Below are 115,343 nucleotides of genomic sequence, written 5' to 3' on the forward strand. Positions count from 1 at the left end.
TATATGTAGCATCGCTTCTAATTCTTTATCTTGTAACAAGAGCTCCAGAGCTACTGGTATTTCAAAACTTTTGGTAAGGCTATATTGTAGTACTCTTTCATTAAATCCTAACCAATGGTTTCCTTGTGTAATTACACGATTATAATCTCCTTTTTTAAAAACTAAACCTATTTTACCTGCATTAATTCTTATTCTTTTCATTTTTTCTATTTGTTAATCAACAACCTATTTGGTATGTTATATCTTAATTGTTTTTTAAGTAAAAACTGAGATAGTAAATCATCTTTCTGGTGCGGAAACATTAGTCTGTTAGTATCATCTATACATAGTTTTAAGTAAAGGGATAGTAGCTATATGTAATCTTAAAAAAGACTTCATAATTCTAAAATCTGAATACAAAAAAGTATTAATTTCAAATAAAAACAATACTGACATTTCAAAGTACTTTTAAGACTGTTAGTATAGTAAAATCACTATAATAACCGACTTACCATCACAGTTTTTTGTCCTGTTTAACGGCAGTGACATGCCAGAGATCAGTTTTAAAAGATGATCTGCTTTTGAAAAAAATGGATTTTTAGTCCATATCCTACATTATGAGTGTAGTGCTCTAACCAGACTGAGCTACAAAGCCTAAAAAAGTGGCCTTGGCAGGAATCGAACCTGCGCAAACATCTGTTGTTCTATCCGCTAAACTATCTGTTTTCACAGAGTGGGATTCGAACCCACGATTACAGAAACGTGTTTATTTTTGGCAATAAACAAACCTTCAAGTCAAATTGTATATGAAGCGATCATACAAAAATTTGCAATACTTCATACAATGGTGCTATACAGAAACACGCAACAAGACTTGCTTGATATTTTTATCATCTGGTATTTACCAAAATCTACATTATTATCTATGAACTTTAGCGTGCCTTACCTGCAGGCATGACACTATGTAAAACCTTTTATTGGATTACATCTAAAGGCTTGTTTTTAGTACGTAACAAAGGTGCAAACAAACTACGCAGTGATTATGCGTAGTTTTCTTTTTTATTTATAAAAAGTACGATGTATGTCATTTTTACTTTCTACACCTTTAGTTTCTGGTGGGTACAGAGCTTTGCTCATGGCATTTACATAGATAGCCCCCCACTTCAATAGTACTCTGGTGATCCACGGGCTTTTTCTTTTCATTTTTTCTTTTGTAATCGTAAAGTGAGTTTTCATAATAGATTAATTTATTTAGTTACATATTGTTTTAAATACTGTGATAAAACAGGAGGTATTTAAAATAGAGACAAGAATGAGATTCGAACTCATAAAAAGCGGTTTTGCAAACCGTTGCCTTCACCTTTCAGCCATCTTGTCTTTGGGATACGATAGAATATTTTTTCGTAAAAGAGCATAAAAAAAGACGCCTTGTTCGGGCGTCTTTTTTATATCTTGATGTAAATAAGTTATGTTCTTATCCTCATACTTTCTATAAAATTGACACCTATTATATTAATAACAGAACAATATCTTTCTTGCTTGGTTAAAAGGCGGGTTACTATGTGTTCTGAATTATTAGGTATCATTTTTATATGCTTTATATTAGTACAATCTTTCTTATTATTTTGTTTGTATTGCACAATGCAAAGATCAAAACATTTTTTAAATATCCAAACTATTTTTAACTTTATTTTACTGAAAATCAATTACTTATATTTAAAAATTAAATATAGAAATCCCTGTCCGTTTTATAACAGATTTTGGATTTTTTGGCAATCGTTTGTGTTTCTGATGCTTAGTTTCCAAATATTATTTTATATGTGTTCATTAACTTTTATACATTCATTTAAAAAAAATCATAAAAAAAGCGTCCAATTTATTGGACGCTCATGGTTATATCTAGTTTTTGTATTAAATCACATTATATATGGGATCAAAAATAGCTACACAACGCCCTGTTTCGAATGGATACCTCGGTAATCCATCGGTAATCGCATTTACAAAAAAGCGATTTTGGTGTTATATGTATTCTATTCTGTGTCATTTTGTTATGCAAATATGGGTAGTTTTTTACATATTCTCCAAATTATTTTAAAAATTAAGCTCTAGCTTTGACAAAAGATTAAAAAATACAAGGGTTTTAAATTTAATATATGCAAATCGAAAAAATCATATCCTATTATCAAGATTGTTATAAACAAGAATTTAGAGACAATAATATCTTAAATTACTTGGGAGTTAAGGTTGATGAAAGATTTTATATAGAGAATATAACAAAGTTATATCAAAAAGAAGATCCTGTTAGATTAGATCAAAATCTTGGTGAAGAGCTATATAAGTATATAGAAATTCATAAAAAAGAAAAAACTTTAATTGCTTCCAGTTTTTTCATTACTGGAAAATTAACATTTTTAGGTAAAAGACAAACTATTTATGCTCCTCTTATAACAACACCAGTTACCCTGGAAAAAGATGTAAAAGGGATCTATTATTTTAAATATAATTTTGATGAAAATAGTTGCAATACTACTCTTCTTAATTTAATTAAAAATAATTACAATCTTGGAGAAACATTTTTACTGGAAATAGAGAATCTAATAAATAATGAAGAACCACAATATCAAAATATTACCCAAATTTCATCTAAAATAAAGGAGTATATAGACATTGATACAAAGGAACTAGACAAATTACCTTTGTTAATAGCCGATAGTGATTTAAAGAAATATACAAAAAAAGAATCCTTAAAACTTTCTCCTGTTTTTTCTATTGGGATTATAGAAAAGTCGAAATCCAGTAGAGGAGTTTTATATGAAATTGAAGAAATAAAAGAAAAGCACCTTTATAATGAAACATTAAGGACATTGTTTTCTGGAAATAAAATTTGGTCTGACAAAAAAATAAACAAAAACAAACCTGTTTACGTACCCTCAAATTTAAGTGAACCTCAATTAGATATTATACTAGGTGCTAAATCTAGTGATGTGACTGTAGTTATAGGACCTCCGGGAACAGGAAAATCATATACCATCGCTTCCTTAGCAATTGACATGGTATACAATGAGAAAAGTGTTTTGATATGCTCTAAATCTGATCAGGCTGTTGATGTTTTACAAGAAAAAATTGTTCACGATTTAGGGATTAAAGGATTATCTATACGTGCAGGAGTTGGAAGAAGCTATAAGTCTGTTTTAAAGAAAAAAATAGAATCTATTCTACGTTTTAAACATTTTGAAGTTAAAAATGATTATGTAAACAAGAAAAAAAAGGATATTGAGAGTAAACAAAAAAGGATTGATGAAATTGAAAAAGAAATTACAGAAAGAGAGGGGAAGGAAATTGAAAATGGAGAGTTATTTGTAGATATAAACCCTTCTTTTTTTAGAAGTTTAAAAAGAAGGTATATTTCTTCAAAAATTCTTAAAGGACTCCCTTTTTGGGTATTAATTGATTTTCTTAAAGATGCAATTCATGAAAAAAGCCAATTAATCAAGAATCTAATAACATTACAATATAAAAGCAAAATAGTTTCTCTTCTTAGCTATAAACGAAGCACTTTTCAGGATTTATTAAAACTTATTAAATCATCAGACACGGGAAAAAGAGCAGATTTATTAGCATCTATTGATTTTGATTTAATAGTACAATGTTTACCTATTTGGATTACTAAATCCGCAGATATTAGTCATACTCTACCTCTAAAAAATGATATGTTTGATATTGCTATTATTGATGAGGCTTCTCAATGCGATATAGCAACAATGATCCCTATTCTTGCCAGAGCAAAAAAAATAGTAATTGTAGGAGATCCTAAACAATTAAGACATATTTCTTTTTTATCTAATGAGGTATTATTAAATACAGCTACTCTACATAATGTTATAGAAGGAAATGATGTTCTAAATTACAGAACACACAGTTTTTTGGATTATGTTTTAGATCGGTTAGATTCTCAAAGCAGCATTCATTTTTTGGATGAACATTATAGAAGTGTCCCCAGTATTATAAATTATAGTAACGAGAAATTTTATGATGGAAACCTAAAAATCATGTCAGATTTACAAATCCATCAAAAACAATCTTCTGTATATTGGATTTCATGTAATGGTATAAAAGGAAGTAATGGAATAAATCTGGCAGAAGCAGATCAAATACTATCAGATATAAAACAAGTTATACAATTTGAAAAAGACCTGCCTCTGCATATGTGTTCTTCTATTGGGGTTTTATCCCCTTTTAGAGATCAAGTGAATTATATAAAAAGTAAAATAGAAGAGTTTGATATTTTATATATCAAAAAACATAAAATAACGATAGGCACTCCTTTTAGTTTTCAGGGAGAAGAAAGAGATTTGATGTATATTACTTTTACTATAGACAATAACACTAGCTCTTCTGTTTTTCAATATTTAGATAGAGAAGATGTATTTAATGTAAGTATTACGAGAGCAAAAAAGAAACAATTTTTATATTATTCTTTTTCGCCAAAAGGGTTTAAAAACAAGCACCTATTAATTGATTATTATTCTCATAGTCAAATTTTTGATACTGGTTTAAAAACCACTAATTATGTAGATTATTTTGCTAACCAAGTTTATGAAGAATTACTTCATTTAGGTGTTAAAAAAGAAGATATCATGATTAATTACATCCTTGCTGGTTATGTTTTGGATATAATTCTTACTATTAATAATAAACTAATTTGTATTGATTTAGTAGGCTATCCAGGAGAATTAGAAAAAACATTTTCTATTAATCAGTACAAAACATTATTTAGAACAAAAGTTTCAATTATTACAATACCTTATGCGTATTGGCAGGTAAATAAAGAGGCTTGTTTACAACATATACGATATAAAATGATTTAATGAAACATTTTCATTTCTTTTTCCTTTTTTTCCAAGGTGCATTTTTTTGCCAATCCCCTGCCATAATACATCCATAAGGCAAAACTTCGTCAATTACTTTGCCCAATCCAAATTCGTCCATTTGGTTTCGCACGGTTTCGGCATTTTTATAGGCACTAGGTAGTTCTGAGATATCAATTTCATTAGAATAAAAACGAACATCTAATCCTTTGGTTTCTTCTTCAAAAATCTCTTGAAATGTTCCTGTTTTACTTTTTTTATGTTGTGTTCTACTCACATTACGCCCAGCTCCGTGTGGTGCAAAACCAAGATTATTTGTTGTAGTTTCTCCTTCTACGATTAATACTGGTTCTGACATGTTTAGCGGAATCAATCTTGGGCCTGTTATATCTGGCATAAACTTAGAATTTAATGGGGTTGCTCCTTTTGCATGATAAAATAAGTCTTTGTCTTTAAATACAAAATTATGTTCGTTCCAATATCGGTCTAATGCTTCTATATCTAGCGCTTGTAAGGTAGTATTATGTATTACTTCATGGTTAGTTTTTGTCCATTTTCGTATAATTTGCAATGCTTCCCAATAGGTTTGCCCCTCTTCTGTATCAAAAGGTATCCATGCATTTTGTTTTAATGTCTCTGGTGACAGATCTTTTCTAAAACGTTCTGCAATTTTCATCCCTTGAGAATATAAATTGGCTCCAGGCCCTCTGGATCCGTGATGGGTAACCATCATGGTATTGCCTGTATTTTTGGATATACCGATAAACAAAAAATGGTTACCATCCCCTTGTGTTCCTAAATGCGATCTTGCTGCTTGAATCATTTTTTCGTTATTCAGCATATAATTACCTTTAAAATCTTTTAATAATTCCTCTGGAAATCTATACTGAGTATCTCTGTCTCTTCCTCCTGGTCCAAAATGTGTGTTTTTATGTGCTGCGTCTAATACTTTTTTAGGTTCCGTTTTACCAAAATCAGTAAGCATTACCGAACAGCAAATATCTGCACTATGCATTCCCGGGTGAATTGCATTTTTTGCTACAACCACCCCTCCTACCGGAATTGTTCCGTTAGGTCCTGTAGGACAAGCATCTGGCATTATCGCACCATTAACTATTGTTGGAGTTTTCATTAACGTATTCATAGATGTTATCACCGAGTTTACATTGATTTCTTCTAACTCATTTTCAGCTTTTATATTAATTGCAAATGGTATAGATTCCTTATGTAAATCTTGTATTGGCGGGGATTTGAATTGCTCTAAATACGCATGCATTGCTTCCCCTTCTAATTGATTTATATTTATAAAATCAATTGCCTCTGGAAACCACTTTCCGGATCGAAACCCTAAATCAATTAATGTTTTTCCTGTGATTTTTATTTTGTTTTTCATAATTCTTTTTTCTTGATTTTAATTGATTATCAGTTGGGTATATATCGCTTTAAATCAATATCTAACAACTCATTTATAATTCTGATACAAATATCCCATCTTTATACGCAATCATTTTGCGTAGATGTGAATAATCCTTATTTTTCTTAAAAATATAGAGTTATGGCTTTAAATAAAAATGCATTAATACGATATAAAACCATAGACAAATGTCTGCAAAACAATAATCGCCAATGGACTTTAGAGGGCCTTATTGATGCTTGTTCGGATGCGTTATATGAATATGAAGGAAGAAATATTAATGTGAGTAAACGCACTGTGCAACTGGATATCCAAATGATGCGTAGTGACAAATTGGGATATAATGCTCCTATTGAAGTATATCAAAAAAAATATTATAGATATTGTAATGAAGGATATTCTATTACCGATATTCCTTTAACTGAAAATGATATGAACGTATTATCGGAAACTGTAGAAATGTTAAAACAGTTTAAAGACTTTTCACTTTTTGCAGAACTAGGAGGTATCATACAACGACTAGAGGATAAAGTATATACAGAAAAGACACATCAATCTGCCATTATTCACCTCGATAAAAACGAGAAATTGAAAGGATTAAAACATTTGGATATATTATATCAGGCAATTCTTAAAAAGATAGTATTAAAAATTACGTATCAATCTTTTACTGCTATAAAAGCTTCAGAATTTATATTTCATCCATTTATTTTAAAAGAATTCAATAATCGATGGTTTTTAATAGGAAAACAAAATGCTACAAAAAATAAATCTATTGTAAATTTAGCTCTGGATAGAATCCTTAAAATAGATTTTGATACTCTTATACCCTATACCAATGAAGAGTTTAATGGTGACGAATATTATAAAAATACTATTGGGGTAACGGTACTTAATGAGAAACAAATACAAAAAGTAATTTTAAAATTAGACAAAAATAATAGTCCTTATGTGTTAACCAAACCTTTTCATCATTCTCAAGAGGTTATAGAAAAATTAGAAGATGGCAGTACCATAATCCAACTACAGGTGCACTTAAATTTTGAATTTGAACGCTTAATCCTTGGTTTTGGGGAGACTATTGAAGTCTTACAACCTAAGCTGCTTAGAAAAAGAATTTGTAAAAAATTAGAAAAAGCGTATCAGCTATACAAAAATGTATAAGTTGTACTTGCCATCTCCTGTGATAGAGGGTATTTTATTCTTTTGAGAGGTTTTATTTTAGCTAGTCATTCTAAATATAGATTAGAATAACTAGCTTAATTATTTTTTCTTTGTTTCTTTAGCAGCGGATTTTGATGTAGCATCCGTTGATTTTTTCTTAGGCATTTTACTTTTAATCCTTTCTTTTTCTTCTTTTATCTCTTCAATAAATACATTATTATACGTATGTTCTTTTGCTAATTTTAAATATTTTAACGCCCTTTTATATTTCTTTTTTTGCTCAAACAAAAGACCTTTTTTAACGTATAATACTGCTTTATCTGTTCCTTTTACGGTTAATGCAAATTCTATTAATTTTTCAGCTTCTTCATAATCTTCATTCCAAAGTAATACATTAATGTATTTTGGATACACATCTATTGCATACATATCCTCTGCCAAAGCTTGTTGAAAATACTCTTTTGCGGTTTCATAATTCTTTAAATTCTCTGCATATATCTGCCCCAAAAGACTTAATGCGGTCGGATTTCGTTGATCATAAGACAATGCATAGTTTAAAGACTCTACGGCCTCTTCGAGATTATAGGGGTATGCATCTAATGCCTGAAATAAATATTTGTCTAATAAATTACTCATTTCTTATTTTTTTAATTCGTTTTGTAACTCTTTTTTCAACTGATTTCGTTTGTTTTTAAAGGTTTTCACCTTCTTTTCTTTCTTAAAATCAGTTCCTTTAAATATTCTAATTGGGTTTCCTCGTTGTACATTAAGATGGTTCTCCCATTGATCGGATAAAGATTGCTTTAATTTTTCTAATTGTACTTCTAATACTCTATCTTTTAATCGCTCTATTGCTATTTTTTTATTTTGGTGTTGCGAACGACTATCCATTGCCACTACACTCGTATCTGTAGGTCGATGTATTGCTCGAACTGCCGAATTTACTTTGTTTACATTCTGCCCACCTGGTCCAGAACTTCGCATAGTTTGAAATATAATATCCGATTCCTTTAATTTTTCCAGATGTAGTATGTCTAACTCATAAACACCTATAAACCAGTTCTTTCGTTTATTATATTTACGAAAAGTAGACGTTCCTATCCATTGTACAGTACCTATCCAGGATTTTAAAAATAATTCCATTTCTTTTCCTTCTAGTGTAACCATAGCAGATTGCAATGTGCCATTTTCTGTACCTTGTATTCTTTGGACTATGGTATAGGATAATCCTACTTGTTGTACTTCTTCTAAAAAATATTTAAGTACTTGGGCAACGACCCAGCAACATTCTGTCGGGCCTCTGCCTGCTGTTATTTGTATAATTTTTTGATTCATTACTTATTCTTTAGTTTTAAGATTAATTTTAATAATTCATCTCTATTTTTTTTATCCTTTATAAATTGTGGTAGTTTATCAACTAACATCATTCCATAGTTTTTTTTACTTCGTTGTCTTTGCTTTGCCGAAATAAAATCTTCTAGATATATTAAATGCTCTTCATTTACTGCCCAAAACATTTCTCCTTTAAATCTTTCATTAAACCAGTACGTAAATTCTATATTTTCTCCTTTAAGTTTCCAATCATATACTGACTCAACTTTTGGAGTGTAACAAATTCTTTCTTTACATTCGTTGCAAGTCACCTCTACCTCTTTTTTAATCTTAGAAGTAGGGAGCGATCTATAGTTTATAACAGCTGGACAAAAAGGACAATTTCTATTTACGCTATATATAAATTTCTTTATTTCCTTTACTTCTGTATGGCAATTATTACATCTAAATTCGTAGTGATCACAGTAACTTCTATAATCTTCAAATCTTCTATGCAACGAAGCCTTTTCATTGCAATTTGGACAATGAACATTTATGATATCTTTGAAAGCGGTTAGGCTTTTTATGGTTGATCTAAATCTATTTGTTTCCATTTTTTATTTTTTATTTTGCGTTAGGGATTGAGGCGGCATCCTTTTGTATGTTCCTTTTTTTGGAAGGAGCATACAAAAGATATAGCCGAAAGCCTGACCCGTAGGGTAACGCCCAAATTATACTACTTATCCATTCGAACAATTTTAGGAGTAAATGTTCCTACAGTTTCTACCAATTCTTGCTGATTTGCCATTACTTTTTCAATATTTTTATATGCCATTGGCGCCTCATCAATTCCTCCTCCTATAAGGGTAACTCCATGATTTTTTAAGTGTTTTTTAATGTCACTGTTCGTAATTTTTTCTTTACACTTTCTTCTGGAGTGTAAACGACCTGCGCCATGCGATGCAGACTGTAAACTATCTTCGTTACCTAATCCTCTTACAATAAACCCGGGGGCAGTCATAGATCCTGGTATAATTCCTAGTTCTCCTTTGGCTGCAGGAGTAGCTCCTTTTCTGTGTACAATACATTCTTCTCCATTTACTTTTTGTTTCCAGGCAAAATTATGATGGTTTCCAATTTTTGCTACAGGTTTTGATCCCAATAATTTTGCTATTCTGGCATGTATATCATCATGACATGCTTGTGCGTAATCTCCTGCCAAATTCATTGCTAACCAATATTCTTGTCCATCGTGGGTGTTTAAATCCAGCCAAGCCAATTGTTGTACATGCTTTGGCAACGGGCATTGTTTTGTGGCTAAATAGGTATAATGCTTTGCTATATTTGCACCTAGTCCCCGAGAGCCACTATGGGTAAGTACCCCCAAATATTCTCCGGTATCTAATCCCCATTCATTTTTTATATCTGTTAGAGTAACTACTCCAAATTCTACAAAGTGATTACCACTACCCGAGGTTCCTAATTGTTTATATGCCTTGTCTTTTAATCTTTTTACCAACGGAATGCTTTTAAATTCATCCCGCTCAAAGATTTCGTGATCATGCTTTATTTTATGAGTTTCATACATTCCAAATTTGGTATGCTCGGATAATATATTCTCTAACTGGTGCTTTTTTCCTTTAAGGTAGGATACTTTTATAGGGTATATTGTTAAACACATTCTACAACCTATGTCTACTCCTACTCCATAAGGAATAACTGCATTTTTTGTTGCAAGTACACCTCCTATTGGCAAACCATATCCGGTATGTGCATCTGGCATTAAGGCACCAGCTACTGCTACTGGTAATTTTAGGGCATCAAACAATTGGTATTTGGCTTGGTCGTCAATTTCATTTTCGCCATAGATATGAAACGGTGACCTTACAGTTTTTAAAACCTGTTTTTTAACTTCTACAGGTTTTAATAAACTCTCTGCTATTTTGCCCCAAACACCATCTCCTTGATATGCTTCTGGATCTAGTAATACTTTTTTGGCTTCTGTTAATATATATTCTTTTTTAATTTTCTTTTGATATCTGTTAATCTGACCCAAAGCCACATTAATGCTATTGTTTTTAGGAAAGCCTAATTTTATTAAGTCTTTTCCTCTTAGTTTATTTCCCATTGGTATAATTTAATGTTTGTCAAATTGGAGAAAGACAATGTATGTTTCTCTGTTTGACATTCTTTTAATATGTGTTTCGGGAAATTTGGCTTTGACAAGCTTAGCCAGACAGGCTTTTGAAAAGTTTACTCTGGCACGTTCCACAAGCTCAACCTGAAAGATATTCAATAAATTAAGTACGAAAGATTTAGGCTGGTTTAGCCTGAAAAATTGAATGTACTAAATCTATAAAATTCGACCTAACTGATGTAACAAAGTGTAAAACAAAAAAATCCGAAACGTTATGGCTTCAGACTTCTTTTCATATATAATAACGATTATTATTATTTAGTAGTGAAGGAAGTCCCGAAGCATTCTCATAGCAGAACCTAGTTCTTTTAGAGAATCGCAAAATATATTTGTAAAGATCATTTTACTTCGGTATTAAGGGTTATTTATTATTTTTATGCAATTCGCTAATTGCGATGCAAATATACATCTGTTTTTTAAATAAGCAAACTAATTTTAAACATATTTAACTGATTTTCAATTAGTTAATTTTACAAATATGCATAATTATCCCTGTCCGTTAGTTAACGGATATCCGCTTATTTAGTAACTAATTGAAATTAGGTTGCTTAACTTTCAAATACTATTTTATTATACAGGGATAGTTTATGAAAAAATGACATAAAAAAAACGTCCAATTTCTTGGACGCTCTATTGTTTTATATCTTTTCAATGGTTTTATACCTAATATTCTTGATTTGAAAACAGCTTTACAGCGTCCTTTTTATGTACAAATGATAATAACATAGGCTAAAACTTTTTTTGTTCTTAATTTAGGATGCAAATATGGTATAATTATTTTATTCTTTCCAATTTTTTCTATAAAATTCAACTATACTCCTACTTTGTCATCTTAGATTTAAAAATACATATATCTTGACCTTCCTTCAAAGGAAGGAGTAAAAGTCTCCCTTTGAAGGGAGATTTAGAGGGATGTTAATGGTAGATCTAAAAATCAAATAAAAGCATATATAAGATGACAAAGTAGGAATATGTTCTTTTCAAGATATTACAAATATGTATATATGCTATATTGATTACTATCTTCTTCTCTACTTTACAATGTTAATTAATATATAAACTATTGTAGTAAAAAAGAATGAACATTCATTTTTACTATTTTTACACCAGAATTTAATGCTATGTCCAAATTATTGAAAAGCCAAATTAAGAGGGATGCTCTGGTAAAAGCAACTATAAATCTAGTGAATAACAATGGGTTTCATGCTGCGCCTATGTCCAAAATAGCAAAAATGGCTAATGTATCTCCAGCAACCATTTATTTGTATTTTGAAAGTAAACAAGACCTTATTAATCAAGTGTATATAGAAGTAAAAACAGCTTTTACAAGCTATGCTTTTGAGACGTATACTCCTGATGTATCTGTTATAGATGGTTTTGAAATCGTTTGGAAACGCATTGCCAATTTTAAACTAAAAGAAACCGATGAAGCTTTGTTTTTATGTCAGTGCGATCATAGTCCTATGATAGATGAAATCAGTAGACAAAAAGGTTTAAAACACCTGCAACCCCTACTCGATTTATGGCAAAGGGGCATAGATGAAGGTGTAATAAAGGATTTATCTCCTTTTTTACTTTATGCATATACTATAAGCCCTTTATCTTTTTTAATGACCATGCAACAACGGGGTATATTTCAATTAAATAAAGATCATATAGAAGAAGCTTTTCAGGCTGCATGGAACAGTATTAAAGCATAAAACAAACGTATAAATAACTATTAAAAAATATAAAATGGAATTATTAGATAAATTAAAATGGAGATATGCTGCAAAAGCAATGAATGGTGAAAAAGTATCACAAGATAAAATTGACCGAATTATTGAAGCTGCCAGACTAGCGCCTACCTCCAGCGGTTTACAACCTTTTGAAATTATCGTTATAACAAATAGTGATATTAAAGAAAAAATCAGACCTGTTGCGTGGAACCAATCTGTAATAACCGATTGTTCTCACTTATTAGTTTTTGCTGCATGGGATACCTATACCGAAGAGCGTATTAATAAAATGTTTGATCTTACCAACGAAATTAGAGGTTTTGAAAATGAAGGATGGGAAAACTACCGACAAAAATTACTGGGATCCTATCCTCAAAAAGATCCTGAAGTAAATTTTAATCATGCGGCAAAACAGGCATATATTGCTTTTTCACAATCTATTGCGGCAGCGGCTTTTGAAGGTGTAGACTCCACCCCTCTTGAAGGTTTTGATCCAGAGGCAGTAGATGAGATATTAGGATTAAGAGCTAAAGGTTTAAGGAGTGCTGTTTTATTGCCTTTAGGGTATAGAGATGAAAAAGAGGATTGGTTGGTAAATTTAGTTAAAGTAAGAAAAAGTACAGAGGATCTTGTGACAGTGATAGAATAGAGCTTTTAATCTCATGTTGAGGGGTTTAATTCCCCGAAGCTTAACTCGAAAACAAGATTTTTTTTGGAAGTATAACCCATACAGGTAATTCTATTTATAATGTTAAAACAGGCACACTACAATAGAAATTGGATATTGCTTCTAATAAAAATGCAGAAAAAGAATTTTCTTACAGATTAAGTATCTAAAAAAATAAGAGAATTAATCTTTAACGATTAAAGGTAACCCGAAAACCATCTCTAAATTGGTCATCAATGGTAAATTGATTTGTGGTAAGTTTAAAATTACCAACATTTTTATCATCGATGATCAATTCTTTAGAATCATTTACCGTTAAAATAGAATAGGTATATGTACCCGATGGCAATACATCGTACACATCCTTTGTGTTTTTATTCGTGATTTTTACAATCTTTGTGTCTTCATTAAATACCCAAACAATTACCCCTTTTTCAAAGTTCTCATTTATACCAATAAACCCTCCTGTAACATTAACCAGATTCCAATCCCCTTGTAAACCAGACGAATTTGGGGTAGGACTGTTATCATCATCTTTACTACATCCTATTATCGAAAACAGAATTATTAAACCAATAAAATATTTCATCTATACTATATAAATAACAGTTTTATATAGTATAGATGAATTAATTACCATATTGGTTGCGTAATAAAAATGTTAAAATATTTATGCTGTGATAATATTATTTGCTATAATTTCAATTTCATCCAGTAATGCTATTAAATCCTTTTGTTGAGTAAGTGGATTCATAATTGTGGTTCGCAGATAACGCTCTTCTCCTATCGTAGTTTGAACAATATAAAATTTACCAGATCTAATTAATTTTTGATGAATTTCATTGTTTAGTGTACTTATACTTCTAGTATTACTATTAGTGTATCTAAAATTAACAATATTAGCTTGTGGATCCATAGCTAATTCAAAATAAGATCTTTGTTGGATGGTTTTTGAAAAAAATGCAGCCATATCATATAAATGATCTACATTTTTTTCAAATATTCCTTCTCCATGGGTTTTTAAGACAGCATATACTTTGATAGACATCATGGATTTTGTGCATTCAAAAGTTCTTTTTCCAGAATTATACCATTCTTGCGTATCTTGCGAATCCCAAAGATATTGAGCCTTTTGCACAAAAGTTTGGTATGCATTTTCTGCTTTCTTAAAAATTAGTGCGGTATTTAAAGAAGGAGTCATCAACATTTTATGAAAATCAATAACAACAGAGTCTGCCCGATCAATACCATTGGTTAGATATTTATATTTTTCAGAAAACACAACTCCTCCCCCATGAGCTCCATCTACATGAAACCATAGATTGTTTTTTTCTGCAAAATCTGCCAAAGCGCTTAAATCATCATAAGATCCTGTAGCCGTAGAGCAAGCACAACCAATAATTGCAATAACATGAAAACCTTGAGAAGTTGCCTTATCAAAATATTCCTCTAAAACATCTACATCTATTTTAAAATCTTTATCTACAGGTATCTTTATAATACCATCACTACCAAAACCTAAAATCCTTGCTGCCCTATCAATACAATAATGAGCCTCCTCAGAAACCATAACTGCCAATTTTTCCTGATTTCCATGCTCCCAAATTGGTGATGGGGCTTTGGCTTTTCGAGCTGCCAAAAGTGCTGTAAGATTCGCTAATGTACCTCCTGATGTTATAAATCCTGATGTTTCATTTGTATATCCAATTTTTTTTGCCACCAGATCGGTAATAATTTTCTCGATAGCATTACCAGCCATCCCCATTTCATATACACCAGTGCCATTATTAAGTAAATCAGACATAAGTCCTGCTAACGTAGAAACCAAAGCAGGAACTGCAACTTGATGACCTATATACCTAGGATGATGTACATGTATAGAATGTTCTATAATATTCTTGAAAACATCTATAATCCCTGAGTCTGAAGAAAAATCTTGTTGCCAAAATAGAAGTTCTTCTTCCGGGTCTTTATAAGGAAGTACAAGGTAATCTCTGTCCTTTTGTGTTTTCTCCAGATAGTCAGATAGTAAATCAATTAATTGATGTCCTGTATTTCTAAAACCGGAAGGATCATAAGCTTTTTGTAATATATCTAAATCTGGTATGGTCTGTTGCATCTTTTTTAATTTAAAAACAACTATAGTTGTGATTGTTCTTTTGTTTTTTGTATTTCAAAAGTAACTATCTATATTTATAATAAAAAATACTTAATTTTTATAGATTAATAACAAAAATGCATTAATGAATATACAACAATTGAAAAGTGTGGTTGTTTTATCTGAAAAATTAAACTTTACCCGAGCTGCAACAGAATTAAATATTGTTCAACCGGCATTAAGCAGACAGATTAAACAGTTAGAAATAGAAATTGGAGCTGTTCTTTTTAAAAGAGATAAACGCAATGTTGAGCTAACTGCTGCCGGGCATTATTTTGTAAAAGAAATCAAAAAATTACTTTCTGGGTTAGAAAGAGCAACTAAACAAACTACTAATATTCATAACGGGCATGCCGGAGAGATTAAAATAGGTTTTACACACTCTGTCATGCAAACAATTTTGCCTGATATTTTAAAAAAAATTCATTTACAAACACCTGGTATAAAAGCAGTTTTAAAAGAAATGAACAACAGAGATCAATATTTGGCATTACAAAAAAATGAATTGGATATTGGTTTTGCTACCAACCCATTGGTACCTTTTAACTTAAAAAGCAAAGTATTGCATACAGATAATTTTGTAGTATTATTGCCAGAAAATCACCCTGTAAACAATAACAATTACACCTCTTTTTCGGCATTTGCAAATGAAGAGTTTATATTTCCTTCGGTAGCAGATGGTCCTAATTATGTTCACATACTAGAATCGATATGCATGGATGCTGGTTTTACACCAAAAATTATTCACGAAACCGATTCTGCCAGCACCAGTTTTAGACTTGTCGAGGCTGGATTAGGAATATCCCTTGAGCCTGCATCTTCTTTATCGGGGCATGAGTTTCCTGTCAAAAGTATTGAATTGAAGGATATAAAACAAAAGGCCAAACTAACCATGATGTGGAATCCGGAAAGAGAACCAGAATATCCTTTATTATTTACTTTGCTTAAAAACTGGAAAAATTAATTAATATAATAGGTATTTGGCAATATTATTAGGCATTATAATTCATCATCCCAATTCTTAACCTTTGGATCCCCTAATTTACCAACAGATTTGGCAACTATTACTGCTACAGTTGCATCTCCGGTAACATTAATGGTTGTTCTTAACATATCTAATGGTCTGTCTACTGCAAAAATTAAAGCCAAGCCTATTGGCAATTTATCTGAAGGAAATCCTATTGCTTCTAAAACTATAACCAGCATTACCATTCCTGCTCCAGGTACTGCTGCAGATCCTATTGAAGCTAATAATGCGGTTAATACAATGGTAATTTGATTACTGAACGTTAATCCTTCCGGCCAAAGTACTTGCATAATAAATACCGAAGCTACTGCCTGATATAAGCTGGTCCCATCCATATTTATAGTTGCTCCTACTGGTAATACAAAACTGGATACTTCTTTGTCCACACCAATATGCTCTTCTACTCTTTCCATGGTTACAGGAAGCGTAGCTGCACTAGAACTTGTTGAAAAAGCTAATAGTTGTGCCGGGCTGATTTCTTTTAAGAACCATAATGGTGATTTTTTAGTAATAACTGCTATTAATATACAATAGAATACAATCATTAAAACTAATCCAAAAACTACAACTCCAGCATATTTTAACAATGCAAGCAAAATATCTGGATCGTCTGAGGTAACTACAACATTGGCTAATAATGCAAAAACAGCAAACGGTGCGGTAAGCATAATTAAATCTACCATTTTTAATACCACATCATTTAAACTATCAAAGAATTTTTTTAATGGTTCTGATTGTGATGGTTTTATTAGTAACATACTAATACCAAGAAAAATTGCAAAAAATATCACCTGCAACATCATTTTATTATCACTCATTGCCAGAACTGCATTTTCTGGAACCATATCTATTATAAACTGTAAAGGGCCACTTTGTTTTTGCTTGCCTGCTTCAGCTATACGCTCGGATATTTTGGAGTTACCTGCATATTCTGTGGTTAGTTTTTCTATAGTTTCGGGGGTAATTCCATTTCCTGGTTTAAAAGTATTTACCAATAGTAAACCAATAGTTATTGCAATTACCGTAGTCAAAATATAAATAACAATAGTTCTTCCTCCTATTAGTTTAAATTTTGAAATATCTTTTAAATCTGAAATTCCTTTAATTAAAGATGCCAAAATTAAAGGAACAGCAATTAGCTTTAATAAATTAACAAAGATTGTTCCTAAAGGAGCTATCCAATCCCCGGTAAAATCTTTACCCCAAGAAAATGTTGTCATTATAAACCCGAATAATATTCCCAATATCATTCCGATCATTATTTGCCAATGCAGTGCTATTTTTTTCATGTGAATTTTTTGATTTTAAATCAAACAGGGTCGAAGATATAAATTAAAAACAAAAAAACACGTTAGAAACTACGAAATACGAAGTGAAACGTGTTTTTTTTTAAGATATTGATCCCTTGATCTGTTATTTTTTTAAATATCAATTTATTATTTTTTGATCGTTTTATTTAACAACCAGTAATCAACCAGTACCAATGCTGCCATAGCTTCTACAATTGGTACCGCTCTGGGAACCACACAAGGGTCATGCCTTCCTTTACCTTGCATAGTTACTATATTTCCTGCTTTATCTATAGTTTCCTGATCTTGCATAATGGTTGCTACAGGTTTAAAAGCAACATTAAAATAAATATCCATTCCATTGGATATTCCTCCTTGTATGCCTCCGGACAGGTTTGTTTTAGTAGTGCCATCTGCATTAAAAAGATCGTTATGCTGGCTTCCTTTTAATATTGCTCCTTCAAATCCGCTTCCATATTCAAAACCTTTAACTGCATTTATAGACAACATAGCTTTACCCAGCTCTGCGTGTAGTTTATCAAATACCGGTTCTCCTAATCCTACAGGCACTCCGGATATAGCGCAACTCACAATTCCACCAACGGTATCTCCTTCTTTTCTGATTTGTTTAATATAGTTTTCCATTTCTTTTGCCATTTCTGTATCCGGACAACGTACTATATTGCTTTCTGTTAAAGAAAAATCTAATTCGGTATGGTTTTTATTTAATTTTAAAGGTCCAACCCCACTTACGTACGCATTGATTTTTATTTGTGGCAATACTTGTTTTGCTATAGCTCCTGCTACTACTCTGCTTGCAGTTTCACGCGCAGAAGAACGACCGCCTCCTCTGTAGTCTCTTACTCCATATTTTTGATCGTAGGTATAATCTGCATGAGAGGGTCGGTAAGAATCTTTGATATGAGAATAATCATTAGATTTTTGATTTGCATTTTTTATAGCAAAGCCAATAGGAGTTCCTGTAGTAACTCCTTCAAAAATACCAGAATAAAACTCTACTGTATCGGGTTCTTTGCGTTGTGTAACAATAGCAGATTGCCCCGGTTTACGACGATCTAGTTCTGCTTGTATTTTTTCTAAATCTAATGTGATCCCTGCGGGACATCCATCTATAATTCCCCCAATTGCTACTCCGTGTGATTCTCCAAATGTGGTTACCTTAAAAAGGTTTCCAAATGTATTTCCTGCCATTAAAAATAATTTTACGCAAAAGTAATTTTTAATCTTTACATACGAAATGCTAAAATGATATAAAAAACGTAACAAAATCTTTAAAACCGTAATCTGTTTCTACTTTTTGGCACTTTGCAGATAAGCCTCTTTTACTATTTTTGCTTTGATTTCCTTCCTGTTTGTTAATATCAAATTAATATTGCTGTTAATTGGTAAAGAGCTCTTAACAATAAACTTATACTATGGTAATCTATGGTATACAATCCATTACGTTCTTTGTACAACCATTGTATCTTGTATGAAAAAACGTACTGTAGAACTTGTTGTGATTTCTGATATCCATCTTGGTACTTATGGATGTCATGCCAAAGAGCTTCTTAATTATTTGAATAGTATTAAACCCAATACCCTTATTCTTAACGGTGATATTATAGATATCTGGCAATTTAGAAAACGTTATTTTCCTAAATCCCATCTTAAAGTTATCAAAAAGATTATTTCGTTTGCTTCTAAGGGTACAGAGGTGATCTATATAACAGGCAATCATGATGAAATGCTACGCAAGTTTAGTGATACCCAAATAGGAGACTTCAAACTGGTAGATAAACTTGTTTTGGAATTAGACGGTAAAAAAGCATGGTTTTTTCATGGAGATATTTTTGATGCTTCTATCCAAAATGCAAAATGGCTGGCAAAATTAGGTGGTTGGGGGTATGATATGCTTATACTCTTTAACCAGGCTATTAATTGGGTCTTGGTACAGATGGGAAAAGAAAAATTCTCTCTTTCTAAAAAGATCAAGAACAGTGTTAAAAAGGCGGTAAAATATATTAATAATTTTGAAGATGTTGCCGCAGGATTAGCTGTCAAAAATAAATATAACTATGTTGTTTGCGGGCATATTCATCAACCACAAATGCGGGAATACAATGATAAAAATGGTTCGTGTTGGTACCTAAATTCGGGAGATTGGATAGAAAACCTTACCTCCTTGGAATACCACGAAAAAGAATGGAAACTGGTACAATATGAAAGCGAATCTATGGAAGCTTTTTCTGAAGTTGCAGATGAAGATTACACAAATATAAATATAGATCCAAAAGTACTGCAGGCTTCCTTTGTTATTAATCAAATACTAACAAATACTAAGTAAGTTTTTTCTTATGCTTATTAAAAAAACACGTAAAAATATTCTTTTTATACTTAATAAAGGAAAAAATCAATCCAGTTTTTCTAAAAGCTCTTTAGCTTTTAGAAAGTTAAAATTTTTCTCATTTTTAAGAATCAAAAGCAACGTATCCTTTGCCTTTTGCTCTTCTCCCATTTTTAAATATACCAAAACAGTATACCAATATCCTTTAGAGCTATCCAACGAATCGCTTTTTAAAAGCCTATTAAATATTTGTAACGATTTTTGATACTCTCCTATCTCAAGATAAGATATTCCTAAATAAGACAAAACATAAGGAGTAAAATCTAAATCATGGGTATTGGATGATATATTTAAACTATTAGAAAACACAGAAGCAGCTTCTTTATATTTTTTATCAAAAAATAATTGCTCTCCTTTTGCAAGATTACCTTGTATATCTCCTTGTGTTGTTAAAGAAGGGAGTTCACTCCAGTCACTGTATTCTGTATATAATGAATCTGTTGTGTGAGATACATTAAAATACTGTACCATTACCACAATACAAGCTACAGATACAATAGCACAGCAATAATAAATCCATTTTTTACTTTGGTTTAAAGGCTTTTTCTCAAAATAAATACTCTCTGCTTCTTTTATGTTTTTTATAGTTTTAGAGTATTCTTCACTTCTTCTTAAATTTTTAATTTTAGCAATCTCTTTATCATTCTTTTTATTCTTTCTTAAAACCCATTCTTTTTCATGTACAGCATATTTTAAAGCTCTGTGAATTTGCACTTCTTCTTGTAACTCTGCATTAGACAAAAGGTTTGCTTCAAATGCTTCTTTATCAATAACACTCATATTACCAGATAAATACGCTTCTATTTTTTGGTGTATACTATCATCAAATTCCATTGCTGTATTTTATATTAGTAAAATCGATTATCAGATTTTATCATTTTAATTAATTTGTTTTTACATTTAAATATTCTTTGCCTGGCTGTATTGATAGTAGTATAAGATAACTCCTTAATAATCTCCTCATAAGGAACATCATTAAAAAAAAGTGCTAAAATCTCTTTACAATTATCCGATAGTAGCGCAAATTTTTCTTGATACAATTCTAATTGTTCTTGCTCTAACATAAATAACGCAAAATCGGTATCTTTATCTACTAGTGTGGTTAAACCATCTTTTATTACCCGTTTTTTTTGTTTTTCTAACTCTCTTCTCCACATATTTTTACAAATTGTAAACAAATAAGCTTCAAAACAATCAATATTTAGTTTTCTTTCTTTAACTCCTATAACAATGTACAATAGGGATTCTTGAAAAATATCTCTAGCCTGCTCATGAGTGCCTTTATTTTGTAAAATAAATCGTAAAGATTTTGGAAAAAATCTTTCATAAATCTCAACAATGATAGCATTATCATTCTTTAAGAGTGCTTCGATAAATTTATCTTTTACATTTGTAATATTCTTCATGAAGTTTACCCTCTTTAGTTTTCTTTTTTATATTGATGTGGCTTAATATTAATATTAAATATCCTATCTTAAAATATTTTATATAGTTTATTTTTTTATAATCCACAATTTATAGTTAAAAAAGTAAATGGTTCTTTAATCAAAAAAAACAAATCAATAACCTTGGAAAAAACTAAAGATTAAGCCAGCATTACTTTTACTTTAGTTAAAATATATGGGTAATAAATTTATTTTTTATACACCTAGGATAAAAGTAACATTTAAAATACAAATGAAATGAAATCTTTAAAACCTTTATTTGCTTCACTAATACTATATTTTTTCATTTTTGGTTGCGCCCCTGAAGATTTAGATAAACCTGTAACTAAGCATAATTCTAATAAAAATAAATCTGTTAATCGGCCTGTTAAATCTAAAAATGAATTAATTATAGGATATAAATATGGCGTAAATAATGCCATGAAGGATAATTTAAGAAGAAAATACAAAGTAAAACGATTTGAAAAATGTGATTGTATTAATGATCGAATAGAAAAATGGGAGTTTGATTCAAATTTGGATATTGAAGGAAGAAATGATCAAATTACTCAGGAAGGAGGTATAGAAGCAACAGATTATCAATTTTTTTACGCCAATGAAAATATATCTCCAACCACTTTAACAACTATTACCTCTAGTCATAGCAACGAATTAATTACCTCTTTTTTAAAACCTAACTCTACCCTAACAATAGCTATTCTTGATACAGGTATAAATTTGAATAAACTACCATATAGAGATCCGTTCTTATATATTTCAACACCTAATACAAGGCTTTGTAAAGAAAATGGAAATGAAGAAATATCTGGATGGGATTTTATAAACGGTGATAATGATATATATGATGATAATGGGCATGGAACCGTTGTAAGTAGTATCATTAAGTCTAAACTGGATAACGAAAACATTACAGATTACCAAATACTGCCCGTTAAAGTATTTAATCACTTAGGAAAAACATCTACTTTTAAACTATTATGTGGTTATTTATATGCTGTAAATAAACCATCTGTTTCTATAATTAATATGAGTTTTGGATGGTATAGCGCACCTAGTACATTATTATATAAGTTTATTTCTGAAAATCCAGATATTCTCCACATATCCTCTTCTGGTAACGATAATCTTGATAATGAATTTGTTGCTCATTACCCTTCCTCATACAATAATAAAAATGTTCTTGCCATTGGTAGTTTTAGTGTTCGAAGCAGAGCAGAAATAGTAAAATCTACTTTTTCTAATTATGGTAGCACTAGTGTAGATTTTTTATCGGTAGGGGATCAAGTATCTTTTTATGATAATGCAGGGACACATTATCTGGTTTCGGGAACTTCGTATGCCGCTCCTCTGGTAGCCGCTAAATCAGCTATACATTATCTATCTGGATACACAACCCCCGTAGAGATTATCAATCAATTACGAATTAACGGAACCTTATTAATTTCTGGATCAATGCCTACATATTATGGGGATAGAATTATTGAATAAAATAAATCTTACTTAAATATTAATTGTATAGTAAGCAGCTTTATTTTTTTTAACAAAAAAGATTCCTATTTTAGAGGAGCCTGTCTAAAAATTCAAAACTATATACACTTGCTTTTTAGACAGGCTCATTCTAACTCAACTATATGAGATTTTACTACTCTTTTATTATATCTTTATGTATTCTGTCTTCTATACATGCTCAAAATACTAAAGATTCTTCCTTAGAGGTTCTATATAACGATTTAGAAAATCCAACTATAGAATATAATTATAAAGTAGAAAAAATTCAGCACCTTTTAGAAAGTGAAAAAAATATAAACAATCCAATAACCATAAGTTATCTATATAACGAATTTGGTAAATTTAATTTTAGAAATAACGATTATAAAAATGCAATACAAAACACTCAAAAAGCATTACAAATTCAAAAAAAATATATAGATACCATTCCTTTTGCAGTTAATAAAAGTTATAATAACCTGGCATACATGTATCTCTATTCTGGAAACAGAACAGAAGCTTTAAAAACTTTTAAAACCTTAATTAAACAATCTTATAAAGATAGATATACTATTATGGCATATACTATTGGTCTTAATAATCTTTATATCGAACAAGGGGATTATTATAAGGCAATAAACTATCTTAACGAAGCAGAAAATAGTATTAAACAGTCTAATGACTCTATACTGAATAAAGAAAAATACCGTGTATATTTAAGTTTTTCACGTGTTTTTTCTGAAACCATGAAAAAGGAACATTATGCAAAAGCCATCGAATATTTAAAAAAGACAGAAGAGAGCATCTTACATCTGCCCGAAAAACTTAAAACAAAAAATCAGATCATAATTTATGCAAGATATGGCTATATATATGATAAAATAAAACAATATGAAAAAGCAATCGATTATTACAAAAAGGCTCTAACATTAAGTTTACATACAAATCCCAAAAGCAAACACGATATTGCTACCACATATAACGCCTTAGGATACATCAATGCTAAACTAGGTAAAGATCTTTCAGCATTTGAAAATTACCAAAATGCCAAACAATATGATTCCTTACGAACTGCAATCTATGATAATCTAGGAGACTATTATTTAAAAAAACAAGACCATGCAAATGCTCTAAAAAATTATCAGAAAGCAATATTTTACGGTATAGATCAATACAATAATTTTGATTTAAAAAAACTTCCATCTATAAAACAATTGACGCAGTCTTATAATAAAGTTAATTTAGTAAATGATCTAAAAGACAAATCAAATGCTTGGTTAAATTTCTTTTTAAAAACGAAGAATAAAGAATACCTTAAAAATGCATTAGAAACTATTACTCTGGCAGATAGATTAATAGATATTATTAGATTAGAAAGTACCGAACAACAGTCTAAATATTTTTGGAGAGAAAAAGGCATCGACCTATATATGCTCGCTACCTCTATTTGCTATGAATTACAGGATGTAAAAAAAGCTTTTTTCTTTATGGAAAAAAGTAAATCTTTATCCTTACTAGAAAATTTAACTCATGAAGAAGCCAAAAAAAGAGGTAAACTTCCTGAATATCTTCAAGAAAAGGAATACGGCTTAAAATATAAAATACATGAAACCATAGAACTACAAAAAACAGACACCCTACTCTCTGAACCCGAAAAGCAAGCTTTACTATTCAAACATAAAAAAGAATACGAAAACTTTATTAGTTCTTTAGAAAAAGAATATCCAGGCTATTTTCAATATAAAAAAGAAATAGCTATTTCTTCATTTAATGAAAGTTATTCTAAAATTACGTCTTCTTCTACCGATTTGGTACAATATATTATTACAGAAAATGAAGGATATGGTATTTATTTAAATAAAGAAGAAACTAACTTTTTTAAAATACCAGACTTAAAACAGTTGCTTAGTGAAATCAGATCTATTCATAAATTTAGTGCTAAACCACTTAACACACAACCACAATTAGATGCTTTTAGCAAAATATCTAATTCTGTTTATAAAAAATTATTTCCTTTCGATACTACTTATACCCTATTAAAAAACAAGAAATTACTAATAATCCCAGATTATATATTGCAAAATTTTCCGTTTGAAACTCTCCTTACATCTCCTTTTTTAAAAGAAAAAAAAATACCCTATTTAATATATTCTACAGAGATAAGTTATGCATATTCTATGTCTTTATTAAAAAAAGTAGAGCAAAAAAAAAGAAACCCTGTATCTAATCTAATAGCATTCGCTCCTATACACTTTCAAAAACACAAGTTAGCTAGCTTGAATAGAAGTGAATATAAAATGAAAGAAATACAGAAACTATTTTCTGGAAAAATATTTTATAAAAACCAAGCTATAAAATCTAATTTTATTAATAATGCGAATGCATATAATATCATACATCTATCTACCCATGCAAATTCTACTAATAATCAAGACCCTTGGATAGCCTTATATGACAAAAAAATCACTTTAAACGAATTATATTTTATTAAAAATCAGGCAGATTTAATAGTTTTAGATGCATGCCAAACCAGTACTGGAGATATACAACCAGGTGAAGGTGTTATGAGCTTATCCCGTGGTTTTTTTCAATCTGGATCCAAAAGTGTAGTTTCTTCCTTATGGAATACCAATGAAAAATCAAGCTCAGAAATTATTCTTGATTTTTACAAAAACCTAAAAAAAGGAAAAACAAAATCAGAAGCATTAAGACAAGCTAAACTTCGTTATCTAAAAGAACATCAATTATCTGAAAACTCTCCATATTTTTGGGCTCCATTAATTTTAACCGGTAGTACTGAAAACGTAATAGCCTTTGCAAACAATAGTAATCATAGTTATCTTTACTGGAGCATATTGTTACTTATTGCTTTGCTAATTAGTGCTAGTATTTGGTATTATTACAGATAGTAATATATTTTTATAATTACCATTCTAAGCCTTTATTAAGCCAAGATTTAACGTTCTTATTTAAGACTTAGAATGATAAAAAACACTAATTTAATTTAGGATACCTAGTATTACCTTAAATTATAATTAATCACACCACCAACATCCTAAATCAATAAATGCCCAAAAGAAATCAAATGAGCTAAACCCTCCAAATTCATTACCACACCAATGAATTCTTTGTAAACTTATGGGTTTTCCATTATTTAAAACCCCTTCAAATACAGACACTGGTTCGTTATTGTATTTATGCCAAACATAAATCAATTTATTGTTAACCAAATGCTCTGTATAGGCTATTCCTGTAAATTTAGCCTCAACAATTTGATATCTCTTTAGATCATTTTTAGTAATATTCAAATCTCTTAAAAATGATTCTAACGTTACTTTGCCTCCAACTGGATAATCTTTAGTATCTATAGTGCCATAATCCTCATGGTAATCTAAAGTGATTTCTTTTCCTTTAAAAGGAACTTTTACTTCTCCATGTTCAAAATTACTTCTATCTACTTTGTATACTCCTGCGGGAATAATAATTTCATCCATTCCTAAATGTCTAGATAGTTTTTTTCTTAGTACTACATCTTCTTTTAGTATAAAATCAGGCTCTTCTAAACTTCTTGAAAACACCATGTGTAATTGACCTCTTTCTACCCGAAATGCGATTACCCCATTATCTTTATCCTCATTACGATCCATCAATACCTTAAATGCTTTATGTAATTGCTCTGCAGAACTAATTACCCCTCCATTATTAAAAACAGAACCCCAACCTATAACAATATCGCCATCTCCATCTTGAAAACAGACACCGGGACCCGTCGCACAAGTGCCATGGCTAAATCGCCAATCCATAGATAAAGTCCATGGTGCTATATGTACTCCAGAGTGTTTATTATCTATATTTTGTTTTTGAATCAAAACTGTTTCTTCTTCTTGAGAGCAAGCAAATACTATACTTAAAAAGAATAAGAGCATTAATTTTGTTAAATGATTTTTCATGATTTTTGTTTTTAATTGTACCCTACTCTTTTATATAGGTTTTTCGGGATTCACCTTTTTAAAATAGATCGATCTATAACTAAGTATGTAAAATCAAAATTCATTACCCATATACCCATATAAAAAATATTTTCTTTTATGGGTAATGAATTTTATGAATCTGCACTTTACTACGATCGATCATCAAAAAACTCAGAATAGCTCTGAGGATATTATTTACTCTTAAAAACATTTAACATGAAATCAAATCAAAACATTAGTTTATGGAAACTAAGAACACAATCTCTAAAATCCATAGTCCCTATTTTCTTTATTGCCTTAGTTTGCATAATATCTAGCTGTGAAAAAGAAGAGATCACTAACGAGAACCTAAAAGAAATAAACTTTAAAAAAGTTAGTAATTACACGCTTGATAATATTCCAATTATAAAAAATAATCAGGATATCAATAGATTAATGCAAAACCAAGAAGATAAAGATGAAGAAAAGCTAAACAAATATTTATATGAAATAGCTCTGGCTACACGAGATTTAATAAAAGATGATAATTTTAATAAAACCATCATACAGATGGCAAAAGAGTCTAAAACCGAAACGGCATATTTATTAGACTTAGAAAAAGTTGCACCCAGATACTTTGAAATAATAAATAAAAACCTAAAACGTAATGGATTATCCTTGCAAAGTATTGCTAATGACATGACCCATACTCCTGTTTCTTCAAACCCTGAATATCCGGAAACCGCCGAAATAGAAAAATATGTACCTGGTATTTTTATTCCTAATCTGGATCAAATAGATAGTAACAAACAACCCATAATATCTGCAAATATCGAAACAGATTGTACTAATAATGAGCAAATAGAAGATTTTATTATATCTTGGTACTTTACGAATAGCGGAGAATTACAAGAGATTATCCTAGGTGAAGAAACATCTCTTAAAACATCTAATCCTTTATTTTTAATAGATCATGCATCTATAGTCAATAAAGATGAAAACGTTGTACTATTGGGAGAAGAAAACTCAACAGATCTTTCTGCAAGAAAATCTATAATTAGATATGATTCTCGCAATATAAAAATAAAAAATGGCTATCGGTATGAGAGCGGTTGGGGAAATAAATCTGAATATGCAATTATAGGATACCGTGTACAAAATTTCCCTACTTATGATCTTATATCGGGATACTCTAAAGACTTAGCCAAAGTTAAACCTAATCAGATAGGGTCTACTTTATACAAACCTTCGTTACATGCCTATGTATGGTTACCACTTGCTACAAACAAATTTTATTGGAATACTTATGAGAGAGATTGGAATAGATCTCCTAAACCTTTGGGTTATTTTAATAGCCCGATCAATAGTTATGTATTTAATTCAAAAAGAAGATATCATAATGATTGGTATGCATGGATTCCTGGCACTGTTAATATTCATAATACTCCTTTTGAGTGGTACGGATGGGAAACTTGCGTAAACTTTACCAGTTGGAAAGCAGAATATCAAGTATGTAAAATTGAATAATATATAGTGACCTTATTATGATAAACTGATAAAATAGTTACAGATCATAATAATTGAACAAGTTAAAAAAGGGGATGTAATTTACTTAGATTACATCCCCCTTTTACTTCCTTTTTAATTTAGAACCAAGTAATATGTATCTTTGACAAATAAATTAATGATTTTTAAATAAAAAAGTATGCTTGGTTTAAAATTGGCGACAGATCCTCGTTGGGCAACTATTGCAGAGTCTAATATTGAAGAAATTTTGACCGACCACGCATGGTGCGAGCAAAAAGCAGCTACAAATGCAATTACCATTATCACCTTAAATTCTGAACATACCGATTTGGTTACCGAGTTATTGGCTCTGGCGCAAGAAGAATTACAACATTTTGAAATGGTACATGAAATTATTAAAAAACGGGGGTACAAATTAGGTCGCGAGCGCAAGGATAGTTATGTAAACGAGCTGTTCAAATACCGTGTTACAGGCAGCAGTCGAACACAAGCCCTGATTAGCAGGTTATTGTTTTCTGCAATGATAGAAGCTCGTAGTTGTGAACGTTTTAAACTACTTTCCCAAAAAATAAAGGATCCCGAATTATCCAAATTTTACAAAGATCTTATGATTAGTGAGGCCGGGCATTATACTACTTTTATTAATCTGGCCCGTAAATATGGAGAGGATATAGATGTAGATAAACAATGGGCAGATTTATTGAAATTTGAAGGAGAACTAATTCAAAAATATGGAAAATCTGAAACCATACATGGGTGATACTATGAGTTGTTATAAAAACCAATACCCTTTTTTAAGCTGAAAAGGCTGTATAAAAAGTAATTTTTGATAAAATTAGGCTGAATTATTTGTAGTATTTTCTAAAAAAAAACTTTATTTCTTTCAGTAAAATCTTCTTTTAGAATCGGTTTTTTGAAGTATTCATAATAAAAAAGAGGTGTTTGACTTTTGAGCCCCCCCTCTTCATTTACTGACTTATATTATGGTATTGCCAAATTATTACAAAGCAGGAGATCTATTAAAGAAATCCTGCTTTTTAATATCTTGTCAGGCATCCCGACAACTTTAATGAACACCCCGAATGTATGTTTGCTATATTTATAAAGCGACCCCCCGGGGAGCTATAAAAATTTACTCTTTTGTAAAAACCACTCCTTTTGAAGTCTTTTTATTAAACAAGGCAAGCTTGTTTCCTTTTATTTCGTATTGATCGATTTCATGAAGGATCTCTAACAAAACATCTTGTTTACCACAAAACTCACGGATTCCTAAAAAACTATTAAAATGTATACTTCCTCCGTTATTTGAGCTTCTGTTTATTTCAAATGTAGTCCCAAAATTTCGACAACCATGGTATAATTCTCCACTGTAACCAACTCCTCTATCATAATTTTTGATGTTGATAAATGCCCCGGGGAAATTTTTTAATGGAATATCTTTAACAAAGGTGAGGTTCCATTTACCAAGAAGCCTTGCGTCTTCAAATTGATCAGGAAAAACGATATTTTTATTTACAGAAAAGTTTTCTGTATTTGTGGTTTGTACCGCTTCTGGATTTTGGTCAATCAATGCATCTTTAGAGCAAGATGTTGCAAAAAAAAGAGCTACTGCCATAATTGTGTAAATGATTTTTTGTGTTTTCATGTTTTTAAAAATTTTAAGATTAATATTCAGGACAAAACTACTTTTAATCCCATGGTCAAAACTCCTTGTTTGTACAAAGTGGCTTTGCGGTTACACAAAAAGCATTAGTCATTACATAATCCGGGCAATGTTGTTTAGTTAAGCTGTATCTTTTTGAGGATTAAATATCGGTAAAAGCAAAATACTCCTTTATTTCCATCATAGATTTCAGCCTACGCTGGAATCCATTTAGTGTTAGGATTATTAACAATAGATTCCATTCTTCAACGGAATGACAAAAACCAATAAAAACAGCGATAATACTATATAGCATTACCGCTGTTTAAAATTCAAATAAAGCAACTCTAAAGAATTTTAATTATTTATTCCAGGTACGTAATTATTAATTCTGGTTGCTGACCACTACCAAAAGTTTCAGCTTCCCTTCCACCTGTACTGCTGGTTACCCCTATACTAGGGCCACTATGCTCCATAATAAAGTTTATACTATTACCCGATGCCCAGTCTGGTCTATCTACGATTTCTTGTACTATACTGGCAAGATTAATCGTTTTTTGTTCTGGTAATTTATCTCCTACAGTTTTCCATTCGGGTATTTCCCAAATTGTACTTGCAGTGGTTTTTACTCTATTACTTACATCAAAATTTGTTGTGGTGTACTGTGTGGCATTTCCTGTATTTTCTCCATAAATGGTTAGTTCTACGGGATTTGCTCCTGTTGCATCACAAGTAAACTGTATATTTACAGTAGCTATGATTGCTCCTGGCGGTACTGTTATATTATTAAATCTAAGCCCAATTTTTTGTAGCCCAAAATCTACCCCGCCAGGAGTATTAAAAGTATCATATTCTCCTAGTTCCAAATCACTACTGGTAAGCCCCATTTCTCCGTTTTCGGCTTCTTCTACGTCCCCTTCTTCCTCATCAATAGGAATTATGATTGTAACTGCCGGTGGAACGGTAAAGTCAGGGCCAGTTACCGACACTCCTTGTACTGTTAGTACAATAGCATTAGTACCAACAGGAGCATCTAGTGGTACTGTAGCGGTGATTTTTGTAGAAGTAACTGCGGTAATAACTGCTTCAAAACCATTAATTGTTAATTTATTATCCTCTGTTAAAGGACTAAAATTAGTACCTTCAATAACGATAACTCTTCCTGCTGCTCCTTTGTTAGGAGTTACAGAGGTTATTGTTGGTGGTGGTAAAGTGACTGTAAAAATTGGCCCGGGAGCTTCTTCATTATTTACTGTAACACTAATATTTCCTGATATTGCATTTACCGGTACTTTGGCTGTAATCGAATTTTTATTTGAACTGGTAACGGTAGCAGTAACCCCATTAAAACTAACTAAATTGTTTTCGGGAATTTCACTAAAATTAGTACCATTTATAATAATACTAGCCCCTACAATTCCGCTTGTTGGTGTAATACTTTTAATCGTTAATGGTAGCACAGAACCAGATGAAATATCATCTTCTCTATCGCAAGACCAGAGTGTTAAAAAAGCTAATATGCTTACTCCTATCCAAGATTTTATATTGATTTTTATACTGTTTTTCATATTCTGAATTATTATATTAAAAGATGTTATACCTACCCTGTTCTTACAGAGGATTTGGTTCTAATAATGGATTTGCATCTAATGCATCTTGTGGTATCAAAAATTGCCATCTGTTATCCCCAGCAGGTACATCAAAAATAACTGCCAAAGATCCAATATGATTGGCTCCGTTTCTATTTAAAGGTAAGTTCATACGTTTTAAATCATAAAATCTAAAACCTTCTCCCCATAACTCCCATCTTCTTTGTAATAAAATCTCCTCTATTAAATCTGTACCGGTATTAGTGGATAATGTGTATGCAGGATCTCTTACGACTGCATACTCATGAAGAATTGTTGCTGCGGTTGGATCGTTTAAACGGGCTTTTGATTCGGCTTCGATCAAATACATTTCTGATACTCTCATGTATGGCACATCCATCCTACTATCCCCCGTACTAACAGAAAGAAATTTTTGACTGGTATATGGTTTACGTGCATGTCTGTCTGATATTTCTATCCCGGGTGGTAATGTAGCATGTAATCCTGTAGGATCAAATAGTGATTTACGGATATCTGTTGCTGGTATTGCATTGTATAGAGTACTATTTATAGCTTTAGGATTTCCTCTAATATTTGAAGAGCTATAATTTCTAGAGATGAATGCTCCATAATTTCCAAAAAAATCTGTTTGATCTTCTTGAATAGTACTTCCCCACATCCACTCATTATTTTTAAGGTCACTAAAATTATTAAAATAATCATTAGAGGACATTAAAGTATATCCAGCTCTTGCTGTTTCTGCAAATTGAGCAGCTGCCACATAATTTCCTTGCACTAGTGCTACTCTTGCTTTAAGACCTTGTGCTATACTTTTATCCAAGTGTGATTTATTTGGTCTGGAGTATTCTTCTAAAGCGATAATTGCTTCATCCAGATCTTTATTTACCTGCGCATAAACATCTTCGACACTTGCTCTGGCTAATGGTTCTGAACCTGTTGTTAAGCGAATAGGAACCCCCAATTGAGAATTAACTATCCCGGATTGATATCGTATACCATATAGTTGTACTAATTGAAAATGTGCCCAAGCCCTGTATATTAACGCCTGTCCCAGAGCTGCTTTTCTTTCTGGCACTGGTCCTACAGCTTGGTCAGCTCCATTAATAACAATATTTGCATTTCTAATTATTCGATAATAGGTTCTGTACGGAAATAAGTTATCTGGATCATTTGTATTGGTATGGTCCAACCATTTATAGGTATTAATAAACCAGTTATTTGCATTTGCCGTCATTACATAATCTTCACCTAAAGATTCATTCTGTAACATTAATGCTCCTATTCCACTTCGTCCTTGATTATTCTGATATCGTATATATAAAGATCTATGAATACCGTTTATTACTAAAAATAAATTATTTGTAGTAGCAGTAGCAGTTTCAATAGATACATCTTCTGTAGGTAATTCTTCTAAATACTCTTTTTCGCAAGAACTAAAAACAATACTTACTATTGTTAGTACCCATAATATAAATTTATTATATGTTTTCATTATCTATACTTTTTAAAATGTTACGTTAAATCCTAAAGTTATAATTCTGGACGGGGTAAATCTGTTAGAAGTAGTTCCGTTAAAATTCTGCCCGGATTCCAGACCTTTCCTTTTATTTATTAAAAATAAATTTTCGCCACTCATATAGATTCGTGCTGCACTTAACCCAAGTTTATTGGTCAATTCTGGATTAAACTTATATGCTAAATTAACTTGTCTAAAAGCAAGATAATCAGACTTAACCAGCCATCTGTCGGATTGAGCACCAAAGGTACTTGTTTGGTTTACATCCAGTCTTGGAACATCTGTTATATCGCCCGGTTGTTGCCAACGATTAACAATATCACTGTGTAAAGCTGTTCCATACTCGCCAGAATGCAGTAATGTACTATAGGCAGAATCATACGTTTGCCCACCTATCTGGTAGGTAAAAGTTACTCCCAACTCTACATTTTTATATCTAAAATCACTAGAGAAAGCTCCAAAAACATCTGGGGTAGCAGAGCCAACAAAATCAAATAATGCTTTGCTATGATTGGTAGTGACTACGGTTCCGTCTGCAGCAGTTCTAACGTCATCATCCCCTATAGCACCTAGTTCTGTATCCAAAACATAAAGACCGGATCCATCTGTTGGGTCTACACCATACCAATCTCTTAACCAATAGGCAAAAATGTCTCCGCCAACAACTAATTTTTTGGTACCATCTATTATTTCTTTTTGGGGTAGTTCTGTAATTTCATTACTTAAGGTTGCAGCATTTATATTTAATTTCCAGCCAAAATTCTTAAAATCAAGAATACCTAAGTTTAAATCTACTTCTAGCCCTCTATTAGTCATACTACCTATATTATCGGGAAAGTCATCTAAACCTGCAGAAACTGGTAATGGCACATAAAAAAGTAGGTCTTTAGAATCTCTGTTATAATACTCTACGGTACCCGATATTCTATTATTAAGAAACCCAAACTCTACTGCTACATCTGTTTGAATATTGGTTTCCCATGATAAATTTGGGTTCCCTAATGCAGAAGATAGAATTCCTCCTTCGGCACCGTTATTAAATCCTAAACTTAGTAATGCCTGACTTGCATAAAAATCACTAATCGTGTTATTATCACTTCTAAGTATATCATCGTTACCTACCTCGCCATAAGATGCTCTTAATTTAAGATTGGTCAACCAATCTATATCCCTCATAAAACTTTCCTGATCGATTCTCCAGGAAGCCCCTACAGCAAAAAAGTTACCCCACCTGGCATCTTTGCTAAATCGTGAAGAAGCATCTCTTCTGGCAGAAAGCGATACATAGTATTTATTGTCATAATCATAGGTTAGATTGCTAAAATATCCTTCTCTTGTTAATCTTCTGGTATTAGATTCTAAATCCAGGGTTGTTGTAAAGTTTATAAGTTCTGTATTACCGTCTGCTATTATGCCGGATCTAAACCCTGTTAAAAAATTACGTTCTGTTTCAAAATTTTCATGCCCAAACAAAACACCTATGGTATGATTGTCAAATGTTTTATTATATTTTAGTAATTGATTGTAGTTTATTGTTGTGTTTACTATAGCATCCCGCTCTGCTCTGCCACCCGGGGAACCATCACCAACAACCGGGTTGTCAAACCCTTCGGTATTGAAAAATCTTTTATCCAGAGCTGCATTAAATGTAAAAGTGAAATCTTTTAAAAAAGTAACTTCACCATAGGTTCGTGCATTAAAAGTGAGTATTTTATCGGAATCTACATTTAATATAGTTTCCTGAATTACGTTTCTACCACTAGAGCTACCAACCCTGGCAGTGCTACTGTCGTATATTCTATTACCTGTATCATCTAATAAATAAGCCCCTGTTGTTGGATTGTGCAGAAAAACCGGATAGATAGGTGCTATTTGTCTTGTTGTTCTAAATGGGTTTACAATGCTATTACTACCACCATCTGCAGCATTATTAGATGTACTTGTTGCTACAGACATGTTAACTCCTGTTTTAAACCAATGTTTTAGTTGGCTATTTATGTTAATACGTCCTGTAATTCTTTCAAAATCAGATTTAATAATATACCCTTCTTCTGTTAGATACCCTATAGAGGCAAAATAATCTGTTCTTTCATTTCCTCCGCTATACGAGAAGTTCAGATTAGATCTAAAACCTGTTCGAACCAGCGGTTCTTGCCAGTCTAAATCTTCTGCATATAATAACCGGGCAGAAGGATTAATGCTTCCATCTGTAAGAACAATTTGATCGTTTGGAACATTAAAAGGATTTACTCCCAGATTATCAAAAATCATATCACTAGCCATTTGATTAGCTTCGTCTACCGGGGTAGTTCCCGAAACAGAAAACCCATTTCTTAGCGCTTCCCACATTAAGGTATAATATTGTGAGGCATTAACTCTTTCATATTCTTGAACCCCTCTGGTACTAACCCCCTGGCTAAAATCTAAAGTAAAAGTGTCTTTTCCTTTTTTACCCTTTTGGGTAGTAATTAAAACAACTCCGTTTGCGGCCCTACTACCATATAATGAGGTAGAAGCTGCATCTTTAAGAACAGATAAATTAGCAATATCATTAGGGTTAATACTAGAAAAACTACCCACAAACTCTACCCCATCTACAATAATCAAAGGGCTACTGGATGCATTTACAGAACCAACCCCCCTGATTCTAATACTGGGACTCGACCCTGGTTGTCCGTTGGCAGGTGTGATCCTAACTCCGGGAGCAGCGCCATCTAATGCGGTAAGAACATTAGTTAATGGCCTTTCTAAAATATCTGCTGCATTAATTTGATTTACAGATCCTGTAAAAGATGCCTTGCTTGCAGTACCATAAGCTACAACAATGACCTCTTCTAATTGAGCAGCATCTTCGGTCAAAACAATATTTATTACCTTTGTATTTGCTTTAATCTCCTGAGCCTTAAACCCCACATAAGAAATTACAAGAGTTGCATTACTATCTGCTTTAAGAGAGAAGTTACCATCAAAATCGGTTTGAGCCCCTGTGGATAATCCCCTAACTGTAACAGATGCTCCCGGCAAAGGGCCATCTTTGGTAGAAACGTTTCCTTTTATTTCCATTTCTTGAGAAAAGGATATTGCGCTTAATAAAAAGCATACTAAAACGTAATAGTATTTAATTTTCATAAACTTAAATTATTAATTAATAAAATGATAATATGTATACTATTTAGGACGTACAAAATAGAATCAGCCCTAGGTTGAAGAGCTGGTTTTATTGAAAAGAATAAATTTTGGGTTGTTATAATAAAGATGTAAAGATCTTTTACAGAGAATAATTTATATATGTGAATCCATTATAAAAACTACTTTAATACCCTGATTAAAAAGTATTTGTAAAAACCGTAGTAGTGCCACTTTAACCATAAACCTGCACTAATAAATTATTATTATTTATCTGTTCTTTGTTTAAAAATATAAGTGTAATACCATTTTAATTTTGAAATAGCACTAATAAATTATTTCTTTTTCATATACTCTTCCTTAAAAAATATAACCGTAACTACAGCTATGCTTGATACCAGATCAAGTCTGGCACAAGCTTTTTGCCTTGAATACTTAAAAAATAAATTCAATTTCTATACGCACTATTTCAAAGTTAAAATGGTATAATTATATTTCGGTATGGCAGGGTTATGCAATTTTTATTCAGTCATCCCCGACTACAAAAGATATAGAAAACAAAAAAGCCTATCCGTATTCGGATAGGCTTTGATACAAAGTTTTAAGCGTATATGTTAGATAACTTTTACGTCTACTGCGTTTAATCCTTTTTTACCTTCTGTAAGATCAAATTCAACTTCATCGCCTTCACGAACTTCATCTATTAATCCAGAAATGTGAACAAAATACTCTTTGTTTGAACCTTCTTCTGTAATAAAACCAAAACCTTTGGCATCGTTGAAGAATTTTACTGTTCCTTTACTCATCTTTATAATTTTAATGTAAATATTACTATTTGAATAGCAAATATGATGCCATAAGTATAGCTTCGTCTTTTTTTCTGTTTTAAAGAATAGTAATTCTTACTTTCTTTTTTTTTAACCTACTATTGTTAAGAGCACCTGCCAGCTCTTTTGCCATGGTAAAGGGAACTGCAACAAAGGCGCAATCTTGTTTTAACTCTATGATACCCAGTTGTTTTTTGGTTAGATTACCTTGTTTTAAAAATAGACCTGCAATATCTCCTTTAGATATTTTGTCCTTTCTTCCTCCGGAAATAAATAAAGTTTCCCAGTACTGCTTTTTATGTGTCACTTTTGTCGTGACATCTGCCAAATCTGCTTCTGGAATGAAATCCTGTACAGGTTCTTCTTCCCACTTTACTATATAAGCTGTTCCTTCTTTGTTTACTCTGGCAGTTCTGCCATTTCTGTGCGTAAATTCTTCTTTAGAATACGGAAGCTGATAATGGATAATAAATTTTAACTCCGCAATGTCAATTCCTCTTGCTGCCAAATCTGTAGCGAGTAGTATTTGATGTGTTCCGTTTCTGAACTTAATCAAAGATCGCTCCCTATCCTTTTGCTCCATATCGCCATGAAAAGTACCATGGTTAATTTTATTGTGATCCAAAAAAGAGCTTACCTCCTGGATATCTTTTTTTAAATTGCAAAATATAATTCCTGGGTCGTTACCAATATGATTTAGAATCTTTAATAAACTCCCTAATTTATCTTTTGTAGGAGAAACTACCATTTTATACACCAATTTAGAATCTTCTTCTTTTATATAATTTATAATTGTTGGTTGTTCTAGTTTTACAAATCCGGGAATCTTAACTCCTTGTGTTGCCGAAGTCAATATACGTTTAGACAGGTTTGGAAGCAGATATGTTATGTTTTTCATTTCTTCTTCAAACCCAACTTCCAGAGATTTATCAAACTCATCCAGTACCAACGTTTTTATATTTGCTGTAGAAAATCGTTCTTGTCTTAAATGATCTGCTACTCTACCCGGAGTACCAATAAGAATAGCAGGTGTATGTTTTAATTCTATTTTATCTTTTGATGTTGCTCTGCCACCATAAACAGCATTTATTTTATATCCAGAGCCCATATTACGTGCCACTTGTTCAATTTGTATTGCAAGCTCTCTTGAAGGTACCAAAATCAATACCTGAATTTCATTACAATCCGCATCTAAAAGATCTATAATTGGTAATAAAAATGCCAGTGTTTTTCCTGTACCTGTAGGAGAAAGCAAAATGATATTTGGTTTGTTTTTTATTACCGGAATAGCCTCCTTTTGCATAGGATTCAACTCATGGATATTAAGTTTTTGAAGAATTTCTACTTGTGATCTGATTGTATTGGCCATAAGTTGTGTTTTAACAAACTAACGTTTTCTTCTTTTTGGTAATTGTTTTTCTTCTATAGAAAGAATACTTTTTTTGTTCTGCTCTAAATGATTGGCTAAAATCTTATCTATCAATTCCTCTTTAGTAAGATGATGGAAGATGGTATATATTTTATCTTTTAATTCTGAAGAAATCTCTCTGTTAGGTTTTGTTTTAAATACTTTTTTTGCCCACAATAGTGTATTGTTATCTTCAATACTTTGCGTATCTGCTTTTTGATATTTATGAAATTTTATTCCTAATTCATTTTCGAAATCAGCTATTTCATATTCTTCTTCTTTTTGCACTACGGTTAAAGATAATCCTTTTGCTCCTGCCCTGGCTGTTCTTCCACTTCTATGTACATAAGTTTCATAAAGATCAGGTAAATGATAATTTACTACATAAGCTATTTCTTTTACATCAATACCTCTGGCTGCCAGATCTGTTGCAACCAATATTTTTATATGGCTTTCTCTAAACTGCTCCATAATTCTATCCCGGATTGGTTGCGATAAACTACCGTGAATTGCTCCTGAGGAAAATTTATGAATGGCTAAGTTTTTTGCTAATTTATTTACTGCAGCTTTTGTTTTACAAAAAATAATACCTTGCTTACCTTCATGTAACGTTAAAAAATGCATTAAGACATCTAACTTTTCTATTGGTTCAACTACCACATACTGATGGTCAATTCCTTGATGACCAACTGTTTCCATTTCAGACTCTACCTGTACTACATGCTTTGACATGTAATTCTGGATAAGTTGCTTAATAGTACCAGGCATTGTGGCAGTAAACAAAATAGTTCTTCTCTTTTTTGGGAGTTCTTTTACAATTTCGTCTAAACCATCTTTTAATGAAGTTACCATTTCGTCTGCTTCATCCAATACCAAATATTGCGCATCTTTAATAGAAATGGCATTTCTTTTTATTAAATCTATTAAGCGTCCCGGGGTTGCTACAACAATATGAGTTGTCTTAGTTAAAAGCTCTATTTGTGGTTTAATAGGCGTTCCTCCACAAATAGAAGCAATAGATATTTTAGGTGTATATATAGCAAAAGACAATAGGTTAGTATAAATTTGTTGCCCTAACTCTCTAGTTGGAGCAACAATAACTACCTGAATCGAAGTTTTCTCTATATCAATTAATTGCAATAACGGCAATCCAAAAGCAGCTGTTTTACCTGTTCCTGTTTTTGCCAAACCAACAAAGTCTTCTTTCTGATTTAATAAAACAGGAATAGCCTTTTTTTGAATATCTGTTGGAATATTAATATTTAAATCAGCTAATGCTTTTTGTATAGGTGTTGTTATACCTAATTCTGAAAAATGTTTCGACATAAAGTAGTTTTGAACAAAAATGAATGCTCTTTGACAATAAAAGAACTAAAAAAGAATAGGTTAACTCTATGCTTCTTGCAATGTCTTTTTTGATTTTCTATATAAATAGGTATTAAAAATGTTTCTTTTAGCAAATCTGTTTAACTTGTCTGAATTAACCATTTTTATATATACCGTTTTTGGAACACCAAAATATTCGTATGTATTTCCATCTAAAAACGAAATTTCTAATAGCATCCCTTTATGATGGTAATCTGCAATACCAGATTCTGAAGTGGTAATGATATATTCTTCCAGATTTGCTGCTTTAGTTTCTGGAGCAATACTTACCAAAAAATGATATCCATCTATTATTTGTCTGCTTTTTATTTCTGCTGCTTCTTTTTGCGGATCTCCATCTTGAAATTTATCCGGATGCCATTCTTTTACTAAATCTCTGTAGCTTTTTTTTAAAATTTTAAGATCGATTTCTTTTTCTACAGAAAATAACTTTTTATACTCTTTTATGCGCTTCATAATCAGGGTTTTTTATTGCAGGCGCGAAACTACATCTTTTTATTGTAACACACTTGTTTTTAAGCATAAATGGTACATTAATAGTGTAAAAAAAAGTAATTTGAGGTATCGCTGGTGTTTATTTCTTATTTTTTAATGCCAAAACATTTCCGAAAATAATAAGCGCCATCCCGATAAATGCATAAATATCTGGAGAATATCCTTCAAAAATAGTTGAAATAGTTAATGCTATTACAGGAATGATAACTATCGTATAGGCAGCTTTACTTGCTCCAACCCTGCCTATTAAGGTAAGATATCCTGTAAATGCAATAATAGATCCAAAAACAGTTAAATATCCTAGTGAAAAAATATAGGACATAGAGGTGTCTATAGTAATCTGTTTACCTGTAAGTATTGCTATAAGTAGCATAGCAACAGATCCGTAAACCATCCCAAAGCCATTGGTTTGAACAACAGGAAGCTTAAATTTACGTTGGTTGTGTGACGAGGTAATGTTTCCCAGAGATGCAAAAGTAATAGAGGCAATACAAAACAATAATCCTTTAATTTGATCTGTAGTAAAATTAATTCTTCTAAATTCGGATTGATATATTAAAATGGTTCCCAGAAGACCAAAAACTGCCCCGATTATAATTTTTTTTTTGATTTTATCTCCTAAAAATAAAGCTCCAAAAAAGATATTTAAAAAAATTAATGTAGAGAATGCTACTGCAACCAGACCACTACTTAAATACAGTTCTGAAATGTATACCAACCAATAATTAGTACCAAACAATAATATGCCTTGTAATGCAATAAAAAAATGCTGCTCTTTTGTAAAGGATAAAGGGAGTTTTCTAACTTTAGAATATCCTAGTAATAAAATACCTGCCAATCCAAATCTGTATGACACAGAAACTATTGGATCTACCGTACCAAGTTGGTATTTAATAATATACCATGTAGACCCCCAGATTAAAGCAGGGATAATAAATAATAAATGGTTGGATTTAAACACAGATTAGATAATCTTTAAAATGATTCTTTTTTGAAAATAAAGGCTAAAATAAAGTTTTCTGTATCCATATTAGGATATAAAATGAATATATATCTTATTTAATTCTAAGCCATCTCTATCGTATTCTTATTTTAAAAATTAAATAAGAAACATTTAACATACTGACATACAATTTATAATTACATTTAAGTAACACAAACTTAAACTTACAAAATATGAAAATTATGAAAATTTTTGTTCTTGGCTTATTAGCCATGAGCACAGTACAATGTACAGACGAAGTTGAAAACAACGTTCAACCTGAAACTACAACAGTTCTACAAAAGGATGTATCTCCTGAAATCTTATCCAAACTTAAACAAATGGGCTTTGATACCCATCAGATTCCTGTAACAACCAGTGAAGGAGGATATATTGTTGGAGGAGATATTTTTGTTACTAATGAAGCTCTTCAAGAAGAAGTTCTTTCTAAACAAGCTTTTTATGGTATTGTTAATTGTAACAGAGCAGGAAATATTCGAATTCAAAATAACCTAGGAAATAACGCTGCCGGAAGAGGTTTTCAACGAGGTTTGGATTTATGGAACAGCGTTAACGGGACAACTTTACGTTTGATTTCTGTGAGTAGTAGTCCTGATATTGTTGTTCGTTTAGCAAGACGTGGTGAAATAGGCGGTTGGGGCCTGGGAGAGTTTCCTACTAATGGAATAGAAGGCGGTCGAATTCTGCTAAATCTGGATGAACCTTATCAAGGGCGACCTGTAACAGCTACAGAATGGGGAAATATATTAGCTCATGAGATAGGTCATAATATTGGGCTTGTTCATTCTACAGATGGAGGGTACTCTGGTGTAACACAAGTTCCCGGAACACCAAATGTGGATCGTAATTCTATTATGACTGCAGGGTCAAATCCTTCTATTGTATTTAATGCCAGAAGCGTATCCAGATATGATGAAATAGCTGTAGGAAGAATGTACAGCAACGCAAGTAACAGATTGTGCCGATAAAATAAGCACGTAGAATTTTAAAATTAAAGAGGCTGTCCAAGAAGTGTTTGGGCAGCCTTTTTTTGTTCTCCACAATACTTTGATTTTTCAGAAAGCTTACATTTCACTTTTTGAATTCAGGTTCTTAGGTTTCTTTTATATTCATGATACTTGTCCATCAAGAGCAATCACTTCCTGCCCCTTCAACAGGCTTTTCGATACAATTACCATCACCAAAACATACCGTTTCAGTACAAGATCATAAAGCTCAACTTCTGAGTCATTATTTTATGTTTTATCTTAAAGTATATTGGTGTTATATCCATTCTGATTTAATACCCATATCATTCAATTCATAGAGAATATTTTCCTTTGCATAGCATAATATAGCCTTTTTTAGATTAGGAAAGTGTTTTGCGTCTTTTGCATTTTCAATATCCCAATAGTCTTCCCAACCTTCTCCAAATCGTAGAAGTTGCATATAAATTTCATTTCCGCCATCTTGATAGATTTCAGTTATTTCTGTTGCAAATTTTTTAGGTATGGGTAAATCCTTGAAATATTGAGTTACCTCTGGTATTGGTTCATAACCTTCTTTCTCAAGGTCAATATCTCTTTTAGTATACCATATAACAAATTCAAATAGGTCAAATTTGGGTTCTAGGATTTCTTTGGTATACATCAATTCTTGAATGATAGATAACTTAAAACCAAAATCTGAAAATTCAATCAGTTCTTCATTTACCTCCTTAATTGTATACTTGTCTTTTGGTATTTTTTGAATTGATGCGCCTTTAAAAGCGGCTATTTCAATTGCTTCCATGTTGTTTTTATCAGAGTCAAACCAAACACTAATATTATTTAGAACTAAAGCTCCATTTGAATCTCCGTCAAAAAGCTTAACCCTCTTGTCTTTATTGGTTTTATAATAGGTTATAACTTCTTCATTATCGAAATAAAATTGTCCCTTAAAAATATCTTTGGGACTAAAATCAAAATCCCCTTTTTTTAACTCCAATAACAAACTCTCTACAACTTGACCATTTTTTGAATACGCTATTATTCCTAAATCATCCCAGGTGTAAATTGTGTTATGTTTTTTCTTTGCTGTTCTTTTAGGAGCTAACAGTATTTTATCTAAAATCTCAATTTCAATTGGAAAACTTAAAGAACTATCATTAATAGTAAAATTATTTTGGGATATATCTAATTTAATCATAGTTATTTTGGTTAATTCGCTACAACAATGAAACACCCCAGTGGGTATATTTCTCTTATGTTACTTACAAATCTAGCAGATTTTTAATATATGTCAAATTGTTTGTTAATCCAATGGTGTACTTTAACAAATACTACCTAGTATTACTAATGGATTCCGTTCTGCAACGGAATGACAAGAAGAGACACACTTTAATAAACAATACTCTTTTGCTTGATGCAAATGCTTATTTGTGCACTGTACGCGATTATTTCAAATTGTTTGTTAATCCAATTATGTATAATGGTGTACTTTTACAAATACTACCTAGTATTACTAATGGATTCCGTTCTGCAACGGAATGACAAGAAGAGACGCACTTTAATAAACAATACTCTTTTGCTTGATGCAAATGCTTATTTGTGCACTGTACGCGATTATTTCAAATTGTTTGTTAATCCAATTATGTATAATGGTGTACTTTTACAAATACTACCTAGTATTACTAATGGATTCCGTTCTGCAACGGAATGACAAGAAGAGACACACTTTAATAAACAATACTCTTTTACTTGATGCAAATGGCTATTTATGTACTGTACGCGGTCATTTCAAATTGTTTGTTAATCCAATTATGTATAATGGTGTACTTTAACAAATACTACCTAGTATTGCTAATGGATTCCGTTCTGCAACGGAATGACAAGAAGAGACGCACTTTAATAAACAATACTCTTTTGCTTAATGCAAATGCCTATTTATGTACTGTACGCGGTCATTTCAAATTGTTTGTTAATCCAATTATGTATAATGGTGTACTTTAACAAATACTACCTAGTATTACTAATGGATTCCGTTCTGCAACGGAATGACAAGAAGAGACGCACTTTAATAAACAATACTCTTTTGCTTGATGTAAATGTTTATTTGTGTACTGTACGCGGTCATTTCAAATTGTTTGTTAATCCAATTATGTATAATGGTGTACTTTTACAAATACTACCTAGTATTACTAATGGATTCCGTTCTGCAACGGAATGACAAGAAGAGACACACTTTAATAAACAATACTCTTTTACTTGATGCAAATGGCTATTTATGTACTGTACGCGGTCATTTCAAATTGTTTGTTAATCCAATTATGTATAATGGTGTACTTTAACAAATACTACCTAGTATTGCTAATGGATTCCGTTCTGCAACGGAATGACAAGAAGAGACACACTTTAATAAACAATACTCTTTTGCTTGATGTAAGTGCTTATTTGTGTACTCTACTACCCTTTCTAATTAATTGTATCGATTACACTACCGCAGGTTAGCATAGCATCGCCAAAATATGGGTTACGTATTTCTTTTTCGGTACTTATCCAAACTGCACCTTTATTGGTATTTGCCATTGGGCATTTTTGTATATAAAAAGTTGTTTCTAAACTATTAAAACCAGTGATTAGTTGTACCATATTTTCATTAAAAGTCACAAAGTGAGCTCTTTGATCTTCTAATTTTTTGCTTTTTGTTATGTTCTCTAATATACTCAGGGTTTTTGTAAAATGATCTTTTTCTAAATTGCCCAGATCGGGGGCTTTAATATTTTTAAGTATTTCAAACATTTTTTTTGCAAAAACAGTAACCTGATTGCTATCGGATTGCACAAGGGCATCTTTCATTTTTAAATACGGTACAAGTGCTGGCAAAAATTCTTGTTGAAAAGATTTGGATACTGCTATATCTGCATGATTTTCATGCCCTTTCACTATGTTCCCTCCTTTTTTGTTCATCATTGATTTTTTACCTTGCAGTTGCGCCGCAGCATCTATGGTAAAAACCCCGTTGGTTACTATTTCGTCACCATTATTAAGTCCTTCTAATATGGTATATGTATCTCCTGTAGTATTTTCCAACGCTACTTCTCTCATTTCAAAAACAGGGCTGTTAGCATCGGTTTTAACATATACAACAGATCGTTTACCTGTCCACAATACTGCACTAGACGGGACTATGATTTTTTTTGTTGCTGTTGCTGTTGCTGCTGTTCCGGTAACTTTGCCTGCTACAAACATTCCTGGTTTAAATATCTGATCTTGATTATTAAGAACGGCTCTTATAGTAGCGGTTCTGGAGTTTGTATTTAGAACAGGGTCAATAAATGAAATCGTGGTTTCGATTTGTATATTAGGATAAGCATTGGCAGAAATGGTAATTTTTTGCCCTTTTTTTAATCGGGATATTTGGTTTTCGTATCCATCAAATTCTGCCCACACTGTGGTAAGGTTGCTTATTTTTAATATAGGTTGTCCTTGTTTTATATAATCTCCTTCTGCACTCATAACCTCGGCAACGGTCCCAGAAACTGTAGCGTATACAGGAAAATTTTCCTGAACTTTGCCAGAAGATGCTATTGCATTTATTTGTTTTTCAGATAGTTTCCATAATTTTAATTTATTTCGAACAGCTCTGTATAATTGTGGTTGTGATTCTTTTAAAGAAGAAGCTGTAATTAACTCTTGTTGTGCGGCTATAAGATCCGGAGAATATATGGTTGCTAATTTTTGTCCTTTTTTTACTTCTTGTCCTTTATAATTGATACTTAATTTTTCTATTCTACCATTAAAATAACTTGCTTGTATTGCATTTTTTTCTTCGTTTTCGTTAATTTTTCCAGAAAGTGTAATTATATTTTGGCTATCGCTTTGGTTCTCCCCTACTATTGTTGTTTGTATGTTTGCCAAAGCCATGGCATTCTCTGTCATTTTAAACTGATCTGCCGCCAGACCTTCTGCACTAGCTTCTGCCGGGATCAAATCCATACCACAAATAGGGCAATCTCCTGGTTCTTCCTGCATAATTTGAGGATGCATAGAGCAGGTCCACATTACCTTAGCAATTTCTTCTTCCGGATGGTTTTGTTTTTCTTGTTGTACAGAAGCATTATTGGTTCCGAAAATAAAATATCCTGCTAACAGCCCTATAATAAGGGCTATTCCTATATAAATACCATTTTTATTCATCTTATTTTCTTTTCTTAATTTTTCTAAGGGTTGGAGAGGATACAAACCATAATGTAAATCCACTTAAAACAGTTATTAACCCTAATAGAGAAAATAACCTTAGAATTGTTGTATTAAAATTGTCTCTTTCTTCATAATCCATGGTGTGTGTCATCCATAAAAAATCAAACCATCGCCAGGATCGGTGCCGCACTCGTTGAAAACCTCCGTCTGTTATAGATATATATGCTTTTACAGCATCTGGATGTGTGTAGGATACTACATAGGCTGGTAATGGTCTGCCTCTGTATTCATGATGCTTGCCAACTTTACTTATTTTTTCTATGCTTTTTACTTCTAGTTCAGACAGCATATTTTTTTCTGCTATTTTTAAAGCTTCAGCCTTTGTGATCTCATTTTTTGGTTTCCCTGTTTTGGCATCAAAAAGCTGTTCTTTATTTACCCAATAATACGGATTACCTGCTATTTCCCGAAGCTGTAAGGATTGTATGGGAGCATCAAAATCTAACAATGCCGGGCTTATTAGATCTTTAGTAGATATGGTAGATACATCTTCTTTTTTAAATTGGTCTCCATGAATCTCATCAATATCTGTCCAACTAAAATACAAGCCACTAATCGTCCACATTAAAAATTGAATCCCTAAAAAAAGCCCTAAATATCGATGTGTTTTTCTTATACGTATTGCTGTTTGTCTTTTTACCATGGTTTTTAAAAAAGTTGTGTTAACATACTAATTGCCATAATAATCATTATGGTGTTTTCTATAAAGGTAGCCTGCGTCATAGGTAACTTAAGTGCTGTACCCAGACAGGCACATTGTATTGATTTTTTATCCATTAATGTTTTTGTAACACCAATAGTGGTGATCCCAAGAATAATTATAGTAGCAATAAGTGCCGTAATTATCTGAAACCTCATTAAAAAGAGCAAACCTAAAGCTATTTCTAAAAAAGGATATATCCAACCGTATAAAGGGATTGTCTTTGCTAAAGGGTCATACATTCTAAACGAATCGGGAAATCCTTTAAGGTCTAAAATCTTAAAAAAGCTGAATACTATATAAAACAACCCCATAAAGTCTAACATTGCATTGTTTATATTCCAATCTTTATAATTTAATAAAACACTGGTAATTGTTATATATCCAAATATGATAAATAATGGTTGTAATTCTTGTATTTTAGTTTTTTGTGGTGCTATAGATTCCTTATCTAAAACAGTTGTAGTATCAAAAATGTTTTTCTTTTCTGAAATTACATATTTATCTGGTAAGGCTTGCTGCAATTGTGATACAGAAACTGGAGATTGCATATCCAAAGATGCCTCTGCTTTTTCTAAATCCACCGATACATTTGTAACTCCTTCTATAGTGCTTAATTTTTTTTCGACACTATCTTTACAGCCGTTGCATGTCATTCCTGATATTATATATGTCTGTCTCATAATTTTATATTTTTAACCCACATTGTGGAATTTAATTCTCCGAGGTCTATATCGAAAATAAAATATATTTTCGGAAGTATACCTCTTGAGCTTGCTCCGAGATTATGGATTACAAAACTAGAGTATTCCTTACATTTTTGTTTTTACAATATTGGTTTGTATTTATATAATTTTGTCCAGAGATTGTCGATCCCATAATCGTATTTTTTTATAGTCACTCATAGACATTCCTGTAATGGATTTAAATTGTTTTGCTAAATGACTTCCACTTTTATAATCTAAGGAATAGGCAATATCCGAAAAACTTAAATTCCCCATTTGTACCAGTTCTTTTGCTTTTTCTATTTTAAGAAGAATATAATATTTCTCGATAGTAATATCCTGGCTGTTACTAAATAACTTACTTATAGTGGAGTATTCTTTATTTATATGTTTGGAAATAGAATCGGATAAATTTTTATTGGATTTACTATTCTTAGACAATTCATTTATTAAATAGGATTTTACTTGCTCTATAATAATAGTAGACTCGCTATTTATAATTTCGAAACCATTACGGGTAACGATTTCTTGTAGTACTTTATAATTTATGGTTTGTGTTTCATCAAAAACAATTTCACCTAGCTTTACTGTTTTAACAGGAATTTCAGCATGCTGAAATTCCTGTTGCAATACGTTTTTGCATCTATCACAGACCATATTTTTTATAAAAATACTTTTCACTTTTTTATGGTTTCTGTAACCGATCCACATTTTAACATGCGATCTCCAAAATATGGGTTTCTGATTTCTTTTTCTGTAGATAACCAATATGCTCCTTTGTTATCAAATGCCATAGGACAGTGTTGTTTGTATATTTCGCCAGTGGTCATGGTTTCTTTTACTATGGTTTCTATTAATAAAGTTACTGTAGAAAAAGCTTTTCGTTGATCTTCAATATCATCTGTATTAATTATTATTTCTGTAGCTTTTTTAAGAGCAATACTTGGTAATACTTTAATTAATTCTTCTGCTGCTTTTTTTGCTTTTTTAGAATCGCTTTCTACCAAAGCGGTTTTAATATCTATATAATGTTTAAAGGCTTCGGTTGCTTTAGGGTTTCTAAACTCAGCTGTTATTGCACTATTTTTATTGGTATCAGATTCTTCTTTTTGGGGTATCTCTGATGTATTTTTTTCTTCAACTTTGTTATTGTTTTCTTTACATGAAATTGCTGTCATGGTAAAAAATACTACTAACATTTTTAAATGTATTCTAAAATTTCTCATTGTTTTTGTGTTTAATTTTTGGTGTTTTAATTTGTTAAATAATTTTGTATTGCAGCTTGTGTATAAAATAGCTGTATACTCTCTATTTGTTGGGTTTCAAATTTAAGTTGTAATTCCTGAATATCTAAAATATCATTAAAATTAATCGTTCCTGTTTCATAGTTTTTCATTAAAATTTGTTCGGCATTTTTAGTTTGTATTAAATTTTCTTCCTGGGTTTTAAATTGAATCTTAGCTATATGCATAGTTGATATCGCTTTTGCTAAAAGTACTTTTAATTGATTTTCTTTTTCTTTTTTTTCTGCTTCAATTTCTTGTTGGCGCAGCTTATTTTGGCGCGTTTTAGAAGTATATTGTTTATTAAAAATGGGTATAGAAACAGATACCATTGGCATGATTATATCTTTGCCATTATCTCTCATTACCATATCTGATCTTTGAGAAACTGGAACATAATCTAATCCAAACCCTATTTGTGGCGCTCTTTCTTTTTGATTAAGTAGTTCTGATTGTTGTATACTTTTATATAGTTTGTCATATTTAAGTAATTCTGGATTAAGGGACAGGCCTTCTTCATTCCAACTCAAATCTGTTATTGACAAATCCATTTTTGTTGGCAGCACTATATCTATATTAGATTTTCGGTTTAAAAAACTATTAAATACAGCTAGTTCTGAAAGGTATTCTTGTTCTAAAATTTCCTTTTTTTGTTTCAATTCATTTTGCCGTATTTGTAATCTTAATACATCTACTGCAGAGGCTTTTCCTACTTCAATAGATGTTAATGCCAATTTTTCATAGGTTTGTAAAAGTTTTATCGTATTGTCTACTACTTTTTGTTTTTTGTGCAACGAAAACAATTGGTAAAAAGAGGTAGAAACCGAAAGGGCTAATTTTCGCTTAAGAATAGTAATATCTACATATTCTGTTTCTGCAATACTTGTTACATAATTTTTTCTTGCGGTAATGGTTCCAAACCAAGGTAACATTTGTTGCACAGAAAACCTTGCTCGTTGTGCTCCTGTTCGTGTTTCGGGTTCACTTACAAAATAACCTGCACTAAACTGGGTATTGGGTATGGTGCTTACTTCATTGGTTTTTTCATTAGCAATAGCATATCGTAATTCAAAAGCTTGTATTTTAGGGTTGTTTTGTTCTGCCTCTTTAATATAGGATTCTAATTGTTGGGCATAAGAGAGATGAAAAAAGAATAATAGAAAAATGAAGGTTAATGCTTTTTTGTAGTGAAAAGATATAAGTGAAAAGATATAAGCGGAAAATGAAAAATTAAAAGTGGATAATGGCGAATGAATAATTAATAATAAAGGTTTTATAGTTAAAAATGAAACACGAATAGTAAAAAGAGAAGAGTTAAAAATACTTTTTAAATAAAAGGTGCTTTTTAGTTTATTTATAATAAATGAGAGAATAGAAATTGTAATTTGTACTGTTTCTTTTAGTTTTTCTGTTCTATTTATATCTCGTTTCATATTACAAATCTTGATTTTGTAGTTTTGATTGAACTTACCAGTATTGCTATTAATTCTTTGCAGTCTGATGCTATTACTATATGATTCTTCAAATCGATATAATCTGTATCCTTTAATAAATCAATCCAATACAGTGTTTCATTAGTCTCTTTTATAGAAATACTCATTTTATTACTTTGCGCAAATTCAGCTTCTCTAATTAAAGCACCTATTGCGGTTCCACTTCGTATTAATTGCTTACTCATTACATATTCTTTTTTCTCTCCAATAAGAGATTGAGAAACTTTAACGATTTGTATAGCAAATGGATAACTTTTAAGTTTTAAAATACTTTCTGCCATAATTTAATTTTTCACTTATAACTTTACACTTTTCACTCTACACTTTTCCTTTTTAACTTAAACTCTTCTCTCCAACTATAAAGTACGGGAACAATAAAATAAGAGGTAATATCTATCACCATTCCTCCAAAAATTGGTATAGCCATAGGTATCATAATATCGCTTCCTTTTCCGGTAGATGTTAGTACTGGCAGGAGCGCTAAAATTGTGGTTACTGTTGTCATTAAACAAGGTCGGATTCTTTTGCCGGCTGCTTCTAGAGCTAAGTGTCTTATTTCCTTTTTGTTGGTTAACTGTTTGTCTTTAAAAGATTGTGTAAGATATGTTGCCATCACCACTCCATCATCTGTAGCTATACCAAATAATGCTATAAAACCTACCCATACGGCTACACTTAGGTTTATGGTTTTCATATTAAACAAATCCCGCATATTCTCGCCAAACAAGGTAATATTGAAGAACCAATCTTGTCCATATAACCAAATCATAATAAATCCCCCTGCAAAGGCTACCGCGATTCCTGTAAATACTATCAGGGACGTAGAAACTGATTTAAACTGAAAATATAAGATCAAGAAAATAATAGCCAGTGCCAATGGCACTACTACAGATAGTGTTTTTTCTGCTCTTAATTGATTTTCATAAGTGCCCGTAAATTGATAACTAATTCCTTTAGGAACGCTTAGTTCTCCTGTATCTATTTTTTGCTGAATTAATTTTTGAGCATTTTCAACTACATTTACCTCGGCAAATCCATCTAGCTTATCAAAAAGTACATAGCCCACTAAAAAGGTATCTTCACTTTTTATGACTTGTGCTCCTTGTTCATATCGAATATCTACTAATTCGCCTAACGGAACGGGACTACCTTTTTCTACAGGGATATAGATTTTTTTTAAGTCCTCTGGACTCCCGCGTAATTCTCTGGGATAGCGTACTCGCACACCATAACGTTCGCGTCCTTCTACCGTTTGTGTAAGTGGCATCCCCCCAACTGCTACCTCTAATATTTCCTGAACATCCATAATCGAAATACCATATCTTGCCAATTGCTCCCTTTTGATATCCATCAACAAATAAGGTTTGCCAACAATACGATCTGCAAAAACGGCTTGTTTTTTAACACCTTCTGCTTGTTTTAATATGGTTTCCAATTGCAGTCCAAAAGCTTCAATTTGCTTTAAATCCTGCCCTTTTACTTTAATTCCCATTGGAGCACGCATCCCGGTTTGTAGCATTACCAGTCTGGTTTCGATAGGTTGCAGTTTTGGTGCCGATGTAACTCCAGGAAGTTTAGTTACTTTTACAATTTCATTCCAGATGTCTTCAGGGTTTTTTATTTCTGGCCGCCAGTTTCTGTAGTATTCTCCATTTTTATCTTCAATTAATTGTTCCCTGCGAATCTTAAACGGGTCTCTTATTTTTGAAACTTCATAATTCTTATTTTTTGAAAAAGTATTACTATTTGGATTATTAGTAAGTTTTCCATCTGTATTCACAAAAAGCCCGTCTTCATTTACTTTATAACGTTGTTTTTTACCTTTAGCATTGTGCATATATTCAGGTTTATACTGAATCATGTTTTCGTACATCGATAGTGGTGCCGGATCCAATGCGGATTCTGTTCTTCCTGATTTTCCTACTACAGTTTCAATTTCAGGAATAGTTGCCACTGCCATATCTAATTGTTGCAGCACTCGCTTATTTTCTTGAACGCCAGCATGAGGGAGCGATGTAGGCATTAAGAGAAATGAACCTTCATTAAGAGATGGCATAAATTCTTTTCCTGTGTTTTTGTAGATGATACCTCCGCAAATAAGCACAGTTAACGGAATTAATATAAACAACAGTTTATTTGCCAGCGCCCATTGTAAAATACGTTCATAAAATCTTCTGAAAATGGTGAACATTCCTAAAATCCCGAAGCATATAATCGATACAAAAATAAGATTGATGGCAATACTTCTGTCAAAGCCAAGAGGTCGCCAATATTGGGCAAGTAAAAATATAATGGCTATAGAAGAAATAATGATGTTTATTACGTTTTGATTAACCTTTAATTCTAAAGTGAAAAATGAAAAGTTGAATACTTTGTCCTCTCGTTTTACAAATAAGACCCCCGTAAATCCAAAAGCGATAAGAATAGCTCCTAACCAATATCCATAAAGGATTGCAACAATTCCTGATAGAATTAAAATTACATTCAATATATATTTTGAAAGTGCTTTAACTTGTGTTTTTTTGAATAAGTAGGCTGCAAATGGTGGTATTAAAAATAAAGCAATAACAAGAGAGGCCGAAAGTGCCATAGTTTTTGTAAATGCTAAGGGTCTAAACAACTTACCTTCTGCTCCTATCATTGTAAATACCGGAACAAAACTAATAATAGTTGTTAATACTGCTGTTAGTATTGCACCAGAAACTTCAGCGGTTGCGTTATAGATAATTTCATTAGTCGAATAGGGTTCTCCACTCTGGTTGAGACGTAATTTTTCATCATCGAGATGTCGTATCATGTTTTCGGCAAGGATAACACCTACATCGACCATGGTACCAATAGCAATAGCTATACCCGAAAGCGCAACAATATTTGCATCTACATTAAATAGCTTCATCGCTATAAAAACCATCAATACAGCAACTGGTAATAACCCTGAAATTAAAATAGATGCTCTAAGATTAAATACCATTATGATAATTACCAAAATAGTAATCAGGATTTCTAAGGTAAGAGCTTCATTAAGTGTGCCAAGGGTTTCCTCAATAAGTTCTGTACGGTCATAAAACGGTACTATAGTAAGTTGGGAAGTACGCCCGTCTGCCAATACTTTTGATGGTAATCCTCCTTTAAGTTCTTCTATTTTTGCTTTCACATTGGTTATGACTTCCATAGGGTTTGCACCAAAACGAGCTACAACCACTCCCCCAACGACTTCGGCTCCTTCTTTATCCAGAATGCCTCGTCTGGTAGCAGGCCCCAATGCAACGATAGCGATATCCTTAATACGTAATGAAGTAAAATTTTTGGAAGTGACTACAGCGTTTTCTATATCTGCTATAGATTTTACATACCCTAATCCTCGTACCAAGTATTCTGCCTGATTGATTTCTAACGTCTGTGCTCCAATATCTTGATTACTTTCTTTAACTGCTTTTACAACTTGTCCTAGTGATACGTTATATTGTCGCATTTTTTCAGGATCTACATCTACCTGATATTCTTGTACATATCCCCCAATAGATGCTACTTCTGAGACACCTTTTGACGAGGATAATGCATATTTAACGTAGTAATCCTGTATGCTGCGTAGCTCCTGTAAATCCCATCCTCCTGTAACATTTCCGTCTTTGTCCCTTCCTTCGAGAGTATACCAAAAAATTTGACCTAATGCCGTAGCATCTGGTCCTAATGCCGGAGTTACATTGTTTGGTAAAACTCCGTTTGGTAAAGAGTTTAATTTTTCGAGAATGCGACTTCGACTCCAGTAAAACTCTATATCTTCTTCAAAAATGATATAAATACTAGAAAACCCAAACATCGAAGAGCTTCTAATCGTTTTAACACCAGGTATACCCAAAAGTGCTGTTGTTAAAGGATAGGTTATTTGATCTTCAATATCTTGCGGCGATCTCCCTTGCCATTTTGTAAAAACAACTTGTTGATTTTCGCCAATATCAGGAATAGCGTCTACGGCTACAGGGTTACTTGGTAATATTCCTGTTTTCCAATCAAATGGTGCGTTTACAATACCCCATCCTATAAAAAAAACAAGAATTAAAAACGCTACAAGTTTATTTTCTATAAGAAATTTAATGCTTCTATTTAGCATATTAATATGATTATTAAATATTTTTAAGAAATAAGTGTTCTTAGACTATTCTAACAACAAATTTTACCCAATGATGATCATGGGTTTAAAAATTAAATAATAAATCAAATAAGAAAAGATTCGTTTACTGCATATATATTCCTAACCAAAAACGGAGGAGGATATTCTGCGAAAGAAAAGATATTGTTTTCTAAACCTATAAAAGGGTTTATAAAGGAAAAATAATAAGAAGTTATAAAAATTTGCTGTTGTAAAGTAATTTTGTCTAGTGAAATTTTTAATTCATCCTGACCTTCTATACTGACTTGCTTATCTGTACAACAACTTTTTTTAATTATATCACACGAACTTGAATTAGAAACAGAATTTTCCATTCCACAAGTTTTGGCTTCTTTAAATACTGCTACATCTACTAAAGTATTACCACAATAATGCATATCTAAGGTAAATGACATGGTAGAAAATACTACTACCAACGCCATTATAACAGACCATATTTTGTGAATACAATTTTTCATACGTAAAGCAAATTTACAAAAAATAGATATACTAAGTTTTGTTTAACAGAAGTTTAATTTTTTACTTCAAAAAAATGAGGCTCTAAATAGCGATTCTATCAATATACTTTTTTGTAATAATCTTTAAAATATGTCATCAATCTTTTTTCATAACTTATAAAAAAATAAAACAACGGTAAGATAATATACTTTGATACTTATGCCTAATTTAATTAAAAGATACTTCTTGATAACTAAAGCTAAACACACCAAAAAAACCTAATGCTTTTCTATCTGTTGTTGTATTTCTAATATTCCCTATTAAATTTATAGGGGGTTTTGAAAATATTAAAAAAGGTTCTGTGGTTTCCGGGTTTCCAAAATCTACTTGATTTTCGTATTGTTCATGAGTAGCTGCGTAATACTCATAGGTGTGAAAATTTAAATTTGAAAGACTCACTCCTAAAATATCTCCCCCACTAGTAAAAGTTTCTATAAATGCATTTTCATTTCCATTAAAAAGAATATCATTAGATAATTCGAATACTTCGGAAGTACGATTTCCATTGGTATAAAAGGAAAAGTGAACCTGATAAAAATTGGTTTCATTTTCCGGATCACTAAAAATTACTCTTGGATAGCCATTTACTTTACTTATAGTTTTGATTTGTATAGGTTCTTTTAATGGCTCATGAACAGACTCATAAGTAGTCCCATCGGCAAGTGTAACTACGATCCAATATTTGTTTCCGATAAGACCAATCACTGCATCAGTACTTAAATATACTCCTTCAGACACCTGAAAATCGCTGGTAACAAGTCTAATTGTACCATCAGGGTCCTCGGTGTATAAAAATACAGAAGCATCATTAATGGGATCGAGTGTAGTAGTATTGACCGGAACTGTTTTTTGAATTGTAATTTTTATGTTATCTGTGTTATTGATAAGGTATCCATAGATAAAAACTTGCGGTTCAAACTCTGCTTCTAGCGGTGTTTCTTTAAGGCAACTTACCACAAGCATAAAACAAAGGATTATTATAATTCGATACAACGATTTCATAGTCTTAGAATTTAAAATTGTACGTGATATAGGGTACAGGTGTCCCAATTAGATAAAAATCATAGGATCTTAATCGATTATTTTTAAATATTGAAAAAGAAGAAAAGGCATTTTTACGGGCATACAGATTATAGAGTCCAAAAGACCAACTACCTTCCCACTTTTTGTTAGGCCTTTTTGGAGTGTATGTAAATGAAATATCCATTCTGTGTGTACTAGGTAATCTATATGCATTTCTATCTGAATACGTTAAATACGGATTGTTATCAAAAATCAGTCGTCCTGTAGGTTTTGTTACAGGTCTTCCTGATTGGTATGTAAAAAATAGTCCTACATTCCACTTTAATCCTAATTGGTAATCGGTAGTTATATTAAAAACATGTGGTCGATCATAATTTGATGGGTAATATCTACTATCATTAATATTATCTGAAGGAAAAATACTGGTTGTTTTTCTTTTAGTAACAGCATACGTATAATTAATATTTCCTTTTAGTTTTCCTGTATTTTTGTAAGCTCCAAATTCTGTTCCGTAAGAATATCCTTTTGCAGGTAACAATTGCGTTTCTATATTTTCATTTAATAATAAGTTTGCCCCATTTTTATACTCCACTATATTTTCGAAAGTTTTATAATATGCTTCTGCTGTAAAATTATAGTGTTTGTTGGGAGTATCATACGCATAGCCTGTAGAAATCTGATGTACTTCTAAGGGTTTTATATGTACTCCCGATAGTTTCCATACATCGAAAGGAAAAGCGGCGGTTGTGTTTGATATGTAATGAATGTATTGAAACATCCTGTTGTATCCCAGTTTTAATGCTTTATTATTTTTTAAGTTATATTTTAACGAAACCCGAGGTTCAAAACCGGTAAAGCTCTTAATAAGTTTTCCTTTTTTATACTCCAGAGTATCTATAATGGTAGTTACATTTTGCGGAATCCCAAGGCTGTACACTGCAACTTTGTTATACCCAAAATTGCCAAACCAGGAATATCGTAATCCGGTACTAAATGAAAAATGGTTCCATTTTTTTTCATATTCTATGTATGGTGCAACTTCTACTCCTTTTTCTGTTTCAAGCTTTATAGTATTAATACCAGTATCATCGCTGGTAGCCTTTGCCGGAGTGAAATGATATAGTGTGCTGTTTATTCCAAATCTCATTTTTGTATCAGGATTGAGGTAATAAGTAAAATCCGGTTTTACAATAAAGTTTTCTAAAGAAGATTTCCATTTTATGCTGCTATTGGTATCCAGAGGTCCTCCATCGGTACTTTTTAAATTATAATTGTACTGGCTATATATTCCTGAAATATTCATGAATAACTTGTTAGAGAATATATGATTCCAACGCAATGTAGCTGTAGTATTTTTCCAACTAAAATCTGTTTTACCATCTGGTTCTTTACCTTCCGGGATAACTTCTCCTTCAAAAAATAGTTTCATAACATCTGCTCCAAAATAGCCAGAAAGAAACAAGGTATTGTTTTTATTAATCTTCCAACTAAGTTTAGAACTTACATCATAAAAGAAAACTTTTTGATCTTTTACTTCTCCCCCTATAATCGGAAAAAAGACATCAAAATAAGATCTACGACCGGAAACCAAAAAACTTAGTTTTTCTTTTTTTATTGGCCCTTCTATCGTAAGTCTTGAAAATAAAAGCCCTAATCCACCATCTCCTTTAAAAGCCTTCGTATTTCCGTCTCGTTGTCTAATCTCTAAAACAGAAGATGCTCTTCCTCCAAATCTTGCAGGAATCCCTCCTTTATATAATTTCATTTCCTTAATAGCATCTGTATTAAATCCTGAAAACAAACCAAATACATGAGTCGGATTATAAATTGGTGCTTCATCTAATAGTACTAGGTTTTGATCTATATTACCACCTCTAACATTAATTCCCGAAGCACCTTCTCCAATCGTATTTACACCAGGAAGTGTTAATAAGGCTCTAATGATATCCGGTTCTCCCAAAAAAGCCGGTAATTGTTTAATTTCTGAGTTTTTTAGAGTAGAAACCCCTGATGTAATTGTATTTACCTGGCTTTTATTTTCGGTATTGGTAGTAATCGTTACTTCATCTAATTCATTAGAAGCAGATTCTAATTGAATATCAAGCTTTGCATTCTTGATTAATTCCAGGGTTATCTCTTTTTGAGCATATCCCATATATGAAATTTGGAAACTGTAATTACCTTCAGTAAGTGTGATAGAATAAAAACCATACTCATTGGTAGTGACTCCTTTATTTCCATCTTTTATATATATACTGGCTCCGGGCAAGGTTTCTCCTGTTGCAGCATCTTTAACGGTTCCACTTAGGGTGTATTTGTTATTTTGTTGAGGGTGATTAGAAAGTATTATAAAACTATTCTTTATTAAATACCTGATCGTGGTGGTTTGCAATAACTCATTTAGTGTTTTAGTCAGATCTTTATCTATTACTTCAATAGTAAGTTTTTGTGACACGTTAATTTCATCATTGTTATAAATAAAATTATATGAAGTTTGTTTCTCAATTTGTTTTAATATAACCTCTAATTGGGTATCCTCGAGATTTAATGTGACCTTATCCTGAGAAAAGCCATTGATGGCCATAAGTTGTAAACAACCTAATAGATAAAGAGAAAAAGATAATTTCATTAATAAAATACTTTTTTTGTCAGGCTTTTTTACCTGTAAAGACAGAACGAACTGTTTTATTTTCATAAATTTGAATGTTGTTAATTATTACTGATTTTTACAATTAGAATAGTATTGACACATCGGTGGGAAAATGGCAGTTTTCCCACTTTTTTATTTTATTATCCACTCATTTTTTTTTGTATTATATTCATACTTAAAATCTTTTGAAGCTTTTAATATCTTCAGAATATCATTAATTGATATATCCTGATCAAAGGATCCTGTAAATTTTGAATTAGATATTTGTTCGTTTTCAAAACGTATATTAATGTTATGCTGAATTTTTAAATCATTAGCTATTTCCAAAAAAGGTTTATTGTTGAATTGTATTCTGCCTTCTCTCCAGGCAATGCTACTAACAGCATTACTGGATTTTGAAGTAAGTACGCGCCCATCGTTTTTAAAAACCTTCACTTTGTCATTTGGAAGCATTATGATACTATTTTTAAAATATTCCTTAGAGCTCACTTCAACTTTACCGGTTAACAATACTGTTTCTGTAAATGTATTTTTTGCATACGATTTTACATTAAAACTTGTCCCCAAAGCTTTTACTATAATATGATCTGGCGTCTCTACCGTAAAAGGATGTTCTTTGTCTTTTACTACTTCAAAAAAAGCTTCACCATCTAATAATAGTGTTCTTGGAGATTTTGGACTGTAAGACAGTTTACTTGAAGAATTTAGCCAAACTACAGAGCCATCAGGAAGGTGTATTTGCTCATGGTCACTGTACACAGTCTTAATGATTATAATATCATTTGGTATTATTATTTGATAGGTATATACAGCAGTTGATACTAAAATGGCTACTACAGCTGCATATTTTATGATCTTTTTCCAACTAGATTTTTTCCTTTCTTTATTTTCTATTGTATTAAAAAATCTTTGCTTGGCAGTATTTATTTCTACATCATTATGCTTTGAGGTTTCACCAGTAATATTGTAAATATTCTGTACTTTATTAAATAGATCTTCATTAAAATCATCAGAAATCATCCACTCTTCTACCTTTTTATTTGTAGTTGTGTCTGTACTTTTTGAGATATATCCCCATATATCTACTTCTCTTATTTCATCCTGTTTCATAATAGGGTATTTTACTATAAGACGTTGGCCATATAGTTACACCCTATTAAAAATTATAAATAATCCTGTAACCCTTGCCTAAATGCTATCAAAGCTTTAGAAATATGAAGCTCTACCGTTTTTACAGAAATATTTTTTTGTACAGCAATCTCCTGATAAGTAAACCCTTGGTCTCTTGATAATCTAAATATTTCTATGGTTTTTGGAGGGAGTGAAGCATAAATGCGGTCTATTTTTTGTGACAGCTCCCATTCATTGTTTATGTTTTCTTGTATATCCCGGTTTAGTGAATATAAATTAATATGTTTTTCCCGAGTTTTATGCTTTCTTGTATAATCAATTATCTTGTTCTTTAAAGTAACAATAAGAAATGATTCTATAGAACGATCATTTGATTGAACTTGCTCTATTTTCTCCCAAAGTTTAATAAAAGTTTCTTGTACCAATTCTTGAGAAAGCTCTCTTTCTTTAACAACCTTAAAAGAATAATTGAAGAGTTTTTTGTAATGTTTATCAAATAAAATTGAAAACCTCTTTTTCTTTGATGATCTCATTAATTTAGTATATCAATAGTATGTAAATGATTCAAAAACAAGGTCTACAATATTCTTTTAAAAATATATTTCGAATTTTTAAGTGCTAAATATATAAATAATTATCTTTTAAATTGATTACGGGTATGGAACAAAAAAGGGTATTTAAAAAATTAAATACCCTTTCTCTAGCAAATAGTAGGTAACCCCATGATTTTTGAGATGCCTCAATCCCCTGCCAATAAAACATAAGAGTCACTCACGGGTGATATACTATATTCTTTTACGTTTTTTATGTTTCCCAAATATTTATCAGCTTCTTTAAAAGCTGTTTCCAACGCACTTAGTTTAGAGTTTTTACTAACTACTATGGTTTTTGAAATGACATTGCCATTTTTATATTCAACTGTCATTTTCCATTTTTTGATGGAGTGAACATTTTTCTTTTGTACGGCGTTATCTTCTTCTTTTTTCTTCTCTGTTTTTTCTTTTTTATCAAAAGACACAGGCTCTGTATTTAAAGTAGCCGCGTTACCAAAAAATACGCAAAATACTATCGTTGCAAATAAAAGTTTCATAGTTGATGATTTGAATTTGTATTGTTCGAATATACAAATGTTATTTTAATAATCAAATATTTTTTTAATAAAAATTTATTTTAATAATCAAAATTTATATGTATGTTTGTTTTATGATAAATAAGAATCTAAAAAAGCTTCTTAAAAAAAGTAAAGGAGCAAAAACGGTATACGGTATATCCAAAGCTCTGGGAGTTAGTCCGCAGGCAGGAGATTATGTGGTAAAGCGAAAAGACTTGGTAAAAGATTTTGAAAGGCTACAAAAAATTGCAGACTATATGGGTGTAGAAATAAGAGATATTATTGACCTGAAAGAAAAGTAAGACCCGTTTTTAAGGTCACAAACAGGTATAAATTATCAATGATATAAAAAATTAAGCGTTGGTAAGTCCTTGTTTTGGCAATTTATTGCATCCCTTCTATTTTATCTAAGATTGGTTTCCTGTAAGATTTCCCTATGGGTAAAGTCGTATTGTTGTTCAGTATTAATTGATTTCCTTCTATTAGTTTTAGTTTATTAAAATTGATCACAAATGATTTGTGTATTTGTATAAAGTCTCCTTTAGGAAGTTTTTCAAAAAAATCAGATAATGTATTTGGAGTCAATACCATGGTGTCTGTATATATTTTGATATAGTTACCATACGCTTCAACATATTGGATAGCCTTAAAAGATATTTTAATCAATTTTTTGTCACTCTTTACAAAAACGGAAGGGTTCTCTTCTTCTTTTGCCAAAATGGGGGTATCTTCATTATTTGCCACATATTTTTCTTGCACTTTAATGACTGCTTGTATAAAGCGTTCCAGAGAAAATGGTTTTAAAAGGTAATCTGTTACCGATAATTCAAATCCTTCGATTGCATATTCGGGATATGCTGTTGTAATAATAATACCGGGACGTTTATGCAATGTTTTTAGTAAACTTAACCCTGATAGTTTAGGCATATTTATATCCAAAAAAAGAATATCCACAGATTGTTTTTGGAGTATTTGCAATACTTCAAAAGCATCTTTACAAGAAGCTGACAACTCTAAATTAGGAATTTGCTCTATATAATTTTCTAAAATTTGAAGAGCAATAGGTTCATCATCTGCTATAATATATGTTAAGGTTTCCATTTAAAGTTTTACTATATATTCTTTTTCTTGTTTGTCAATCTCCAGAGTATGTCTGTCTGGATAAATTAATGCTAATCTTTTTTTTGCATTACGTAAACCAATACCACTTTTACCTTTTTCTAAATCTGTATTTTGAGTTTCTAAATTATCTATTGTATTTATACAGGTAAATACTAATTCTCCTTCTTTAATATCTATATTAATAACCACTTTACTATCACCATTCTTAGATGTCCAAAAAATAATAAAACATGAAAAATTTTATAACAATCCTTAAATTAGATTACCAGCAACGTACCCGAAGTTATTCTTTCTTGATTACATTATGTATAGGTTTGGCAGTTGCTTATTCTTTTATTCCCTCTCCAGATGCCAATTACTCTACCATTAGGATATGTATTAGGTAATACATCTACCTCTAAAAATTTTATTTTTAACGGAGCAGATTTTTCTTTGTGGTTTATAGTAAGTCGCTTAGGGTGGATGGGATTAGGGGTATTATTTTTAGGAATTGCATCTATATTTTTTCATAGATTTAACATTAAAGAGCGGCTTCAGAAAAAAAATAAGAAGATTATTTTAGAAACTAATGCTACGAATACTATTGATATTTCTAAACTTCCTAAAGCTTCTTTTTCTTTTAGTATTCTACCTCTTATAAAAACAGAATTCGTTTTACTTGTACGAACTGGTTATTTATGGCTTTGGATATTAAATTTTGCAGGAATACTTGCTTTACTCTTTGCTCCTTTATCTATTGCACATCAAATAGTGCTTCCTGTTTTATGGTTTTTACAAGTAGCCAGATGGTCTACATTAGTAGCAAAAGAAAGAATGCATAACACTCATTTTTTTACTTTTGCATCTTATCAACCTCTTAAAAGGTTATTACTATCTCAAATTATCGCAGGAGTTTTATTAGCTGTTTCACTTTCTGTCCCATTACTTATTCGTTACAGTATGCAACTAGATTTTAAGCATATTACATCTATCTTATTAGGAGGTTTTTTTATTGTTTCATTTGCAGTCTTAACAGGTATTTTAAGCAAAGGAAAAAAACTATTCGAAATCTTATTTTTTATGGTAACCTATGCAAATATTAATGGTATCCCTTTTACAGACTATTATGGCGGTCTGCATGAAAATTTTAATTATTTAATAACCATTTTTCTAACTATAGTAATTGCTCTTATCATTACATACAGTATTAGAGATTTTGAGTTAAAAAGAATTTAATTTTTATACTATGCTGAAGATTTGAATTACTATTAATATAAGCGAAGTCGAGAAAACCAATATTTTTTGTTTCTCGACTTCGACTATATTAAAAGTTAGTATCTTAAATATTTAGAGTTATTTTGTTATAACAAATCTTTTAATTTGTATTTGTTTACCATTATCTACTTCTAACATATACATTCCATTAGGTAAGTGTCCTACACTAATATTATCCTCAGATAATTTATCTTGTAAAACTACTTGTCCTAAATAATTAACAATTTTGAAGTATGTATTACTTTGTTTCTTCGTTTTTACAAATAGTACACCTTTATGAACAGGATTTGGATATAATATTAAATCATTGAAATCTTGGTTCAGAGATAGTTCGTTTATTTTAGATACAGAAACTGCATTGATATTAATAGTATAATCTTCGACCTCACCATAAGTAAATGTATCACATGCTCCTGCTGCGGTATTAAATTTCATAGATACCCGCATTCTGGTAGTACCGGATAATGCTGTACTGGGAACATTAAAATTAAAAGATTGATTGTCGCTGCTATTGGATGCATGGGATACTATTTGTTCTGTAGTTTCAAAAGATCCGTTTTGATTATAATCTATCCAAATGCTCCAATGCTCTTTATATGAAGTATTTGTAAAACCAGCACTTACAACAATCGTATTTGCTCCATATCCAATAGTACCTGTCAAACTGGTAAAATCACCGTAACCTGCATTAGCTGTTGTAGAATTTGTAATACCTCCTAATCCCACATAATCTATATATTCATAAGTTATGTTAGTTCCTTTAGAGACGCAATAGGTTGTGGTTGTGTTCAGGGTTGTTGCACTTACTGTGTTACTTGACCCAGAAATGTTTCCTGCTGCATCTTTAGCTTTTACATAAAAAGAATATGCTGTATTTGGGGTTAAACCGGTGGCAGTATAACTTGTTGATGTTACTGTATTTACTAAATTATTTTCTTGATATATATCATAACCGGATACCCCAATATTATCTGTAGATGCACTCCATGAAAGACCTATGCTCGTTGAAGTTATAGTATTAGTTGTTAGATTAGCAGGTACTGAAGGAGCTTCGGTATCCGGAGCAGAAGACTGTATCTTGATATTGTCTATTGCCATATCACTTCTATAACCTGATCCTGTAGTGCCTTTAAATTGTAATTTGATAGTATTACCTGCATACGGAGTAAGATCTATAGTAGCTTGATTCCAGACGTTCCCCAAGTCTCCGGTCTTTGTCCATAATGAAGTATAATTAGCACCATCGTTGGTACTCACTAATAGTTCTATCGTTCCCATATTTGCTCCATACATGTGATATCCAAAATTTAAAGATATGCCAGAAAGAGATCCCAGATCAATACACGGGCTGTTAAGAAGTGCTGTTTTATTTGGGCTTCCTGGTGGTGTAACATTTGAAGAAGCTTCTGTAAATAAATAAAAAGAGCCATCTTGCCCTGTAGCGGGACCTGTAGAAGCAGAAGGGGTTCCTCCTGAGTCCCTGGTCCAATCGATATCATCTCCCGTTGCATTGGTCCATAATCCCAGGCCTGTTTCAAAACTTTCTGTGTATGGAAAACTATTTACACCTGTACATGCCTGAGGGTCTGTAGTTGTAAAGTTTATTGAATCACTGTAAGGAGAACTTGCCCCACCGGCACAATTACTTCTTACCTGAGCTTCATAAGCTGTAGAAGCAAGTAACCCTGTAATATTAATTGTATTTGTTGCTGAAGATACCGTAGTCCAACTTGTGCTTCCTATAGCACGATATCGTACATCGTAGGTAGCTGCAGAATTAGAGTTCCAGTGTACAGTTGCAGTAGTTGCTTCAACATTAGATGCAACAAGCCCGGAAGGAGCAGCTCCTGCTACTGGTGTAAGTTGTACATTTTTGATTACAGCAGTATAATCTGCTATAGTAACCCCGGTTAAAGTAACAGATTCGTAGCACTCTGCTTCATAAAGAATATTATAAGTGCCTGCCTTAATAGGTCTGTAGTAATCTCCTTCTGGTAATTCTGTTGGGGTCCAAGAATCATAACTTTCTCGCCCAACTACTGTTACTTTGGCTTGTATTGGTTGGTTGGTTACCGCATCGGTTACTACCCCTCGTATACCATAGTTTATCTGCTTTAAAAAAGCTAGTAAAGCTTCTCTGTTATAATTCCAATAATTTACTAATTGATTAGCGGGAGGAGTTTTGGCGTTAGACAACTCTACGGTAACCTCTTTTCCTTTATGATTGTATATTTGATAATCCTGTCTTCCGCCTTGTACTTCATACCACGCATAGCCATTAGTAATTCCGTTATTTTGCGCAGTAAAATATCCCGAAGGGCTATTCGCTTGGCAATGATCTCTGTATTCTTTGGATATATGTACAAAATAATCTTCATCGGGATGCGCTCCTGCATAAGTATCCCAAGGATAATTAATTAATTCTGTTCCTCCATGAAAATTAGCTGATAAGACAAAATGTTTAGAATCTGCAAAGTTCATAAAAGCAATAGTTTCAGTTTGATAAGCATTACCATCTGGATGCGCTCCATCATCAGGATCCGGATAATTTCTGTTTAAATCTACATTATTAGCATTTCCTCTGGTAGCATTGGCAACAGAAGTGTTATTGGGACTGTTTCGAAAAGTACCATCAGGATTTGCCAAAGGATTAATCCATACTTCATTATTATCCAAAAGATTTTTAATTTCGGCATGTTTTGGGTGACTTGTATCTTTATAAGCACTTAGTAAATAGTCTATAAGATTAAGCATCATAGGATACCCGGCTATTTCATCCCCATGCATAGAAGATGTGTACATTACCCTGGGTTCTTGCTCATTAAGACTAACATTATCTGATAATTTTACAAATAACAGGGATTTATCCCCCTCTCCTGTAGCTCCAATATTTTCCAGTTTACATAAAGATGGATTGTTTGTAGCAAAATCATTCATCATCGATACATAATCTGCGTATGTAGGATATGCTGTAAGAGGAAAAGTAACTGCTTTATTAGCCAAATCAGAAGTCATTGTTCTGTACCCTACTATATTGTCTTCTACAGAAAGGGTAAAAGACTTTTCTTTTTGTAAAAAAGAAGTAAACTGAGATGTATTGGCCATTACTTTTACTGTATTAGTTTTTTCATCAAAGTTTACAATGGCAAGTTCCTTTGTGATAACACTTAGTTCTGATCTGTTTTGTACGGTAAAACTAAAGATAACTTCCCCTTTTAATTTCAGGTATTCATTGGCGAGTTCTTTATTGTTTTTTTGAGCAAAAAGAGAAATGCCCATAGTGCATAGCACTAATAGCATTAGCATTGTGTGTTTTTTCATTGGTTTTAAGAGTAATTAAAATTGAGTTAATATTTAGGTTTTAATTATTTTTGTGTTAAATTAAGTTAAAAAACGAAACATAAAGGTACTAATTTTGAAGATAATTTAATATAAATGTTTGAAAAACAGGATTTTTATACTATAAAAATGGTTTTTACCTACTCTTAATACCAGAAATAAGGGCTTAATTAATTTTGTGCATTTGCAGGTATAAAAATAATATCTCATTCTATAAAAACCCTGTCTTTTCCTGTAAACTCCGGGGTTTGAACAGAAATTATTTTCAGAGGTTTTTTGGATAATACGGTCACTTCATGTATGGTTTGTTCCGGAATTATGATCCAATCGCCTTTTTGTACTAAAAATTCATTATTGTTTAACTTAACCCGTGCTTTTCCTTCCAAAACCATAACTTGCTCTGTATGTGTAATATGCTTGTGGGATTTAACGTGTTTTTTTATCCAAATAACAAAAGTTGAAGTATGTAAGTTGGTATAAATTTTTTTTACAAAAATATTATCGTAATCCGGGTCTGGTTCAAGATCTGGGATAGAAATCGTAGTTTGAGACCAAAGTCCTGAATGTGAAACGATAAAGCAAATAATGACAAATACTTTCATACATTTATTTTTGGTTTTATTATATACTAGGAATCTTTAGAATCAACTTTTGTGTTTGCCGGTATACGGTACTTTGTAAAAGGAAGTTTCAATAATCTAAAAATGGTGGTATTAGAATCTATATCCCGATATGTATCTACCCCATATATCAAATCTTTGTTTGATAATTTGGAATAGGTTCTGAAAATTCTATCCCAAACAGAAAAAATATTACCATAATTAGTGTCTGTATATGGCAACATGTGATGATGATGTACCTTATGCATATTGGGAGAGACTATTATCCAGCCAATTATACCATCAACTTGTTTAGGCAGGGATATATTGGCATGGTTAAACTGTGATAAAATTACCGATAATGACTGATATATCATGATTATTCCTACTGGTGCTCCCACGATAAATACCGCTAGTGTTGTAAAAAAAAATCTAATAATACTTTCTCCCGGATGATGCCTGTTTGCGGTTGTGGTATCCACATAGTTATCGGTATGATGAATTAGGTGAAACATCCATAATGGTTTTATTTTATGCTGTATATAATGTGCTAACCACGCCCCTATTAGATCTAATAAAGCAACCCCAAGTATTATAGAGCCCCATAATGGTAGTGATAACCATTGTATAACCCCAAAAGAATTAGCGATGGCCCAATTGCTGGTTTGAAATAAAATGAATGCTAAAACAAAATTAATTATTATGGTGGTTACTGTAAAAAATATATTTGGCCCTGCGTGTTTAAACTTCTTATATTTGAATCGAAATAAAGGAGTTGCATACTCGATGCACCAAAAAAAAGCAATACCTCCTATTAAAATTATACTACGGTGAGAAGAGGGAATTGTTTCGAAATAATATAGTATACTTTCCATTACTACAAAATATCATTATTTTAATAATTAGACAATCATTTTTCATAAATAATTCTTATACAATTTATTTAAAAAAGGATTATGAGCAACTATATGGTTGCGTATTCAAAAAAAAATATTTATATTCGCAACCATATAGTTGCATGTAATGATATCATATTGCTAACAAAAATATTATTTAATATAAAAAATACTAAAATGAAAGATGTAATTAAAAAAGAACAGATAATAAGACATTCTATAGAAACTGTATGGAAAGCTATTACAAATCAGGAAGAAATATCAACATGGTTTATAAAAGCAGATTTTAAAGCAGAACAGGGATATAAATATACCTTCACTGCCCCCAAAGAACAAAATTGCCCACAAATAACCGGTGTAGTCAAAAAAGCAACTCCATATACTCTTATCTATACTTGGGTTGTTGCAAATACCGATATAGAAACAACAGTAAAATGGCAATTAGAAAAGGTAGAAGAAGGCACTAAACTATATTTAGAACATTCTGGCATATCTAATTATAAAGGAGAAACAGCTGTGGCTATGTTTAATAGTTTTAATGAAGGATGGGACAATTGTATTTCAGGTTTGTTAAATTACGTAAAAAAAACAATGCATGCAGGATAAGATCACCAAAATATTAAAAGCAATAGCAGATCCTACCAGACGTGAAATTTTTCATGCTCTGGTAGTGGCTGCTACAGCCCTTCCGATAACTCAAATATCCAGTCAATTTGAGATTAGCAGACAAGGGGTTACCAAACATTTAAAAACTTTGGAAGATGCGGGGTTGATTGGTATGCAAACGAAAGGAAGAGAGCGCTTTTGTTATGCTAATACAGCCCCATTAAAAGAAATAAATCAATGGTTGCAATTTTATGAACAATTCTGGAATGGTGCTTTAGATAATTTAAACAAGTACTTAGATAAAAATAACACGACTTAAATATCGGTTTGGTTATCTAATTTTTTTTCAACCCATTTAATTGCTTTTTTCAGGTTATCAAAAGAGACAATACCCTCTTGATAAAACATATTTTCAATTTTTACACTTGTTTCTTGAGATTTATTATAGGTAACTACTGCAAAAACAGATAGGTTAGGAAAAACTTCTTTTATTCTGGTATAATCTATTGGCTCTAATGAGTATGAATTTACTCTATTGGAAATATAGCCAAAAGATCGATCTTGAAAATGGAGATTAGTTAATTCTGATAACTTTTTTGCTTTTTCGTAGTCAAAAGAGATTCCTTCTGCTACTTCAATAATTAAATAGTTTTCAAAAAAAACTACTTTTCCCATTTCAAGATTGTACTGCTTAATTTGTTTATTATAATTTATAGATTTTGACATATACAAGATACCTTGAATTTTGAAATGACTGCAACCAACCATCAAAAACACTAAGCTAATCAAAAACTTTGATGTAATAAAATAGTTCTGCCATTCAAAAATATTATCTATTATTTTCTAGCAAGAGTAATAAACTTGTAAACAACTATAAACCAGTATAATCATCAACCTCAAGACAACTCACTAAGGATACTCTTAAAAATGAATCTTGTTTTTTGCGACAAACCTCTTGTGATTAAAATTATTCATTAACATAACTTTAGTTTTTATTTAGCTACATATTAATACTAATATGTTTTCTCTTTAGTTTATAAATAGTGCACAAATTAAACTATAACATAAACTCAAAAATTAATTTAATGAAAACTAAAATCGTATTGAATAGATTTAGAATTGGTATTTTAGCAATTGCTTTATCCTTTGCTTCATGCCAAAAAAATGAAAACTTTGAAGAAACCCCGGAAACAGAAACAAGTGGACAAAGTATAGAGAAATATTTTCTTGGAGATAAAGTTTTGGCATCCAAGGAAAAAGATGGAACATACAGACTACAAGGTACAGATATAATATTATTTGAAGACCAATTAACAGACACTCCGGTTCCTGTAAACAATAATGAGGCTCCGGATTCTAAAATAAATGCAAAATTAGGTTTGTTTGGAAGTGTTAATAAATGGACAAACAATACGGTGGTTTACGTAATAGATAGTGGATTAAGCCAGTCTGTTCGTAACGAGCTTCAAAAATCAATGGACGAATGGACTTCTAAAACCAATGTTCGTTTTAAAGAACGTACCAATGAGTCTAATTATGTAACTATTAGAAGTAACGGAGAGAGTTGTAACTGTGGCAGAGCAACTTTGGGAATGAATGGATCAAGAGGTTTTATCGAATTAGGGTCAGGAACGACTGCTGTAGTACTTATTCATGAAATCGGACATACTTTGGGATATATTCATGAGCAAAATCGTTCAGACAGAGATAATCATATTATTATTAATTTTGATAATATACAAACTGGTGCTGAAGACCAGTTTTACAAGAGTACCTCTGCTACTCTGGTTACAAAAGATTTTGATATTAAATCTACAATGATGTATGGCAGCTATACATTTAGTAAAAACGGGCAGCCTACGATTACAGATCTTAATGGTAATGTATTGCCAAGACGACAAGCTGCTATTTCTGCATTGGATATTGAAGGAACTAACAAAGTTTACCCTTCTGACGGGAATCCTGATCCCGATGGAAATCCATGCGCAGGAATTGCAGAATACGATAGTAATAAAACATATTCTGTTGGAGATAAGGTAACATATCGTGGCTCTTTGTATGAAAGAGATTTTAATAGATGGAATCGTATAGCTGAATGTACAGAAACTCCAACAAGTGCAGATATTTGCTCTGGTGTTTCTGAGTATAACCGAAATAACTCATACAGTGCAGGAGATAAAGTAATCTACAATGGTTTCTTATATTCTCTTGGTAATGATGGAAGATGGACCAGCAATGGAAGTTGCGGATCATAAATATAGCTTATAAAACAAAAGAGGCTGCTTGAAAAGGCAGCCTCTTTTTAAATATTATTTTTTCGAAAAATCAAGTAATCCTAAAATTGATAAAAATTATTGGTTTCCCAAAATTAATGGCATTCCATCTTTACTTGAACCGATAACTACTACTTTTGCATTTGGGGATTTTGCTAGTTGTAATGTAGCTTCAATACCTTTTTCTTTTAGAATTTTATCTGTTAAAGATGCACTCAAAATAGTGTTAGCTTTAGCCTTCCCTTCTGCATCAATACGTTGTCTTTCTGCTTCTTTTGTAGCTTTTTCTATTCTAAACTCGTATTCTAAAGATTCTTGTTCTTGTCTCAATTTTCGCTCTATTGCTTCTTTAATTGTTGTAGGGAGCGTAACATCACGAACCAAAATTTCATTAAGCTGAATATATTCACTTTTAACTATTTTTTGTGTTTCTTCAAAAATCTCTTTTTGAATTGCATCTCGTTTACTAGAGTATAATTGCTCTGGAGTATATCTTCCTACTACACTACGTGCTGCAGAGCGTATGGTTGGTAACAATACTCTTGCTACATAATTTTCTCCTTTTTGTTGATGTAATAATCCTAATTTACTATAATCAGGTTGAAACCACGCTGATGCATCTAATTTAATTTCCAGTCCGTTAGAAGAAAGAACCTGCATTTTTTCAAATACTTCTTGCTGCCTAACTTCATAAACAATTACTTTGTTCCAGGGAGCAACCAAATGAAATCCTTCTCCTAATGGTGCTTCGTCGGTTACTACACCTCCTCCAAAAGTTTTGTATAATACTCCTGCCTCTCCAGAACCAATAGTAACTGTTGATTTGGTAATAAAAACGATTCCTACAATAATAAGAATTAATATAGGTAATCCTATTTTTGGTAATTTTTCCATAATAATTTTTGAGTTTTTAATTTTAAATAAGTCCGTTATATTTTCGCACAAACCATTCTATGGTAAGCAATAAAATAAGTATTATTAAGAGATATTTCCAATCTAGTAACGACACCAGATTTTCCTTATTCTTTTGGATAGCTTGATATCTTTGATCTTCAAGAAGTTCTTTTATTATTATATCTTTTTGATTTAGATAATAAGCTTTTCCTTTTGTATTAGTAGCAACTTGCTTTAGTTTTGTTACATCTGCATTAAGAAATTGTTGTTCTACATTATATTCCAGAATTGCAAAATTTCCTGAATGAGATATATTTTCACCCAATACGGTTACAGTATATTCATAGTTACCCGCTTGTAAGCTACTTAAATCTACATCATACGTATTATTTTTTAATAACATAGGTATTGTTTGAGTAGCCTCAGTTTCTTTATTTTTAAGGGTAATCCTTAAACTGCCTCTTCTGTCAAACTCATAATTTTTAGTAAAATATTCTGCTTTTATAACAATACTGGCGTTACCATAATAAAAAGATTCTGCAATTGTATTTAATCTGCTTTTTCTTTTGTTTGAAGCAAGATACTGTATGAGTTTGCCAAAAAACTCATCAAAACTATTAAACTCTTGAGAATCTATATAGTTTTGAGCTCTCCATCTCCATAATCCCTCTCCAAATAGTACCGCCTCTCTTATACCATTTTGTTCTATAGTTGCAAATAATACTTCGTCTGTTTCTATATTGTTTATAGTTCTGTATAATACAGGATCATAGCTTGCATTTAATCGTATTTCACCAAAGGTTCCCAATAAAGGGGGATAATTATTAAAACCTATATCTTCTATAAGAAAGGCACCGTAATTATTATTAAATCTGGGGATGTAATATTCCGTTTGTCTTGTTATTTCCTGTGTATATTTATTTTGTATTTTATTCAGAAAAACCCAATCAGTTTTTGGACCGGTAATTGTAAAGTAGTTCTTTTTTTGTGCATTAAGATCTTCATACACTTGTCTGTACCTTGTATTTGGCTGATATAATATAACTAATTGATACTCATTAAAATCTTTTTTATCGCCAGGTTTAGCAATCGTTATATTTCGTCTTTCATTACTTTCGATACTTTTTTTTATTGCTCCCAGATCCGGATGAACAATATCACTAATTAATAAGACATTAGTTTTTTGATCTATTACTTCTACTGCAAAAGTTTTTGTATTGTTTATAGTGTTTTTTTCGGTATCCAAAGGAATCAATATTGCGGTATATTGATTAACCCCTACACTATTTGCAGGTAAGGTAAAGTTAATTATTTTAGATTTTTTTTGTTCAGAAAATGAAACAGGTTGTGAAAAAACAACATTGACTCCCGATTTTATTTGAAATATAGTATTGATATCTTCTTTACCAGAGTATGAAAGAATGGTTTCGACCGGAAACTTATTTTTCAGATAAGCATATCTGTTTACGTTCAATTGCTCGATTTTGGTATCTAATACCAATGTAGTATCTCCTGCTATAACAGGATATACAGCTTGCTTATAATTATTGCTTCCAAATTGATAATCCTTGCCATAAGTTTGATTACCATCGGTAATCATTAATATCGGAGCGGTGGTATTTTTATAAATTTGATCTAATTCGTCTAATGCTTTCGAAATATTTGTTTGTGTTTTATCAAAAGTAAGAGGTATTGAATCTTTTAGATTATCAGAAAACGAATAATATACGATATCAAATCTATCGTTTAATTTTTCATTTTTTCTGATTTCGCTTGTGAGGTTCTTAACATCCTGATCTTTATTCAAATATTTTATAGACGACGAATTATCTATTGCCACAACCAGAGTTGGTTTTTCTATATAATATATATTTTGCTTAAAAGCAGGATTAATTATAAGTAATAGTAAGGTAAAAAGGCTTAAAAAACGTAGAGAAGCAAGAAGTAAGATGTTTTTTTTCTTACTTCTTGCTTTATATATATACTGAAACAGGGTTATAATAAGTGCACTTATTATAGCCGCAATAATCAGTAAAATTGTTTGTGTTTGCATATTTTAAAGTTAGAAGCTCAAGAGGTCAAAAATCAAAAATCATATATTAGTAACCAAATGATATATAAACTCTTTACCCGTTCCTCCTTACTTTTGTGGTTTATGTTAGCATTCCTCCATCAACATTAATTACCTGACCAGTAATATAAGCACTTAAATCACTTGCCAAAAACAAACATGTATTTGCTATATCTTCTGGGGTCCCCCCTCTTTTAAGAGGAATTGCGTTTCGCCAACCATCTACAACTTTTTCATCTAGTTTTTCTGTCATTTCTGTTTCTATAAAACCGGGAGCGACGACATTACTTCTAATATTTCTGGATCCCAACTCCAGAGCTACTGATTTTGAAAATCCAATAATTCCGGATTTTGAAGCAGCATAGTTTGCCTGACCTGCATTACCTTTTACTCCAACAACAGAACTCATATTAATTATACTACCTTTACGTTGCTTTAGCATTGTTTTTTGAACAGCTTTTGTCATGTTGAATACGCTTTTCAAATTTACTTCAATTACTTTATCAAAATCTTCTTCGCTCATTCTCATCAAAAGATTATCTTTAGTAATACCTGCGTTGTTAACTAATATATCAATACTACCAAATGTTGTCAATACATCCTGGGCTAATTCCTGAGCTTGTTCATAATTTGCAGCATTACTTTGGTATCCTTTAGCTTTAATACCTAAACTATTTAATTCTTTTTCTAATGTTTCAGCTGCTTCAACAGATGAACTGTATGTAAAAGCCACATTAGCTCCATGTTGTGCAAAAATTTCTGCTATTCCTTTGCCAATACCACGAGTAGCCCCTGTGATAATAGCAGTTTTACCTTGTAAAAGATTCATTCTTTATGTTCTGTTTTTTGTATATATAAACTATTATAATTTGTGATATAAATGTAAATTCAAATATAAGAATTACAAATAGGTCATCAACAATAAACCCTATGATTTCTCACAGGGTTTATAAACAAAATGACTATTTATATAATCTTTTATAATTTTATATCTTCATTTATCTTTTCATAATTAAAAAGATAATCGATATCCATTTCTTTTACTACTCCTAGCTTAGATAAAGCATCCATGTTTACTTCTTTTTTATTACCTATAACCAAAACATTGTAGGTTTCTCCTTTTATGTTTTGCTCAAAAAAAGTTTTAAGATCTGATAAGGTCATGTTCTTGATAGTTTCATACATATCTTTTCTGTTATCATTTTCAATACCTCTTTTCTTTAAACCTTCATAAGTCCAGAAAATATTGGATTTTGTAATACGTTCTGCTGCTATCTTTTTTAATGTGGCTTCTTTTGCTGCATTAAATTGCTCTTCTGCTTCTGGCATATTGGTCATTAAATCCATCATAGCATTTACAGCTTGGGGCATTTTGTTTGCCTGAGTACCTATATATGCAAAAGTATAATCTGATTTACCTGCCTCGCTACTTTGCGAATAGCCTGCTTGTGCAGCGTATGCCAACGATTTTGATTCTCTTATTTCCTGAAATACGATAGATGACAAACCACTTCCAAAATAGGTATTAAACACCCTGGATGCTGCCATTTTTTTGGGATCAAACTCTGCTCCTTTTGCCAAAAACACCATTTCACTTTGTACCATATCATAATCTACAAAGTATACATTACCTCCTGTTTCTTTTTCTACGTATTCAACTTTTTCTGGGTAATCTATTAAGTTTTCTCCTATAGTATGATATTTGTTTAAAGAAGATAAAGCCGCATCTACATCTTTTCCATAATAAAATATACGTTGTTTAAAATTGCGTAGCTCTTTTATTTTGTTTACCAATTCTTCCGGGTTTATTGCCTGCAATTCTCCTATTGTATAAATGTTTCGTAATGGAGAGTTGTCTCCATATTGACCATAATTCCATAACGCATTAAAAAGGATATTTCCTTTTTGGGTTTTCCCATCCTGACGACCTTTTGCTATTTGATCTACATATTTATTATATGTTTCCTGATTAGGAACTGCATTAGACCACAGGTCTTCCAAAAGAGCCAAACCTTGACCAAGATTTTCTTTTAATCCCGAAATCCCCAGATAAGTTCGGTCTGATCCGGTACTTACATTATAATTTATACCCAATTTATAAAACTCTTTCTTTAACTTTTCTGGGGTGTATTTATCCGTTCCTAAATAATCCAGATATCCGGCAGCCAAAGAAGCTTTTCGATCGTGATCCTGCCCCATATCGAATATGATATTAAGGGTAAACAAATCATTATTTGGATTATCAATATAGGAAACTTGCAAACGATTATCTGTTTTGGTTTCTTTTATGGCAGATTTATAATCTATAAATTTAGGTTGTAGAGCAGGAGATTGTAATTTGTTAAAATCCTGTACAAATTTGGATTCCTTACCTCTGTTTAACTCTACAGGGGTAATTTTCGGGTTTTCTACTTTTACAATATTTTTATCTTCGCCTTTACGTTTATATACTATTACGTAATTGTCTTTATAAAAAGAATTTACAAAATCAACTAATTCTTGTTTTGATATCTTTTTAAGCTCATCCAGGTAAGCTACTTTATCTTTCCAGTCCTGATGGTGAATAAAAGCATTATAGTAAGCAGATGCTAATGCTGTATTATTTTCATATTGTCTGGTTTGATTAAGTTTTAGGTCGTTGATAACAGCAGACATCATCCAATCATCAAATTCTCCTTTTTTTAATTTATCTATCTCAGATAACAGTAGATCTTTTACTTCGTCTAATGTTTGGTTTTCTTTTGGTGATCCATAAAATTGATGGTATCCATAATCATTTAAAAATGTTGGTGAGCAACCTGCACTTTGTACCACTTGTTTTTGATTCAGGTTTAAATCGATCAAACCTGCATTACCATTAGCCAATAGCATATCTGCAAGAGTAAGCATCTTTTCTTCTTTTGTTCCTATTGCACCTGTTCTGAATGCTAAAGAAACAGATTCTGCTGTTGGTCCAAAAACTTCTTTTACAACCGGACTGGTTATTGGATCTTCTTTTGGTAAAGTAGGATGAACTACTTCTTTTTTCTCAAATTTACCAAAGGTATCATTCACTTTTTGTATTGTTTGGTCAAAATCCAGATCACCAACCAATACCATTGCTATATTGTTAGGTACATAATATTTGTCAAAATAATTATGTATTGCTACCATTGACGGGTTTTTAAGGTGTTCTGACGTTCCTATCGTTTTTTGCTGCCCATAAGGATGATTAGGAAATAAACCTTCTAGCATTGCTGCATAAGCTTTACGACCATCATTATCTTGCACTCTGTTAAACTCTTCATAAACAGCTTCTAATTCGGTATGAAATAAACGTAATACTAATTGACTAAAACGCTCACTTTCTACTTTTAACCATTTATCCAACTCATTGGCAGGTATTTTATTTTTATAAACGGTTTCTTCAAACCAGGTATGTGCATTAGTACCTTCTGCCCCAAGCGAGCTAATCATTTTGTCATACTCATTGGATATAGAAATCTTAGACGCTTCTTGAGAAACTTCGTCTATCTTCTTATAGATTTCTTTCTTTTTTACCGGATCTGATTCTACTTTATGTTGTTCATATAAATCAGAAATCTGTTGTAGCAAAACTTTTTCTTTTTCAAAATCCAGAGTTCCTATTTCATCGGTTCCTTTAAAAATCATGTGTTCTAAATAATGTGCTAGCCCTGTAGTTTCTTTAGGGTCATAATTTGAACCTGCCCGAACCGCTATATATGTCTGTATTTTGGGTTCTTCTTCATTTTTTGCTAAATATACTTTTAATCCATTTTCTAAAGTATATAAACGCAAACCTGTTGGATCATTAGTAACTGTTTCATAGTTAAAACCTGAAGCATCTGTATGCTTTTCGACTTTAATTTCTTGCGAAACGAGGGGTTCTGGGGTTGATTTTTTACAATTACTAAGATTAGCAATTATAAATAATAATAAAACCGACTTAATTAATTTCATATTCTATTTTGATTGTTTTTTTAGTGACTCTATCTTGGTTTAGAGTTTTTGAGTTAATTATTTTGAGTTAGTATACAAAATACTATAATACGGGGAGTAATTGTTTTTGTTACAGTTTTTAAGTTTATTTTAACAAGAAAATACTTAAAAAAACAAAACCTCTTGAAAATTAATCAAGAGGTTTTTAAAAATATTATAAAAAGACAGGATTTTTTATCCCAATACTTCAGCTACTTTTTTACCAATTTCTGCAGGTGAGTCTACCACGTGGATCCCACATTCTCGCATAATTGCCTTTTTTGCTGCAGCTGTATCTTCGCTACCTCCAACAATTGCTCCTGCGTGTCCCATAGTACGTCCTGCCGGTGCTGTTTCTCCTGCTATAAAACCTACAATTGGTTTAGAAGTTCCACTTTCTTTAATCCATCTTGCTGCATCGGCTTCTAGTTGTCCCCCTATTTCACCTATCATAACAATACATTCTGTTTCGGGATCATTTACTAATAATTCTACAGCTTCTTTTGTAGTAGTACCAATAATTGGGTCACCACCAATTCCTATGGCAGTAGTAATTCCTAATCCTTGTTTTACAACCTGATCTGCTGCTTCATAGGTTAATGTACCTGATTTTGATACAATCCCCACATTTCCTTTTTTAAATACAAATCCTGGCATGATCCCAACTTTAGCTTCTCCTGGGGTTATTACTCCGGGGCAGTTAGGGCCTATAAGCCTACAATTTTTATCTTTAATATAATTTGAAGCTGTAATCATATCTGCAACAGGAATGCCTTCTGTTATAGTAATAATAACCTTTATTCCTGCATCTGCAGCTTCCATAATTGCATCAGCAGCAAATGCGGGTGGTACAAAAATAATTGTAGTATCTGCTCCTACTTCTTTAACTGCATCTTCTACAGTATTAAAAACAGGTCTGTCCAGATGTGTTTGTCCGCCTTTTCCTGGAGTAACTCCTCCCACAACATTTGTACCATATTCTATCATCTGACTTGCATGAAAGGTACCTTCACTACCTGTAAATCCTTGTACGATAATCTTTGAATCTTTATTAACTAAAACACTCATTGCGTTATGATTTTTTATTTTTTTTTTAAAGAGTTTCAAAAGTAAGCTTTTGAAAACTATAGTTAAAGTGAAAAATAAAAAAATATTGTTTTATTTTTCTATTTCTATAATCTTAGAATTTTTACTGCCAAAAACAGTTTACTCAGATTATTATTTACTATTATTTTGAGATAAACGATTTCATGCTTTCTGGGCTGTTATCTCCTTGTTGGCTTATTTGATATCCTCTGAATAATTTATTTTCTTTAAGTTCCCATATTGTAATAAAATGGGCTACAACTTCTTCTTTATCGGGCACTTCGATAGTTTTGACAAAGTAGGTATGTCGTATGGTAACGGTATTTTCTTCGGCGATAAGATGGCTGATTTCACATCTTAAAGACTCAAAAGACATAGCCATTTCTGTAAACATGGATTTGATAGCTTTAAAATCTTTTTTATTAAAACCAAAACTACTATTCCAATATAGCTCTATCTCTGGATGTAAATATTCAGAAAAAACGTCTAAATTATGTATAAGATCTGTGGTATAAAAAGATTGTACTATATCCTTTACAGTTTTACTCATTCTTTTTTAGTTTTTCTATTAAATCGGGAATTTGCCTTATAGAAGCTATTTCTTTATATTTTTTTCTGAAATCATCTGCGGGAGTTCCAAAATAACTTTTGTTGGCCTCTAAAGATTTACTAACTCCTGATTGTGCAGAAATGACAGACTTTGTTCCTATTTTGATTGCACTGGTAATCCCGACTTGCCCCCAAATAGTAACTTCATCTTCAATAATAACGCAACCTGCAATACCAACCTGAGAGGCTATCAAACATTTTTTGCCAATTACTGTATCATGACCAACATGTACCTGGTTATCTATTTTAGTTCCTTCTTTAATAATTGTATCACCTGTTACTCCTTTGTCTATAGTGCACAAAGCGCCTAAATCTACGTTATCTTCTATTACTACTCTACCCCCCGAAATCAATTTATCAAATCCTTCTGGTCGTTTTTTATAATAAAATGCATCTGATCCCAATACTGTTCCAGAATGTATGGTTACATTATTACCAATCACTGTGTGATCATAAATAGTAACGTTTGCATGAATCAGGCAATTATCTCCAATAACAACATGGTTACCTATAAAGGTTCCTGGTTGTATTATAGTGTTGTTTCCAATTTGAGCTGTTTCTGAAAGCAAAGAATTAGCTTTCTCAAACGGTTTGAAATATTGGGTAAGTATATTAAAGTCCCTAAACGGGTCTTCAGATATCAACAAGGCTTTACCTTTTGGGCAATCTACTTTTTTATTGATTAAAATTACAGTTGCGGCACTTTCTAATGCTTTATCATAATACTTGGGGTGGTCCACAAAAACAATATCTCCGGCAGAAACTACATGGATTTCATTCATGCCAAGAACCGGAAAATCAGATTCCCCTATATATTCTGAAGATATAATGGTAGCTATTTGTTGTAAAGTGTGTGCTTGAGGAAATTTCATTTCTTAAAATTGAAAAGATACATTTAAGATTACTCTTTGATTCTTTCTTTATATGTTCCTTTTTCTGTTTCAATTTTAATTTTATCTCCTTCATTTATAAAAAGGGGCACCATTACTTCTGCTCCTGTTTCAACCGTTGCGGGTTTAGTTGCATTGGTAGCTGTATTTCCTTTAACACCAGGCTCGGTAGCTGTTACTTCAAGAATAACACTTGCTGGCATTTCTACAGAAAGAGGCATTTGATCTTCAGAATTGATAATTACAGTTACTACTTCTCCTTCTTTTAAAAGATCCGGTGCATCCAAAGAAGATTTTGGCAGTGTGATCTGGTTATAATCCTCTGTATTCATAAAATGAAAGTTATCTCCTTCTGCATATAAATACTGAAATTTATGTGTTTCTACACGTACATCATCAATTTTATGTCCTGCCGAAAAAGTATTATCAATAACTTTTCCCGAAGTAACACTTTTTAGTTTTGTACGTACAAAAGCAGGGCCTTTACCCGGTTTTACATGCAAAAACTCTATAACTTTATAGATGTCATGATTATATTTAATACATAATCCATTTCTGATATCACTAGTACTAGCCATTACTATTGTTATTTAATTCTTATGATTTATAATTTAAAAAAAAGGAAAATTAAAGATATTAGTTAGAAAAATATCCTTTCATTATTCCTCGTTGCGAATTTTTAATAAACTCTAAAACTTCATCCCGTTCTGGAGTAGCTTCCATTTCTGCTTCAATAATTGCTACTGCCTGTGAGTTATTATAATTTTGTTGGTACAAAATTCTATAGATATTTTGTATTTCTCTAATTTTTTCTGTGGTAAAGCCTCTTCGGCGCAAGCCTATAGAGTTTATGCCTACATAAGACAAAGGTTCGCGAGCTGCTTTAACAAATGGGGGTACATCTTTACGAACCAAAGATCCTCCTGTTACAAATGCGTGATTACCAATACTGCAAAATTGTTGTACTGCTGCCATACCTGCCAAAACCACATAATCTCCTACATTTATGTGACCAGCTAATGTACTATTGTTAGAAAATATACAATTGTCTCCAACAATACAATCGTGTGCAATATGACAGTATGCCATGATCCAACAGTTTTTGCCTATTTTGGTTTTCATTCTGTCTGCCGTTCCTCTGTTGATGGTTACGCACTCCCTAATAGTAGTATTATCCCCTATTTCGGTTATAGTATCTTCATCATTAAATTTTTTGTCCTGTGGTGTGGCAGAAATAACAGCTCCTGGAAAAATATTACAATTTTTTCCTATTCGCGCACCCTCCATAATGGTTACATTAGAACCAATCCAGGTTCCTTCTCCTATAACTACATTATTATGTATTGTTGTAAAAGGCTCTATTACAACATTTTTTGCAATCTTTGCTCCCGGATGAACGTATGCTAAAGGTTGATTCATCTATTATATCTATTATTTTGATTTAACAATTTGCGCCATAAGTTCTGCTTCGGTTACTAGCTTACCATTAGCATAAGCAAAAGCCTGCATGTGGCAAATACCCCGACGAATAGGCGTTATCAATTCTAGCTTAAATATTAGTGTATCTCCCGGCAGTACTTGTTGTTTAAACTTTACTTTATCTATTTTCATAAAATAGGTAAGATAGTTTTCCGGATCTGGTACAGTACTTAATGCTAATATCCCTCCTGTTTGTGCCATTGCCTCTACTTGTAATACTCCCGGCATTACTGGTGCCCCGGGAAAATGTCCTACAAAAAACGGTTCGTTCATAGTAACATTTTTAAGTCCGACGACATGTTTATCTGACATTTCTAAAATCTTGTCTATTAATAAAAAAGGAGATCTATGTGGTAACATAGCCATAATTTTATTAATATCCATCAATGGTTCTTTAAACAGGTCAAATTGAGGTACTTTATTTCTTTTTTCGATTTTTATAATTTTAGAAAGTTTCTTTGCAAACTGAGTATTTACATAATGACCTGGTTTATTTGCTATAACCTTACCTCTAATCCTTGTTCCTACCAATGCCAAATCCCCTATTACATCCAATAATTTGTGACGAGCGGCTTCGTTAGGATAGTGTAATGTTAGATTATCTAAAATACCATTGGGCTTTATTGCTATAGATTCCTTACCGAAAGCAACCTTTAGTTTTTCCATTGTATTAGGACTCAGTTCTTTATCCACATATACAATAGCGTTATTAAGGTCTCCTCCTTTTATCAAACCGTGTTCTAGTAGCATTTCTAACTCGTGCAGAAAACTAAAAGTTCTTGCATTTGCTATTTCCTTTTTAAAATCAGAAAGGCTTTTTAGCGATGCATTTTGGGTTCCTAAAACCTTAGTCCCAAAATCCACCATTGTAGTTACCTGATATTCATCTGAAGGCATAACAATAATTTCGCTACCAGATTCTTCATCCAGATAAGAAATCACATCTTTTACAATATATTCTTCTCTTTCTGCTTCTTGTTCTACAATACCTGCTTTTTCTAGAGCTTCAATAAAAAATTTACTGGAACCATCCATTATTGGGGGTTCTGATGCATTTAGTTCTATAAGAAGATTGTCTATTTCCAGACCTACACAGGCTGCAAGAACATGTTCTGAGGTTTGAATACTAACCCCGTTTTTTTCTAAATTTGTTCCTCGTTGTGTATTTACCACATAATTAGCATCTGCCTCGATAATAGGGTTTCCTTCAAGATCTATTCTACAAAATGCATATCCGTGGTTTTCTGGAGCTGGTTTAAAAGTTAATGTTACTTCTTTTCCAGTATGTAAACCTACGCCTGTAAGTTTAATTTCCTTGTCAATGGTTCTTTGTTTGCTCACGACAACGTTATTCATTATTGTTTATCTTTTTCTCTAGTTTATAAATTCGATCTACTATTTTAGAAAGATTTTTAAAATGCACATAGGATTTATTAAAATCAGAATATCCCAGAGCAGGAGAACCTTGTATGGCTTCCCCGTCTTTTATGTTTCTTCCGATTCCTGATTGTGCCTGGATCCTTACATTATTACCTATAATTAAATGTCCGGCAATACCTACCTGACCTCCAATTAAGCAATGCCTTCCTATTTTGGTAGACCCAGCAATACCTGTTTGTGCTGCAATTGCAGTATGCTCTCCTATTTCTACATTATGAGCAATCTGTATCTGGTTATCTAATTTAACTCCTTTGCGTATAATAGTAGATCCTAATGTTGCCCTGTCTATTGTAGTACCTGCACCAACATCAACATTGTCTTCGATTACTACATTGCCAGTTTGTGGAACTTTGCTGTATTCTCCTTTTTCATTGGGCGTAAACCCAAAACCATCTGCCCCCACTATAGCACCACTATGTATTACACAATTGTTTCCTATAATTGTTTCTGAATATATTTTGGCACCGGCATAAACGACTACATTGTTTCCTATAACCACATTATCCCCTATATACACGTTTGGAAAAATTTTTGCGTTTTTCCCTATTTTTACATTTTCTCCTATATAAGAAAATGCCCCAAAATAAATATCTTCATCAAATGAAGCTGTTTTGGAAATAAAACTAGGTTGTTCTATTCCAGACTTGTTCATCTTGACCATATTATAATACTCTAACAACTGAGAAAAAGCTTTATAAGCGTCTTCAACTCGTATAAGAGTAGATTTTATTTCAGATTCTGCTTCAAAGGTTTTATTTACAATGGTAATAGATGCATCTGTAGAATAGATGTACTGAGTATATTTAGGGTTTGACAAAAAGGTTAACGAACCTTGGGTTCCTTCCTCTATTTTAGCTAGCTTGGACACTTCAACGGTTTCATCTCCTTCGATTTCTCCGTTTAAAATACCCGCAATTTGTGTGGCTGTAAAAATCATTCTAGCAAAAGTATAAAAAATGTATTAATGTTTGTACTTTGGATAGCACATAAAATATTTAGTCACTGGTTTTGAAAGAGCTTCTAAATTAAACTGATCTGTTGCCTTAACAATATCTATTATTTTTTTTGATTTATATAAAATATTTATATTCTGCTTGTTAAGGTGATATGCCTGATTAGAAATCGATCCTTCAAAAATAAAATAATGTGATTCTTCATCTGAAATTTTATATTTTTCTCTGAGTTTCTTCAAATGATTTTCTTTTTTGCTTTTAAGAAAGGGTTTGTTTTTAACTTTTATTTTCAACAAATCCCTGTCTATTATCATTGAAGATAGCTTACGTAAAACAAAATCATCTTCATTAGACCATTCTTTCATAGCCGAAATAATATCATAATCATCCAATTTAGAAAACGTTTCCAAAACCGCAGAGGAAAAGTTTTTTGAAGTTATTTTATTTTTTAAGAAAAACGATAATGCTTCGCTTGCGTTTAATTTTTCTCCTTTTTCTACTAATTCTTTGGCCCTTTGTAATACTCGTATCAATAAATTTTCTGCTACTATACTTGTTTTGTGTAAATAAACCTGCCAATACATTAAACGCCTGGCCAGCAAAAATTTTTCTACAGAGTATATTCCTTTTTCTTCAACTACCAGTGCATCATTAACTACAGTAAGCATTGTAATCAAACGTTCACTATTTATATTTCCTTCGGCAACCCCGGTATAAAAACTATCTCTTTTTAAATAGTCCAATCTATCCATATCTAATTGCCCGGAAATCAATTGGTGCAAAAAATCGCGGTGGTATTCTCCCTTAAAAATTTGAATTGCAAGCGTTAAACTACCGTTAAATTCTTCATTTATTTTCTCCATTAATCGCAAAGAAATAGATTCATGATTTACTTCATTTACGATACTATGTTCCATTGCATGCGAAAAAGGACCATGACCAATATCATGCAATAATATTGCTGCATAAAGGGCTTCTTCCTCTTCTTCTGAAATAACAATCCCTTTAAAACGAAGCACTCTCACGGCTTTTTGCATAAGATGCATACAACCCAAAGCATGATGAAACCGAGTATGATGAGCACCCGGGTAAACCAAATACGAAAGCCCCATTTGAGATATACGACGTAGCCTTTGAAAATATTTATGCTCTATGAGATCAAAAATTAGTTCATTCGGAATCGTAATAAAACCGTAAATTGGGTCGTTTAATATTTTAAGCTTATTTCTTTTTTTCAAGTTCATTTTATCTTTGCTGTGGCAAATATACATATATGCTACGCATATAAAGCATTTCAAAATGAAATTTAAACTAAAGAAATTTATGTTTATAGAACAAATAAATCCTATTTTGGGGTAACCTATAATTAAAATCAAAAATTTGATGAACAAAATAAAGATACTGTGGGTAGATGATGAGATTGATTTACTTAAACCACATATATTATTTCTTGAAAAAAAGAACTATGAAGTAACTAAATGCCAAAGTGGTACTGAGGCTTTGGATATTTTGGAAGAGACCAATTTTGATATTATCTTTCTTGATGAAAACATGCCTGGTCTTTCGGGAATTGAAACATTATCTGAAATCAAAGAAAAAAAAGATAGTATTCCTGTAGTAATGATTACCAAAAGCGAAGAGGAATATATTATGGAAGAAGCTATTGGCAGTAAAATAGCAGATTATCTTATTAAACCTGTTAACCCCAATCAAATATTACTAAGTTTAAAAAAGAATCTGGATAACTCGCGCTTGGTTTCTGAAAAAACCACTTCAAATTACCAACAGGAGTTTAGAAAAATAGCTATGGATATGGCTATGGTTAACTCGTATGAAGAATGGGCCGAACTATACCAAAGATTGATATATTGGGAGCTTCAATTAGAAGGTATTGAAGATACTGGAATGTTTGAGATTTTGGAATCTCAAAAAGTAGAAGCTAATAGCCAATTTTTTAAGTTTGTTGACAAAAATTATCCAGACTGGTTTAACGGCAACCAAAAAGCGCCTGTAATGTCCCATACTTTATTTAAAGAAAAAGTGGTCCCGGAAATTAGTAAAGATCAATCAACTATTCTGGTCGTGATTGATAATTTACGATATGACCAATGGAAAGCTTTTGAACCAACCGTTAATAATTATTACAAAAAGGAGCAAGAAAGTGCGTATTGTAGTATTTTACCTACTGCTACTCAATATGCAAGAAATTCTATCTTTTCGGGGCTTATGCCTTCTGAAATGAAAAAAAGGCATCCGGATCTTTGGCTGGATGACACAGATGAAGGAGGGAAAAACATGAATGAAAATGATTTTCTTATTGCTCAATTAAAAAGATTGGGATTAGATATAAAACACGAATATTATAAAATCACAAACGAAAGAGACGGAAAAACTTTGGCCGCTAATTTTAAAGGGTTAAAAAATAATGACCTAACAGTTGTGGTGTATAACTTTGTGGATATGCTCTCGCACAGTAAAACTGAAATGGAAGTAATCAAAGAACTTGCATCCAACGATAAATCCTACAGGTCTTTAACACAAAGCTGGTTTAAAAACTCTCCGTTATTAGAGATGATTCAACAAGCACAACAATTAGGTTTTAAATTACTAATTACTACAGATCATGGAACCATTAATGTTAAAAACCCTTCTAAAGTAATCGGAGATAAAAACACAAGCTTAAACTTAAGGTATAAAACCGGAAAAAGCCTTACTTACGAAAATAAAGAGGTTTTGGAAGCTACAGACCCAAAAGCTATTTGTTTACCATCGATAAATATGAGTAGTTCATTTATCTTTGCAAAAGGGGATTATTTTTTTGCATATCCCAATAATTACAATCACTATGTAGGTTATTACAGAAATACTTATCAACATGGCGGGGTATCTCTGGAAGAAATGATAATCCCATTTGTTGTATTAAACCCCAGGTAAATAGATACTACATGGGTAGGCTTATAAGGTATGCCCTCAAAAATATATTTCGTTTTGAGGGAATCTTTGGCTAATTAAAACCTTAATAAGGGATTAAACTATCTAATAAAGAGTAAAACTAAAAAAAGAATAAAACTAAATCTACTTTTATAAAAATGACCTTGGAATATACGCTAAAAGAGCTTTGTGATACAGCAGATAAAGTTATATCAAATATACCTGGCAAAATCGTACTCTTTGATGCAGAAATGGGAGTTGGCAAAACCACATTGATAAAAGAAATATGTAAGCATCTTGGGGTAAAAGATACTATTTCGAGCCCTACATACTCTCTTGTTAATGAATATGAATGTAAGGATGGTTTGATTTATCATTTTGATTTTTATAGATTAAAAGATGAAGAGGAAGCATACCATATTGGTTTTGAAGAATATCTGGAATCCGGAGCTTGGGTATTTATAGAATGGGCAGATAAAGTATATAACTTATTACCCAAAAATGTTACTAAAATCAATATTGAGGTATTGGATAACCAAAAAAGAATACTTTCTTTTTAAATCCGGATTATGTAACAAAAAATCTCATAACCGGTATTAACACACATAATGATATATTTTGAGTTCATTTATGCCTTTTGTATAAAGCATAAATGAACTCTATTATTAAAAATCTAACCCCAAATAAGCATTCCTATTTGTTTTGTTGGCTTTTTTATTCGTAATTTGAAATATAGAATTTCACACAAATGAACACACCTAGATCTCCTTTTACAAAAGAGCAACTACTGCCGCAGGAAGAAATGATTGAAGTAGCCCGTAAAAAAGGAAAGCTTTTTATTGGAATCCCAAAAGAAACACACTATCAAGAAAAGCGGGTATGTCTTACTCCAGATGCTGTTGCGGCACTTACCGCTCACGGGCATAGGGTTTTGATAGAAACTAATGCCGGTACCGGAGCCAGCTTTACAGATCAGGATTATAGTGAGGCTGGCGCTGAGATTACTAATGATACAAGTAAAGTTTTTGGATGTCCTATTATACTTAAGGTCGAACCGCCATCTAAGGAAGAATTAGACCATATTAACCCACAAGCGGTATTGATTTCTGCTTTACAACTTAAAACACAGTCCAAAGAGTATTTTCAGGAACTTGCAAAAAAAAGAATTACGGCTTTGGGGTTTGAGTTTATTCGCGATTCTGATGGAGCATATCCTGCAGTAAGGGCTCTAAGTGAAATAGCAGGAACCGCATCGGTATTGATAGCTTCAGAATTAATGAGCAGTGTTACCACTTCTGGCTCTGGATTAATGATGGGTAATATTAGTGGTGTGCCCCCTGTAGAGGTTGTAATAGTAGGAGCCGGTACTGTTGGCGAATTTGCAGCAAGATCTGCTATAGGGCTGGGAGCAAATGTAAAAGTTTTTGATAATTCTATTACCAAACTTCGTGCTATACAAACCAATGTTGGCAGGCCTTTGTTTACCTCTACCATACAACCCAAAAACCTTCTTAAAGCATTACGCCGTTGTGATGTGGTTATAGGTGCGGTTAGAGGACAAAATCGCGCCCCTATTATTGTTACAGAAACAATGGTAGAACGTATGAAACCCGGTGCTGTTATTATAGATGTAAGTATTGATATGGGAGGATGTTTTGAAACCAGTGAGGTTACTACTCATGATCATCCAACTTTTGAAAAGCATGGTGTTTTGCACTATTGTGTTCCCAATATACCATCGAGATATGCAAGAACCTCTTCGCTTTCTATAAGTAATATATTTACTCCCTATATACTACAAATAGGTGAAGAAGGTGGTGTTGAAAATGCAGTGCGTTTTGACAGAGGTCTTAAAAATGGTTTATATTTTTATCGAGGTATTTTAACCAGTAAGCCTATTGCAGATTGGTTTGATCTCTCGTACAGAGATATAAATTTATTGATTCTGTAATATAATCTGTACTCAATTTTAAAAACACTACAAAACTAGCATATAAAAATCTAAAAACTCCTATAGCCCTACTGTATACTCATAAACTTTACTTACTTTTGATGCCTTAATATTGTTATTAGGTTTATGAAATTTGCACAACGATTATTTTATTATTTAGGAGGATTTGCGATAGGACTTATTCTTTTATTTTTCTTTTTGGGTGGAAAAAAAGCTTCTTGTGATTATAGCCCGTCTGCCAGAGTTCTTAAAAATATAAGAATAAAGAATAAAGAATATTCTGAAGAAGTTTTAGCTAATATAATAACCTATAAAATAGACACTTCTGATGTTTCAGAAATTTTAAAAAATGGTGATGTTGATTTTTCCGCTAGTAATACTAAACCAGATTCTTGTAAGATTTACTATATCGAAGGTAATAGTAAAGGAAAAAACATTAATATGCTCATAGAAAACTGTGATTCTGTAGCTAGAATTAATGTTTTGAATATAAAAAAATAATTTCTTATTATATTATTGAAGATCCTGTAACGAAATCGAAACTTCCATTAGTGTATCTTTAAAATCCTGTAATGAATTTGCACATTAAACTTCTGTTTTTGCAAATTCTGTAATGAAATTGTATTTACATTGCTGTATATTCAAGATTCTCTAATGAATTTACATTTATCATTTTAGCTTAATCTCGTTTTCATAACATATTATTACTTATTATAATTTCATTTTATACACCCAATATTGTTTACCGAGTCTTTCGATTTCTTTAGTTTTATTAAATCCTATTTTTTCATACATTCTACGAGCAGAATTCATAAACTCTGATGTGTGCAATGCTATGATTTTTTCTTGACTTCTTTTAGCATACCTTATACAGGAATCTACTAGTTCTTTTCCTATTCCAATGCCTCGATATTTTGGATCTACCCCCAAAAACCTTATGTAACACCAATTTTCCTTATATAATTCGGTTGGATTTCCACTGGGAATAAAATAGATCATTCCTACTATTTCTTTTCCTATTTCGCAAACAAAAACTTTACCTATCTGGATTAAGTTCTTTATATTATCCTTATTTTCGAGAACGTGATATAATACTTTCCAATTTTCCGGGGTTAAATCCTTAGAAAACTCTGTATATGAAAGCTTGCCTAAATGATTTAATTTTTCTAAATCTTTAATTCCTGCTTCTCTATATTTTTTAACCTCAAAAATCATTTCATTTTAGGTTTTTAGCTTAATCTCGTTTTCATAACCCAAAATCCAAAAGTTTCGTCCCCTATGGTAAAATGATGCTCCCCCGCAACAGAATATCCTTTCTTTTGATAAAATTGAACAGCTTGTTTTTTAATTTTTAAATTAGACAACCAAAGGTAATTATAGTCGTTATCGATTGCTTTTTTTACAATGCATTCATGCAATTCGCTACCTATTCCTTTACCTTCATACCCTTTTAAGACGTATATACGCTGTAATTTACATACATTGGTATCTTTGATAAATTCTGTAGGTGAATTTAATTTTAACTTAGCATAGCCAACAGGTACAGAAGAATCTTCTTTAACAGCCATCCAATATATATTTTCGGGCTTTACCAAACTGGCATTTATTTTTTGTAATGAAAATGCAGAATCCAGATAGCTATTCAAATTATCTGAATCTTTAAAGAACTCTCCATAAGATTCTTCAAAAGTTTTTCTTCCCAGATAAGAAACATGTTCTGCATCTTTTACGGTAGCTTGCCTGATTTTTACCATATACTATCTTTCCCTTGGTTCTATATTTCTAAAAGTATTCAAAATTTCTTTAAATTTATCTTTATCTACTGGTTTATAAGTTATTTTATTACTCTCAGGGTATTTTTTGAGGCAATTACCTGTTAAACAATTGCGGGGTCTTGTTGGTCTTTTTTCAAAACCTCCTCCGCAATTAGGACATACATTATACAAAATGGTATCTACACAATCTTTGCAAAACGTACATTCAAAAGAGCATATCATTGCTTCATTACTGGTATTGGGTAAAGGTTTATTACAATTCTCGCAGGCAGGTCTTATTTTCAACATAAATTATATATCATTTGATAGTGCATACAGTTTTAAAGCGCTTTGTATTTGTTCTTGTTCTGTAGTTTGTGAGTGTATAATATATTTTGGTGCCAGTATGGGTTTTACTTCCTTTATTAAAATACTGGTAATTGTAGAAAACGGAAATTCGCCCTTTGTTAATCTTAATAATGATTTCTCCATAAGCTCATAACCAACGGTTCCTTTTTTTACAATCTCTGCACTCCCCTTTAATTGATACCCTTTTTGAACAAATATATCTATAAAGCTCACACATACATTAGGGTTTTGATCAATGTTTTTTATGGTTTGAGGCGAAGCTATATTTGCTATAATTATATTTGTATCCTTATAGTGTACAAAAATTTCTTTTGGGGATACATTTGGCATGTTATTGATTGAGGATGTTGCCAACCAGCATAAAACACTTTTATTAATATACTTTATTACATCTTCTGTTAACATCTTATTTTTCAACTTTTGTTTTTTGATACATAGTTTAAAACCTCTTCCGGGATCTTGGTTTTTTCTGGTAATTTTGTATCTGAAACAGGATCATAAGCTACTTGTTTGATGGGTACAACTCCAGCCCATATCGATGAGTTATAATCTTCTGCATCATCTACGGCTCCTTCTGCCCTTATTTTTGCAGATGCTGTTTCTATATGTATTTCTAGTACCAAAGTAGCATCAAATTCTTTTTTATTTGGTTTTCTTACATTTTCCCAATGCCCGGGGACCATGTGGTTTATTATATATTTTAATGCTTCCATTTTTTCAGTAGGATCCTCTACTTTTTTTACGGTACCAAATATATTTACAGACCTGTAATTTGCAGAATGATGAAATGCAGATCTTGCTAATACCAAACCATCCAGATGTGTTACCGATATACTTGCTGTTGCTGCTTCCAGTAAACTTAACATCATTCGGTTTTTTAGCGACCCGTGGATATAAATTTTATCTTCTTTTCTGGCATACGCAGTAGGAATAACTATAGCTTGATTATTATATATGTATCCTATATGGCATAAAAAACCATCGTCTAAAATGGTATTAATGGTTTCTATATCATAAGTAGCCCTTTTTGATCCACGAACTACTTTATTAAGCTTTGAGATTGAATATTTTGCCATAATTTGTTTTATTAATTACACAAATCTATTAGTTTTATGGTGTGCTCCCCTGCTCCAGTTTATAAATAATTAATAGTCCACTTATGTTTTCTTTTAAAAATAATATTGTTCTTTCCCGAGGTTCTTCCCGTAATTTATACCTTCAGTTATGCGATCAAATTATTAGCTTTATAAAATCCGGTAAAATTCCCCCATCTACAAAATTGCCCAGTTCAAGAAAATTATCTGAGGATCTTCATGTACATCGCAAAACCATAATTGCTGCTTATGATGAATTGATTACTCAGGGATGGATTGAAACCATACCTTACAGAGGTACTTTTGTTACAAAATCTTTACCGCTAATTACCCCTAAACAATTCAATTATTCGGGTACAGAGAATAAATCAAAAGAGAAAAGCGGTTTTTTATTTGTTACCAGACCCCATTTAATTCGAAAATTAAATACAGAAAGATCTACAAGTACATTAATAATAGATGATGGTATTCCTGATTACAGATTGGTTCCCAATGAAGAAATAGCAAAAATATATCGAAATATTACTAAAAAAAGTTATTATAAAAGCTTACTAAGCTACGGCTCTATATACGGTAACGCAGAACTACGGAAACATTTGGTTACTTTTCTTAATCAAACCAGGGGATTAAACATAAGTATAGATAATGTATTGATTACCAGAGGAAGCCAAATGGGTATATATTTAGCCAGTCAATTATTGCTAAATAACAAAAAACGTATTATTACTGGTTCTACCAATTATATGACCGCAGATAATACTTTTACAGAAGCTGGCGCAATTATAGAACAGGTTCCTACAGATCATAATGGTTTAGACACAGGTGCAATTGAAAAAATTTGTAGTACCAAAAAAATAAGTGCTGTTTACGTTACTTCTCACCATCATCACCCTACTACTGTAACTTTGTCTGCAAAAAGGCGAATGCATTTATTACAACTTGCACAGCGATACGGTTTTGCTATTATTGAAGATGACTACGATTATGATTTTCATTATAGCAACTCTCCTATTCTTCCTTTGGCAAGTAGTGATACCAATGGTAATGTTATTTATATAGGCGGGTTTACAAAAATTATTGCTCCCGCTTTGCGAATCGGATATTTGATTGCTCCAAAAGATTTTGTAGATGAAACTGCCCGATTAAGACGCATTATAGACAGACAAGGGGATACTTTGCTAGAGCAAACCCTTGCTCAAATGTTACATACGGGAGATATACAACGACACTCCAACAAAGTATTAAAGATATATAAAACCAGACGGGATTTATTTTGTTTGCTCTTAAAAGAAAAGCTAAGTGCTTATTTTGATTTTGACATACCCAAAGGTGGAATGGCAGTTTGGGTAACCTTAAACAAGGCGTATAATTGGGATGATATTTGCTTAAAAGCTAAAGAACTACATCTGGAAATCGCACCCGATTGGCGACGTTATGATAACGACAATTCAGGACACAATGGTATTAGAATGGGGTTTGCATCTTTAAATGAAAAAGAAATCCAAGAGGTAATTGATCGATTGGTTATGGTGTTTAATGAATTAGGATAATTACGGTACTTTTATTTCGTTCCCTATAATTAACCTTACTAGAGTTTTGTCTTTAAACCTCTGCATTTCTTCTTTATGACTAAATTTAAACGAAGGGTGTTTTCTATTTGCTAAAAAAGCTCTTTTCTTTTTAAAAACAGATAAATCATGGTTTTCTATGAAAACTTCAATGCTTCTTTCTAATTGCTCTATTCCACCAGAAATCCAGTCTTTAGCTACTTCTTTTAATTCAATAAAAAGAATATTGTCTGTATAGGAAATCATTGCATCACATCTTTTTTCAGAATTACCATCTTCTCTATTTATTTGCACACAATTATCTATAGCATAAAATTTTATTTCAGCTTTTTCTTTATTATCTATAATAGCTATCCACTTATGATCCTTATTTGTAGAGATAAATGCAGGAGAATCTCTGATTCCATCACAAATTCCAAAGAATTCTTCATCCGTGCTATTTAAACAGTCTTCATTAAAAAAATTCACCCTCATAACTCTTCTTCAATATCAATTAATCGATCATAAAGCTCGTTGGTGTCTGCTAAAAATTCATTTAAATAGTTTTCATCTGAAGGAATACCATTATAATCAGAAAGTTTTTTTATACTTCCTGTACTAGTTAGTTGATATATATTTACTTGATCTGCATTTATTGTAGATTTTATAGGAACTATTTCTGTTAGTTTTGATAATAACTCCTTCTTATTATCTGATGATGTTTTTATTTTTTCTTTTACAAAACCGGCTTTTATTGCTAAGGTTAAATAATTTATTATATATGGGCTATGTGTTGTAATCACCAGATTGTTTTCGTTTAAACTATTCTTATGTTTAAACAATTCAAACAATACATCTTTTTGTGAAACCGGATAAAGATTTTGTTCTGGCTCTTCTACTATATTGATAAAACAAGAATATTTAAAGCGAGAAGAAATCTTTTCGAGAATGATTCTTTTTACATCTTCTGAAATTTTTTTATTTTCTAAAATCTTATCTACTTCTTTTCGTATCTTATTTTCTTCATGAACACTGATTTCTTTATGAGAATTATCTTCGTTATTCTCAATAATTTTAGAAAGATGTTGTGTTACTAAAAAGAGGGGAACCAAAGATTGAAAACCACTTGAAGCTTTTAATAAATCAATTCGAAAATCATCTCCTATAAGCATGGATTTTTTATTCTGCTTTCTATATTCAAACTTAATATTTCCGATTGGTAATTTTATTGCTTCTCTTATATTCTGTTTAGCTTCTTCATATTCGTCTAAAAAAGTATATAAAGGAAGAGGAAGTCTTTTTACTAAATCTGGTCTATCTACACTACTTACAAAATTGCGTTCAGCAGGAACATACATGATTTTCGGAAAATTATAGTCATCATCCTGATCTTGTTTTACAATTTCTAAAGAATTATTTTGAAACAGTAGTTTAAAAGCTTTTCCTTCATACTCAATATAGGAATCTTCATTTAGATAATTATGGATATTTTGGTATTCTAGTTGTTTTTTAAAACGATTATATTTCAATAAAAAATTAACCGTAAAATCCCCTCTAATTAATGCTTTTTCTATCCAACTTAACGTTGAATAAATCTTTGCTATAGTACTTTTTCCAGAGCCTTGATTTCCTATAAAAACAGTAATACCCCTAAACTCTATAAAACCGTTATTGTTATCAGATCGCAACCCTTCTTTAATAGGTCCTACGTTTTTTATTTTCAATCTTGCCATGATACAATATTACTAATTATTTTATTTAAAAGTAAAAAAGATCATCTTATATCCAAATCATATTTAGCTAATAATCCTATTAGTCCCAATGTAGCAAATCTAGCTTTCTTTAAGTTGTTAATTTCTGGATCTATCACAAAATTTTTGGCAGTTCTAAAATCTACTTTCTCAGCAATAGTTCTTTCAAAAATAGCTCCAGTTAAATCACAATTATCTAATTGTGATCCTGTAAGAATAGTTTCTGTAAAATCAACTTCTTTCATACTACAGTCTTTAAATACTGTTTTTTTTATATTAAAGTTATAAAAAGACGTATAATCTAAATTACAACGATTAAATTCTACCGCAAATAAAAAATTATTACAAATGCTAAAATCTGTCCCCAACAATTTACAGTCTATAAAAATCACATTTTGAAACGAAGTTTCTTTTAACATGGTTTCATTAAAATTACAGGTATCAAATTTACATTCCAAAAAAGTTACTACAGAGATATCTGTTTTAGAAAAATTGCAATTCATAAATGTGCAATTATCATATTCCCCAGAGGGTAATTTCTGGTCAGAAAAATTTTTGTTTTTAAAAGTTTGATCGAGGATTGATTCTTTCATCAAAATATAAATCTAAATAAAACTTATGGTTAAATATTAATTATTTATACGCCATGGCGGATTTTTTCTATTATCTCCTGCAAAATATAAAATAATTTGATTACCATCGGGATCTCTTAGCCTTGCTTCTTTCCAAAGCCAATTTTGGTCTTTGGGCAAATGGTCAAATTTTATACCCGCTTTAATCAACCGATCTACTTCTTCCTCGAGCTTTTGTGTTTCAAAATAAACATATATCCCATCTGTAGTAGGTAATGTTTCTACTTTATGAACAGAAAAGGTAGTATCCCCTTCGGGGCATTCAAAACGGGCATATCGAGGTAGTGCTTCCACAATTAATTGCAATCCCAATTTTTTATAAAAAGAAATAGATTGTTCTACGTTTATGGATGGTACAGTGATTTGGTTTAAATTCATTTCTAAATAGCTTTAATACTGTTGGATTCTTTTACTCAATAAATTTAAAAAGCATATCTCTAGAAATAGAAAATATGCTTTTTAAATTTATTTTTTAGTACGTAAAGCACTGGCAATATATATCTTACAATTTTCTTCTCTTCTTTTCCTGAGAGAGTAAATTTAGTTCCCGGCTGGTTTGTCCTGCAACCGAGGTATTTTCTTCTGCTCTTCGAATCAAATATGGCATTACATCCCTAACAGGACCAAAAGGAAGATATTTTGCTACGTTATATCCTGCTTCAGACATATTAAAGCTTATGTGATCGCTCATGCCAAACAATTGACCAAACCATATTCTAAAATCATTTTTTGCAATACCTAATTCTTCTATCAACTCCATTGCCATATAACTACTGTTTTCGTTGTGGGTACCTATAAAAACAGAAATATCGTTTAAGTTTTTAAGGATATATTTCATGGTGCTGTCAAAGTTTTCATCGGTATGTTGTTTATCTCTGCAAATAGGCGTTGGGTACCCTTTTTCCTTAGCCCGTTCATTTTCCTTTTCCATATATGCTCCCCTAACAATTTTTATGCCTATTTTAAAATCGTATACTCTTGCCTCTTCATGCAATTTCTGTAAATATTCCAGACGATCATGTCTGTATAATTGCAGGGTATTATAAACAATAGCTTTTTCTTTATTGTATTTGCGCATCATTTTGGCTACCAATTCATCTGCTGCATCCTGCATCCAACTTTCTTCTCCATCTACCAGTAAGGCAACATCACAGTCGTAGGCTTTTTTGCATACGATATCAAAACGCTCTTCAATACGTTTCCATTCTTTTTCTTCGGCTTCGGTTAATGGAGTTCCTTCTGTTTTCTTTTGCCATATCAGGAACCTGCCAAGCCCAGTAGGTTTAAACACCCCAAAAGGCATTGCGTCTTTTTCATCTGCAAATTCCAGAAGTTCTATGGTCTTGTTTAATACGGCATCAAATTGTGTTTCTTCTTCCTTGCCCTCTACAGAGTAGTCTAATACAGAATATACTTTTTTGCTGTACATTTTATCTACTACCGATATACAATCCTCCTCACTAACTCCGCCACAAAAATGATCAAAAACGGTAGCTCTAATCAATCCTTGTACTGGTAAATGTGCTTTTATCGCAAAATTTGTAACTGCGGTTCCGATTCTAACTAAAGGTTCATTAGAGATCATTTTAAACAGAAAGTATGCTCTTTCTAATTCAGAATCGCTTTTTAAAGCAAATGCAGTCTCGGTATTATCAAACAATTTATTTTGTCCCATCAAAAATTATTTTATAGAATCTTCATTTATTAAAATATATTTATAGAAATATCTCAAATTTCTATAAACAATGGCGGTTATTTTATAATATCTGCAAATATAGAACTTGCGAGTTTATTTTATTATAAATTCTGCTTAATTTCGCTTTCGTTAATTTAATATTATTATGAAGCCGATAATCTCAAAAGATTCTGTTGTATATTTTGGTCAAGAATGCTATACTGCTTTAAATTCATATTTAGAAAAAGCCAAACATTCAAAAATATGCATCCTTGTAGATAATAATACTCATGAACACTGTTTATCTTTATTAATGAGTAAAATTGAAAAAGAATATGATATTGAAATTATCGAAATTGAAAGCGGTGAAATTCATAAAAATATTGAAACATGTAGTGGTATATGGAACGCTCTTTCAGAACTAGGAGTAGATAGAAAAGGATTAATAATCAACCTTGGCGGTGGTGTTATTACCGATCTTGGTGGTTTTGTAGCTTGCACATATAAAAGAGGCATTAGTTATATTAACATCCCTACTTCTTTATTAGCAATGGTAGATGCTTCTGTTGGAGGAAAAACCGGTGTAGACCTTGGCAATTTAAAAAATATGGTCGGTGTTATAAGTGAATCTGAAATGGTACTGGTCGATACCGAATATTTAAGTACCCTACCTGTAAATCAAATGTGCAGCGGGTTTGCCGAAATACTAAAACATGGATTAATTCAGGATAGAAATTATTGGGCAAAAATTAGTGATCTTTCGCAACTTGATTTAGAGGATTTAGATCAAATAATCTATGATTCTGTAGTGATTAAGAATAAAATTGTAACTGAAGATCCTACAGAACAAAATGTTAGAAAATATCTTAATTTTGGGCATACTCTGGGGCATGCTATCGAATCTTTTTACCTCACTCATCCCGAAAAACCTACATTACTTCATGGCGAGGCTATTGCAATAGGAATGATAATGGAAGCTTTTATATCTACCAAGTTATTATCACTTTCTGTAGATGATTTACAACATATTAGTGATGTTATTCTTGCTACATTTCCAAAAATAGAAATCGATCCTAATGATCACTCTACAATTATGGAACTGCTTATTCATGATAAAAAGAATGAAAAAGGAAATGTTTATTTTGTATTGTTAAATACTATTGGAGAGGCTACTTATAATTGTTTGGTGTCTGACGAATTGATCCTTAATTCTTTTGAGTACTACGCTTCTTTATAATGTTAGATAATTACACTATATAGTAGTAATTTAAGCTTTATATATTTGGTTAAGCAGGAATATCTATTTCTATGATAGTACCTCTATTAATCATAGTATCGATATGCATATTGCCATTTAGTAACTTGGTGCGAGATAGTATATTGTTTAACCCTATTCCTTTAGATTTATTTTCTATATTGAATCCTACTCCATTATCTTCGATAATAAATTTAATTCGCTTGTTAATCATTGTAAATTGTAAACTCACCTGATCGGCATGAGCATGCTTAATGATATTATTCATTAATTCCTGAGTAATCCTATATAATTCAATTTTAATCTTATCTGTAATTTGATTAAATCTTGAGGATGGATAAAAGTCATTACTTATTGTAAATGAGCAAGTTTTAGATAAATTATTTAGATAATCTGTTATTAATTTCTCAAATGAAGTTTTTAGGATTTTTGGCGGTATTAAATCATGAGAAAGTGTGCGAACCTCATTATATGTTCCATCAATATTTTTAATTACTTTTTGAAGTTCATAATCAGAACTATTTGACAACTTAGATAAATCAAGCTTTATGGCGGCAAGATTTCCTCCAATACCATCATGTAATTCTTTTGCTATTCGTTCTCTTTCTTTTTCCTGACCATTAATATTAGCATTTATTGCTTCTATCTCTTTTCTTGCAATGATCTTTTGTGTTTTTAACCTTTGTTTATAATACATTAATGCTAAAAACAAAACTATAAGAATTAGGATTCCGCCACCTATTATAATATTTCTAATTAGCAGTTCTCTAGCTAAACGAGATTTCTGTATACTTAGCTGATTGTTTTTGATTTCTTTTTCTGCAATCTGCAGATTATTTTGCATACCTAGTTGTTCGATCTCACTCTGCTTTCGAGCTGCTTTTAATTGAATTATATCCCGTTCTTTTCGTTCTCTTTCTAAATCTTTTTCAAGATTTACTCGATACAACTCATCCTTTTGGCTATTAAATAAAATGGTTTGGTACTCCTTTTCTTTTTGCAAAAGCAATATCTCCTTTTCTTTTTTATCGGCATCGTATTTTATATGTATATCAGCAATTTGCTTAATCTTGTTAAGATTAAAAATACTATCCTTTATGATCGAATATTTTTTATAGTACACTAATCCCTTATCATATTTATTTAGTTTTTCATAACATTTGGATAACCAAAAATAATTATCCTTGATTTCCTTTTTAGATTTCATTTCTATAGATGATTTTAAGCTTTTCTGAAAAAACATTTCTGCCTTTTCGTATTCCTGAAGTTCGTAATAAATCATACCTAATCTGGTATATGATTCTATCGCTATTTTTTGAAATTTTTCTAATTCATCTTCCTTCTTCATAACCTTATTCATCCAATCAAGAGCTTCATCAAACTTCTTTTGACTTTGGCTACACTCTGCCATAGCATTATAATACTGTATAATCTCCTGAGAAAGTTCTAGTTTACTAAATCCGTCATGAGCTTGATTTAAGTAGGATACAGCTTCTTCATATTTTTTTTCTTTCACCTTAACCATACCAAGGTTCAAATAGGATATTGAGGTTCCTTTTTGCTCCTTTATTTCTTTGAAAAAAGACAAAGCTTTCTGATAATGGTCTTCTGCTTTTTTCAAATCGCCTAACAAAAGAAAAGCTTCTCCTATATTATTGTAAATACCGGATAATGAATATTTATCTTTTATCGTTTCATAAAAATTAAGGTTTTTATAGAAAAATTCTATAGTTTTTTGATAATCTCCTTGTTCAAAACATACCATTCCTATATATTCATTTATTTTAGCCTTCTGCTCTTTGTTGCCAGTTGTATTTGCTACTTCCATAGCTTTACTAAAATAATTTAAAGCAAGTTCATAATCGCCTTTCATGTAGTATGATATACCAAAATTATTATATATCAATATAATTCTGTAATAATAACCGTATTGTTCGCATATTTTTAAGGCATCTAAGTAATAATTTTCGGCTTCTTTATATTTTTCCTTTTGGCTCAAAAATACTGCCTTTTGTATCTTAATACCACTAATCGCTCTTGGGTTATTAACTTTTTCTGCAATTTCCAGAGCTTTATCATAATGTAAATTTACTTCATTAACATTACCGTTTTCTCGAATTATCAAATCTGAAATCTTAACATGCAAATTGATCTGTAAATTATTATCCTTTATTAATCCTGCCATTTCCAAGGCTTCAAAAGCCATATTTTTAGCTTTTTCAAATTCTCCTTTATAAGAATGACAAGCGACAAGGTTATTCATCGCCCAAGCAATTTTATTATTATCTTTTATTTTTTTACTAATATTCAAACCTTTAAGATAATACTCTTCTGCTTCATCATATCTACTTGTTTTAATATATAACTCTCCCATGTGTCCGTACAATTCGGCTTCATCTTTTTCACTTTTAATTGTAGAGAATATGTTATTAGCTTCTTCAAGATGCTCCTCAGACTTATCAAACATTCCTGATATAATATATGCATCTCCCAATATTATATTTGCTCTCCCTATATTTAACTGGTCACCAATTCTTTTACTTATTAACAAGGATTCGTTTGCATACTTTATCGTTTTTTTCTGATCTTTATTCTGATAAGATTTTGCTAAGTTCAGCAATGAAGAAGCTTGTTTTTTTTCTTTAGGGCTAACTAATAAAATAGTGTCACTATCTACAATATTATTTTCTTGCGCCTGAATTTCAGGAGTAAAAAATATAAATACAAATAAAAATTTAATGTAGAACTCTGATCTCAAAAGGTTTTTCAAAACACAAAGGGTATTTGTTATGAAGCGGAGCTAAAATAATCAAATTGTTAATTACATCCTAAAAAAATAAACTTGTAGAATAGAGTAAAATTAATATTGTAACATTATGGATATATTATTAGATATTATAAAATCAAATCTTTGAAAAAGAAATTCTTCAAGCTTTTAAAAATATTGGTATTAAGTATATTGATTATGCTTATTAGTGTGCCTGTTATTTTGTACTTATCGCTTAATGAAAAACTTCCGAAAGGAGAAATGAGTAAAGATGCAGATATTTTTGCTTTAAAAATACAAAAAGCAGTAAATCACGACAGGTATCAAAATACAGATTTTTTGCAATGGACTTTCAGAAATAAAAACCATTATATCTGGAATAAAACAAATAATACTGTAAAAGTTGAATTTAATGAAAACAAAGTACATCTTGATCTTAATGACTTCAAAAAAAGCAGAGTTTTAACCCCTTTAAATTCTTCAAAAAAAATCATAAAAAAAGCTCTGGATAATTTTAATAACGACTCTTTTTGGTTGGTTGCCCCTCACAAGCTTTTTGATAAGGGAACTACTCGTAAATTAGTAACTTTAAAAGATAATTCGACAGGTTTATTAATTACTTATTCTTCCGGGGGAACTACTCCGGGAGATTCTTATCTATGGAAGGTGGATGAAAATTATCGCCCTGTTAGTTACAAAATGTGGGTTTCTATACTACCTATAGGCGGTATTGAAGCTACCTGGGAAGATTGGATAATAACAGAAAGCGGAGCTTATTTCTCTCAACAACATACATTACTTGGTTTTGATATTCCTGTTACTAATCTAAAAGCATGGAACAACTAATATAAAAAGGGTGAAGTATGCCTCACCCTTTTATAAATAGCCCAAAAGATTATATTATACTTATTTTATAGATACTTTTTGTGTAATCGTTCTCTTTGCATCTGTTACCTGAACAAAATACATACCAGGAGATAACGTACTTACATCTATAGTATGCCGGTCTTTTCCTCCCGGAGGAGTATCCAAAGCAATAACTTTTAATACTCTGCCATTAATATCTTTGATAGATAGCTTAGACGATGTATTTAATATATTATTAACTTCTATAGTTAGAATATCATGAGCAGGGTTTGGATATGTTTTAATTTCTAATTCTGTAGAAACCAAAGTTTCTTGTAATGATGCCTGAGTAGCAGAGTTACAAGACCCCAGATTTTTCCAACCAGTAGAAATTCTTTCATATAGATTGCCTTGATATGTTACTTTATCTCCTACAGAGTACGCTGTACCGCTTGAATATGCAGGTACGCCCGCACATGGATCAGAAGGATTAGAAGGGCAAGGTCCCAAATCTTTCCAACTAGACCCTGTCCATTCAAATAAATGGCCTTGGTATGTAACTCTATCTCCGGCTGAATATGTTACGGATCCAGACCAAGGACTTACACCCACACAAGTAATTCCTCCTCCATCATTACAACTACCGGTAGATGCATAACTATCCTGACCACACTTAACGGTAAAACTATTTACAGTAGAGTTAGACGAATTTTTTGCCTCCCAGTTTGCTCCTCTGGTTGTAGATACCTGCCTTGTTTTCCCGGAAGCAATCGAAAACTGAGAGCTGTTATTCGTAAAATACTCTAAAGTACAATTTGTATCGTTATTAAATGTTACAGTTGCAGAATCACCTGTATTACAACCAGTAGTACCACAAGTTTGAAGACAGCTTGCAGAACTTATTGTATTACGAATTACATTACCTGGTTGTGTGCCAAATCCTTTTGTAAAATTGATTCCTGCACTGGTTAAATGACAATAACTCATAATAGTCCCCCCATCTGATGGTATTCCTGGACGTGCACAACTACCTTCCACATTATAACATCCATCAATAGCTGTATTATTTCCATTCCATACACAAGCTTGCGTATGACTCGAACCTAAATTATGTCCCATTTCGTGTGCTATTACCATTACAGAAAATGAATATGTAGGTACATTGCTAAAAGTTTTATTAATACCAGAAACTCCATAACGTATATTAGATCTGCAAACACCTGTTAAATATGCTACTCCACCAGAAAAATCATAAGTTACAAAATGTCCTAAATCTGCTCCATTTAAACCATTTCTCTCTCTATAGCTGGCATAATCAGACAATCCACTAAAAGGCTGTTGAGATGTCCATGCATTTATTTGAGATACTTTTACAGTCATATTATCATTTGCATACAATATAGCAACCTGATTAAAGATAGATTGCAGGTAATCTGATGCTCCCTGGCTTCCTCCTTTATCCCTAACCACATCGTTTCCTATATCAAAATAAACTTTTACACATTTAGCCGCAGCTTTACTAGTCGAAGGATTTTCTGCTAGTTGTTCCTCTGTATACCCTTCATAATTTGTTTCTGCACTACATGTAAAATCCTGTAAATGAACCAAATCATTATCCTCGTACATAATATGATCTGTACTATTTTTAAGTTTACCCATTACTAAGTTTCCGTTATCACCCTCTAAGCTAATAACCCCCGAAACCTCGCCATCAAGCAAACTTACTGCTGCAATAGAGTTTGATTTACCACGTACCACACCTCTGTAATGAGATATAGCACTTTTATTTTGAACAACATTACCAGATGGCATTTCTACTATCTTAAAATCCTCGGTAGCAATATCCACTTTTACCAATTCTAATATCATAGAAGTTTTTTGACCGGGGATTTCCAAATTCATAGTTTCAGGGGCACCAGATTTTATAGATGCCAACTTATTTGCATTCAAAGAAAATAAAGTGTAGTCTTTGACTTCTTTTGGTATTTGAACATTAGCTTTTTGTTTAGCCGTTATTAAACTAAACAAGTTAACGTCTTGAAAATCGGAACCCTGTATTTTTTGCTGTTTTACCAAATCAGTAGGCCTATGCTGTTGTGCCTGCATAAAATTTATTACCATAAAAAAGGTAATTGCAATTTTGAACATGTTTTTCATCGTGATTAGTTTTAATTTTGAAGAATTTCTGTATTGACTTTATTGGGCTATTTAAACTGTCAATAACCAAAACTTCAAAGAGTTTGTGAATTAACAAGTTACTGATTTAATAAAATTAATAAAAAAATGCACCTATAAACTTAGAAAAATGAAAAGTCAATTATATTTTGGTCAAATAAATGTATTATAATTAATAATTTGAATATTTTTAATTATAATAACACTAAAATGAAAGGCAAAAAAAACTATTAGATTTAGTAAAGTTTGATTTCTGATTAAAAAAACAAACAATTGTACTTATTAAGATCTATAAAATATATCTTTGATACTAATTTTATACTATGCCTTACAAATCAAAAACAAATTCTTACATTATTTTTATATGAAAGAAAATTAGCACTCAAAAACAATATGTTTACCTTGCTTAAATTACTGTTAAACAGGTTTTTATAAATAAAGACACACGATCTATGCCAGCCAATATTTTTAAATTACCCATAGATGAACATTGATTTAACAAAACTGAAACTTTACCTGTTTCACAAAACGCGCTCAAATAACTACATTTGCAATCTTGGTTAAAAATTTATGATTACATCAGAAGAAAATATTGAGGTTTTAGGAGCACGTGTTCACAACCTGAAAAACATAGATGTCACAATACCTCGTGAGAAACTCGTAGTTATAACCGGTCTGTCGGGATCAGGTAAATCGTCTTTGGCATTTGATACTATATATGCAGAAGGGCAACGACGTTATATAGAAACTTTTTCTGCGTATGCAAGACAATTTTTGGGTGGGCTGGAACGACCAGATGTAGATAAAATAGACGGCTTGTCCCCTGTTATTGCCATTGAGCAAAAAACAACAAGCAAAAGCCCGCGTAGTACAGTAGGTACAATTACCGAAATATATGATTTTCTTAGATTATTGTTTTCAAGAGCAAGTGATGCCTATAGCTATAATACCGGAGAAAAAATGGTTAGCTATAGTGACGAGCAAATCAAAAACCTTATTCTTGAAGATTTTTCTGAAAAAAAAATAAATATACTTGCTCCAATTATACGGTCAAGAAAAGGGCATTATCGGGAGTTATTTGAACAAATTGCCAAACAGGGGTTTGTAAAGGTTCGTGTTAATGGAGAAATTAAAGATATTACCAAAGGAATGAAATTAGATCGATACAAAACTCATGATATTGAGATTGTAATCGATCGATTAATGGTTACCAAAGATCAGGATAACTCAAAACGCCTTATGGAAACCATTAATACCGCAATGTACCATGGTGAAGATGTTTTAATGGTTATTGAGCAGGAATCTGAAGAAGTAAGGTTTTTTAGTCGTAACTTAATGTGCCCGTCTAGTGGTATTTCTTATCCAAATCCAGAACCAAATAATTTTTCTTTTAACTCTCCAAAAGGAGCGTGTCCTAAATGTAATGGTATAGGTAATCTGTATGAAGTTAATTTAAAAAAGATAGTCCCTGACGATTCTAAATCTATAAAAAATGGAGGGTTAGCACCGCAAGGACCTCAAAAAAACAATTGGATTTTTAAACAATTAGAATTAATTGCGCAACGCTTCGGGTTTACCCTTAACGATCCTATAAAAAGTATCCCAAAAGAAGCCATGGAGATTATACTATATGGGGGGAAAGAAAAATTTAGTATTACCAGTAAAACCCTAGGGGTTACCAGAGAATATAAAATAGACTTTGAAGGAATAGCAACTTTTATAGAAAACACCTATAATAACAACGACTCTACTTCTTTAAAACGATGGGCCAAAGATTTTATGGATAACATACAATGCCCAACATGTAACGGATCAAGATTACGTAAAGAATCTCTCTATTTTAAAGTAAATGAAAAAAATATTGCAGAATTGGCTGCAATGGATATTATAGAACTTACAAATTGGTTCAAAACACTTGCTGCACAATTAAGTGAAAAACAGAACAAAATATCTGGCGAAATTTTAAAAGAAATTAATGCCAGACTTCAATTTTTAATAGATGTAGGACTTACTTACCTTTCTTTAAACAGAAGCAGCAAATCCCTTTCTGGTGGGGAAGCACAACGTATACGCCTTGCTACACAAATAGGTTCGCAGCTTGTCGGAGTTTTATATATACTCGACGAGCCAAGTATTGGTTTGCATCAAAGGGATAATGAAAAATTAATCAACTCCCTTATTCAATTAAGAGATATTGGTAATTCGGTAATCGTTGTAGAACACGATAAAGATATGATCGAAAGAGCAGATCATGTTATTGACATAGGGCCACTGGCAGGAAAACACGGAGGAGAAATTATTAGCCAGGGTACTCCTCAAGAGCTACATAAATTTAATACCCTTACCGCAGATTATTTAAGCGGCAAAAGACAAATCAAAGTACCATCCAAACGAAGAGAAGGAAACGGCAAAATGATCTCATTAAAGGGAGCTACAGGAAATAACTTAAAAAATGTATCAATTGATATTCCTTTGGGAAAAATGATTGCAGTAACCGGAGTATCTGGCAGCGGAAAATCTACGCTAATCAACGAAACACTCTACCCTATTCTTAATGCATACTATTTTAATGGTGTAAAAAAACCAATGCCTTACAAAAGTATTAAAGGGCTTGAGCACTCAGATAAAGTAATAGATATAAACCAATCTCCTATTGGTCGTACCCCCAGATCCAATCCTGCTACATATACAGGTGTTTTTTCAGAAATAAGGGATCTTTTTGCAAAAACCCCCGAAGCTATGATACGTGGTTATAAACCAGGTCGTTTTAGTTTTAATGTTGCCGGCGGAAGATGCGAAACTTGCAAAGGCGGTGGACTAAGGGTAATAGAAATGAACTTTTTACCCGATGTATATGTTGAGTGTGAAACCTGTCAGGGAAAACGTTTTAACCGGGAAACTTTAGAAATCAGATACAAAGGGAAATCTATTTCTGATGTGTTAGAAATGACAATTAACGAGTCTTGCTTGTTTTTTGAACAGATACCTAAAATTTTCAGAAAATTAAAAACAATCAAAAATGTTGGTCTGGGATATATAACACTAGGACAACAATCTACTACATTGTCTGGCGGTGAAGCGCAACGAATTAAATTAGCTACAGAATTGTCCAAAAGAGACACAGGTAATACTTTTTATATTTTGGACGAACCAACAACCGGGCTTCATTTTGAAGATGTTCGGGTTTTAATGGATGTTTTAAATAAATTGGTAGATAAAGGAAACACCGTTCTTATTATAGAACACAATATGGATGTAATAAAAATGGCAGATTACATTATAGATATAGGGTATGAAGGAGGTAAAAATGGAGGAAAAGTTGTAGCTAAAGGAACTCCGGAAGAAATTATTAAAATCAAAAAAAGTTATACTGCAAAGTTTCTGAAAAAAGAGCTAGAAACCATACATTAAAATATAAGATTCATGCAAAAAGAACAGCACCACAAAGGGTGGAATCAAATAAAAACCAATGATTCATGGGCAATTTTCAAAATCATGGGAGAATTTGTCAACGGATTTGAAAAAATGAGTAAAATTGGACCTTGTGTGTCTATTTTTGGGTCTGCCCGTACAAAAACAGACGACAAATACTATCAATTAGCAGTAGATGTTGCAAAACAAATAGTAGATCATGGATATGGGGTTATTACTGGTGGAGGTCCGGGTATTATGGAAGCAGGCAATAAAGGAGCACACCTGGGAGGAGGTACCTCTGTAGGATTAAACATAGATCTGCCTTTTGAGCAGCATGACAATCCATATATAGATAGTGATAAAAGTCTTGACTTTGATTATTTTTTTGTTCGTAAAGTAATGTTCGTAAAATATTCTCAAGGATTTGTAGTTATGCCAGGTGGGTTTGGTACTTTGGATGAGCTATTTGAAGCAATAACATTGATCCAGACCAAAAAAATAGATAAGTTTCCTATAATACTGGTTAGTACAGAATTTTGGGGAGGACTTATAGATTGGATAAAAAGTACATTGCTTCAAAAATTTGGAAATATAAGTCCCACAGATTTAGATCTTATACATATTGTAGATACTCCCGATGAAGTATTGCAAATTTTAGATAAATTCTATGCAGAGTATAATTTAAGTCCTAATTTTTGAAATATTTTAATAATCAGCAACTTAGTGAGTAAACTCACGAGGCATATCTTCGAAAGTATATTTTATTTTCAGGATAATCCAAGTAATTTAAACCCTTAAATGAGGAATTGAAAAGTGTGTCTTTAATTAATAGCAAAACTTGAAACTAATAAAACTATATAATTTTGTAATTGCCTTTTTTATGCTTTCTGCTGTCTGTGCACAGCATGATGTTGTTATTAACGCGGATTTAGATTCTGAAAAAAAAATAATAACAATAAACCAGGAAATAACCTATACCAATTTCTCAAAAGACACTCTTACAAAAATATTTTTTCACGATTGGGTCAATAGTTTTTCTAGTAAAACCACTCCTCTTGCCAAAAGATTTAATGAAGATTTTTTAAAACGCTTTTACTTTGCGAAAGATGAAGAACGTGGAGCCACGATTATTCAAAATATAACAAATAACGAACTACAATCTTTGCATTGGGGACGGCAACAAGATACTGTAGACATAATGTGGATACAACCTTCTTCTCCCATATATCCGGGAGAAAAAAGTACTTTTTTGATTAAATACAAAATAAAAGTTCCCAGTAACAAATTTACCAGATACGGGTATAACGACAATGGTGATTTTAGCTTAAAATACTGGTATATAATCCCGGCTGTTTATGATACAAAATGGAATACATACAGCCATAAAAATTTGGACGACCTGTATGCTCCTGTAATTAATTATCAAATTAATTTTACGCTACCTAGTACATATACTATTGCAAGTGATTTGGATGAAGAAAAAAATATTGTTTCTAATGATGAACCCAGAAAAACTGTGCGTTTAAGTGGGGATAAAAGAAATGAAATAAGCTTGTATCTCGAAAAAAAAACATCTTTTAGTAGTTATACTACTGGTGGAGTTCAGGTTATAAGCAACATAGATGACAATGATCTTATCCCCGAAATGAAATCTATTGCAATAGATCGAATTATTGGATTTTTACAAAAAAAGCTGGGCACTTATCCTTTTGATAAAATTTTAATCTCTGAAAACGACTATAAAAATAACCCTGTATACGGGCTAAATCAATTACCCGATATTTTAAGGCCATTTCCGGATGGTTTTCAGTATGAAATTAAACAATTAAAAACGATAACCGAAAAGTTTCTTGAAAAAACCATAATAATAAACCCAAGATATGATGCGTGGATAAAAGATGCCATACATATTTATCTTATGATGTCGTATACCGAGCAGTATTATCCAAAAATGAAACTAATAGGTAAACTTAGCAAAGTAATTGGTTTACGATGGTTTCATGCTGCAGATCTGGAATTTAATGACCAATATTTTTTAGGATATAAAAATATGGCCAGACTTTTTTTAGATCAACCATTAACAGAGCAGCAGGATAAATTAGTAAAGTTTAATAAAAACATTTCTAACGCTTATAAAGCAGGTATCGGTTTTAAATATTTAGAAGATTATTTGGGCGATGATAACCTTGTAAATAAAAGTATTCAAGATTTTTATTCTAAAAACCTTTTACAGTATACCAACTCCAACGCTTATAAAAAAATACTCAATTCTATAACAACAAAAAATATAGATTGGTTTTTTGATGATTTTATTGGAACCAATAAAAAATTGGATTTTAAAATTAAATCCGTAAAAAAAAATAAAGATTCTTTAGAAGTAACCATTAAAAACAAAGAAGATAATGCTATGCCAGTTTCTCTTTACGGCTTTAGAAAAAAAGATTTGGTTTCTAAAACTTGGGTAATGGGGGTTAACGGAACTGCAAAAGTTAAAATTGCCAATGAAAATATTAGTAAACTGGTAATTGACTACGATCAAAATATTCCTGAAATAAACAGACGAAATAATTATAAAAATCTAAAATGGATATTTAACAAGCCTATTCAGTTCAGAATTTTACAAGATCTCGAAGACCCACGATATAATCAAATATTTTTTATTCCAGAATTTGAGTTTAACGTATATGATGGTTTTACAATAGCTTCAAAATTTTATAACAGAACCTTTATTAAAAAAGATTTCGAATATAATTTCTCTCCCGCTTACGGTCTTAAATCCAAAAAATTACTAGGATCTGCATCTGTATTTTACAGACAACAACTATCTGATTATGGATTGTATCAAATGCTGTATGGCGTAAACGGAAGCATGTTTAGTTATGCCCCTGACCTGCTGTTCAAACGATTTTCTACCTCTGTGAATTTTCTTTTCAGACCAAAAGATCTAAGATCCAATGAAAAACAAAAATTATCTTTTAGAAATATAAATGTATTTAGAGACAGAAGCAAAGAAACCCCTGTAGTAACACCAGACTATAATGTATTTAACGCAAGGTATAAATATTCAAATTTTAATCTTATCAATTTTCTTGGGTACACAATAGATTATCAAATATCAAAAAATTTCAGCAAACTATCCACATCTATAAACTATAGAAAACTATTTCTTAATAACCGTCAATTAAACCTTCGGTTTTTTGCAGGATCTTTTGTTTTTAACGGCACTCAAAAAGATGGGGATTTTTTCAGTTTTGCGCTGGACAGACCTACAGATTACTTATTTGATTATAACTATCTGGGGCGTAGTGAAGATACAGGACTGGTAAGCCAACAAATTATTTTGGCAGAAGGAGGATTCAAATCACAACTTAAACATTCATTCGCTAATCAATGGATCACCACTTTTAATGCGAATACTAATATTTGGAATTGGATCTATATGTATGGAGACGTAGGCTTAGTTAAAAACAAAGGAATTACTCCAAAATTTGTATACGATGCAGGCATTCGATTAAGTTTGGTTGCCGATTATTTTGAACTTTTCTTTCCTGTAGTTTCTAATAAAGGTTGGGAATTTTCACAACCAAATTATGAACAGCAAATTCGATTTATCATAACACTTAGTCCAGAAACATTGATTGGGCTTTTTACCCGGGAATGGTACTAAATGTTTTTTATATTTGAATAGAATAATATGTGAAATTTTTGAATATTCGTTAACCAATCTTTAAAATAGCTGTAAAAAAAATCAATCTTCTAATAAAAAAGCGCTTTAAATGAATTATATTCAAAAAATTTAAGACTTTACGCCTTGCAAATGGTTAGTATTTTAACTAAATTTGTAATCCATTATAAACATCGTTCACATGCAGTCTGAAACTATTACTTTACCTAATATTTCTTTTGAAGAGTATAAAAATCAAATACTTAGAGATTATAAAATTGCTATAATTAGTAGAGAATGTAGCCTATTAGGCAGACGGGAAGTATTAACCGGTAAATCCAAATTTGGAATATTTGGAGGAGGAAAAGAACTGCCACAACTTGCAATGGCAAGGGTTTTTCGTGATGGAGATTTTAGATCTGGTTATTACAGAGATCAAACGTTTATGATGGCTATCAATCAATATACCGTAGAGCAGTTTTTTGCTGGCTTGTATTCACATACAGATATTAAAAAAGAACCTTTTGCAGCAGGAAGACAAATGGGGGGGCATTTTGCAACCCATAGCTTAAACGAAGATGGTACCTGGAAAAACTTAACAAAACAAAAAAACTCAAGCTCAGATATCTCCCCTACTGCTGGTCAAATGCCTAGATTATTAGGACTTGCACAGGCATCCAAAGTATATCGCAATGAGAAAAGTATTACAGATAGTTCTAATTTTTCTATCCAAGGAAACGAAGTTGCCTGGGGTACAATCGGAAACGCAAGTACCAGTGAAGGTTTATTTTGGGAAACGATAAATGCAGCGGGTGTTCTACAAGTGCCAATGGTAATCAGTATTTGGGATGATGAATATGGAATTTCTGTTCATGCAAAACACCAAACAACCAAAGAGGATATTTCTCTTATTCTTGAAGGTTTTAGACGTGACCAAAACCATCAGGGTTATGAAATCTTTAAAGTTAACGGGTGGGATTATGCTGCCTTAATAGATACTTATGAAAGAGCAGAAAAATTAGCTCGTGAAAATCATATTCCCGTTATTATTCATGTTAAAGAATTAACACAACCTCAAGGACATTCTACTTCTGGATCACATGAAAGATATAAAAGTGAAGAACGTTTGAATTGGGAACGGGAACATGATTGTATTAAAAAATTTAAAGAGTGGATTATTAACCATGAAATCTCTACAGCCGAAGAATTACTGGAATTTGAAAAGACAGCGAAAAAAGAGGTGCGAAAAGGCAAAACCGAAGCTTGGAATGCTTATTTATCTGAAATAAAAGCAGAACAAAAAGAAGCTTTGGGTATTTTGAAACTAGTGGAAAACAAAAGTAGCAACAAAAATTTTATTTCACCCCTTATAAAATTTTTATCCTCTAAAAATGAACTTATTAGAAAAGATATCCTTGAAACTACAAGAAAAGTTTTACGATATGTTACTAAAGAAAATTTTGAAGAAAAATTAACCCTTCAAAAGTGGGTAAACAATTATATAGCTACAATACAGCCAAAATATAGTGCTCATTTATACAACGAAAATGAATCCGGAGCAATACATATTAAAGAAATAAAGCCCGAGTATGATAAAAATGCTGAAATTGTAGACGGAAGAATTATTATTAGAAATAACTTTGATGAATTATTTTCCAGATTTCCTGAAACACTAATTTTTGGGGAAGATAGTGGTAAAATTGGAGATGTTAACCAAGGTTTGGAAGGGCTTCAGGAAAAATTTGGTGAAATTAGAGTTTCTGATACCGGAATCCGAGAGGCAACAATAATTGGTCAAGGTATAGGTATGGCAATGCGTGGACTAAGACCAATCGCAGAAATACAATATTTGGATTATATTTTATATTGTATACAAGGTCTTAGTGATGATCTTGCAACACTGCGCTACAGAACATTTGCTAAACAAAAAGCCCCGCTAATTATACGAACAAGAGGACATAGACTGGAAGGGATATGGCATTCGGGGTCTCAAATGGGAGGTTTAATTCATTTATTGAGAGGAATCCATATTTTGGTGCCAAGAAATATGGTGAAAGCCGCTGGATTTTATAACACCCTAATGGATAGTGATGAACCCGCATTGGTAATTGAATGTCTTAATGGGTATCGTTTAAAAGAAAAAATGCCTTCTAATTTATCACAAACCAGAACCCCAATAGGTGTAGTAGAAACTATTAAAGAAGGAACAGATATAACATTAGTATCTTATGGATCTACCTTAAGATTAGTAGAACAAGCCGCAAAAGAATTATTATCTGCAGGTATTAATGCCGAAGTAATTGATGTGCAATCCCTATTACCTTTTGATATAAATCATGATATTGTAAAAAGTGTATCCAAAACCAACAGAATATTAATCATTGATGAGGATGTTCCTGGTGG

96 protein-coding genes and 2 tRNA genes (2 of these 98 running past the window's edge) are annotated in these 115,343 nt (G+C 31.7%); 28 read left to right on the top strand and 70 right to left on the bottom strand.

Annotated elements, in window-relative coordinates:
* The 4 genes from ACZIYX_RS00755 to ACZIYX_RS00770 all read right to left on the bottom strand — a co-directional run.
* Positions 1 to 201: the start of a slipin family protein gene (locus tag ACZIYX_RS00755; protein WP_462680274.1), read on the bottom strand. Its footprint begins 900 nt before the window's first position; 201 of the gene's 1,101 nt are visible here — the first part of the coding sequence; it begins with the start codon at positions 199 to 201; its stop codon lies off the left edge, out of view.
* Positions 202 to 642: 441 nt separating this feature from the next.
* Positions 643 to 697: transfer RNA gene (locus tag ACZIYX_RS00760), tRNA-OTHER, on the bottom strand.
* 341 nt (positions 698 to 1,038) lie between these two features.
* Positions 1,039 to 1,215: a hypothetical protein gene (locus ACZIYX_RS00765; protein WP_462680275.1), complete on the bottom strand. Its 177-nt coding sequence runs from the start codon at positions 1,213 to 1,215 to the stop codon at positions 1,039 to 1,041.
* A 68-nt stretch (positions 1,216 to 1,283) separates the two neighbouring features.
* Positions 1,284 to 1,356 (bottom strand) — tRNA-Cys (locus ACZIYX_RS00770).
* Positions 1,357 to 2,132: 776 nt separating this feature from the next.
* Here ACZIYX_RS00770 and ACZIYX_RS00775 point away from each other — a divergent pair.
* On the top strand, positions 2,133 to 4,847 hold the full coding sequence (locus tag ACZIYX_RS00775; protein ID WP_462680276.1) for an AAA domain-containing protein: 2,715 nt from the start codon (positions 2,133 to 2,135) through the stop codon (positions 4,845 to 4,847).
* Positions 4,848 to 4,857: 10 nt separating this feature from the next.
* Here the strand turns inward: ACZIYX_RS00775 and ACZIYX_RS00780 are convergent, their stop codons facing one another.
* On the bottom strand, positions 4,858 to 6,240 hold the full coding sequence (locus ACZIYX_RS00780; protein WP_462680277.1) for an RtcB family protein: 1,383 nt from the start codon (positions 6,238 to 6,240) through the stop codon (positions 4,858 to 4,860).
* Positions 6,241 to 6,402: 162 nt separating this feature from the next.
* Here ACZIYX_RS00780 and ACZIYX_RS00785 point away from each other — a divergent pair, with 162 nt between their 5' ends.
* Positions 6,403 to 7,425, top strand: a complete 1,023-nt coding sequence (locus tag ACZIYX_RS00785; RefSeq protein WP_462680278.1) for a helix-turn-helix transcriptional regulator — start codon at positions 6,403 to 6,405, stop codon at positions 7,423 to 7,425.
* Positions 7,426 to 7,524: 99 nt separating this feature from the next.
* On the opposite strand, the gene ACZIYX_RS00790 is transcribed toward ACZIYX_RS00785, so the two are convergent.
* From ACZIYX_RS00790 to ACZIYX_RS00805, 4 genes are all read right to left on the bottom strand, one after another.
* Positions 7,525 to 8,061, bottom strand: a complete 537-nt coding sequence (locus tag ACZIYX_RS00790) for a tetratricopeptide repeat protein (protein ID WP_462680279.1) — start codon at positions 8,059 to 8,061, stop codon at positions 7,525 to 7,527.
* 3 nt (positions 8,062 to 8,064) lie between these two features.
* Positions 8,065 to 8,760: a peptide chain release factor H gene (prfH, locus tag ACZIYX_RS00795; RefSeq protein WP_462680280.1), complete on the bottom strand. Its 696-nt coding sequence runs from the start codon at positions 8,758 to 8,760 to the stop codon at positions 8,065 to 8,067.
* Positions 8,760 to 9,350 carry a hypothetical protein gene (locus ACZIYX_RS00800; protein ID WP_462680281.1) on the bottom strand — a complete coding sequence of 197 codons (591 nt, stop codon included), beginning with the start codon at positions 9,348 to 9,350 and terminating at the stop codon, positions 8,760 to 8,762. The genes prfH and ACZIYX_RS00800 overlap by 1 nt, the downstream gene beginning before the upstream one ends.
* Before the next feature lie 122 nt (positions 9,351 to 9,472).
* Positions 9,473 to 10,864 carry an RtcB family protein gene (locus ACZIYX_RS00805; protein WP_462680282.1) on the bottom strand — a complete coding sequence of 464 codons (1,392 nt, stop codon included), beginning with the start codon at positions 10,862 to 10,864 and terminating at the stop codon, positions 9,473 to 9,475.
* Positions 10,865 to 12,054: 1,190 nt separating this feature from the next.
* On the opposite strand from ACZIYX_RS00805, the gene ACZIYX_RS00810 reads away from it, so the two are divergent.
* Entirely contained in the window at positions 12,055 to 12,633 is a 579-nt protein-coding gene (locus ACZIYX_RS00810) for a TetR/AcrR family transcriptional regulator (protein ID WP_462680283.1), read from the top strand.
* 34 nt (positions 12,634 to 12,667) lie between these two features.
* Entirely contained in the window at positions 12,668 to 13,300 is a 633-nt protein-coding gene (locus tag ACZIYX_RS00815) for an NAD(P)H-dependent oxidoreductase (RefSeq protein WP_462680284.1), read from the top strand.
* A 208-nt stretch (positions 13,301 to 13,508) separates the two neighbouring features.
* Here the strand turns inward: ACZIYX_RS00815 and ACZIYX_RS00820 are convergent, their stop codons facing one another.
* Together ACZIYX_RS00820 and ACZIYX_RS00825 are read right to left on the bottom strand one after the other, a co-directional pair.
* Positions 13,509 to 13,907, bottom strand: a complete 399-nt coding sequence (locus ACZIYX_RS00820; RefSeq protein ID WP_462680285.1) for a hypothetical protein — start codon at positions 13,905 to 13,907, stop codon at positions 13,509 to 13,511.
* A gap of 81 nt (positions 13,908 to 13,988) precedes the next feature.
* Positions 13,989 to 15,437, bottom strand: a complete 1,449-nt coding sequence (locus ACZIYX_RS00825) for a pyridoxal phosphate-dependent decarboxylase family protein (RefSeq protein WP_462680286.1) — start codon at positions 15,435 to 15,437, stop codon at positions 13,989 to 13,991.
* 124 nt (positions 15,438 to 15,561) lie between these two features.
* On the opposite strand from ACZIYX_RS00825, the gene ACZIYX_RS00830 reads away from it, so the two are divergent.
* Positions 15,562 to 16,440 (top strand): LysR substrate-binding domain-containing protein, encoded by an 879-nt coding sequence (locus ACZIYX_RS00830; RefSeq protein WP_462680287.1) that lies wholly within the window; start codon positions 15,562 to 15,564, stop codon positions 16,438 to 16,440.
* 35 nt (positions 16,441 to 16,475) lie between these two features.
* On the opposite strand, the gene ACZIYX_RS00835 is transcribed toward ACZIYX_RS00830, so the two are convergent.
* Positions 16,476 to 17,792 carry a dicarboxylate/amino acid:cation symporter gene (locus ACZIYX_RS00835; protein WP_462680288.1) on the bottom strand — a complete coding sequence of 439 codons (1,317 nt, stop codon included), beginning with the start codon at positions 17,790 to 17,792 and terminating at the stop codon, positions 16,476 to 16,478.
* 147 nt (positions 17,793 to 17,939) lie between these two features.
* Entirely contained in the window at positions 17,940 to 19,004 is a 1,065-nt protein-coding gene (gene aroC / locus ACZIYX_RS00840) for a chorismate synthase (RefSeq protein WP_462680289.1), read from the bottom strand.
* A 280-nt stretch (positions 19,005 to 19,284) separates the two neighbouring features.
* Between aroC and ACZIYX_RS00845 the strand changes: the two genes are divergently transcribed.
* On the top strand, positions 19,285 to 20,139 hold the full coding sequence (locus ACZIYX_RS00845) for a UDP-2,3-diacylglucosamine diphosphatase (protein WP_462680290.1): 855 nt from the start codon (positions 19,285 to 19,287) through the stop codon (positions 20,137 to 20,139).
* A gap of 66 nt (positions 20,140 to 20,205) precedes the next feature.
* Here the strand turns inward: ACZIYX_RS00845 and ACZIYX_RS00850 are convergent, their stop codons facing one another.
* Both ACZIYX_RS00850 and ACZIYX_RS00855 read right to left on the bottom strand, forming a co-directional pair.
* Complete coding sequence (locus tag ACZIYX_RS00850; RefSeq protein WP_462680291.1) at positions 20,206 to 21,033, bottom strand: tetratricopeptide repeat protein; 828 nt, start codon at positions 21,031 to 21,033, stop codon at positions 20,206 to 20,208.
* 14 nt (positions 21,034 to 21,047) lie between these two features.
* Positions 21,048 to 21,605 carry an RNA polymerase sigma factor gene (locus ACZIYX_RS00855; protein WP_462680292.1) on the bottom strand — a complete coding sequence of 186 codons (558 nt, stop codon included), beginning with the start codon at positions 21,603 to 21,605 and terminating at the stop codon, positions 21,048 to 21,050.
* Positions 21,606 to 21,881: 276 nt separating this feature from the next.
* Between ACZIYX_RS00855 and ACZIYX_RS00860 the strand changes: the two genes are divergently transcribed.
* Both ACZIYX_RS00860 and ACZIYX_RS00865 read left to right on the top strand, forming a co-directional pair.
* The gene (locus ACZIYX_RS00860) at positions 21,882 to 23,132 is read left to right on the top strand and encodes a S8 family serine peptidase (protein WP_462680293.1); all 1,251 of its coding nucleotides are present in this window, start codon (positions 21,882 to 21,884) and stop codon (positions 23,130 to 23,132) included.
* Between the two features lie 143 nt (positions 23,133 to 23,275).
* Positions 23,276 to 26,041: a CHAT domain-containing protein gene (locus ACZIYX_RS00865; RefSeq protein WP_462680294.1), complete on the top strand. Its 2,766-nt coding sequence runs from the start codon at positions 23,276 to 23,278 to the stop codon at positions 26,039 to 26,041.
* A 126-nt stretch (positions 26,042 to 26,167) separates the two neighbouring features.
* On the opposite strand, the gene ACZIYX_RS00870 is transcribed toward ACZIYX_RS00865, so the two are convergent.
* Positions 26,168 to 27,082, bottom strand: coding sequence for a hypothetical protein (locus ACZIYX_RS00870; RefSeq protein WP_462680295.1), 915 nt, complete (start codon positions 27,080 to 27,082; stop codon positions 26,168 to 26,170).
* A 237-nt stretch (positions 27,083 to 27,319) separates the two neighbouring features.
* On the opposite strand from ACZIYX_RS00870, the gene ACZIYX_RS00875 reads away from it, so the two are divergent.
* Together ACZIYX_RS00875 and ACZIYX_RS00880 are read left to right on the top strand one after the other, a co-directional pair.
* A complete protein-coding gene (locus ACZIYX_RS00875) occupies positions 27,320 to 28,609 on the top strand; it encodes a hypothetical protein (protein ID WP_462680296.1) in 1,290 nt (429 codons plus the stop codon).
* 178 nt (positions 28,610 to 28,787) lie between these two features.
* Positions 28,788 to 29,369, top strand: coding sequence for a MiaE family protein (locus ACZIYX_RS00880; protein WP_462680297.1), 582 nt, complete (start codon positions 28,788 to 28,790; stop codon positions 29,367 to 29,369).
* A 372-nt stretch (positions 29,370 to 29,741) separates the two neighbouring features.
* Here ACZIYX_RS00880 and ACZIYX_RS00885 read toward each other — a convergent pair whose 3' ends face one another.
* The 9 genes from ACZIYX_RS00885 to ACZIYX_RS00925 form a co-directional block, all read right to left on the bottom strand.
* Positions 29,742 to 30,254, bottom strand: a complete 513-nt coding sequence (locus ACZIYX_RS00885; RefSeq protein WP_462680298.1) for a hypothetical protein — start codon at positions 30,252 to 30,254, stop codon at positions 29,742 to 29,744.
* 362 nt (positions 30,255 to 30,616) lie between these two features.
* Positions 30,617 to 31,819, bottom strand: coding sequence for an IPT/TIG domain-containing protein (locus ACZIYX_RS00890; protein WP_462680299.1), 1,203 nt, complete (start codon positions 31,817 to 31,819; stop codon positions 30,617 to 30,619).
* 43 nt (positions 31,820 to 31,862) lie between these two features.
* Positions 31,863 to 33,353, bottom strand: coding sequence for a RagB/SusD family nutrient uptake outer membrane protein (locus tag ACZIYX_RS00895; RefSeq protein WP_462680300.1), 1,491 nt, complete (start codon positions 33,351 to 33,353; stop codon positions 31,863 to 31,865).
* A 12-nt stretch (positions 33,354 to 33,365) separates the two neighbouring features.
* Complete coding sequence (locus ACZIYX_RS00900) at positions 33,366 to 36,506, bottom strand: SusC/RagA family TonB-linked outer membrane protein (RefSeq protein WP_462680301.1); 3,141 nt, start codon at positions 36,504 to 36,506, stop codon at positions 33,366 to 33,368.
* Positions 36,507 to 37,117: 611 nt separating this feature from the next.
* The gene (locus ACZIYX_RS00905; protein WP_027412855.1) at positions 37,118 to 37,309 is read right to left on the bottom strand and encodes a cold-shock protein; all 192 of its coding nucleotides are present in this window, start codon (positions 37,307 to 37,309) and stop codon (positions 37,118 to 37,120) included.
* 79 nt (positions 37,310 to 37,388) lie between these two features.
* A complete protein-coding gene (locus ACZIYX_RS00910; RefSeq protein ID WP_462680302.1) occupies positions 37,389 to 38,699 on the bottom strand; it encodes a DEAD/DEAH box helicase in 1,311 nt (436 codons plus the stop codon).
* 18 nt (positions 38,700 to 38,717) lie between these two features.
* Positions 38,718 to 40,064 (bottom strand): DEAD/DEAH box helicase, encoded by a 1,347-nt coding sequence (locus tag ACZIYX_RS00915; RefSeq protein ID WP_462680303.1) that lies wholly within the window; start codon positions 40,062 to 40,064, stop codon positions 38,718 to 38,720.
* A gap of 66 nt (positions 40,065 to 40,130) precedes the next feature.
* On the bottom strand, positions 40,131 to 40,580 hold the full coding sequence (locus ACZIYX_RS00920; RefSeq protein ID WP_462680304.1) for a KTSC domain-containing protein: 450 nt from the start codon (positions 40,578 to 40,580) through the stop codon (positions 40,131 to 40,133).
* Positions 40,581 to 40,698: 118 nt separating this feature from the next.
* The gene (locus tag ACZIYX_RS00925) at positions 40,699 to 41,580 is read right to left on the bottom strand and encodes a DMT family transporter (RefSeq protein WP_462680305.1); all 882 of its coding nucleotides are present in this window, start codon (positions 41,578 to 41,580) and stop codon (positions 40,699 to 40,701) included.
* 224 nt (positions 41,581 to 41,804) lie between these two features.
* Between ACZIYX_RS00925 and ACZIYX_RS00930 the strand changes: the two genes are divergently transcribed.
* Complete coding sequence (locus tag ACZIYX_RS00930; RefSeq protein ID WP_462680306.1) at positions 41,805 to 42,590, top strand: reprolysin-like metallopeptidase; 786 nt, start codon at positions 41,805 to 41,807, stop codon at positions 42,588 to 42,590.
* A 295-nt stretch (positions 42,591 to 42,885) separates the two neighbouring features.
* Here ACZIYX_RS00930 and ACZIYX_RS00935 read toward each other — a convergent pair whose 3' ends face one another.
* From ACZIYX_RS00935 to ACZIYX_RS01005, 15 genes are all read right to left on the bottom strand, one after another.
* Positions 42,886 to 43,788, bottom strand: coding sequence for a DUF6892 domain-containing protein (locus tag ACZIYX_RS00935; RefSeq protein ID WP_462680307.1), 903 nt, complete (start codon positions 43,786 to 43,788; stop codon positions 42,886 to 42,888).
* A 1,265-nt stretch (positions 43,789 to 45,053) separates the two neighbouring features.
* Entirely contained in the window at positions 45,054 to 46,778 is a 1,725-nt protein-coding gene (locus tag ACZIYX_RS00940; RefSeq protein ID WP_462680308.1) for an efflux RND transporter periplasmic adaptor subunit, read from the bottom strand.
* A gap of 1 nt (position 46,779) precedes the next feature.
* Positions 46,780 to 47,484 (bottom strand): hypothetical protein, encoded by a 705-nt coding sequence (locus tag ACZIYX_RS00945; RefSeq protein ID WP_462680309.1) that lies wholly within the window; start codon positions 47,482 to 47,484, stop codon positions 46,780 to 46,782.
* Between the two features lie 5 nt (positions 47,485 to 47,489).
* Positions 47,490 to 48,224 (bottom strand): heavy-metal-associated domain-containing protein, encoded by a 735-nt coding sequence (locus tag ACZIYX_RS00950; RefSeq protein ID WP_462680310.1) that lies wholly within the window; start codon positions 48,222 to 48,224, stop codon positions 47,490 to 47,492.
* Between the two features lie 162 nt (positions 48,225 to 48,386).
* Positions 48,387 to 48,947 carry a helix-turn-helix domain-containing protein gene (locus tag ACZIYX_RS00955; protein WP_462680311.1) on the bottom strand — a complete coding sequence of 187 codons (561 nt, stop codon included), beginning with the start codon at positions 48,945 to 48,947 and terminating at the stop codon, positions 48,387 to 48,389.
* Positions 48,944 to 49,492, bottom strand: a complete 549-nt coding sequence (locus tag ACZIYX_RS00960; protein ID WP_462680312.1) for a DUF3347 domain-containing protein — start codon at positions 49,490 to 49,492, stop codon at positions 48,944 to 48,946. The genes ACZIYX_RS00955 and ACZIYX_RS00960 overlap by 4 nt, the downstream gene beginning before the upstream one ends.
* 26 nt (positions 49,493 to 49,518) lie before the next feature.
* The gene (locus tag ACZIYX_RS00965; protein ID WP_462680313.1) at positions 49,519 to 50,982 is read right to left on the bottom strand and encodes a TolC family protein; all 1,464 of its coding nucleotides are present in this window, start codon (positions 50,980 to 50,982) and stop codon (positions 49,519 to 49,521) included.
* Positions 50,979 to 51,323, bottom strand: coding sequence for a four helix bundle protein (locus tag ACZIYX_RS00970; RefSeq protein WP_462680314.1), 345 nt, complete (start codon positions 51,321 to 51,323; stop codon positions 50,979 to 50,981). The genes ACZIYX_RS00965 and ACZIYX_RS00970 overlap by 4 nt, the downstream gene beginning before the upstream one ends.
* 32 nt (positions 51,324 to 51,355) lie before the next feature.
* A complete protein-coding gene (locus tag ACZIYX_RS00975; RefSeq protein ID WP_462680315.1) occupies positions 51,356 to 55,153 on the bottom strand; it encodes an efflux RND transporter permease subunit in 3,798 nt (1,265 codons plus the stop codon).
* Between the two features lie 104 nt (positions 55,154 to 55,257).
* Complete coding sequence (locus tag ACZIYX_RS00980; protein WP_462680316.1) at positions 55,258 to 55,671, bottom strand: HYC_CC_PP family protein; 414 nt, start codon at positions 55,669 to 55,671, stop codon at positions 55,258 to 55,260.
* A gap of 208 nt (positions 55,672 to 55,879) precedes the next feature.
* On the bottom strand, positions 55,880 to 56,713 hold the full coding sequence (locus ACZIYX_RS00985) for a DUF4249 family protein (RefSeq protein ID WP_462680317.1): 834 nt from the start codon (positions 56,711 to 56,713) through the stop codon (positions 55,880 to 55,882).
* Between the two features lie 4 nt (positions 56,714 to 56,717).
* Positions 56,718 to 59,363, bottom strand: coding sequence for a carboxypeptidase-like regulatory domain-containing protein (locus ACZIYX_RS00990; protein ID WP_462680318.1), 2,646 nt, complete (start codon positions 59,361 to 59,363; stop codon positions 56,718 to 56,720).
* 153 nt (positions 59,364 to 59,516) lie between these two features.
* Positions 59,517 to 60,494 (bottom strand): FecR family protein, encoded by a 978-nt coding sequence (locus ACZIYX_RS00995; RefSeq protein WP_462680319.1) that lies wholly within the window; start codon positions 60,492 to 60,494, stop codon positions 59,517 to 59,519.
* Between the two features lie 53 nt (positions 60,495 to 60,547).
* Complete coding sequence (locus ACZIYX_RS01000; protein ID WP_462680320.1) at positions 60,548 to 61,048, bottom strand: RNA polymerase sigma factor; 501 nt, start codon at positions 61,046 to 61,048, stop codon at positions 60,548 to 60,550.
* Between the two features lie 206 nt (positions 61,049 to 61,254).
* Entirely contained in the window at positions 61,255 to 61,605 is a 351-nt protein-coding gene (locus tag ACZIYX_RS01005) for a hypothetical protein (RefSeq protein WP_462680321.1), read from the bottom strand.
* Between the two features lie 113 nt (positions 61,606 to 61,718).
* On the opposite strand from ACZIYX_RS01005, the gene ACZIYX_RS01010 reads away from it, so the two are divergent.
* The gene (locus ACZIYX_RS01010; protein ID WP_462680322.1) at positions 61,719 to 61,928 is read left to right on the top strand and encodes a hypothetical protein; all 210 of its coding nucleotides are present in this window, start codon (positions 61,719 to 61,721) and stop codon (positions 61,926 to 61,928) included.
* An 82-nt stretch (positions 61,929 to 62,010) separates the two neighbouring features.
* Here the strand turns inward: ACZIYX_RS01010 and ACZIYX_RS01015 are convergent, their stop codons facing one another.
* Positions 62,011 to 62,727 (bottom strand): LytR/AlgR family response regulator transcription factor, encoded by a 717-nt coding sequence (locus tag ACZIYX_RS01015; RefSeq protein WP_462680323.1) that lies wholly within the window; start codon positions 62,725 to 62,727, stop codon positions 62,011 to 62,013.
* A complete protein-coding gene (locus ACZIYX_RS01020; protein WP_462680324.1) occupies positions 62,728 to 62,937 on the bottom strand; it encodes a hypothetical protein in 210 nt (69 codons plus the stop codon).
* 41 nt (positions 62,938 to 62,978) lie between these two features.
* Between ACZIYX_RS01020 and ACZIYX_RS01025 the strand changes: the two genes are divergently transcribed.
* Both ACZIYX_RS01025 and ACZIYX_RS01030 read left to right on the top strand, forming a co-directional pair.
* On the top strand, positions 62,979 to 63,134 hold the full coding sequence (locus ACZIYX_RS01025) for a hypothetical protein (RefSeq protein WP_462680325.1): 156 nt from the start codon (positions 62,979 to 62,981) through the stop codon (positions 63,132 to 63,134).
* Positions 63,097 to 63,963, top strand: a complete 867-nt coding sequence (locus ACZIYX_RS01030; RefSeq protein WP_462680326.1) for a hypothetical protein — start codon at positions 63,097 to 63,099, stop codon at positions 63,961 to 63,963. Before ACZIYX_RS01025 ends, ACZIYX_RS01030 begins: the two co-directional genes overlap by 38 nt.
* Positions 63,964 to 64,080: 117 nt before the next feature.
* Here the strand turns inward: ACZIYX_RS01030 and ACZIYX_RS01035 are convergent, their stop codons facing one another.
* The 3 genes from ACZIYX_RS01035 to ACZIYX_RS01045 all read right to left on the bottom strand — a co-directional run bounded on the left by ACZIYX_RS01035 (position 64,081) and on the right by ACZIYX_RS01045 (position 68,815).
* Positions 64,081 to 67,323, bottom strand: a complete 3,243-nt coding sequence (locus tag ACZIYX_RS01035) for a M14 family zinc carboxypeptidase (protein ID WP_462680327.1) — start codon at positions 67,321 to 67,323, stop codon at positions 64,081 to 64,083.
* Positions 67,324 to 67,547: 224 nt separating this feature from the next.
* Positions 67,548 to 67,943 carry a cupin domain-containing protein gene (locus tag ACZIYX_RS01040; RefSeq protein WP_462680328.1) on the bottom strand — a complete coding sequence of 132 codons (396 nt, stop codon included), beginning with the start codon at positions 67,941 to 67,943 and terminating at the stop codon, positions 67,548 to 67,550.
* Between the two features lie 26 nt (positions 67,944 to 67,969).
* Positions 67,970 to 68,815, bottom strand: a complete 846-nt coding sequence (locus ACZIYX_RS01045; RefSeq protein ID WP_462680329.1) for a sterol desaturase family protein — start codon at positions 68,813 to 68,815, stop codon at positions 67,970 to 67,972.
* Positions 68,816 to 69,013: 198 nt separating this feature from the next.
* Between ACZIYX_RS01045 and ACZIYX_RS01050 the strand changes: the two genes are divergently transcribed.
* Both ACZIYX_RS01050 and ACZIYX_RS01055 read left to right on the top strand, forming a co-directional pair.
* Positions 69,014 to 69,442 (top strand): SRPBCC family protein, encoded by a 429-nt coding sequence (locus tag ACZIYX_RS01050; RefSeq protein ID WP_462680330.1) that lies wholly within the window; start codon positions 69,014 to 69,016, stop codon positions 69,440 to 69,442.
* Positions 69,432 to 69,761 carry an ArsR/SmtB family transcription factor gene (locus tag ACZIYX_RS01055; RefSeq protein WP_462680331.1) on the top strand — a complete coding sequence of 110 codons (330 nt, stop codon included), beginning with the start codon at positions 69,432 to 69,434 and terminating at the stop codon, positions 69,759 to 69,761. Before ACZIYX_RS01050 ends, ACZIYX_RS01055 begins: the two co-directional genes overlap by 11 nt.
* On the opposite strand, the gene ACZIYX_RS01060 is transcribed toward ACZIYX_RS01055, so the two are convergent.
* The gene (locus tag ACZIYX_RS01060; RefSeq protein ID WP_462680332.1) at positions 69,758 to 70,168 is read right to left on the bottom strand and encodes a hypothetical protein; all 411 of its coding nucleotides are present in this window, start codon (positions 70,166 to 70,168) and stop codon (positions 69,758 to 69,760) included. The two genes, ACZIYX_RS01055 and ACZIYX_RS01060, sit on opposite strands and share 4 nt — an antisense overlap.
* A 359-nt stretch (positions 70,169 to 70,527) precedes the next feature.
* Here ACZIYX_RS01060 and ACZIYX_RS01065 point away from each other — a divergent pair, with 359 nt between their 5' ends.
* Complete coding sequence (locus ACZIYX_RS01065) at positions 70,528 to 71,697, top strand: M12 family metallopeptidase (RefSeq protein ID WP_462680333.1); 1,170 nt, start codon at positions 70,528 to 70,530, stop codon at positions 71,695 to 71,697.
* Between the two features lie 96 nt (positions 71,698 to 71,793).
* On the opposite strand, the gene ACZIYX_RS01070 is transcribed toward ACZIYX_RS01065, so the two are convergent.
* The 12 genes from ACZIYX_RS01070 to ACZIYX_RS01125 all read right to left on the bottom strand — a co-directional run bounded on the left by ACZIYX_RS01070 (position 71,794) and on the right by ACZIYX_RS01125 (position 86,353).
* Complete coding sequence (locus tag ACZIYX_RS01070) at positions 71,794 to 72,609, bottom strand: prohibitin family protein (protein WP_462680334.1); 816 nt, start codon at positions 72,607 to 72,609, stop codon at positions 71,794 to 71,796.
* A gap of 22 nt (positions 72,610 to 72,631) precedes the next feature.
* The gene (locus ACZIYX_RS01075; protein WP_462680335.1) at positions 72,632 to 74,662 is read right to left on the bottom strand and encodes a VWA domain-containing protein; all 2,031 of its coding nucleotides are present in this window, start codon (positions 74,660 to 74,662) and stop codon (positions 72,632 to 72,634) included.
* 100 nt (positions 74,663 to 74,762) lie between these two features.
* Positions 74,763 to 75,509, bottom strand: coding sequence for a 3-oxoacyl-[acyl-carrier-protein] reductase (fabG, locus tag ACZIYX_RS01080; RefSeq protein ID WP_462680336.1), 747 nt, complete (start codon positions 75,507 to 75,509; stop codon positions 74,763 to 74,765).
* A 149-nt stretch (positions 75,510 to 75,658) separates the two neighbouring features.
* Positions 75,659 to 78,640, bottom strand: coding sequence for a M16 family metallopeptidase (locus ACZIYX_RS01085; protein ID WP_462680337.1), 2,982 nt, complete (start codon positions 78,638 to 78,640; stop codon positions 75,659 to 75,661).
* A 213-nt stretch (positions 78,641 to 78,853) separates the two neighbouring features.
* Positions 78,854 to 79,726, bottom strand: a complete 873-nt coding sequence (gene sucD / locus ACZIYX_RS01090) for a succinate--CoA ligase subunit alpha (RefSeq protein WP_462680338.1) — start codon at positions 79,724 to 79,726, stop codon at positions 78,854 to 78,856.
* Positions 79,727 to 79,886: 160 nt separating this feature from the next.
* Positions 79,887 to 80,294, bottom strand: a complete 408-nt coding sequence (locus tag ACZIYX_RS01095) for a nuclear transport factor 2 family protein (RefSeq protein ID WP_462680339.1) — start codon at positions 80,292 to 80,294, stop codon at positions 79,887 to 79,889.
* Positions 80,287 to 81,225 (bottom strand): UDP-3-O-(3-hydroxymyristoyl)glucosamine N-acyltransferase, encoded by a 939-nt coding sequence (locus ACZIYX_RS01100; RefSeq protein WP_462680340.1) that lies wholly within the window; start codon positions 81,223 to 81,225, stop codon positions 80,287 to 80,289. The genes ACZIYX_RS01095 and ACZIYX_RS01100 overlap by 8 nt, the downstream gene beginning before the upstream one ends.
* A 29-nt stretch (positions 81,226 to 81,254) precedes the next feature.
* Entirely contained in the window at positions 81,255 to 81,821 is a 567-nt protein-coding gene (gene efp / locus ACZIYX_RS01105; RefSeq protein WP_462680341.1) for an elongation factor P, read from the bottom strand.
* Positions 81,822 to 81,879: 58 nt separating this feature from the next.
* Positions 81,880 to 82,662 (bottom strand): acyl-ACP--UDP-N-acetylglucosamine O-acyltransferase, encoded by a 783-nt coding sequence (gene lpxA, locus ACZIYX_RS01110; protein WP_462680342.1) that lies wholly within the window; start codon positions 82,660 to 82,662, stop codon positions 81,880 to 81,882.
* Positions 82,663 to 82,674: 12 nt separating this feature from the next.
* Entirely contained in the window at positions 82,675 to 84,078 is a 1,404-nt protein-coding gene (locus ACZIYX_RS01115) for a bifunctional UDP-3-O-[3-hydroxymyristoyl] N-acetylglucosamine deacetylase/3-hydroxyacyl-ACP dehydratase (RefSeq protein WP_462680343.1), read from the bottom strand.
* Positions 84,071 to 85,099 (bottom strand): UDP-3-O-(3-hydroxymyristoyl)glucosamine N-acyltransferase, encoded by a 1,029-nt coding sequence (gene lpxD, locus ACZIYX_RS01120; RefSeq protein ID WP_462680344.1) that lies wholly within the window; start codon positions 85,097 to 85,099, stop codon positions 84,071 to 84,073. Before lpxD ends, ACZIYX_RS01115 begins: the two co-directional genes overlap by 8 nt.
* A 24-nt stretch (positions 85,100 to 85,123) precedes the next feature.
* Positions 85,124 to 86,353, bottom strand: coding sequence for an HD domain-containing protein (locus ACZIYX_RS01125; protein WP_462680394.1), 1,230 nt, complete (start codon positions 86,351 to 86,353; stop codon positions 85,124 to 85,126).
* A 145-nt stretch (positions 86,354 to 86,498) separates the two neighbouring features.
* On the opposite strand from ACZIYX_RS01125, the gene porX reads away from it, so the two are divergent.
* From porX to ACZIYX_RS01145, 4 genes are all read left to right on the top strand, one after another.
* Positions 86,499 to 88,049, top strand: a complete 1,551-nt coding sequence (porX, locus tag ACZIYX_RS01130) for a T9SS response regulator signal transducer PorX (RefSeq protein WP_462680345.1) — start codon at positions 86,499 to 86,501, stop codon at positions 88,047 to 88,049.
* 155 nt (positions 88,050 to 88,204) lie between these two features.
* Positions 88,205 to 88,606, top strand: coding sequence for a tRNA (adenosine(37)-N6)-threonylcarbamoyltransferase complex ATPase subunit type 1 TsaE (gene tsaE / locus ACZIYX_RS01135; protein ID WP_462680346.1), 402 nt, complete (start codon positions 88,205 to 88,207; stop codon positions 88,604 to 88,606).
* A gap of 188 nt (positions 88,607 to 88,794) precedes the next feature.
* Positions 88,795 to 89,997: an alanine dehydrogenase gene (locus ACZIYX_RS01140; protein WP_462680347.1), complete on the top strand. Its 1,203-nt coding sequence runs from the start codon at positions 88,795 to 88,797 to the stop codon at positions 89,995 to 89,997.
* Between the two features lie 126 nt (positions 89,998 to 90,123).
* The gene (locus ACZIYX_RS01145; protein ID WP_462680348.1) at positions 90,124 to 90,498 is read left to right on the top strand and encodes a hypothetical protein; all 375 of its coding nucleotides are present in this window, start codon (positions 90,124 to 90,126) and stop codon (positions 90,496 to 90,498) included.
* Between the two features lie 210 nt (positions 90,499 to 90,708).
* Here ACZIYX_RS01145 and ACZIYX_RS01150 read toward each other — a convergent pair whose 3' ends face one another.
* From ACZIYX_RS01150 to ACZIYX_RS01170, 5 genes are read right to left on the bottom strand one after another with little or no spacing between them, the layout of a single operon-like run.
* Positions 90,709 to 91,212, bottom strand: a complete 504-nt coding sequence (locus tag ACZIYX_RS01150) for a GNAT family N-acetyltransferase (protein WP_462680349.1) — start codon at positions 91,210 to 91,212, stop codon at positions 90,709 to 90,711.
* Between the two features lie 14 nt (positions 91,213 to 91,226).
* Positions 91,227 to 91,751 carry a GNAT family N-acetyltransferase gene (locus ACZIYX_RS01155; RefSeq protein ID WP_462680350.1) on the bottom strand — a complete coding sequence of 175 codons (525 nt, stop codon included), beginning with the start codon at positions 91,749 to 91,751 and terminating at the stop codon, positions 91,227 to 91,229.
* Positions 91,752 to 91,754: 3 nt separating this feature from the next.
* On the bottom strand, positions 91,755 to 92,060 hold the full coding sequence (locus ACZIYX_RS01160) for a DUF1272 domain-containing protein (protein ID WP_462680351.1): 306 nt from the start codon (positions 92,058 to 92,060) through the stop codon (positions 91,755 to 91,757).
* Between the two features lie 3 nt (positions 92,061 to 92,063).
* A complete protein-coding gene (locus ACZIYX_RS01165) occupies positions 92,064 to 92,537 on the bottom strand; it encodes a pyridoxamine 5'-phosphate oxidase family protein (RefSeq protein ID WP_462680352.1) in 474 nt (157 codons plus the stop codon).
* Positions 92,534 to 93,196 (bottom strand): pyridoxamine 5'-phosphate oxidase family protein, encoded by a 663-nt coding sequence (locus ACZIYX_RS01170; RefSeq protein WP_462680353.1) that lies wholly within the window; start codon positions 93,194 to 93,196, stop codon positions 92,534 to 92,536. Before ACZIYX_RS01170 ends, ACZIYX_RS01165 begins: the two co-directional genes overlap by 4 nt.
* An 83-nt stretch (positions 93,197 to 93,279) precedes the next feature.
* On the opposite strand from ACZIYX_RS01170, the gene pdxR reads away from it, so the two are divergent.
* On the top strand, positions 93,280 to 94,764 hold the full coding sequence (gene pdxR, locus ACZIYX_RS01175) for a MocR-like pyridoxine biosynthesis transcription factor PdxR (RefSeq protein WP_462680354.1): 1,485 nt from the start codon (positions 93,280 to 93,282) through the stop codon (positions 94,762 to 94,764).
* Here pdxR and ACZIYX_RS01180 read toward each other — a convergent pair whose 3' ends face one another.
* The 5 genes from ACZIYX_RS01180 to ACZIYX_RS01200 all read right to left on the bottom strand — a co-directional run bounded on the left by ACZIYX_RS01180 (position 94,765) and on the right by ACZIYX_RS01200 (position 98,819).
* Positions 94,765 to 95,256 carry a hypothetical protein gene (locus ACZIYX_RS01180; RefSeq protein ID WP_462680355.1) on the bottom strand — a complete coding sequence of 164 codons (492 nt, stop codon included), beginning with the start codon at positions 95,254 to 95,256 and terminating at the stop codon, positions 94,765 to 94,767.
* A complete protein-coding gene (locus ACZIYX_RS01185; protein ID WP_462680356.1) occupies positions 95,253 to 96,494 on the bottom strand; it encodes an AAA family ATPase in 1,242 nt (413 codons plus the stop codon). Before ACZIYX_RS01185 ends, ACZIYX_RS01180 begins: the two co-directional genes overlap by 4 nt.
* Positions 96,495 to 96,535: 41 nt before the next feature.
* The gene (locus ACZIYX_RS01190) at positions 96,536 to 97,105 is read right to left on the bottom strand and encodes a pentapeptide repeat-containing protein (RefSeq protein ID WP_462680357.1); all 570 of its coding nucleotides are present in this window, start codon (positions 97,103 to 97,105) and stop codon (positions 96,536 to 96,538) included.
* A 36-nt stretch (positions 97,106 to 97,141) separates the two neighbouring features.
* Positions 97,142 to 97,522 (bottom strand): VOC family protein, encoded by a 381-nt coding sequence (locus ACZIYX_RS01195; RefSeq protein ID WP_462680358.1) that lies wholly within the window; start codon positions 97,520 to 97,522, stop codon positions 97,142 to 97,144.
* Positions 97,523 to 97,646: 124 nt separating this feature from the next.
* Positions 97,647 to 98,819: a proline dehydrogenase family protein gene (locus ACZIYX_RS01200; RefSeq protein ID WP_462680359.1), complete on the bottom strand. Its 1,173-nt coding sequence runs from the start codon at positions 98,817 to 98,819 to the stop codon at positions 97,647 to 97,649.
* A gap of 166 nt (positions 98,820 to 98,985) precedes the next feature.
* On the opposite strand from ACZIYX_RS01200, the gene aroB reads away from it, so the two are divergent.
* Complete coding sequence (gene aroB, locus ACZIYX_RS01205) at positions 98,986 to 100,056, top strand: 3-dehydroquinate synthase (RefSeq protein ID WP_462680360.1); 1,071 nt, start codon at positions 98,986 to 98,988, stop codon at positions 100,054 to 100,056.
* 49 nt (positions 100,057 to 100,105) lie between these two features.
* On the opposite strand, the gene ACZIYX_RS01210 is transcribed toward aroB, so the two are convergent.
* Positions 100,106 to 102,844: an ATP-binding protein gene (locus tag ACZIYX_RS01210; RefSeq protein WP_462680361.1), complete on the bottom strand. Its 2,739-nt coding sequence runs from the start codon at positions 102,842 to 102,844 to the stop codon at positions 100,106 to 100,108.
* Between the two features lie 141 nt (positions 102,845 to 102,985).
* Here ACZIYX_RS01210 and ACZIYX_RS01215 point away from each other — a divergent pair, with 141 nt between their 5' ends.
* Positions 102,986 to 103,687, top strand: a complete 702-nt coding sequence (locus ACZIYX_RS01215) for a hypothetical protein (protein WP_462680362.1) — start codon at positions 102,986 to 102,988, stop codon at positions 103,685 to 103,687.
* A gap of 60 nt (positions 103,688 to 103,747) precedes the next feature.
* Here ACZIYX_RS01215 and ACZIYX_RS01220 read toward each other — a convergent pair whose 3' ends face one another.
* Positions 103,748 to 105,844 carry a T9SS type A sorting domain-containing protein gene (locus ACZIYX_RS01220; protein ID WP_462680363.1) on the bottom strand — a complete coding sequence of 699 codons (2,097 nt, stop codon included), beginning with the start codon at positions 105,842 to 105,844 and terminating at the stop codon, positions 103,748 to 103,750.
* A 588-nt stretch (positions 105,845 to 106,432) separates the two neighbouring features.
* Here ACZIYX_RS01220 and uvrA point away from each other — a divergent pair.
* The 4 genes from uvrA to ACZIYX_RS01240 all read left to right on the top strand — a co-directional run.
* Positions 106,433 to 109,273: an excinuclease ABC subunit UvrA gene (gene uvrA, locus ACZIYX_RS01225; RefSeq protein WP_462680364.1), complete on the top strand. Its 2,841-nt coding sequence runs from the start codon at positions 106,433 to 106,435 to the stop codon at positions 109,271 to 109,273.
* A gap of 12 nt (positions 109,274 to 109,285) precedes the next feature.
* A complete protein-coding gene (locus ACZIYX_RS01230; protein ID WP_462680365.1) occupies positions 109,286 to 109,975 on the top strand; it encodes an LOG family protein in 690 nt (229 codons plus the stop codon).
* A gap of 139 nt (positions 109,976 to 110,114) precedes the next feature.
* Positions 110,115 to 112,943, top strand: a complete 2,829-nt coding sequence (locus ACZIYX_RS01235) for a gluzincin family metallopeptidase (protein ID WP_462680366.1) — start codon at positions 110,115 to 110,117, stop codon at positions 112,941 to 112,943.
* Positions 112,944 to 113,142: 199 nt separating this feature from the next.
* Positions 113,143 to 115,343 carry the 5' portion of an alpha-ketoacid dehydrogenase subunit alpha/beta gene (locus tag ACZIYX_RS01240; protein WP_462680367.1) on the top strand. 214 nt of this gene lie beyond the right edge of the window, so 2,201 of the gene's 2,415 nt are visible here — the first part of the coding sequence; the start codon lies at positions 113,143 to 113,145; its stop codon lies beyond the right edge, outside the window.

Source organism: Aquimarina sp. (assembly GCF_977115655.1).

Excerpts from the sequence above, each read along its gene's own strand:
- ACZIYX_RS00765 (WP_462680275.1), bottom strand. The coding sequence starts at position 1,215 with ATGAAAACTCACTTTACGATTACAAAAGAAAAAATGAAAAGAAAAAGC.
- ACZIYX_RS00775 (WP_462680276.1), top strand. The coding sequence starts at position 2,133 with ATGCAAATCGAAAAAATCATATCCTATTATCAAGATTGTTATAAACAA.
- ACZIYX_RS00780 (WP_462680277.1), bottom strand. The coding sequence starts at position 6,240 with ATGAAAAACAAAATAAAAATCACAGGAAAAACATTAATTGATTTAGGG.
- ACZIYX_RS00785 (WP_462680278.1), top strand. The coding sequence starts at position 6,403 with ATGGCTTTAAATAAAAATGCATTAATACGATATAAAACCATAGACAAA.
- ACZIYX_RS00790 (WP_462680279.1), bottom strand. The coding sequence starts at position 8,061 with ATGAGTAATTTATTAGACAAATATTTATTTCAGGCATTAGATGCATAC.
- prfH (WP_462680280.1), bottom strand. The coding sequence starts at position 8,760 with ATGAATCAAAAAATTATACAAATAACAGCAGGCAGAGGCCCGACAGAA.
- ACZIYX_RS00800 (WP_462680281.1), bottom strand. The coding sequence starts at position 9,350 with ATGGAAACAAATAGATTTAGATCAACCATAAAAAGCCTAACCGCTTTC.
- ACZIYX_RS00805 (WP_462680282.1), bottom strand. The coding sequence starts at position 10,864 with ATGGGAAATAAACTAAGAGGAAAAGACTTAATAAAATTAGGCTTTCCT.
- ACZIYX_RS00810 (WP_462680283.1), top strand. The coding sequence starts at position 12,055 with ATGTCCAAATTATTGAAAAGCCAAATTAAGAGGGATGCTCTGGTAAAA.
- ACZIYX_RS00815 (WP_462680284.1), top strand. The coding sequence starts at position 12,668 with ATGGAATTATTAGATAAATTAAAATGGAGATATGCTGCAAAAGCAATG.
- ACZIYX_RS00820 (WP_462680285.1), bottom strand. The coding sequence starts at position 13,907 with ATGAAATATTTTATTGGTTTAATAATTCTGTTTTCGATAATAGGATGT.
- ACZIYX_RS00825 (WP_462680286.1), bottom strand. The coding sequence starts at position 15,437 with ATGCAACAGACCATACCAGATTTAGATATATTACAAAAAGCTTATGAT.
- ACZIYX_RS00830 (WP_462680287.1), top strand. The coding sequence starts at position 15,562 with ATGAATATACAACAATTGAAAAGTGTGGTTGTTTTATCTGAAAAATTA.
- ACZIYX_RS00835 (WP_462680288.1), bottom strand. The coding sequence starts at position 17,792 with ATGAAAAAAATAGCACTGCATTGGCAAATAATGATCGGAATGATATTG.
- aroC (WP_462680289.1), bottom strand. The coding sequence starts at position 19,004 with ATGGCAGGAAATACATTTGGAAACCTTTTTAAGGTAACCACATTTGGA.
- ACZIYX_RS00845 (WP_462680290.1), top strand. The coding sequence starts at position 19,285 with ATGAAAAAACGTACTGTAGAACTTGTTGTGATTTCTGATATCCATCTT.
- ACZIYX_RS00850 (WP_462680291.1), bottom strand. The coding sequence starts at position 21,033 with ATGGAATTTGATGATAGTATACACCAAAAAATAGAAGCGTATTTATCT.
- ACZIYX_RS00855 (WP_462680292.1), bottom strand. The coding sequence starts at position 21,605 with ATGAAGAATATTACAAATGTAAAAGATAAATTTATCGAAGCACTCTTA.
- ACZIYX_RS00860 (WP_462680293.1), top strand. The coding sequence starts at position 21,882 with ATGAAATCTTTAAAACCTTTATTTGCTTCACTAATACTATATTTTTTC.
- ACZIYX_RS00865 (WP_462680294.1), top strand. The coding sequence starts at position 23,276 with ATGAGATTTTACTACTCTTTTATTATATCTTTATGTATTCTGTCTTCT.
- ACZIYX_RS00870 (WP_462680295.1), bottom strand. The coding sequence starts at position 27,082 with ATGAAAAATCATTTAACAAAATTAATGCTCTTATTCTTTTTAAGTATA.
- ACZIYX_RS00875 (WP_462680296.1), top strand. The coding sequence starts at position 27,320 with ATGAAATCAAATCAAAACATTAGTTTATGGAAACTAAGAACACAATCT.
- ACZIYX_RS00880 (WP_462680297.1), top strand. The coding sequence starts at position 28,788 with ATGCTTGGTTTAAAATTGGCGACAGATCCTCGTTGGGCAACTATTGCA.
- ACZIYX_RS00885 (WP_462680298.1), bottom strand. The coding sequence starts at position 30,254 with ATGAAAACACAAAAAATCATTTACACAATTATGGCAGTAGCTCTTTTT.
- ACZIYX_RS00890 (WP_462680299.1), bottom strand. The coding sequence starts at position 31,819 with ATGAAAAACAGTATAAAAATCAATATAAAATCTTGGATAGGAGTAAGC.
- ACZIYX_RS00895 (WP_462680300.1), bottom strand. The coding sequence starts at position 33,353 with ATGAAAACATATAATAAATTTATATTATGGGTACTAACAATAGTAAGT.
- ACZIYX_RS00900 (WP_462680301.1), bottom strand. The coding sequence starts at position 36,506 with ATGAAAATTAAATACTATTACGTTTTAGTATGCTTTTTATTAAGCGCA.
- ACZIYX_RS00905 (WP_027412855.1), bottom strand. The coding sequence starts at position 37,309 with ATGAGTAAAGGAACAGTAAAATTCTTCAACGATGCCAAAGGTTTTGGT.
- ACZIYX_RS00910 (WP_462680302.1), bottom strand. The coding sequence starts at position 38,699 with ATGGCCAATACAATCAGATCACAAGTAGAAATTCTTCAAAAACTTAAT.
- ACZIYX_RS00915 (WP_462680303.1), bottom strand. The coding sequence starts at position 40,064 with ATGTCGAAACATTTTTCAGAATTAGGTATAACAACACCTATACAAAAA.
- ACZIYX_RS00920 (WP_462680304.1), bottom strand. The coding sequence starts at position 40,580 with ATGAAGCGCATAAAAGAGTATAAAAAGTTATTTTCTGTAGAAAAAGAA.
- ACZIYX_RS00930 (WP_462680306.1), top strand. The coding sequence starts at position 41,805 with ATGAAAATTTTTGTTCTTGGCTTATTAGCCATGAGCACAGTACAATGT.
- ACZIYX_RS00935 (WP_462680307.1), bottom strand. The coding sequence starts at position 43,788 with ATGATTAAATTAGATATATCCCAAAATAATTTTACTATTAATGATAGT.
- ACZIYX_RS00940 (WP_462680308.1), bottom strand. The coding sequence starts at position 46,778 with ATGAATAAAAATGGTATTTATATAGGAATAGCCCTTATTATAGGGCTG.
- ACZIYX_RS00945 (WP_462680309.1), bottom strand. The coding sequence starts at position 47,484 with ATGGTAAAAAGACAAACAGCAATACGTATAAGAAAAACACATCGATAT.
- ACZIYX_RS00950 (WP_462680310.1), bottom strand. The coding sequence starts at position 48,224 with ATGAGACAGACATATATAATATCAGGAATGACATGCAACGGCTGTAAA.
- ACZIYX_RS00960 (WP_462680312.1), bottom strand. The coding sequence starts at position 49,492 with ATGAGAAATTTTAGAATACATTTAAAAATGTTAGTAGTATTTTTTACC.
- ACZIYX_RS00965 (WP_462680313.1), bottom strand. The coding sequence starts at position 50,982 with ATGAAACGAGATATAAATAGAACAGAAAAACTAAAAGAAACAGTACAA.
- ACZIYX_RS00970 (WP_462680314.1), bottom strand. The coding sequence starts at position 51,323 with ATGGCAGAAAGTATTTTAAAACTTAAAAGTTATCCATTTGCTATACAA.
- ACZIYX_RS00975 (WP_462680315.1), bottom strand. The coding sequence starts at position 55,153 with ATGCTAAATAGAAGCATTAAATTTCTTATAGAAAATAAACTTGTAGCG.
- ACZIYX_RS00980 (WP_462680316.1), bottom strand. The coding sequence starts at position 55,671 with ATGAAAAATTGTATTCACAAAATATGGTCTGTTATAATGGCGTTGGTA.
- ACZIYX_RS00985 (WP_462680317.1), bottom strand. The coding sequence starts at position 56,713 with ATGAAATCGTTGTATCGAATTATAATAATCCTTTGTTTTATGCTTGTG.
- ACZIYX_RS00990 (WP_462680318.1), bottom strand. The coding sequence starts at position 59,363 with ATGAAATTATCTTTTTCTCTTTATCTATTAGGTTGTTTACAACTTATG.
- ACZIYX_RS00995 (WP_462680319.1), bottom strand. The coding sequence starts at position 60,494 with ATGAAACAGGATGAAATAAGAGAAGTAGATATATGGGGATATATCTCA.
- ACZIYX_RS01000 (WP_462680320.1), bottom strand. The coding sequence starts at position 61,048 with ATGAGATCATCAAAGAAAAAGAGGTTTTCAATTTTATTTGATAAACAT.
- ACZIYX_RS01005 (WP_462680321.1), bottom strand. The coding sequence starts at position 61,605 with ATGAAACTTTTATTTGCAACGATAGTATTTTGCGTATTTTTTGGTAAC.
- ACZIYX_RS01010 (WP_462680322.1), top strand. The coding sequence starts at position 61,719 with ATGATAAATAAGAATCTAAAAAAGCTTCTTAAAAAAAGTAAAGGAGCA.
- ACZIYX_RS01015 (WP_462680323.1), bottom strand. The coding sequence starts at position 62,727 with ATGGAAACCTTAACATATATTATAGCAGATGATGAACCTATTGCTCTT.
- ACZIYX_RS01025 (WP_462680325.1), top strand. The coding sequence starts at position 62,979 with ATGAAAAATTTTATAACAATCCTTAAATTAGATTACCAGCAACGTACC.
- ACZIYX_RS01030 (WP_462680326.1), top strand. The coding sequence starts at position 63,097 with ATGCCAATTACTCTACCATTAGGATATGTATTAGGTAATACATCTACC.
- ACZIYX_RS01035 (WP_462680327.1), bottom strand. The coding sequence starts at position 67,323 with ATGAAAAAACACACAATGCTAATGCTATTAGTGCTATGCACTATGGGC.
- ACZIYX_RS01040 (WP_462680328.1), bottom strand. The coding sequence starts at position 67,943 with ATGAAAGTATTTGTCATTATTTGCTTTATCGTTTCACATTCAGGACTT.
- ACZIYX_RS01045 (WP_462680329.1), bottom strand. The coding sequence starts at position 68,815 with ATGGAAAGTATACTATATTATTTCGAAACAATTCCCTCTTCTCACCGT.
- ACZIYX_RS01050 (WP_462680330.1), top strand. The coding sequence starts at position 69,014 with ATGAAAGATGTAATTAAAAAAGAACAGATAATAAGACATTCTATAGAA.
- ACZIYX_RS01055 (WP_462680331.1), top strand. The coding sequence starts at position 69,432 with ATGCAGGATAAGATCACCAAAATATTAAAAGCAATAGCAGATCCTACC.
- ACZIYX_RS01060 (WP_462680332.1), bottom strand. The coding sequence starts at position 70,168 with ATGTCAAAATCTATAAATTATAATAAACAAATTAAGCAGTACAATCTT.
- ACZIYX_RS01065 (WP_462680333.1), top strand. The coding sequence starts at position 70,528 with ATGAAAACTAAAATCGTATTGAATAGATTTAGAATTGGTATTTTAGCA.
- ACZIYX_RS01070 (WP_462680334.1), bottom strand. The coding sequence starts at position 72,609 with ATGGAAAAATTACCAAAAATAGGATTACCTATATTAATTCTTATTATT.
- ACZIYX_RS01075 (WP_462680335.1), bottom strand. The coding sequence starts at position 74,662 with ATGCAAACACAAACAATTTTACTGATTATTGCGGCTATAATAAGTGCA.
- fabG (WP_462680336.1), bottom strand. The coding sequence starts at position 75,509 with ATGAATCTTTTACAAGGTAAAACTGCTATTATCACAGGGGCTACTCGT.
- ACZIYX_RS01085 (WP_462680337.1), bottom strand. The coding sequence starts at position 78,640 with ATGAAATTAATTAAGTCGGTTTTATTATTATTTATAATTGCTAATCTT.
- sucD (WP_462680338.1), bottom strand. The coding sequence starts at position 79,726 with ATGAGTGTTTTAGTTAATAAAGATTCAAAGATTATCGTACAAGGATTT.
- ACZIYX_RS01095 (WP_462680339.1), bottom strand. The coding sequence starts at position 80,294 with ATGAGTAAAACTGTAAAGGATATAGTACAATCTTTTTATACCACAGAT.
- ACZIYX_RS01100 (WP_462680340.1), bottom strand. The coding sequence starts at position 81,225 with ATGAAATTTCCTCAAGCACACACTTTACAACAAATAGCTACCATTATA.
- efp (WP_462680341.1), bottom strand. The coding sequence starts at position 81,821 with ATGGCTAGTACTAGTGATATCAGAAATGGATTATGTATTAAATATAAT.
- lpxA (WP_462680342.1), bottom strand. The coding sequence starts at position 82,662 with ATGAATCAACCTTTAGCATACGTTCATCCGGGAGCAAAGATTGCAAAA.
- ACZIYX_RS01115 (WP_462680343.1), bottom strand. The coding sequence starts at position 84,078 with ATGAATAACGTTGTCGTGAGCAAACAAAGAACCATTGACAAGGAAATT.
- lpxD (WP_462680344.1), bottom strand. The coding sequence starts at position 85,099 with ATGATTTTTACAGCCACACAAATTGCGGGTATTTTAAACGGAGAAATC.
- porX (WP_462680345.1), top strand. The coding sequence starts at position 86,499 with ATGAACAAAATAAAGATACTGTGGGTAGATGATGAGATTGATTTACTT.
- tsaE (WP_462680346.1), top strand. The coding sequence starts at position 88,205 with ATGACCTTGGAATATACGCTAAAAGAGCTTTGTGATACAGCAGATAAA.
- ACZIYX_RS01140 (WP_462680347.1), top strand. The coding sequence starts at position 88,795 with ATGAACACACCTAGATCTCCTTTTACAAAAGAGCAACTACTGCCGCAG.
- ACZIYX_RS01145 (WP_462680348.1), top strand. The coding sequence starts at position 90,124 with ATGAAATTTGCACAACGATTATTTTATTATTTAGGAGGATTTGCGATA.
- ACZIYX_RS01150 (WP_462680349.1), bottom strand. The coding sequence starts at position 91,212 with ATGATTTTTGAGGTTAAAAAATATAGAGAAGCAGGAATTAAAGATTTA.
- ACZIYX_RS01155 (WP_462680350.1), bottom strand. The coding sequence starts at position 91,751 with ATGGTAAAAATCAGGCAAGCTACCGTAAAAGATGCAGAACATGTTTCT.
- ACZIYX_RS01160 (WP_462680351.1), bottom strand. The coding sequence starts at position 92,060 with ATGTTGAAAATAAGACCTGCCTGCGAGAATTGTAATAAACCTTTACCC.
- ACZIYX_RS01170 (WP_462680353.1), bottom strand. The coding sequence starts at position 93,196 with ATGGCAAAATATTCAATCTCAAAGCTTAATAAAGTAGTTCGTGGATCA.
- pdxR (WP_462680354.1), top strand. The coding sequence starts at position 93,280 with ATGTTTTCTTTTAAAAATAATATTGTTCTTTCCCGAGGTTCTTCCCGT.
- ACZIYX_RS01180 (WP_462680355.1), bottom strand. The coding sequence starts at position 95,256 with ATGAGGGTGAATTTTTTTAATGAAGACTGTTTAAATAGCACGGATGAA.
- ACZIYX_RS01185 (WP_462680356.1), bottom strand. The coding sequence starts at position 96,494 with ATGGCAAGATTGAAAATAAAAAACGTAGGACCTATTAAAGAAGGGTTG.
- ACZIYX_RS01190 (WP_462680357.1), bottom strand. The coding sequence starts at position 97,105 with ATGAAAGAATCAATCCTCGATCAAACTTTTAAAAACAAAAATTTTTCT.
- ACZIYX_RS01195 (WP_462680358.1), bottom strand. The coding sequence starts at position 97,522 with ATGAATTTAAACCAAATCACTGTACCATCCATAAACGTAGAACAATCT.
- ACZIYX_RS01200 (WP_462680359.1), bottom strand. The coding sequence starts at position 98,819 with ATGGGACAAAATAAATTGTTTGATAATACCGAGACTGCATTTGCTTTA.
- aroB (WP_462680360.1), top strand. The coding sequence starts at position 98,986 with ATGAAGCCGATAATCTCAAAAGATTCTGTTGTATATTTTGGTCAAGAA.
- ACZIYX_RS01220 (WP_462680363.1), bottom strand. The coding sequence starts at position 105,844 with ATGAAAAACATGTTCAAAATTGCAATTACCTTTTTTATGGTAATAAAT.
- uvrA (WP_462680364.1), top strand. The coding sequence starts at position 106,433 with ATGATTACATCAGAAGAAAATATTGAGGTTTTAGGAGCACGTGTTCAC.
- ACZIYX_RS01230 (WP_462680365.1), top strand. The coding sequence starts at position 109,286 with ATGCAAAAAGAACAGCACCACAAAGGGTGGAATCAAATAAAAACCAAT.